A 115,343-nucleotide genomic window follows, 5' to 3' on the forward strand; every position below is an offset into this window, starting at 1 on the left:
GCACTTCTTTCAGATAGTCCTTGAGGGTGTCCAAAATGAAATCGATTTCTTCCCGTAGGGGTTTTGGTTCCAATTGATGTCGATCTAAAGGGGTATCGGTGGTGCCCACCAAAAGATGTCCATGCCAAGGAACGGCAAAAAGTACCCTACCATCGGAAGTGGCCGGGATCATTAGGGCATGTTCACTCTTAAGAAAGGATTGGGGCAATACCAAGTGGATCCCTTGGCTTACTTTCAATAGCGTATTCGCTTCAGGGTTGTCCATTTTTAGAATATCATCCACAAAGACTCCTGTGGCATTGATGACAACCTTGGCCTGTACATCGTAGGCCTTCCCTGTTTCCACATCGATGACCACTACACCATTTACCTTGCCCTCTGCATCCTTTTTCAACTGATCTACTTTCATGTAATTGAGCAGCACCCCTCCTTGTTCAATACTGGTCTGTGCCAAATTGACGGCCAAACGGGCATCATCGAACTGTCCGTCATAATACTGCACACCTCCATTCAATTTCTTTGGGTTCAAATTGTCCATCTGTTTTAGCAAGGTGTTCCGCTTGAGCAAGGAGGTGTTCCCCATCCTGAACTTTCGGGCCATCCAGTCATATATCTTCAAACCGAAACCGTAAAAATATTTTTCCCACCAGCGATAACTAGGAATGATAAAGGACAAGGGGTTGACCAAATGGGGGGCATTCTTTAGCATAAGGCCGCGTTCGTGCAAGGCTTCGAACACCAACTTAATGTTTCCTTGGGCCAAGTAACGGACCCCTCCGTGCGCCAATTTGGTACTGCGACTTGAAGTTCCCTTGGCAAAATCGGACTGTTCAAAGAGTACGGTCTTCAAACCACGTGAGCTGGCATCGAGTGCCACTCCAAGTCCGGTAGCCCCTCCGCCAATGATCAGAACATCCCATACTTGCTGTTCGTTTTCTATTTTTTCCAACAATTGACTTCGGTCAAAGAAAGTTTCCTTTGGTTCTTTTTTCATGTATAATTAGAAATAAATCGAAACAAATGTAACACAAAGACAACGTTAAAATAACAGAAATGCAAAAAAAATTCCGTAAAATGTCGAAATACTATTTGTTTTTATTTTTTTTTGTTACTTTCGTAATCGTTAATATTGTCTTAAGTTTTTAAAAAACCAACAACTAAAACTAAATTTTAGGAATCCAATGAAAAAAAGTTATGTGTATTCGCTCTTGTGTTTCTTGCTCTATTTCTGCGCTTGGTCCCAAGAAAATCAAATCAAGGGTGTAGTGACCGACCAAGCCGGAGTTCCCCTTCCTGGAGCTTCGATAGTTGAACAAGGCACTACCAATGGTGTTGTTTCCGATTTTGATGGACAGTTTAGCTTGACCCCTACCAAAAACCAGGTCGTTCTTGAAGTTTCCTATGTAGGTTACAAGCCCAGTGAGGTTTCTGCAAGGGCAGGTTCCTTTCAAGAAATCACCATGGAGGAGGATGCCAGCGAGCTGGATGAAGTGGTGGTCACCGCACTCAATATCACCCGTGAGGAAAAGTCTTTGGGATATGCCGTTGCAAAGGTTGAAGGGGAGGAAATGACAAAATCCGTGTCCGGCAACTGGATGAACGGCATGTCCGGTAAGGTTCCGGGGCTGTTCTTTGCCCAAGCGGGATCAGGACCCAGCGGTTCCATCCGTGTCACTCTAAGGGGTGATCAGTCATTGAACTATGGTGGCAACGAGGCCCTTATTGTAGTGGATGGGGTTCCCATCAGCTCAGGTATGACAGCCACCCGTGCCGTAAGTAACTATGCCCAAGCCGATGCCCCCGTGGATTTTGGTGATGGACTGAGCGATATCAACCCTGAGGATATAGAGTCCGTATCAGTATTGAAAGGTCCGGCCGCAGCGGCCCTTTATGGCTCGCGGGCAGCGAATGGGGCCATCATGATAACGACCAAGTCTGGCAAGAAAGGAAAGGGACTGGGGATCACCATCAATACCACCGTCAGCTTTGAACAAGCCGGGTTCTTCCCCGATTTCCAAACCGAATATGGAAATGGTTCCGATATGGGCGAACAACCCTATTCCCTTTGGGATTTGACAGAAGACATGGCTCCCGATGGAGTTGCCACCAATAGAAATTACTCCAGATATACTTTCGGAGAAAGGTTCGACCCAAACAAAATGCGCTACCTATATGCCTCCAAGAACTGGGAAACGGGTACTTTCTCCAAGTTGCCCTGGGTGTATCAAGACGATTGGTATACCGGCCTTTTCCAAACAGGCGTCACTACCATCAATACTGTGAGCATCAATGGAAACAATGGCGAAGGAACTTCCAGCAGACTTTCCATTACCGATTTCAAAAACGATTGGATCATGCCCAACACCGGGTTTGACCGTCAATCGGTATCCCTGGCGTTCAATACACCGATCAATGACTGGATCTCCATGAATTCCAAGGTCAATTACTACCGAAAGAGAAGTGACAACATGCCCGGGGGCGGTTATGATGAATCCAATCCCATGTATGCCTTGATCTGGGGTTTCAACGTAAACAGTATCGACGATTGGAAAAACGAATACTTTGATGGCCGATACAATTTCGTGAATTGGTCTGCACAGGGAGAAAATGGACAAGGTCTGGTATTTCCTTCCGCAAATTCATACAATCCCTACCGTACCCTGTATGAGGCCCTTAGCGCCCATGATAAAAACAGGGTGTTCGGGAACATTGGCCTAAACTTTGACCTTGGGCACGGCCTATCATTGGACCTACGCTCAGGTCTGGACTGGTCCACGGAGTTCAGGACCCAACGTAGGCCTTTTTACACAACCGACTATCCAAATGGTTTTTACAGGGAACAGACCGTACGTTATTTGGAGAACAACAACGACTTCATGCTGCGTTATGAGAACAACGACATGGCTGATGGAAAGTTCACTCTCTCTGCCTTTGTGGGTGGAAACAACAGGGTGAACGAATATTATAACAGCAGGATCACCTTGGAACAGTTGGGTGAGGAAGGTATCTACCACACCACCAACTTGCCCACAGGGGTCAATCCGGACAACTATAATTACAGGAGCAAAAAGGTCGTGAACAGTTTTTACGGCATGTTGTCTTTGGGCTGGGACGATACTTACTTTTTGGATGTTACCGCACGTAATGACTGGTCCAGCACCTTGTCCCCAGGCAATTGGTCGTTCTTCTATCCTTCTGTGGCAGCAAGTGTCCTTGTTGACAAAGTCCTTGACTTCCAGACCAATGCCCCTTGGATAGATTTCACCAAGTTGCGTTTTTCATGGGCCAACGTAGGTAACGATACCGGCGCTTATTCCTTGACACAACCCTACGGAAACACTTCTTTTCCCGGCGGTTATGTGCTACCAGGAACTATCCGGAACCCACTCATCAAACCTGAGAATATCGAAAGTTGGGAAGTGGGACTTGAGGCCAAGTTCTTCAAAAATCGATTGTCCTTTGACATCACAAAATATTATTCCTCTACCACAGACCAGATTGTGTCTGTTAATGTGGACCAAATTACCGGTGCGACCGGCAGAATCATCAATGCCGGGGAAATTACCAATGAAGGTATTGAAATCGCTGCCCGATTTGTACCCATACGTACCAAGGATTTTGAATGGTCATTTGATGCCAACTGGTCCAAGAACAACAACACCTTGGTAAGCTTGCAGGAAGGTTGGGACCCCGAGGAACCGCTACAGACCGATATGGGTACGACCATCGGCGGCAGGGTCTACGTCTACTCCTATTTGGGCGGGGAAATGCACAACATCTATGGCCGTGGATTTCAAAGAGCACCAGAAGGAGCCACTTATATCGATGAAAATGGGGAAACAGTTGATGCTTCCGGGATGCACATTGTAAACTCCCAAGGATACCCTGTCCTGGATGAATCCCCAGACCGTGAAATTGCCAAAGTAAACCCCGATTGGAGGGGAGGAATGACGCAACGTTTCAGATACAAGAACCTTTCCCTATCCGCATCTTTTTCAGCACAGATGGGGGGAAGCGCTTATTCTGTGACCAATTTCGCCCTTTCCTATCAAGGAAAACTCAAAAACTCCTTGGAAGGTCGGTATGACGGATTGGTCCATAAAGGTGTCAATGTAGTAGAAAACACGGACGGCACTGTTACCTATACCAAGAACACAACGGTGACGGAAAACATCCAAACCTATTACAACGCCTACATCTGGAACAGGAACAATACCGAGATGAACACCTTCAGCACAGACTTCTTGAAGTTGAGGGAACTACGACTTGATTATCAGATGCCGCGAAAAATAATGGAGAGTACCGGCATCTTTCAAGACATGAGCTTCGGAATCTTTGCGACCAATGTGTTTTGTTGGACCGATTTCCCTCAATACGACCCTGAAACAGGGATGTTGAACGGATCCAACATCATGATGGGTATCGAATCCGTAACCTTTCCAATGACCCGCACATACGGTCTAAATGTTAAACTTTCATTCTAATCATAAAGCATGAAAACGTTGAAAAAAATAACACTACTTATAGGAATCTTGGTACTCACCTGGGCGTGTACCGACAATTTTGAAGAAACCAACACAGACCCCAACAGGACCAATGTAGGGGACATACAGGCCAGTGGCATGTTTGAACCCCTCTTGTACAACGGGGCCAATGCCTGGCAGAACTATACCTGGTTCTGGAACAATGAGCTCATCCAGTTCACGGCCTTTACCGGGGGAACCACCCGCCAAGAGCACCGTTATTTCATCAGTGATGCCAACTGGCAAAGCGTATGGAACTTTTATGCACGATATGCCAACAATGCATTGCACATGCACGATTTGAGCATTGAGCAGGAAGACCCATCCTTGGAAGCCATTTCCATCACATTGAAAGTATTGTACCTATCCAACCTGACCGACATCTTTGGGGATATTCCCTACACCGAGGCCTTTTTGGCCCTTTCCGATGAAGGGGTGATCAAACCCAAGTTTGATTCCCAAGAAGAGGTGTACCGACAAATGTTTGCCGAACTAGAAGAGGCCAATGACATTTATGCCACCAACCCAACCTTCATCAAACCTGCTTTGGATGGCATGTACGGCGGCTCCATGAACCAGTGGAGGAAGTTCAACAATTCCCTCTACCTACGCCTATTGAGCCGTGTAAGCGGAAGAAGCTCCATGAATTCGGGCAGCAAAATGACCGAGATCCTGAACAACCCATCAAGGTATCCTGTCTTCACTTCCAATGATGACAACGCCACTGTTGTTTTCTCCGGAAACGACCCGTACCGAAGTGAATTCAACAACACCAATGAGGGAAGTTTTACCAGCTCAGGAAGAAAGCTTACGGAACAGCTCATAAAAATGACCGTTCTGACCAATGAAAGTGACGAGCAGATTTATGAAGATCCCCGATTGGCGATTTACGGAAAGAAAAATCCGAACACAGACCCCAATCTTCCCTTTGTTTGGAAGGGCACCGTGGCCGGCTGTACCGAATCTGAGCAGAGCAATGTGGACAGGGGAACTTCCTGGCTCAACGCGGCCGTTTTCTGCCGTGCCGATGCCCCAGGCTTTTTCATGGATTATGCCGAGGTGCAGTTCATCTTTGCAGAAGCTGCGCTCAAAGGACTGATCCCCGGAGGAGCATCCGCCGCCAGACAATATTATGAAACGGCCATCACGGCTTCCATCGAAAAATGGGCCCCCCTTGGGCAGTACAGTGAAACACCTGTAACCATTTCCAACGAGGACATTACCGCCTTTTTGGCATCGGACCTGGCATCATGGGACAGTCTGGAGAACAAGGAAGAGCTCATCGCCAACCAAAAGTTCCTCGCCCTTTTCTGGGTGGGCATGGAAGCCTACCATGAGTACAGACGTACCGGTTATCCCGAACTCACCATAGGTGATGGGGCCATATACAATGACTTTATTTTGCCCACCCGGTTTGCCTACCCGAACACGACCATGGCCACCAATGGGGAAAATGCCCAAGAAGCATTGAGCCGCATGGGAGGGGAAAACAATATGAAGACCCCTGTGTGGTGGAGCAAGGAAGCCATTGATTAAAACAAAATCCAAACATTAGAAAAATCTCAAGATGATGTATAGTAAAAACAGTATAGTGAAATCGTTCCCGAAGTTGTTTTGGGCATTGGTCGTTTCCTGCTTCGTTGCCGTGTCCTGTGATGACGACAACGGAGGCGAAAGCATGGGCGAACCTTATTTCATGATCGAGGAAGACCCCACCTCCCTTTCCGTGAGCGTGGAAGGCATCAGCCAAAAATATGTGGTTCGCTCCAACAGGGATTGGAAAGTGGTCGCACAATCCGATAACAATTGGGTAGAGGCATTTCCCAGCGAAGGGGACAATGACGGTATATTCAGGTTCAATGTGGACCCCAATGACTCTTTCGAAGGCAGGACCGCCAATTTCGCCTTTGTGGTGGACGGACAAGAGCAGCCCGTTCTGTTCCGGATAGACCAAGAGGCCAATGTGCCCTATATAACCATTCTCAATGCCGAGAATGGCATCTCTGTGCCATCGGCTGGAGGAACTGTGAATATTTCACTGGACACCAACGTAGAATGGACCTATATGTTGAATGATGAAAGTTGGATCACGGGAGTGGAACAATCAGAAAATGCCTTGGTACTGGAAGCCGATAAAAATACCGGGGAAGAGCGAAGCATCACGCTGACCATCCAATCAACCACCAATGGCCTCTCGGAAGAAGTACAGATCATACAGTCTGCCGGTAATGTTATTCTGGAAGAGGACTTCAGTTGGCTCACCTATGGAAACACTATTTTTTATGAAACGGCAGGTGAAAAGCGTATTGATGATGGGTGGACCGAGGAAGAATTAGCCCGAGGTTGGACGAGTACCGAGAATACCTTTACCAACAACCAAAAAGTGGTCTATGCACGTCCAGGGTTTGTGAAACTCGGCAAGACCAATTATGGCGGCGACCTTATCTCTCCCCCACTGACAGCACTGGATGGACCTACCGATGTACAGGTCACCTTCAAGGCCGTTCCTTACGAAACGGCAGGCGGAACCCAAGACGACAACAACCTTGTGGTCGGCGTTGTGGGCCCCGGCACTACCAGCGTTCCTTCGTTCACCGTCAGCAATTACCCTGACTATGATGCCGATCCAGAGTGTATCCTGATTTGGGAAGACGAAAGCAGCACCTACACTTTCACCATTACAGGAGCAACCGCCGAGACACAACTGCGTTTTCTTGGAGGAGCCTTTGACCTGAATGGTGTAGGAGCGGGCAAGAACAGGATCTTTATCGACGACATCAAAGTAGTAATCATCAACTAGGCATATCCAATGAAGCATACCCGTAGAAAGTTTGTAAAAACCGGTATTGGGGGCCTCGCCTCCATCACCACTCTCAATTTTCCTTTTTTTGGATTGATTGCCTGCAGTTCCGACAGCAATAATGACGTACCCCCGAACAATGGCCTGGGCATCACCGGGGTCTCCGTACCTCCGGTGATCAATGCCTCGGCCGGGAGTGAGTTCATTCTAAATGGAAAAGGATTCAAGGTCGGCGACCAGATTGAATGGATTTCCACTTTGGATGGCTCCAAAACCTTTACCACATCCATTGGCTCCATCACGGAAGCGTCAGCCACTTTTGTGCTACCTACCGAAATTCCTTCTGGTGGATACCGCTTGGTGCTCTCCCGAAGTGGGGAGACCTTGGGATTGGGTACCGTTCAACTGAACATCGTTGCCGAGTCTGACATTCCGGATATTGAAGGAATGACCATCAAGGGAATCGTGTTCAGCAATGGCGTTGGAGTAGCTGGCGTTGTGGTCTCCGATGGTCACGAGGTCGCCACTACCGACGAGGATGGCATTTATTACCTACCTTCCAACAAAGCATCTGGATTTGTGTTCATCTCCGTGCCAGGAAACTACGAAGTTCCCAACAACGGAAATGCACCACAGTTCTTCAAACGGCTCACGACCAGTGCCGGCTCAGTGGAACAGCACGATTTTTCATTGATAGAGACCGACAATGCAGAGCATGTGGTATTGACCATGGCCGATTGGCACTTGGCCAACCGAAACAACGATTTGGAACAGTTCCAGAATATGGTTCTTCCCGATGTGAATGCCATGATCGATTCATACACCGCAGCAGGTAAAAAAGTATATGTGCTCACCCTAGGCGACATGACCTGGGACCTTTATTGGTATAGCAATGGATTTGGGCTCAACGACTATATCCCATACATGAACCAATTGCATTCCCCGGTGTTCAACGTGATCGGCAACCACGATTACGACCCATATTTCGCCAACGATCGCTTGGCCGAAGATCGGTATAGGAACATTTTGGGCCCGACCTACTATTCCTTCAATCTGGGCCAGATCCATTATGTGGTCCTTGATGATGTAGAATACTTGAACTCTGGCGGTTCGCAAGGAACTGTTGGAAGCCGCAATTATAGGGAGCGTTTGTCCACGGAACAGTTGGAATGGCTGAAAAAGGATTTGGCCACGGTCACCGACAAGAGCACCCCTATTGTGATTGCAACACACACACCCGTTTATGGCAATCCTTCACTGGACGGAAGCGGAAATCAGGTCAACGCCTATAAATTGGACAATGCACCAGAGCTCATGGCCAACCTTCAAGAGTTCACCACAGTACATATCCTTACAGGGCACACCCACATCAACTATACGGTTGAGGAAGAACTGGGTGTCATGGAACACAATACCGCGGCCATTTGTGCCACATGGTGGTGGACAGGTCGCGAAGGTTATGCCGGAAACCACATCTGCAAGGACGGAAGCCCTGGAGGATATGGAATCTGGGAAATCAATGGCAACCAAATGCAGTGGCAGTACAAGAGCATTGGCTTTGATACCGATTACCAGTTCCGGGCCTACGATCTGAACATGGTCCACATCACAGCGGCCGAGTTTGCTCCCAATGCCTCGGAAGAGGACATGGCCCTATATGCCGGACCTTATGCCCAGCCCAATTCCAATAATGAGGTTTTGATCAATATCTGGGGCTATGACGACCAATGGCAAATTGAGGTAAGTGAGAACGGGCAACCCTTGGCTATTTCCAGGGTCAAAACATTGGATCCCTTACATATCATTTCCTATGAAGCCAAGAGATTGAACGTTGGTGCACAACCCACAGGGTCTTTCACAACCAATGAAGCTGCCCACCTGTTCAAGGTTCAGGCAGCGGCACCGAATTCTACATTGGAAATCAAGGTAACCGATCGTTTTGGCAGGGTCTATACCGAAAGTATGGAACGCCCAAAGGCATTTTCAACGGCCATAATCTGATCCGATTCATTCGCATTGATTAAATTACAGACATTTCAACAATCATTATGAAATTAACATCCATTTATTCTCAATTGATAAGACGGGGAGCATTTTTAATGCTCCCCCTCCTACTTTCAAACGTATCCTGCTCACAAGAAATAGGTACGGAAACCCGTGTCATCGCCCACAGGGGAGCATGGAAAACACAGGGTCTGCCCGAAAACTCCATCGCCGCATTGAAACATGCCATCGAGTTGGGCTGTTATGGGGCCGAGTTTGATGTCCACATGACCTTGGACAGTGTTCCGGTGGTAAACCATGATGCCGACTTTATGGGGATGGATATTGAGCATACCAATTATGCCGATTTACTGTCCGTTTCCCTTCCAAACGGCGAAAAAATCCCTACGCTGGAAGCTTATCTGAAAGAAGGGCTCCAACAGGACAAGACCCGTTTGATCCTCGAGATCAAAAAAGCGCCATCAGGCAAGGAGCATACCCTACTATTGACCGAAAAGGCCGTGGCATTGGTAAAACAACTGGGGGGTGAAGATCAGGTGGAGTACATCACTTTTGATTTTGATGCAGGGGTTTTGGTCAGTCAATTGACGCCTGGGTCCGAAGTGGCTTACCTCAATGGTGACATGGCACCTTCCGAGGCCAAGAAATCGGGATACACCAGCATCGACTACAACATCAAAGTCTATAGAAGCCATCCTGAATGGATCGAAGAGGCACATAAGGAAAATATGACCGTCAATGTTTGGACCGTAAATACGGAGGAAGATATGATGGACATGATCCAGAAAAAGGTCGACTTCATTACCACCAATGAGCCAGAGCGGCTTTTCGACCTTTTGTCGGCACAAAAATAGTTAGCAATTCTGATTTTTGATTACGGGCAGGATTCCGATTTTCTTATTCAAAATAAGGACGTAGGATTTCTGCCCAATGCAAATATCCCTTTTCATTCAGGTGTAGGCCTTCATCTGTATATTCAGCCTTCAAACTGCCCGATTCGTCCAAAAACAAAGGATGGATATCAATTAATGTCAATCCGTACTTCTCGGCCAATTGCTCGATCCCCTCGTTCACTTTGGCAATATGCCCATCCTTATTGTAGTGCCTTTCATATTCCCCGAAACTGCTGTTGACGGGCAGAATCGTCTGTACCACCAATCGGGTCTTCGGTGATTCCTTTTGTATGCGGGTGATGATGGTCTCATAGTTCTGTATGATCTCCTCATCAGGAAAGTCCCTAGAAATATCGTTGATTCCGATCAGCAGGAAAATTTGGGCAGGCTGTCCTTCGGTCACCTCATCCAAACGTTCCAAGATGCCAAAAGTGGTATCCCCTGAAATTCCACGGTTTTTGGCCTGTGGAAGTTGCAGCAATTCGTTCCACTGTGCACGGGCCGTGATGCTGTTGCCCAAGAATATAATATCTTCCGTGGTATCGGGATAGATTTTGAACTGACGTACTTGGACATCATAGGTTCGGGGGCGATAATCCCTATTGATTTCTTCAGTTTGGGCCACAACGCTCGCAGTGCCCAACAAGGCCGTATAGAGAATCACTCGGTTAGCAGGAAATTTCATTTTAGAATCAAATTATAGAAAGTAATCGAAATATAAGGAAATTTATCGGAACCTCAATAAAAGGTTTTTCATGAATTTCGAAACCCAGCCAATATCCCTTGCAATTGGAAAAAACTAGACGATGGTCACCTTGATCCCATACTCTTCCAAGGCATTTTGGGTAAACTTGGAAATTCCTTGATCGGTGATGATCTCATCAATGTGCTCAAAGCCGCAGATGCGGCCAAAACCTCGTTTGCTGAACTTGGTGGAATCCGCCAGAACGATGGTTTTCTGTGAAACCTTGATCATCTCCCTGTTCAGGTGGGCCTCCATCACATTGGCCGTGGTCAATCCAAAATCAAGATCGATCCCATCGACCCCCAAATAAAACTTACTACATGAAAAGTCGGGCAAAATGGATTCCGCATAAAGCCCCGTCACAGAAGAAGAACGCTTGCGAAGCACACCGCCCAACTGTATCACTTCAATCTCCAAATGCTTGTTGAGTTCCAAGGCAACATTCAAGGCAGAGGTAATCACGGTAAGGTTTTCCTGGGGCACAATACTCTTGGCAAGGGCCAGTACGGTTGTGCCCGATGCAATCAGGATGGAATCATTTGGCGTGATCAACTTTGCGGCTGCCGCCCCAATCTTCGATTTTTCATCGTAATGGATCTTCTCTTTTTCATTGACGTGCTTGTCAATGGTATAGGGATTGATCAGTGTCGCCCCCCCATGCACCCGGTACAACAATCCTTTTTCCTCCAAAAACTTGAGGTCTTTCCGTGCCGTGACCGGCGAAATATCCATGGTCTCACAAATGTATTGAACCTTGATCTGTCCCTCTTGTTGAATTTTCTCGAGGATATGTTTGTGCCGTTCTACCGTATTCATTCAATAATGGTTAGTTAGTGTGTCCTGTATGATAGCTGTATCGCTTAAAGGTATACATTCTGGAGCAAATGCTTGCATCTCCCGACTTCTTCCCATATCCATTTTGCGCTTTTTCCAATGCAGTAGGATTTTATCTCCATCTATTCCAAAAAGGAACGATTAAATCTCAAATTCACGAATATGGGTCGACAAAAATAACAAAATGAAACAAAAAGATATTGTATGAAAGTATTTAGGGCCGTATATTAGCGTATATAATATACTTGAAATCCCCTATCCATACAATCCATTTTTTATCCATAAATCCAAGCACATGAAATCTTTTTTCAACATGGGCCATTTGCCCAAAGTCCTCATGGTGTCCCTATGTTTCCTGAATATGGTGTCCGCCCAACAAGAAGCCAAACCAAAGTTGGTGGTCGGCATCGTAGTGGACCAGATGAGAGCTGAATACCTCTACCGTTTTCAGGACAATTATACAGCCGATGGTTTTAAACGCTTGATGGGCGAAGGTTTCAATGTTAAGAACATGCACTATAACTATGTGCCCACTACCACCGGGGCCGGGCACTCTTCCGTCTATACCGGGACAACGCCTGCACATCATGGGATTGTCAACAACAACTGGTATAGCCGTGCGGAGAGCAGGACCGTTTATTGTGCGGAGGATATGGAAGTTTCACTGGTGGACGACCCAGCTTCCATGGATCCCAACAAAAAGGAAAACTACTCCCGATCTCCCAAGAACCTAATGGCCAATACCATTACGGATGAGCTGAAACTGACCACCAATGGGCGATCCAAAGTGGTCGGGGTCTCCCTGAAGGACCGTTCTGCAATATTTCCTTCCGGGCATATGGCCGATCATGCCTATTGGTACCATTCGGGAAATGGCAATTTCATCAGCAGTTCGTACTATGCGGAAAAATTGCCGGATTGGCTCATCGCTTTCAACAAAAGAAAACTTTCCGATTCCCTGATGAACCTGACCTGGGCTCCCTTTTTGCCCATGGAACGCTACCAGAACAGCAATCCTGATGATTCGCCTTTTGAAAAAATCTACAAGGGCAACAAAAAAAGCACCTTTCCCTATAACCTGAAAAAACTGAGAAAACAAAATGGCGATTTTGCCATGCTCACCGAGGTGCCCTTCGGAAATACCGTAGTAACGGAAATGGCCATGGCCACAATAGATGGGGAAGGCCTTGGAAAAGGCAAGGACATGGATTTTCTCGCCTTGAGCTATTCCAGCACCGACTATGTGGGACATTATTTTGGGATTCGCTCCAAAGAACTGGAGGACACTTATGTGCGGTTGGATAGGGAGTTGGCACGGCTATTGGGCCATTTGGACAAAACTGTGGGCAAAGGCAACTATTTGGTGTTCCTTACCGCTGACCATGCTGCCAGTGACCATCCCGGGTTCTTGGAACAAAAAGGACTTCCCGGTAGCAGCTATGACCCCAATCTGATAGGCCAAGGGCTGAATGAATACCTTTCCAAGGAATCCGGGATCCAAAACTGCGTCTCCTTTATCGACAATACCCAAGTCTATTTGGCCCCAGAAATAAGGACCAACCCAGAACTCCTTAAAAAAGCGGCCCTATACCTGCAAAATTTGGACAGCGTAAAAGAGGTTTTTGTTCCCGCCCTTCACGAATGGAATTTGACGAACAGCACCATAGGTGAGTTTGTGCGCAATGCCTATAACTCCAAAAATTCGGGGGACATTCTCCTGCACTCCTTTCCCGGCTGGATGGACCAGCGGGATTACGGGACCACCCACGGAACGGCCTACACCACGGATACGCACGTGCCCATGCTCTGGTACGGATGGGGTGTGAAACAAGGATGGAGCGTTGCTCCGCATACCATCACACAAATAGCGCCCACCTTGTCGATGCTTTTGGATATTCCCCTGCCCGATGCCTCGGACAGAAGGCCCATTGGTGAGATCTTTGAGTAAAAAAACTATGGTCGGCCAAGTGGTTCAACACTTTTTATCCACCACATGATAAAGATGTTTGTGCAAATGGCTTGCATCGGTGAATCCCCAATTCAGTGCCACAGCCTCTTGGGTAAGGTCCGAGTTCTTCAATTGGGAAGCGGCACCCTTTATCCTGTATTGTAGCGCGAAATCAGAGAAAGTTGACCCCATGAGGTCCTTGAACAGGGCGGTAAACTTGGTGACCGACATATTACAGACCGATGCCGCCTCTTTGGTGGTGATCAATCGTCTTTCCCTAAAAATCAACCGAAGGGCCCCTTGAATGGATGTTCGGGAGCCATAACTGGTCACAACGCGCTGCGGCTCCCATTTTTCAATCAATGAAAGTATGGTCTGGAAGAAATAAAGCTTGGCCCAATCAGGATCATCATCTTCGGAAAACTGTATCTGGACCTTTTTGGCCAAACCTTTCATCTCCTGCTTTGAGTTGGACAATGTCCTTGGTCTTTCGGCAGGTGGTGCCATGAATGCCCTGGAAATATCCTTGTTCAGAAAATGGGATGTGGCCCCATATTTTGGGTCCACTACAAAAACGACCACTTCGCAGGGGGCCTCCAAAATCTCAAAACCATGTGGCTCCCACATATTGCAAAGCCAGATGTCCCCGGGTCCAATTTCATCCTTGTGACCAAAGTATTCCCGGACCATTCTTCCTTCGACCACTACCCCCAGTTCCAGTTCATAATGCATATCGAACCAGCCTTCACCAACATCTTCATGCCTGTTCAAAAGCACTTGGACAGGTGTCTCCTCATCCAGTTCAAAGTAAAAGCGCTTTAAATCTGCCTCTTTGATCATTGTCCATCACGATTTTACAAAAAATATGGGGTAATTTACAAAAAGAGTGTCGGATGAAACAACCACCTTTGGAAATCTGGCCATAATCCGCCGAACAAGAAATCCCTCATAGATAGACCAATATGTGAGGAACGAAAACCTAAAATTGTACAAAAGGTTTTATAACTTTAAGACTAAAGGAAACCTGTTGGGCATTTTGGCTGGAATATGTCAGTTCGAGTGATTTTTCGAAAGAAAAATTGTATCGAGAACCAAAATTTCAAGCTCAAAACCTATTCTCGATACAAAATTCCTCTGGAATTTCACTCGAATTGACGGTTTTCTTCAAAATGCAAAACGGAAATGGAAAACACAAACATATCTCCAATGGAAAACCAGTTTGATGCCATCGTGATCGGATCGGGCATATCCGGGGGTTGGGCGGCCAAAGAGCTCTGCGAGCAGGGTCTCAAAACCCTGGTATTGGAACGGGGACGCGATGTAAGGCACATCAAGGACTACCCGACCATGACCATGGACCCTTGGGATTTTGCCCATGGCGGCAGGATGACCAAGGAGTTCTACCAAGAAAACCCCCTGATCACCAAAGCTTCTGGATTTGGGGAGGACACGGCCCATTTTTTCATCAAGGATGCCGATCATCCCTACATCCAAGAAAAACCGTTCGATTGGATCAGGGGCTATCAAGTGGGCGGTAAGTCACTCATCTGGGGGCGTGCCTGCCAACGTTGGAGCGATTATGAATTCAAGGCGCCCCAAAAATATGGCTACGGGATAGTCTGGCCGATTGGTTATGATGATATCGCACCTTGGTATTCCCATGTGGAAAAATTCATAGGGGTCTGTGGTAACAAGGACGGCATCGAAGCCATGCCCGATGGCGAATTTCTTCCCCCTTTCGAACTGAACTGTGTGGAAGAACACATGAAGGATGTTCTTGAAAAACAGTTTCCCGGAAGGTACTTGGCACAAGGCCGTTGGGCCCACATTAGTGAGCCGGAGCAAATCCATCTGGACCAAGGTCGGAGCAAATGCCAATGCCGAAACAAGTGTATGCGGGGCTGCCCCTTTGGAGGATATTTCAGTTCCAACGCGTCCACTTTGCCCTGGGCGGAAAAAACCGGGAACCTGACCATACGTCCGTTTTCCGTAGTGCATTCCATCATCTATGATGATGCTTCCGGAAAAGCTTCAGGGGTCAAGGTCATCGACACGAACACCAAAGAAGAAATCATCTATAATGCCCGTATCATATTTGTCAATGCATCGGCGCTCAATTCCAACCTGATCCTGCTCAATTCAAGATCGGAACGCTTTCCAAACGGCTTGGGCAATGACCATGACCTATTGGGGAGATATGTCGGTTTCCATAATTATAGGGCCAGTGCTGGTGGAAAAATCAGTGGATTCGAGGATAAATACTACTATGGATCAAGACCTTCGGAATGCATCATCGCCAATTACCGCAACCTCAAGGAACAGGATACCGACTTTGTGGGCGGTTATACCATTTTTACCGGAGGTTATCGGAACAGGACCGAAGAAGTGCCCGATAATGTCCCTCAACTTGGGGCCGACTTTAAGCACCGAATCAGTAAGCCTGGCGATTGGCGCATCTATATGTATATGCAGGGCGAGACCATTCCCAAGGCTTCCAACAGGGTATATCTTAGCCCTGACAAGACGGACGATTGGGGCATCCCCCTTTTGGTTACCGATGTAGGTTATGACGAAAATGATGATAAAATGGTCAACGATTTTTTGGTCGAAAGCCAAAGAATGTTGGAACAAATGGGTTGTACGGACATTGAGACTCTCGACAACAAACAGGCCCCTGGCCTTGACATCCACGAAATGGGTGGTGTACGGATGGGCAAAGACCCAAAGACCTCCCTTTTGAACGAGCACAACCAATTGCATGCCTGCAAGAATGTCTTTGTCACGGACGGTGCCTGTATGACCAGTACAGGGAACCAAAGCCCTTCCATCCTGTACATGGCACTTACGGCCCGCGCGGCCACTTATGCCGTGGCACAATTCAAAAATGGGATTCTATAATAAAAAAAGTGCAACAATGGACAAGAAAGTAGGAATCGGACTCGTAGGTTCACAATTCATATCGAGCATACACGCAGACGCATTGGACAGAGTTGCGGATGCGGAAATCTTGGCGGTCATGTCCCCCACCAAAGGAAATGCCAAGAACTTTGCAAAAAAATTCAATATCCCCAACCATTTTACCGATCTGGACCAGATGCTGGCCATGCCGGAAATTGACATGGTGGTCATCGGGGCACCCAATTATCTTCACTGTGAGATCACACTGAAAATTGCAAAAGCGGGCAAGCATGTCGTGGTTGAAAAGCCCCTGTGCATGAACTTGAAGGAAGCCGACCTCATGATAGAAGCATGCAAAGAGGCCAATGTGAAGCTCATGTATGCCGAAGAACTGTGCTTTGCCCCAAAATACGTTCGCATGAAGGCACTTTTGGATGAAGGTGCCCTGGGAAAACCTGTGCTCTTCAAACAATCCGAAAAGCATGATGGGCCACACGCCGATCATTTCTGGGACGTGGAACGGTCCGGTGGCGGGGTCACTATGGACATGGGCTGCCATGCCATCCAGTTTTTTCGTTGGCTGCACCCCGGAAAGGCCATCAAATCGGTATATGCGCAAATGATGACCAGTGTCCATGCGGATAAAACCAAGGGAGAGGACAATGCCATCATCATTTTGGAATTTGAGGATGGTGTAGTGGCCATGATGGAGGAAAGCTGGACCAAACTGGGCGGCATGGACGACAAAGCGGAGATACATGGATCGGAGGGTGTCGCCTACGCCGATTTGCTCCAAGGCAGTTCCATACAGACCTATAGCAACAAAGGGGTCGGCTACGCAGTGGAAAAAGCAGGCAATACCATTGGATGGAGCTACACTATGTATGAGGAAAGTTGGAATTATGGCTTTCCCCAAGAGTTTGAACACTTTGTGGATTGTGTCAAAAACGACAAACAACCCTTGGTGACCGGGGAGGATGGTAGGGCCGTTCTAGAGGTCATTTTTGCGGCTTACGAATCGGCAGGTTCTGGAAAAAAAGTGGAACTGCCCTTCAAGACCGAAGTGGACAAACCTTATAAATTATGGAAGCAGTAGTTATAAAGACCAAACCATGGAAAGAAGAGAAGCTTTAAAACTAACGACCATTGCCCTGGGCAGCAGTATCATCGGAGCCGAACTATTTTTGTCGGGCTGTTCCGCTCCCCCCAAAAAAAGGGCGCAACTGATCACGGATAGCGATGTGCCGTTATTGGATGAAATCGGCGAGACCATTCTCCCGGACACCGAGGAATCACCCGGTGCCAAGGCGGCCCATGTGGGAACATTCATCAAAACCATGGTGAACGATTGTTATGACCTTGATGAGACTTCCATCTTCATCAACGGACTCGAAACCATTACCGAAAAATCTGAAGAAACATACGGAAAAACGTTTCTTGACCTGACCCAGGAACAAAAGTTGGAACTCTTGACCCAGTTTGATGATGAGGCAAGAAATTACCGGTTATCGGGCAGACCCCATTTCTTTGGTATGCTGAAAGAGCTCACTTTGTGGGGATATTTCTCCTCCGAACCCGGCGCCACGAAGGCACTTCGGTACAACCCTGTCCCCGGCAGGTTTGAAGGCTGCATTCCGTATACTGGTGAAAATGCTTGGGCGTGATGAACATACACACTTTTGACCATTATGGGCAAATGAGCGCCCATGCCGCCAAGATCATCATGGATGAATTGGCACAAAAAAAAGACCTTGAACTCTGCACCGCAACGGGCAATTCACCCACAGGAACGTATCGGCTATTGGCAGATGCCTTTGTGGACGACCCCAAACTTTTTGAGGAGCTGCATGTCCTAAAATTGGATGAATGGGGAGGGCTTCCCGCAGACCATCCAAGTTCTTGTGAGCGCTATTTGCAAGAGCAACTGCTCCATCCCCTTAAAATAACCAACGATCGCTACACAGGTTTTGTTCCCAACCCTAAAGACCCCGAAGCCGAATGTGCCCGGATTCAACAGCTCATCGAAAAAAAAGAACAGATAGATCTATGCATTCTGGGCCTAGGAAAGAACGGACATATCGGTTTCAATGAACCTGCCGATGCGCTCCAACCTTTTTGCCATGTTGCCGAACTGTCGGAGGAATCCAAAGCGCACGGCATGGTAAGCGAACTGCCGCAAAGACCGGAATATGGAATGACGTTGGGAATGCAAAATATCCTGTCTGCAAAAAGAATCATCTTATTGATCTGTGGAAACGGAAAGGAAGAAGCCACTACCATCCTCCTGAAAGGAAAAATCAATCCCCGGTTTCCCGTAACTTTTTTATGGCTGCACCCCCATGTGGATTGTTTGTGGGCGAAAGAACCTTGAAATATGTTTCTTTGGTTTTGTCCTTCCGGACAAGATTATTTTGATGTTTGCTGCGAATGATTTTCCATTACATTTATAGAAACCACACAAACCATACAACAGAGGACCATGTTTACCATAGAACAAATCAAGGCCGCACATGGCAAAGTAAAGTCAGGGGCGGATTTTCCAGCTTACATACAGGAGATCAAAAACCTGGGGGTCACCCAATATGAAACCTATGTGGCTGATGGGCATGTTGACTATCACGGGACCAATGGATATACCATCAAGGCACCTGCCAAATACGAGGCCATAGCCATTGCGGATGAGTGCAACAGGGAACAGTTCATGATTGAGTTGAAAGAGCACCAAAAAGGGAATACGGACTATCCCACTTTTATAGCCATGAGTGCCCAAATGGGCATAGAGAAATGGGCCATATCCATGAAAAAAATGACCTGTACATATTACGATAAAAAAGGAAAGGAAATACTGGTCGAAGAAATTCCTCAATAGTACAATCTTTGCACATGGGTTCAACAGTACAAACTTCCAAAATTTACATTTTTATCTTATATTAACCTACTAAAAACCAACTATTTCCTGTTTTTCCTAGAACTGGCTGAGCCTATTTTATCCATGAGCACATGAAAACCAACCATGAAGTCGTTGTGGACATTTGGAAATCGCACAGTAATTACCTGGCCAAAAAATCGGTAGAGCTCAAAGCGGTCAACATTGTTGACTATATGGCCAACCTTTTTTGTCCTGGACCATATTACTATTACATTATTGACTCCCCTACCCTTACCTTGGACGTAGTGAGCGATTCTGTGCAGACCTTATTGGGCATAGCACCGAACGATTTGTCGTTGGATAGGTTCATCAATGCGATACACCCTGACGACCTTGATTTTTTTCTTCGGTGCGAAGATGTGGTGGCCCACTTTCTAAAAAACTGCATCACCCCGGACAAGATAGTCAACTATAAGATTACCTATAGCCTACGCGAAAGAGTGGCCAACGGCACTTACAGATTGTTCCTGATGCAGACCATTACCCTGAAGACCACAGAAAATGGAGCACTGTTGAAGGTTTTTGGCACCCATACCGACATCAACCACATCACCTCTGTGGGCAACCGAAAACTGTCCCTCATCGGCCTGAACGGGGAGCCTTCCTTCCTTGAGATCGACGTGTTCGAAGATCATGTTTTTGACAATTTCGTTCCCTTTGATTATGAAATACAGCGTCCATCCTTTACCAAGAGGGAACTGGAGGTCATTCGGTTGTTGGCAAAAGGGCGGTCCACCGATGAAGTTTCCAAGGAACTGAACATCTCCATCCAGACGGTCTTCACCCACCGAAAAAACATTCTGCGCAAATCCAACGCAAAGAACACCTCAGAATTGGTAGCCGACTGTATCAGAAAAGGTTACATCTAAATATAAAAACAGTCATTTTCAACGTTATAGGGTGTGCCACACAATCAAAATACCCAAAATTGGGTATTGTGGACAATTGCCGTACAGGGCTATTTTTGTTGATAATCCTAAATCTATACCTAAAAAACTTGATCATGAAAAAAGCCAACTTCTTCATTTTCAATTCAAATTCCTTTCTCAGAAATAACCCTAAACTATGAGAAGGGCCAAGCAACCTATCCTTTCAGTTCACCTAAAAAAGGAACAACATCAATAACCAAAAAATCAACCAACACCATGATACAGAAAATTTGGAAAAACTTTAAACTTACCCTCGTTCTTTTCATTACCGGGGCGATTCTCTTATGGGTCATTGAAGGGTATGACAGTATGGAATCCGCCATTTTGGAATACTGGTGGGTGCTCCTCGTCTTGCCATTTGTCCTGCGCTTCTACAACTGGTTCACCAACCTTAAGCAAAAAGCGTTCGATTACGGTGCCGATACGTCTGGCGCACAAGCAGAACGGAGTGCCGCCAAAAAGGACACCAAGGACAATGCTTCCGAACAACAGTATGCCGAAATGTTGGGCACTGCCACCTATACGAAAGCAGAAGCGGAAAACATCAGAAACCGAAAAAACTATGAAAGCCTTGCCTTGCAAAAAAGCATCTCAGAGGCGAGTGAGAATTATACCGTACCGCTCCACCGTTATGTGAGTGGGCTTCCCGGTGCCAATCTGTTGAGGCCTTCCGAGTTGAAACAACAGTTCACCGTGGCCCAGATAAAGGATGGGATTCTGGAATTCCATCATTCCAGTCCCCAAGAGCAGGAAAAAAACACCCCTTTAAAAAACAAGTTCAGCCAAATCCCATTGGCCGCCATTTTGGAGCTTGAGGTCGTGGACCTGGCAGAGGGCAGGGAGCTTAAAAGGGTCGGTGCCGATGTGGGCCGAAGGATGGCGCAGACCATTGTGAGTGCCGCATCGCAGACCGGTGGGGCAAAAGTGGGCAAGGCCAATGTGGATGCTTCAAAATTGATCATTCACTATGTGAACGAAGACGGTATCGTGATGCCGGCAACCTTTGTTTACAATTCCAACAGCAAGTTTGGGGTCAAGGCCATGGAAAATATCCGAATGTTGAACAAAACATTGAAAAACTACTCCTTTTTGGGACGGATCCAATGGAGCTCAGAAGCGGTGGAAGATATCGATGCAACCGCAGAAATTTCTAATGACACGACCGATAACGAGGAAGACACCTTCGAGATTTCAGAAATCACCGCTTTGTTGGGTGACATGAACAAAGTGCTCAAATGGGCCAATTTGCTCTCACCCCATGACAGTGCAGTGGTAACGGCCAAATTGAGTGCCGAAATGCTGGCAGGGGTCATACAGGACCCTTCAGTGAAATTGACCAAAACCATACAATAAAATCCTATGCGAAAATTATTGATATTTACTTGTCTTATGTTCCTCTCCGCACTGGCCTTTGCGCAAAAAGACACCTTGATCTATTATCCCAATGGAAAAATCAGGGAAAGGGCCCAAATGGTGAATGGAAATTTACACGGCTCCTATACCTCTTATTTCGAGAACGGGACAATCAGTACCCTAGGGTCCTACCAAAATGGAAAACAATCCGGGGAATGGACCCAAAATTACCAAGATGGCAACATTGGCCGAAAAATACGTTTCGAGAACGGACAGGCCACTTATCTCCAAGAGTATGGATATGGAAAAGTGCTACAGGAAGGCCAGATCCTTGGCGATAAGAAACATGGGGAATGGAAACTATACTTTCCAACGGAAGACTATTTACTGAAAAATACTCCTCCCAAGACCCGCGTCATCGAGCACTATAAAGATGATACCCTTCATGGCGAACACAAAGAGTTCCATGAGGATGGGAGTGTTTCCATGATCATTGATTACAACGAAGGAAAGATTACTCGCAACAGATCATTTTGGGCAAACGGCCAGGTAATCTCCGATTGCACTTATGTGAACGGGGAATTGCATGGACAGTGCATTTCCTATGAGGAAGATGGTTCCCTTTGGCTGGAAAACAACTATGTGAACGGAAAAAACCATGGACCCTATAAAAGATATAAGTGGGGTGTACTGAAAGAAGAAGGGTATTATGAGAATGGACTCAAAGATGGATTTTGGAGATCTTATGAAAATGGTCATGCACCAAAAACGGTGACTGCCGAGGGCAACTATGTAAAGGGTCAAAAAGAGGGCCGCTGGAAAGAAGATCGTTTGCTCACCGGAAACTACGCGATTGGCGAATACCGTGATGGCAAGCCCACAGGGGAATGGAAACTCTATAAATGGTCCAATAATGAATATGTAAAATCAGAGTCCTATTGATGGCAGCAATAAAAATGACACATCAAACATAAAAACAAACCCATATGAAACCATTTCTTATCACATTCGGTGCTTTACTGTTCAGCCTATATCCAATTCCCAAAGAGGAAACATTGAACAAAACCTATTATTACTATCTGGAAATATCCAAAAAGGATCAGAACAGTGATTACAGCTATGATGTTATCTTTTCAGAGGTGAAATCAGCCAACTGTGATTGGGACAATACCTCCAAATATGGATATGGACGGAATGCCATAGATCATATTGCCACAGCCTTTGACCAATGGTTCGAGGCGCAATACAACAACCCATATGGCTATAATATTGGATTCGATGCTTTTGGAAACAGACGTCTTTATGATAGCCGCGCAGAAGCAGAATCGGCACGAAACCAAGCCATTGCAAATTACAGGAGCAGTTCGGTCAAATACAACATCAGGCAGGACAATCGTTATTCGTATAGCTGTAGGTAGACCAATCATCATAAAAGAAGATTGAACCCTTTTGCAACAACAAAGACCATAGTTATGTCAAAGGTCATTACTTTTAAAACACAACAATATCAAACATTGCCGCAATGAAAAAAATAGTCATTTTATTCATGCTCATGGGTGCCATTGGCCATTCGCAAACGGAGGAAGAAACCATCCTATGGCTAGAACAATATGGTTTGAAAATGATAGCCCCTTGGGGCCCTGAAAACTATTTCTCCCGAATGGAAATCGAAAACAATACGATTATTTTGAGGGAAGAATATACTAAAGGAACCAATGGGTATGGTAGCACTTTTACGGAAAAACGCATAAACATAAATGATTTTGGCAAGATGTTCCTAGATTATGGCATATATCCCCCAGACGCCAACAGCACTAATTTCCTCTTATGGTTCAACCTTCCCAAAGGCATCCATCCTGTATATGTACAGGTAAAGGAAAACTATGGCTACTCGGCAGCTGACTTTACATTGCGCTTTAAAGTTGAGGACAATGCCCACCGCTTTGCCAAGGCCGTTCTACATTTGGCAAAACTAAAGGGGGCAAGACCAAAACCCGTGGTCAAAGAGAATACTTTTTAACCCTATATCCTGACCCTAGAAAACAATGCTTCCAGCCACTAAAGAATTTATCGGATATTTATGGGAAAACCCCGGGGAAAAGGATTTTTCCATTATGGAAGCACTCTTGACCCCCGTTATACTGTTCGGCAAGCAAGAAGACGGCGACACCCTCATACAGACCGTTTTTGACCATCCTTTTGACATAGGACCGGAACTGCTCCGCCCTATTTTTAACCGATTTGGCAGAAAAGAGGATGCCCACAGGTTGTACAATACATTCATACACAAGGAGAACCTGGTAAATCCCAATTATTCAGAAGTGTTCCATGTGCTGGGTAGCATGGGGTACCGGCCAATTGTGCCCGTTTTGTTGGAATATGCCTTTCAGGAAGACGACCACGAAATTTCCAAAAATGCCGTAATGGGACTGCTCCATTTCGATTGCGGGGAGCATACGGGCATCTTCACCCATGAAATTGAAGAAGTAATGGAAAAATCCCTGTTTTCAGAGTTTGTACCTGCCCTTGTCTGCAAAGTTCCAGAAAACGGGCGCCTGCTCCATAAACTATATGAATTTGGCAGCACCCTCTGTTCCACGGATTGCAATGCGGGCATCCTCTTGGGGTTTTCCCTTAGCGGGACAAAGGGTGGGGACTATTTCAAAAAAGCCCTGTTCGATTCCCATTGGGAAGCTGGTTCCTTTTCCACCGGGACGGTTCACTATGCCTATCAAGGTATGGAAAACCTGGAAATAAGTTTCAAGGATATTTGGAAGGATATTTTACAAATGGAAAGCAAAGCACATCCTTTGGATGTTTTTCTTTCCCTACTGGAAGTCCGGTTACGGTTACCGCTATATGCTTCGGCAAAAGCGGAACCCTTTTTGGATATTTATCAATCAGTTTTCAGTGGGTTTACAACAGAATCGGGCATCTATAAAACGATATGGAAACATGACTTGCTTGAACAATTTTACCAAATGGAAAAAGAGATGCAAATGAGGTTACGGGAGGAAATGATTGTAAAAGCATGTACAGGGACATCTTCCGTATGATAGCAAAGAACAAGGAAATAAGAAAAACCTGCTCCGAATGCGGGAGCGATTATTATGCCGCATCATCCCCTATGCAGGAACTGTGCCCCGAATGTGCCCATTTCCTGTACGGACATGAAAATTGCCAGCACGATTTCCAAAACGGCCGATGTGTAAAATGTCATTGGGATGGCAGTAGTTCAGAATACATCAAAACCATTACAGAAAAAACATGAACCTGAAATTGAAAAAAAATAAAATTCTTGTACTGCTTGCCACTTTTTCATTAGGTCTTGGCGCTACGGCCCAGCAAGACCGATTTTTAGAAGACTTTGTGGAAATCAAAGCGGATGGGCATCATTTCTACATCTACAAATACGCCATCAGTGCAGGGGAATACAATGAATCATTAAAATTATGGGGTGAGGCCCCTTCCAAAGAATTATCCAACAAGGAGGCCAACCTACCTGCCTTGGTCACCAAGGAAGAAGCCGAAAGGTATTTGGCCGACATTTCAGATAGCTACTACATCCCTTTTCGACTGCCCACTGAATCCGAATGGGAATGGGCCGCCAAAGGAACAGCCACCCCAAAAAGGACGAAAGAACTCCGCTGTGTCAGCTGTCCAGCACCCAATGAGTCTGGATTGTTCGGCATGCTGGGCAATGTTTGGGAATGGACCTCCACCCCAGAAACCGAAGAAGACGAACGCTACTTCATCATCAAGGGCGGTGACTTTCAGGAGCCCCCAAAAAGTCTATCCACAAAATCAAGGTTTGCTGTGAGCAGGGATATGGAAGATATGAACATAGGTTTCCGGCCCGTGGCGGATGCACAGGACTTTGAGACCACATTACATATCAATAGGGCCAATACCATCGTTAAGACACTGCTGCCCAACGAGGACATAACCATTTACCAGTACGATTTACAAATAGGCGAATTCTCCATGGGATTTGGGGATACGCCACCTGAAAGTTTCCCAATCAGCGTGGACCAGGATACCCATCAAATCATCTTTTGTTGCATGCAAAATCTGGAATTTGAACAAGAGGGTGCACTGGAAACTGAGAGAATCACCTACTTAGGGTTTCCCTACAATTTTGACCCCTCCCAACTTTCCCTAGCCAAGGAGTTGGAACAACTCATAAGGCAACTTATGGAAACCCAGAACCAATAATACATCGATCATGGACACCTATAAAAAACTGTTGATTTTTCTATTCATTTTGCCAATCGCCCTGCACGCCCAGAACAATCTGCCCGTGGACATGGTATTTGTAGAAGGGGGAACCTATGGCATACAGACTTATGACAGCATTTCCAACACGACCAAAACCTATCCGTCCCATGACATTCCGGGATTTCATATGAGCAATACCGAAGTCAGTGTCCAAGATTTCAAGCAATTCTGCAAGGAGACCGATCGTAGGATGCCACCAAAACCTGGTTGGGGATGGGGAGATCCCAAACTACCCGTGGTGAATGTCACCTACACCGATGCACTACAATATTGTGAATGGCTCACGGAAAAACATGGGATTCCCTTTACATTGCCCACCCCATCGCAATGGGAATATGCCGCTAGGGCCGGTAACTTTGACACCGAGGATTTTGTGTACCATACGGAACTACCCAACCCATACGTGGTCTATATCGCCAACAGCAAGGAAAAGCCAGATTGCATTACTTGCATGCAACCCAATGAAATAGGGCTTTACGCCATGTGTGGCAATGTTTGGGAGTGGACACTGAAGGAATTGGGAAACCAATGGGGGCCTTCCGTAATGGGAGGTAGCTTTTTTGAGGATGCAGATCATGTGAAGGTATATTCACGAAAAGAGTTCTCCCAAAGTTTACGCAGGCAGGACATCGGTTTCAGGGTCGTGGTGAACAGAGATTGGTAGGTCGACAGAGATCAAACGTCCTTCAAGAATTTTTTTATGTCCTTGTTGGCCCCATAGACCACAACGATATCCTCCTTACTGAGCATGTCATCCGGGTGCGCCACGCCTTTTACCCGGGCCACGTTCCGAATCTTTCCCACCAATGCTTTTTCCTGAGTGTTCGCAATCGTGGTCAACACCAATAAGTTATGTCCTTCCCTGATATTGCTCTCCCTTATTGTTTTTCCATGTAGACGTGAAGGCACACTGACTTCCACAATGCTGTAATCATCATTGAGTTCAAAGGAATCCACAACTCCTTTTAAGGACAATTTCTTGGCCCATCGCTCGGCCGATTCTTCCTCTGGATGTACAATTTCGTCCACCCCTATGGCATGCAATACCTTTTCATGTAGTTCATCAATGGACCTGCTGATCAATCTTTTTACCTGAAAATTCTTGAAAAGGGCAGTTGCCATCACACTGGTCCCCTTGTCTTCCCCTATGGCCACCACCACAATATCAGTATCTTTCAAGGGCAGACCAGAAACGGTAAACTCATCCGTGGCATCCATACAAATGGTATGGGAAATGCGCTCTTTGTAGTTATCCACCTTGTCCATGTTCGTGTCTATGCCAATCACCTCGTTCCCCTGTTCCGTGAGCTTTTCGGCCAATGATGCACCAAAACTGCCCAAACCGACTATAATATATTTCATGTGCTGCATTTAATTTATGGTAAGTTCCTCAACAGGATATTTATACTGCTTTTGCTTTACTTTTTTGAACACCGCTATCAACAGTGTGAGCATACTCACCCTTCCGATGAACATGATCGCAATGATGACAAACTTGCTGGCAGCGCTCAACTGTGCCGTTATACCCAAACTGAGACCGACGGTGCTGTAGGCCGAAAAACATTCAAAGGCAATGTCCAATAATTTTTTTTCACCATCAAAGATGGAAATCAAGATAATTCCCGATCCAATGACCAATAGGGACAAAGATATAACGGCAAAGGCGCGCCTTACGGATATTTCGGAAATTTCCCTTCGGAAAATCTCTATTTTTGATTTTCCCTTGGCAAGGCTCAAAAAGTTGAGCGTGGCAATCGCAAAGGTATTGGTTTTGATCCCTCCGCCCGTAGAAGCAGGCGATGCCCCGACCCACATCAACAGAAAAATCATCATCACCGTGGAAAAATCCAAGGCCGTCATATCCACATTGTTGAAACCTGCCGTCCGCGGGGTCGCCGCCCCGAATAGGGCCGTCACTATCTTCCCAACCCCTCTGTGCTCTGCCAAAGTGTTGTCGTATTCGTTGAAATAGAACATCACTGTGCCCAAAATGGTCAATGTGGCTGTTGTGGCCAGCGTAATACGACTGTTCAGGTTCAGTACCCAGGGCTTATACTTTTGTTCATGTCCGGCCAAATAGAACAGTTTTCTAAGCACAAAGTACTTGAGGTATTTTATGATATTGACCACAATGGGAAAACCAAGTCCCCCCAGCACAAAAGCCAAAAGAAGTACACCTTGAAGGGCATAATTGAATCGGAACCCTGTTTCGTAAAGGCTGTTGGGCAAGGTAGAGAACCCCGCATTGCAGAAAGCGGATACCGCATGGAACGTCGAAAAAAAGAAACGCTCAAAAAAAGAACTAAAATAACCCTTGTCCAAGCTCAGATAGACCAGTAGGGCTGCCACCAATTCTATGGAAAATGTGATGACAAGGATGCGTTTGAGGGTTGAGAACACCTCACCCAACTTATTGCTACCCGTCATGTCGCCCAGGGTCAATTGGTTCTCGTAAGAAGCCCCTCCCTTGAAAAAATAACTGAAATAACTGGCCACAGTCAATATGCCGATACCGCCTGCCTGAATCAGAAACAGTATGATGGATTGACCAAATATGGTGAAGTAGCTCCCTGTGTCAACAACAATAAGGCCCGTGACACACACCGCACTGGTAGATGTGAAAAGGGCGTCCAAAAAAGAGATGCCGTTATGTGTCGCATTGGGCAACATCAACAGCAGGGCACCCAGGAATATGATTCCGAGAAAACTTGCGATGAAGAGCTGCGCCGGGTTGAGCAACGTACGCCTATAGTTGATGTTCCGTTCGGAAAACTCCCTAATGAAGGTGAGAATAATGGCAAATTTCACCCAATTGTCACTATAAAGGAACGAAATGTGGCGGTGGGCCTCTTCTCCCAAAAAATGGACATAGAGTATCACAAGGGTTGCCAAAATAGTGGCCGCATCGAAAATGATAACGGAACGCTTCATCTCTTTTTGGCGTTCCAAATACCGAACAATGGTAGAAACAATGCCAAGACCGATCACAAAAAAGTAGACCGTATTGAATACTTCTTGCACATTCCTAGGCTTATCAAAGCCAAAATCGGCAATAAAGAGCAATATCCCAAAAATACTGGTATAGAACGTGACCTGAAAAAAGACCTTGGAGTACTTCAAATCAAAAAAATCATTTTTCCGATTTTTTAAAATCGAGACCGGTAAACGAGCCTCTTTTGAACAAGTAAATGTATGGATAAAGTGGTAAAAACCGCTGTATGATCCCATTTTTTGGCATTCTCGAAAAAGAAAGCCCCCAATTTTCATCAACAGAGACCAATACAGACCATAGGTCACTTCTATATATTATTTTTGCAAAACAATTTGATCAAACAAGAAAACCGACCAATTTCATGTCATCCAATCAAAACATTGAGAAAAACCTGTTCATCATACTCTACCTGAATTCCATTTACCCGCTTAGCGCGAGTCTGAAGGCCTTCTTGATCCAGAAGATAAAGAGCTGTTCTTTTGCCAAAAATGAGATCATCAGCAAAGAAGGGGAAATCTGTAACAAGCTGTATGTCATCAAACAGGGTATGGTAAGAGGCTATTTTATCAGTGAATCCACAGACATAACGACTTGGATCGATGCTGAAAATGAGATCTTCACCTCCATAACCGGTTTTTTCAGAAAAGAAAAGAGCCGTGAATACATCCAGAGCCTTGAGGACACGTACTGCGATTACCTGGAATATGACGATTACAAATACTGTTTGGACAATTTCCCCGAAATGCGGCAGATCAATAGGATCATGATGGAAGAATACTATATTCTTGCCGAGCACAGGGTCTATTTGGCCAGGATACCCAATGCACAAAAACGACTCACCTTTTTCATGGAGAACAGTAAACCTCATATTGTCAATAGGATTCCCAGAAAATATTTGGCCTCATACTTAGCAATGAGACCTGAGACACTCTCCAGATTGATGAAAGAAAAATTCTGACACACATCCCCACTTCCAACACTTCGGTCAATTCTTACAATTCCATACTTTTTAACCAATAATCAACAAGCTCTCACTTTACCCCAAAACTCCTGCAAAACCTACGCTTTCCAAACTTCCCCATCATTACACCCACACATTATTGTAAGAAAATGATGTGAAATTGATATTTATCAATTTCGCGAACGATTCCATAAAATAAGAATATCCACTCGCCGTTTCTTAGCTTTAGAATAAGAAAAATTGTACAGTTTTAGATGGTATGCCTGTGAGAAAACAGTAGGACCATCACAACAAAAGAAATGAATCCAAAAGTTTTCACTTCATGACTTAAAGTTACCCTAAAGTACCCCCGAAAAATCCATTCAAGTATGTATTGGCGTCCTGGACACCTCAAATAAGGAACAAGGGACAACAAAGTGAACCGCCTCTATTTTGCTGGCCTGACCCTCCTTTGTCCAATCCTAAACTACTTGAAACCCAAACATCGAATTGACTTTTTAATCATTGTAAAACCAAAATCAACAAATCAATGAAAAATCCATTTTACAGGAAAACCTTTACCATCTTCCTCCTCCTATGCACCATCATGGTCAGCGGAACCATTGCACAAACCAATGACTTGGTGGTCATGATCGACTCCAAGTATTCCCAAAAACAGCAGGTACTGGACAATTTGCCCCTGGGCACTGCCGTGTTCGAGATTGGCACCCAAGGGAACCCGTGGCAACAAATCCGGGAATACATGGAACAAAACCGTTCCACGATGGCCATCCACCTTTTTGCCAATGCCAGCTACAATGCACTCCAATTGGGGAACACCGCCTATACCTTGGATGAAGTGGAACAAGAGCTGGAGCTTCCCATGCTGGAGGGACTCTACCAAGGAAACAACATTCAGCTTTTGATCTACGATTGCAACCTGGGTTCCAATCCAGAAGGGCTTTTGCTGCTCAAACAAATCAGCGATAGGGCATACTTCAATATTGCGGTGCCAATCCATTGTAATTCAATTTTTGGAGGTGACCTGGTATTTGACTATACCACAATGAACCAAACCACAAGCAATTCAATTTTCATTAGATAGCACAACCATGAAACAGATCTCAATAAACTTATTTTCATTTGTATTGTTGTTCCTATTATGTGGGACAGCAATGGCCCAAACGGTGGACATGACCGTAAAGCAGGGGCCCAATGTAGATGTCATGGTAACCGTGGGTGCGGCCAACCTGGACCTTTCCACCTTTGAACAAGACCTGGAACAGGCCATGCACCTCAAAGGGATTCCTTTGGGCAAACTACGGGTAGAAGCTTTCCAAAGAAGTTCCATATCATCGGACCAAGCCGATGCGAGCGACATTTTCAACAGTTGGAACGTCATGGACTTCAATGGGGCCGAACCACCCAATTCACACAACTACCTTAGTGGAACCGGGTCTGGCACATATACGGGACCTTACTTTTCATTTGATTCGGGCACCAACCGGATTCTGGCTGATCCCGTGGCAAGGAATACGGGAAACTCCGGAGTTGCCATGTATGATCCTACGGGAGATGTGGCCGATGGAACCATCTCCGCTACTTTTGGTCTTTCGGGAAATCCATATCAGCATGCCGAGGTGGGATTCATCTTTAGAAAAATAGACAACAATAATTTCTATGCATACCTCATAGACAACCACACCGCTTGTGGCAACCTGACAGGATACGGCGCAGAAGGCACGCCCGCGGAGGCCATTTTGATGCGTAAAAATGGGGTGACTTCCATTTTGGCGGTGAACGCCACCGGCGGCACAACAGGAAAACCAGCTAGCTGGAACACCAATAGAGGTGATATGTTCGGGCCTTTTTTCAATGGTCAGAGCATTGACTTTAAAATTGAAATGAGTGGCGACAACATCAAAGTGTCGCGTAGGGGCGGTAGTGGAAATGCTGGAACCGATTGGGTACAGGCCTTCGACATCACCGATACCAACTTTTCTTCCGGAAGCTATGGTTTCTATGTGCATGAGCAACAAAATGCCTATTTCAAGGATATCGAGATAGAAAAATTGGAGCTCAGAGCCTTCAAGGATGTGCTACGTGAGCCACAATGGAGGAACAGTGCCCTTAGGTTCAACGTAAACCTTGATGATGCCGAGGTGGCCGATTTTGATGTGGACACCGATCTTTCCGAAATATTGATGCGTACCATCAATGAGGACATCCATTATATTGGATGGGGAACCAATGCCAACCAGACCCAGTTCGATCGTTTTATAACCCAGAACAACAGCCAGGGAACCTTTGTCAACAGGAGCAATGGCAGCTGGTCATCGTGGATCGATCAAATGGCCCAATACATCTATGAGCAATATCAATTCGGCACCGTCACCGCAGGTGAATTTTTCATAGCGGGCACTTCTGTGGAAATTGACGTAGATCCAGCCCAGTTGAAAAACAATACCGCCAATGCCAGCTACCCAAGCGGGCGATGGAGGATAACACACGATGAAACCCATTTCGCCAACAATACCGGTAAAGTTTCCTGGAACGGTCTTTATTTGGAAGACGTGCCCGAGTTTTACGAAAAAACCGGGAAATATACCTTCACCTTTGAAGACTTGCCCACTGCGCCCACAACGCTGTACTTTCACCGTAAGCCCGTGGCCAGTTTTACCTATAGCGGGGACACAGGCTTCATAAACGACACTTCCTACGATTTGGACGGAGGTGCCAACAATGGGATAGCCCAGGCCGAATGGCAATGGAAATCTGTGGATGCAGCCTCAACCAATGATTGGATTGCGGGCCAATTTGACAAGAATGCAGTTCCCGAAGGTCAATACTTGGTCATGCTGAGGGTACAGGACCATCAAGGCACTTGGAGCAAACCGTCCAGTATCTATGTGGAGAAAACATCAGGTTCAGGGGGAACCGAGGATTTGCCCATTGCGCAGTTCAACATCCTTCCCGACATGCTCAACACCTATACCGGGAACATGACCATTGCCGTTGAGGACAACTCTGTGGACCCTTACGGAAGGACCTTGTCCACACAGGAATGGATCGTGACCCAACGCACCTATGATTCCGAAGGGAACCCGACCAATACGCAAATTTACAGTGGTGGGACCCCTATGACCGATTTCTCGGCCTACAATAACAAATCAGCCGATTACATTATCAGTCTAAGGACGCAGACCGATTCAGGCGTATGGTCACTTCCATTTTACCGTACATTGACCATTGTTGACGACAATATTGCCCCGACAGCAACGGCCAACCCATCCAACGGAAACCTGGATACGACCGATGACATTCTTCTCGTGTTCCAAGATGAAAATGGGGGCAGTGGCTTCGACGTACAACGCTTTGCCAAAGTACAAAGTGCCACACCACCCGCAACAGGCAATGCAGCCTGGACCTCTTGGAGCAACAGTCAGTCCAAGACGACCTCATTCGCTTCTGGTGGATCGGGCTGGTACATCCATGCCGAGGTAAAGGACAATGCCGGAAATGTTGGAACAACAAGCTTTGGACCTTACACTGTTACCTTGGTGGTCAGTGCAGATGATGACCTTGCCATCTTGGACGAGGATACCACATCCAACCCCATAGATGTACTGTTCAACGACGTATATGACACTGCATTTACCCCAACGGTCACCATAACCGTGCAGGGAACAAAAGGGAATGCCGTAGTGAACGGAAGCAACCAAGTGATCTATACACCTAATGCAAATGCAAATGGAACGGATACCGTCACATACGAACTGGATGACCAAGGGCAAAAAGTAACGGCCAATATCACCCTGTCCATTCTACCAAAGGATGACTTGCCCGTTGCCAATGCAGATTCGTTCAATCTGGATGAAAATGGAATCCTCAATGAGGACGTCTCCACCAACGATGTAGAGATTGATGGCGATGACCTGATCTTTTATCTTATCGATGGGCCTTCCCACGCCGCTTCCTTCACCTTCAATCCAGATGGGACCTTTACCTATGAGCATGACGGAAGCGAAACCACATCCGATAGTTTTACCTACAATTTTGAAGATGCCGTATCCTTTTCGGAAACAGTAACTGTCACATTGATCATTAGCAATGTGAACGATATCCCAGAAGGTGGAAACATTTCAATAGATGTGATACAGGACTTGCCATATGCCTTTTCTGAGGGAGATTTTACCTTCAGCGATGTGGATTCTGGTGACAGTTTCAATGGCATACAGATCATTTCCCTTCCCGCCAAAGGCACATTCACCTACAATGGAAACCCAGTTTCCCTAAATGACATGATCGATGACATTGCACTTCTGGTCTATACCACTGAAGAAGGTGAATATGGTGAAAACTATGCCTCCTTTTCGTTCAAAGTGAAGGATAGCTCCGATGCATTGAGCAATGACACTTATTCCGCAACCATCACAGCCGCACAGGATACCGATGGTGATGGGATACCCGATGATGAGGACGAAGATGACGACAACGACGGAACTCCTGATGATGAGGACGACTTCCCGAAAGACCCCTCCGAGGATACCGATACCGATGGTGACGGAATTGGTGACAATGCCGATGACGATGACGACAACGATGGTACCCCGGACGATGAGGACGACTTCCCGAAAGACCCTTCCGAAGATACCGATACCGATGGTGACGGAATTGGTGACAATGCCGATGACGATGACGACAACGACGGAACTCCCGACGATGAGGACGACTTCCCGAAAGACCCTTCCGAAGATACCGATACCGATGGTGACGGAATTGGCGACAATGCCGATGACGATGACGACAACGATGGAACTCCCGACGATGAGGACGACTTCCCGAAAGACCCCTCCGAGGATACCGATACCGATGGTGACGGAATTGGCGATAATGCCGATGACGATGACGACAACGACGGCACCCCGGATGATGAGGACGACTTTCCGAAAGACCCCTCCGAGGATACCGATACCGACGGTGATGGAATTGGTGACAATGCCGATGACGATGACGACAACGATGGCACTCCCGACGATGAGGACGACTTCCCGAAAGACCCTTCAGAAGACTCTGACATTGATGGTGATGGAATTGGGGACAATGCCGATGATGATGACAATAATGATGGCGTGACCGATACAGACACCGATGGCGATGGTCTTGGGGATGAAGTTGACAATGACGATGACAACGACGGAATTCCCGATGATGAGGATGACTTCCCTACTGATGCCAATGAAGATACCGACACCGATGGTGACGGGACAGGGGACAATGCCGATACAGACGATGATGGCGACGGATATTCGGACGAGATCGAAGAGGCAGAAGGGACCGATCCAAAGGATCCAAACAGCACCCCATTGGACACCGATGGTGATGGTGTGCCCGATAGCATGGACGACGATGATGACAATGATGGTGTTTTGGACGGTGATGATTCCTTCCCGACCAGCGATGAACCCAAACTCGTTCCGGCACAGGCCTTTACACCCAACGGGGACGGGAACAACGATGCATGGATCATCCCGGGCATAGACAATTATCCCAACAATAAGGTTTCCGTTTACAACCGATGGGGGCATGAGGTCTTTGCCACAAGGTCGTACAAGAACGACTGGGAAGGCTTCTACAAGAGTAGGAACGAAAAACTTCCCGCCGGCTCCTATCTCTATATCATCGATTTGGGAGATGGCAATGCCCCGTTGCAAGGCTGGATTTTCATCAACTACTAAAAACGACAAAAAACAGAATCAAAGACATGAATATCATACATAAAATACAGATTTTTATAGTTGCCATGGTACTCTGTTCCACAGTCAGTGGCCAGCAGGACCCCAACTACACCTTTTATAGGTACAACATGAACATCTACAACCCTGCTTTTGCCGGTAGTTCCGAAGCCGCAGAATTTTCTCTCGGGGTAAGGAGCCAATGGGCAGGCATTGAAGGCGCCCCAGAAAGCCAAAGTGCCATTTTTGGAATGCCCGTGGGCAGAAATGTGGGGCTGGGCGTATCCATACTCAACGACCGGACGTTCATTGAGCAACAGACATGGATGGCCATTGACATCTCCTATCATATCCAATTGGACGGGGAGCATCAACTTTACTTTGGCCTCAAGGGAAGTGCCAACTCCTATGATGCCAATACCAATGGGCTCGTTACCTATGGTGTGGGGCAGGATGGCTCGTTGATGGACTATGAAAGCAGGTTCACCCCCAATGTAGGTGCCGGGGTATACCTAAAGCACGATAGGTACTTTGCATCGTTATCGGCGCCCAAGTTGTTGACGCCCGATCGTCTTCAGCAACGCAATGGAAATGCCTATCTCGGAGTTGACCGTATGCATGCGTATCTGAGCGGCGGGTATACTTTTCTATTGGGAAGGACATTGGACCTCAAAACAATGGGTATGCTCCGCTATGTGGATGCCTCACCCATATCCGTGGAGTTGACAGGCCTGTTGGATTTTGGCGAACGTTTTGAGTTCGGTGCCAGTTATCGTCACGAAGAAAGCATCAGCGGATTGTTTCTTTTCAACATCAGCCATGGCTTGAATCTGGGCTACGCCTATGAAACCTCCATCCAAAATTCCATCGATGGGTTGGACAACAATACCCACGAACTCTTCATGAGGTTACGGATGTGACAACTTCCCAAAAATAGCTGCTACAGAGATACCAAACCCTCTATGCAGTAGAATATACCGAAGGGCCACCCAGAATTTTCTAGGTGGCCCTTATTTTTTTACGCCGACATATAGATCATGACAACCGTCAATTGGAGAACCATTCCTATTTTTTACCTTGCATAGCATCAATATTTTGAACCATGAAAGGAAATTTTTCCGCTTTGATAGAATCGGACCAATTGGTACTCATCGATTTCTTTGCAGAATGGTGTGGTCCCTGCAAAATGCTTGCTCCCATCCTCAAAGAGGTGAAGGATGAACTGGGGGATGCGCTAAAAATCGTAAAGATCGATGTGGACAAAAACCAATCCCTTGCCGGCACCTATCAAGTAAGGGGCGTGCCCACCATGATGCTCTTCAAAAAGGGGAAACAACTCTGGAGACAGTCGGGGGTGCTCCAAAAAACAGACCTGTTGCAGGTGGTGAAATCCTATTTGTAATACTCCATTGGTTTAGGTTCAGACATCTATTCAAACAAATGGATGACCAAAAAAGGAACTTTGGAATTGAAGGAAACTTTTTGGACCACGGGTTCACGCGTCAACCGCTCAAAAAAGCCTCGGCCCCGATTGATCATGGCCACCATTTGAATGTCCCCGTTCCCTTCCACCGTTTTTTGGATGGTATGGTAGATGGATGTGTCTTTTTCCACGGCCACAAAATCATAGGGCACCGATTTCAACTGTTTTTTGATGATATTTCTTGATGCCTCCTGCTCGGGGGTCAGTTCCTCCAAATTGCCCACATGGGTTATGCTGATCTTGGAACCATGGAGTTTGGCAATCTGTAAAAGGGGTCTGAGTTCGTAAGATTCAAAAAGATGCTCATATCCTGTAGCCAATAAAATGGTATCGATGCCACCCTCGCTTTTGAAATCTTCGGGAACAGCAATGATGGGGCAAAAATCAATTTCCTTGATGATCTTGTACGTATTGCTCCCCATGAACACTTCCTTAAGGCCGGTTGCACCCTTGGTACCCATGATAATATAGTCCATACCTTTGTTATAGACGGTCTTCCCAATGGCATTGACAAGGTTGTCCGCGATGGATAGGGTCTCAAAAGTGTGTCCAGGGTTGCCATCCATCTCCTTCATCTGTTGCAAAACCTTTTCCAGGTCACGCTCCGATTGCTCCTTCAGCAAATGGAACAAACGGGTATCGTTTGCCTGCCCTATTCTGGTACTCAACCCAGAAGTACCCACTTGAAAGGCATTGAGGAGAAAGAAATCGCAGGGCACATCCTTGAAGAGGGTCAGCGCATATACAATCGCATTCCATGAGTTTTTTGAAAAATCCGTGGGCAGCACTACCCTTTTTCTATCCCTCTTTTTCATCTGTTCAAATTTTGCATCACCAAGAACGGAATCTTCAATTTCAAGCTCAAAAGGTCTACCGTGGACCTATAGAGCATATCCTCAAAAAAAGAATGTCTGGAGTTCACCATGACTAGCATATCGGTCCCTTTCTGCTCCAATTGTTCCATAATGGCCTCTGCCCTATTTTTGATGGGTGCGGTTTCAAAATGCAGATAGGAACGGGAAAGAGTGCCTTCCAAAAAGCGTTTGTTGTCTTCTTGTCGTGGACTGAGTTCATCAAAATCCGTAATATAAAGGCATTGCACCTCCGATTTGAACTTACTCGCCAGATCATCCAAAAGTTTCAGTTCCCTCCGCTTGTAGGGAAGCATATAATCGGTGGGAAAAAGTATGGACTTGGGCTGCCTATATTGAAAACCCTCGGGAACAGCCAGCACAGGGCACTTCACATACTTGAACACTTCAATGGTGTAGCTGCCAAAAGTGGTCTTATGGTCACTGGTTTCCCCTTTGGTCCCCATAATGACCAGGTCTATGTTCATCTCATCCACCACATCGTTTATTCCGTCCACCAAGCTGTCAAAACAAGCGATGGCCTCAAAATTGTGCAAAGGGTTCGGGGGCGTACCCATGATGGGTTCCAGCATTTGGTCCAGTTTCTTCCGTGTTTGCTCCTTTATCACCTTTTTGACTGCATCCACTTCTTCCTGCGGATTGGCACCAAACTCCCCATACACCTGCTCCGCATAGGCGTGCAGGACAAAAAAGCACGCCCGCTCACATTTATAGAGTTCCTGGGCATATTGGAGCGCATGGAGCGCATTCGCTGAAAAATCGGTAGGAATCAATACGGTTTTCATCGCAATCACAGTTTCCTCAAAGATAGACGAGCCACTACGGGCATAAAATGATATTGGTCAATTCAGGATGTAAAAAAATTAACACTTGAACCCCTAAAATGCGGTTTGCGCCCCAGTATTGGTCGTTAAGCCATAACAAGTGGACGTTCAAAGGTTTCCTGTGTTAAAATACCCTTATCGATCTATACGGAACAAGAGGTAAACTTTATCTTTGGCTGACACTATTTTATAAAATAGTGCCACCATCCACCAAACCAAAATGAAAGTAAGAACTATAGTTTACATCCTATTAGTCATTGGAATAGGTGCGCTCATCGCCTACAGAATCAAATCCAATGCAGAAGTGGGGGCATCCGGCGGCAGAGGCCCAAGTATCCCCACGGTATCCGGTATGGTCCTAAAACCTCAGACCTTCAAGGACAATATTTCCATCGCCGGAACCTTGGAAGCCAATGAACAGATCGAGATACGAAGTGAAGTATCGGGAGTTGTAGAGAGTATCAACTTCAAGGAAGGAAGCAAGGTGTCCCAGGGACAAGTGTTGCTCAAAGTAAACGACATTGAGCTGCGCGCCCAACTTTCCAAGGCCCAGACCGCAAAAAAATTGGCTTCGGAAAATGAGCGAAGAGCAAAGCTCCTCTTGGAGAAACAGGCCATAAGCCAGGAAGAATATGACATTGCCAGTGCAGACTATCAATCGGCCAGTGCGGAAGCCGAACTCATTGAAGCACAATTGTCCAAAACCTCCCTTAGGGCACCCTTTTCAGGAACCATCGGCCTTAGGGCCATTTCCAAGGGAACCTATGTGACCCCTACCACCGTAATTGCCAAATTGGTCAATACCGACGAACTGAAAATCACTTTTTCCGTTCCTGAAAAATATGGCTCACAAGTAAAAGTTGGCACTTCGCTGACCTTTACCACTTCAGATTCGAAGGAAGAGTACAGCGCCACCATCTATGCGATAGATCCTGAAGTGGATATCACCACCAGAACCCTTCGGATGCGGGCCATCATGGATAATCGGGCCAATAAACTTTACCCTGGTGCCTACACCAGTGTCCAATTGCCGTTGGAAACGGTGGACAATGCCCTTTTGGTACCCTCCGAAGCATTGATTCCCGTGCAAAATGGAAAGAAGATCTTTATCCTTGAGAATGGCAAGGCCAAGGAAGTGGATGTGGAAATCGGGGCACGTACCGGAAAAGTGGTACGCGTACTGACCAACCTTCATCCTGGGGATACCATACTCACCTATGGTGTGATGGCATTGCAGAACGGTTCGCCCGTACAAGTTGTTCTTGAAGAACCTGAACCCTTGACCCAAGCGCCATGAACCTCTCTACCATAAGTATCAAAAGACCTGTTCTCACCATTGTGATGAACATTTCCATCATTCTTTTTGGGATCATTGGCTACACCTTCTTGGGTGTTCGGGAGTTTCCGTCCATTGACCCTGCTGTGGTCTCCGTTCGTACCAGTTATTCCGGTGCAAATGCGGATATCATTGAATCACAGATCACCGAGCCCTTGGAGAAGGCCATCAACTCCATTGATGGAATTCGAAACATTACTTCCTCCAGCGTTCAAGGTTCCAGTTCCATCACCATCGAATTTGAATTGGACAAAGACCTGGAAGCTGCCGCAAATGACGTTCGTGATAAAGTTTCACAGGCCCTGCGTAGTCTTCCAGAAGATTTGGACGCACCACCAGTGGTTTCCAAAGCCGATGCGGATGCAGACAGGATCATCTCGATGACCGTTCAGAGCAACAGCAAGAACATCTTGGAGCTTTCGGACTATGCGGAAAATGTGATCGCCCAACGGATAGAAACCATTCCCGGCGTGAGCGGGGTGCAGATTTGGGGACAACGAAGGTATGCGATGAGGCTCTGGATAGACCCCTTGAAACTGGCATCTTACGGACTCACCGTGGCCGATGTGCGTGCCGCGCTTTTGGCCCAAAACATCGAATTGCCCTCTGGAAAACTTACAGGGGACAATACAGAATTGAGCGTAAAGACCCTCGGAAACCTGAACACCGAGGAGGAGTTCAACAACATCATCATATTGGCCGACGGGGAAAAATTGGTTCAGCTGAGCGATATTGGCCGCGCCACCCTTGAAGGCGAGAACATGGAGACCAAAATGAGCGATTCTGGACAGCCCATGGTCGCTGTTGCCGTGGTTCCACAACCGGGGACTAACTATCTGGAAATCGCCAATGCCTTCTATGAGGAATACGAAAAACTTCAAAAGGACCTTCCCGAAGATTTTAAACTAAATGTTGTTATTGATGACACGGTGTTCGTAAAGAGAGCCGTCACCGAGGTTGCGGAGACCATTTTGATATCCATCATCCTTGTGATCCTGGTCATCTATCTGTTCTTCAGGAACTGGTCCTTGGCACTGCGTCCTTTGTTGGACATCCCTGTTTCTCTGATCGCCACCTTCTTTTTTATGTGGATGCTAGGATTCTCCGTCAACGTGCTTACCCTATTGGCCATCGTATTGGCCACTGGTCTGGTGGTGGATGATGGTATTGTGGTCACCGAGAACATCTATAAAAAAATCGAGGAGGGCATGAACCCCATAGAGGCGGCCATCAAAGGATCCAACGAAATCTTTTTTGCGGTCATCTCCATCTCCATCACCCTTGCCGCAGTGTTCCTGCCCGTTATCTTCTTGGAAGGTTTTGTGGGCCGATTGTTCAGGGAATTTGGTGTGGTATTGGGTACAGCGGTACTTGTCTCGGCCTTCGTTTCCCTTACGCTCACGCCCATGTTGAACGCTTATCTGACCAAACCTGGAAAACAGAGCAAATCCAAATTCTATCAGGTCACCGAAAAATATTTTGTGGCCATGAACGAATCCTACAAAAGTGCCTTGGAAAAGTTCATTCAGAAGAAATGGCTCAGCTTCCCCATTCTTATTGGATGTTTGGGATTGATCGTACTCTTCTATTCCCTACTTCAAAAAGAGACCGCACCCTATGATGACCGTGGCTTTGTAAGTATGAATGTTACAGCCCCGGAGGGGTCGTCCTATGACTACATGGACAAGCTGATGACCGACATCACCAAATTGATCAATGACTCCATCCCCGAAAAAAAGGTTAGCCTTATCTTGACCTCGCCTGGGTTTGGTAGCTCATCGGTGAACAGTGGACGCGCCAATGTGGCGTTGGTAGACCCAAGCGAACGAGAGCGCTCCCAACGTGAGATTGCGCAAGATCTAGGTCGATGGTCCAAAGCCTTTGTTGGGGGAAGATCCAACGTTTCCGAACGACCCACCATTTCTGTGAACCGACGAGGGGGACCTCCGATACAGTTCATCATCCAAGCAAAGAATTTTGATAAACTACAGGAAAAAGTTCCTGAGTTCATGGCCGAGGCAGAAAAAGACCCGACCTTCTCCTTTGTGGACGTGAACCTCAAGTTCAACAAACCTGAGATCTATGTATCCATCGATAGGGAAAAGGCCCAAAGTCTAGGGGTTTCTGTCCGGGATGTGGCACAGACCCTCCAGCTATCCTTGAGCGGCCAGCGCTTTGGTTACTTTTTGATGAACGGAAAACAATATCAGGTGATCGGCCAGTTCGACAAACAGGACAGGAACGATCCTACGGACCTTACCTCTATTTTTGTAAAGAACGATAAGGGGCAATTGATCCAATTGGACAATTTGGTCACCACCGAAGAACATAGCAGTCCGCCACAATTGTTCCACAACAACCGATACATGTCGGCAACCGTTTCGGCCAATTTGGCACCGGGCAAGAGTATCGGGGACGGAATTGATGCCATGAATACCATAAAAGACAGGGTCTTGGACGAGACCTTCACCACGGATCTTGGTGGTGAATCCCGCGATTTTGTGGAAAGTAGTTCCAATACCGCTTTTGCATTTGGTCTGGCCTTCCTCTTGATCTTTTTGATCCTCGCTGCCCAGTTTGAAAGTTTTATTGACCCTATCATTATCATTCTCACCGTGCCCATGGCCGTTGCAGGGGCAATGTTCTCCCTATGGCTGTTCGGTGAAACCTGGAACATTTTTAGCCAGATCGGTACCATCATGCTGATAGGTTTGGTGACCAAGAACGGTATCTTGATTGTTGAATTTGCCAATCAGTTGCAGGAAGAAGATCAGGAACTATCCAAAATGGAGGCCATAATGAAAGCGTCCGTATCGCGATTGCGACCTATTTTGATGACCAGTCTTACCGTTGCCCTAGGTGCATTGCCCATAGCATTGTCTCTTGGTGCAGCATCTGCAAGCCGTACCGGTATGGGTGTGGTGATCATTGGTGGAACTTTGTTTTCCCTAGTACTCACCCTGTTCATCATCCCGGCCCTGTACCTCATGTGGTCCAGAAAAAAAGTGGTACGCCCAGAATTCAAAAACCTAGAACTTTCCTCACATGGACATTAAGCAGCGAATAAGCATTTTTATATTCGTACTGGGTAGCATTGCTTTGGCCAATGCACAGGAAATCCTTACGGTGCAGGATGCGGTAAAAATAGCCCTGGACAATAATTTTCAGATAAAAACGGCCCGAAACGAACTGAAGATAGACGAGTTGGGCACCACTCCGGGACAGGCTGGAATGCTTCCACAAGTAGGGGCCAACTTGAATGACAACAACACCGTACAAAGTTTGACCCAAGTCCGTAACGATGGAACTGTTCAAGACCGGGACAATGTAAAAAACAGCAACTTCAATTACGGTGTGGCCTTGGAATGGACCGTTTTTGATGGTCTTCGCATGTTTGCCAATTACGAGCAGTTAAAGGAAACCAAAAAATTGGGCGAAGCCGAACTGAAACAGGCTATCCTGACCACCGTTGGGGAAGTGATGATCACCTATTATGACTTGGTACAACAACAGCAACAGCTCTCGGCGCTGGACAGTACCTTGATCATCTCGGAGCAGAGGGTGGAATTGGCCCAGAACCGTTTTACCATAGGTAAGGCATCCAAACTGGAAGTACTGAACGCCCAAGTGGACCTCAATACGGACCAGACCCTGATGCAACGCCAACAGGAACTTTATAAGAACACCAAAATTCAACTGAACGAACAGTTGGCCCGTGATCTCAAAATTGATTTTAAGGTCATCCCTGAAATCTTTGTGGACCAAAAACTGATCCTGGATGAACTGGAAGCCAAGGTAACAGAGGAAAATCCTCAATTGCAGGCCGAAAAAATAAACAAACGCATCAGCGAACTGGAGCTGAAACAAATCAAGGCTGCCCGTTATCCGTCCGTATTTGTGACCTCGGGGTATAACATTGGCAATTCCAAATCGGAGCTGGGCTTTGCCACAAGTTCAGAATCCAAAGGGTTCAGCTATGGTTTTGGGGCAACCCTAAACCTGTTTGATGGTTTCAACCAGAACAGGAACGAAAAAATGGGAAAAGTGGCCTTGGAGAATGCTGAAATTGCCATTGCCCAACAGGAACAGGCCTTGAACTCCTTGGTGAACACCACGTACCAAACCTATCTGACCAACATCAGCCTTATGGAACTTGAGGAAAGGAACGAGTCTATCGCCAAAGAAAATCTGGATATTACTGTGGAGAAATACCGTATCGGTATCATTCCCACCATAGAGTTCAGAACGGCCCAATTGAACTACATCAATGCCAGTGTACGGCTCAGCAACGCTAAATTCCAGGCCAAACTTTCCGAGATAGTCCTGAAACAATTGGCCGGAAACCTGGAGATATAAAATCAAAATACTCCTTGATACACGGTATGCAAAGTATCGGAATCAAGACCGCTGCACTTTAGGGGTCAAAAAACTAGACTTGTCTTCATTCCACAAGTCAGTTAAATGCCAATCTTCGGAAATTTCCATGAATGAAATTCAAGTTTTGTCAGGTTGAGCATAGTCGAAATCCATTGGTCTTGATACAGATTTAGTTCTCGACTACGCCCGAACTGACAGTTAAAGAAGTTCTTTGGACAATACTACTTCCCATTGAACCACACCATCACATAGATGACAATGGCTATAATAATCACGGAAATGACAATGTCCTTCCAGTTATAACTGCTTTTGTTCTTACTTTTTTCCTCCTCAGAAATGGTGGCATAGGTAAGGTTTTGCAATTTTTCTTCCGACGGTGCCTTGGTCGCGTAGCTTACCACCAATATCAATATGATACAGAACAGGAAGAACCAAGAGGCGAAGGAGAGGAAGTTCATATCTCCCATGAAGAACCAGAAACTTCCGGGGTCCAAGGATTCCTTCACCAATTCGAGAACTATCCTGAGTGCCCCAACAACAAATCCAACAATAAGGGTGATGAAAGCTCCTTGCGCATTGATCCGCTTGTGGAATATTCCCAGCAGGAACACTGCCGTAATAGGCGGTGCTATGTAGGATTGTACACTTTGAAGGTATTCGTAGAGCACTCCGGAAATGTTGGCCATGATAGGAATCCAAATGATACCGATGATCACCACGATCACCGTAGCAATCTGTCCTGTCCTCACCAGTTTCTTCTCTGGTGTATTGGGTCGTAACTTTTTATAGATGTCCACCGTGAACAGGGTAGAACATGAATTGAAAACAGAGGCCAGGGAACTCATCAAAGCTGCCAAAAGACCTGCTGCGACCAACCCTCGCAATCCGGACGGCAACAGGTTGCTCATCAAAACGGGGAAGGCCTCATCCGGGCTGTCCCAATCCAGTTCGCCGCGCATTTTCAAGGTCAGGGCAATCACGCCAGGGATTAAAAAGAGGAAAACCGGCATCAACTTCAACAAGGCACCAAAAATGGTCCCTCTCCTACCCTCTTTGATGTTCTTGGCCGTAAGCGCCCTTTGCACGATGTACTGATCGGTACACCAATACCAAATTCCCGTGATCGTACTTGCAATAAAGAGCGAAGGCCATGGAAAATCAGGGTCGGAAGCGGAGCGCCACATATTGAGGTATTCCGGGGTAACGGTCTCCTTCATGCTCTGCCAACCTCCCACGTGGTCCAGACCGATAAGGGTCAGGGCCGCTGCGCCAATGACCAATATAATGGCCTGCAAGGTTTCGGTATAGACCACGGCGCGCATGCCACCCAGAACGGTATAAACTCCTGTTAAAACCACCGTGGCAATGGCACCGGTCCAAAAATCGATGCCCAGCAAAGCTGAGACCACAATCCCACCTGCATAGATGGTCACCGATATTTTGGTGAGCACGTAGGCCACAATGGAGAATACGGAAAGAATCCATCGGGAGCGTGCATCAAAACGTTTTTCCAAAAATTCGGGCATGGTAAAGACCCCTGCCCGGGCATAGAAGGGCAAAAACACCCACCCCAAGATGAGCACCACCCATGCCTGTATTTCATAAATGAGCATGGGCAATCGGTTCCCTGCCCCGGCACCCGCAAGTCCCACAACGTGTTCCGAGCCAATATTGGAAGCAAAGATAGAAGCCCCCACTACAAACCATCCCACATTTCTACCGGCAAGAAAATAATCTTCCGTGCTTTCCTTCTTCTTGCGTATTACCCAAACGGCGATTCCCAAAAGCACAACAAAGTAAGCGGATATGGTAATCCAATCAAAAGTATCCAATGTCCTCATGTCCTGCTTATTTGGTGGATAGTTTGAATGTGGTCCTGGACGAATAGGTCTCGCCAGGGTTCAGCCTAACGGAAGGAAATCCTTCTTGGTTGGGGGTATCGGGATAATGTTGGGTCTCCAAACAAAATCCTGCCCTTTGCCCATAAGTTCCCCCCTTCTGTGCAGGCAAGGTGCCATCCAAAAAGTTTCCACTGTAGAATTGGATTCCAGGCTCGTCGGTATACACCTCGAGCAAGCGTCCTGTTTTAGGGTGATATGCGGCGGCAGCCAGACCATAATTGCCTTCTTTCGGATTCAGGGCCCAACAGTGGTCGTAGCCTTTCCCCAGCTTCAATTGTTCGTTCTCCACATTGATTTCCTTGCCCATCAACTTGGGTTGTTTGAAATCGAATGGGGTTCCAGAAACGGCACGGAGCTCTCCGGTGGGAATAAGCCCCCCATCCACGGGTAGGTATGCATCGGCATCCAAGAAAAGTTCGTGGTCGAGTACACTTTGGGTAAAGTCGCCTGAAAGATTAAAATAGCTGTGTTGGGTCAGGTTCACAATGGTAGGTTTGTCCGTGGTGGCCTCGTAGCGTACATCGAGTTCATTGTTCCCATTCAAGGTGTAGGTGACCTTCACATCCAGTTTGCCTGGATAGCCTTCCTCCCCATCGGCACTGGTGTAGGTAAGCTCCAAAGAAGCACCTTCAGCTGTACTTTCCGCTTTGGCTTGCCAAACCACCTTGTCAAAACCCTTTTCACCACCATGGAGATGATTTTCGCCATCGTTGGTGGCCAAGGTGTAGGTCTCACTATCCAAACTAAACTTTCCTTTGGCAATCCGGTTGCCGTACCGGCCTATCAATGCCCCGAAATAAGGGTTTCCATCAAGGTATTGTTGCAAATCGTCAAACCCTAGGACAATATCTTCATACGAGCCATTTTTGTCCGGGGCCGTCCAACGTGTGATGATTCCACCATAGGTGATCACATCGATTTCCATCCCCGAAGCATTCCTCAAAGTGTATTTTTCCACTGTCTGCCCATCTGGCATTTTCCCAAAACTGGTCTTTTCAAAATATTCTTTCCCTTGTTGGGCATCTGTGGTTTCCATACTTGACTGATTTTCCTTTTTGTTTTCCTTACATCCCAAATTTAAAAGTGTTAGCAGAAAAACAAAACAAATAAGGTAAGGTTGTGCTGTCCTCATGATAATCTGTTTGTTTGTTAGTTAATTTTTTATTGGCATTGATTACATCCCGTGCTGAAACAAATGATAGTAGGCTTCGTTGGCATGCAACTGATCTTTGAAATTCCTGATCTTGGTATCGGCATCGATCACTAAGAGTTCAATTCCGAAAATATCGGCAAAATCTTCCATATATTCCGCCCCCAATGCTTGGGAATACACCGTGTGGTGTGCCCCACCTGCGTAGATCCATGCGGTGGCCGCTATGTCCAGATTGGGTTTCGGGTCCCAAAGCACCCGGGCCACGGGCAGTTTTGGCAAATTGGCCATAGGCGCAACAGCTTCCACTTCGTTGACAATCAACCGGAAACGGTTCCCCATATCCACCAGGGAAGCGTTGATCGCATTTCCTGCCGGGGAATTGAACACCAATCGAACTGGGTCTTCCTTCCCCCCAATTCCAAGGGGATGGACCTCACACGAAGCTTTTCCACTGGCTATGGTCGGACAGATTTCCAACATATGGGATCCCAATACATATTCTTTTTGTGGGGTAAAATGATAGGTATAGTCCTCCATGAAAGAGGTGCCTCCTTCCAACCCTTCGGCCATCACCTTCATGACCCTGACCATGGCCGCTGTTTTCCAATCGCCTTCTCCTCCAAATCCATAACCATCGGCCATCAGCCTTTGCACAGCAAGTCCTGGCAACTGCTTTAGTGACCCGAGGTTTTCGAAGGTATCGGTAAATGCCTTGAATCCGCCTTCGTCCAAAAAGGTGCGAAGCCCCAATTCAATCTTGGCCGCTTCCACCAAGGACTGGCGTTTTGCCCCATTTTTTTGGAGGGCGTCCGACAAGGTATATGTGGCTTCATATTCTTCAAGGAGCCGATCTACTGATTTTTGATCCACCGCATCGATACGGCTTGTGATATCCGAAGAATCGTACCCATTGACCGCCACACCAAAGCGCATCTGTGCGGCCACTTTATCACCTTCGGTCACGGCCACTTCCCTCATATTGTCCCCAAAACGGGCCACTTTGAGGTGTCGCAGTTCATCGGCGCCCAACGCCACACGGGCAAAAACACCCAGTTTTTGTTGCACTCTTTCACTTTTCCAATGGCCCACGATCACTTTTCGGTTCTTGCGCATGCGGGACATCATAAAACCGAACTCGCGGTCACCGTGTGCCGATTGGTTCAGGTTCATAAAGTCCATGTCAATGTTCTCCCAAGGGATCTCTGCATTGAACTGTGTGTGCAGATGGCACAAGGGCTTGCTGAGCGCAGTAAGTCCTGCAATCCACATTTTGGCGGGCGAAAAGGTGTGCATCCAAGCCACCAGACCAATACACGAAGGGTCGTTACTGGCTTCGCGGCACAGTGCCAAGATTTCATCGGGAGTGGTCACTATGGGTTTAAAGACCAAGTTGATGGGCAATTGGCCCGATCCGTTCAGTCCGTCCACGATGTTTTTAGAATTGGAGGCCACCTGTTTCAAGGTTTCTGGGCCATATAAATGTTGACTTCCGGTAACGAACCAGATTTCTTTAGAAGCTATTTTCATTTAGATGTAAAATTATATTATTGACCGTAATAGGCATTTTTACCATGTTTACGCTCGTAGTGTTTTTTTATGAGTGATTCTTTTAATCTCGGTGCATCGGGGTTTATCTGTAGGGTGAGATAGGCCATTTGTGCCACGGTTTCCAATACCTTGGTGTTATAAACCGCTTTCGCTGCATTTTTGCCCCAAGCGAATGGACCATGGTTCCCTATCAATATCATTTCCACTTCATGGTAATCCAGTCCCCGTTCCTTGAAGCAGTCCAAAATCTGGATGCCGGTATTGTGTTCATAGTTCCCTTCGATAAGTTCGTCCGCCATGGGTGGGGCACAGGGGATGTCCTGGGTCAGATGGTCCGCATGGGTGGTGCCAAAGATGGGAATGTCCAATTGAGCCTGCGCCCAGGACACGGAATACATGGCATGGGTGTGCGCCACTCCGCCGATACTTTCCCAATTTTTGTAGAGATAGCTATGCGTCTTGGTATCCGATGAGGGTCTTAATTTCCCTTCCACCACTTGGTTATCGTAATCCACGATGACGATATCCTCAGGTTTTAATGTTTCATAAGGCACACCGCTGGGCTTGATGGCAAAAACCGAATTTTCCCTATCCACGGCACTCACGTTCCCAAAGGTATAGATGACCAAACCAAGGGCATTCAGCTCCATGTTGGCCTCATAACATTCTTCCTTGAGCGATTTGTATTTTGGGCCCATATCTTATTTGTTTTTGTTGGTTCGTTCTTCCACAAAGCTCCCAAGGGCCTTGTATTCTTCCATTAATTTGGCGTAGGCTTCCACTTGGGAGGGCTCTGGCACATATTCTGCCTCAAAGTCGCTGCCCATGATCTTGCTGGCTTCGATCACATTTTTATGGATTCCAGATGCCACGGCCGCATATATCGCAGCTCCCAGAGCGGGAGCCTGATCGGACTCGGCCACTTTGATGGGCATGTTCAGCACATTGGCCAAGGTCTGCATGATGAAAGGGGATTTTCGGGCCACCCCACCGATACCGACCACGGTTTCGATCTTTACCCCTTCTTCTTCAAAACGGTCCACGATCATTTTGGAACCAAAACATATCGCATTCACCAAAGCCTTGAAGATATGGGGGGCATTTGTGCCCAGGGAAATTCCGGCAATGGCACTTTTCAACTCTTGATTGGCGTCCGGGGTTCTTCTACCATTGACCCAATCCAAAGCAATGGGAACAGACTCCGTCAAAGGAATTTTCTCTGCCTGCTCGGCCAAGGTGCGTATAAATTTGGATTCCACTTCGGCCTGAAGTTCTTGCCTTTGCTGGTCTGAAAGCACCGTTGATTCCATGATCAGATGGTCCATGGGCCATTCCAATAGATTTTTGAACCATGCGAGCACGTCCCCAAAAGCGGATTGGCCTGCTTCAAGCCCTATCATTCCCGGAATTACGGAACCATCGACCTGCCCGCAGATTCCCTTGACCGTTTTGCTGCCCACTGCTTCCGCGGAGGACACCATAATATCGCAAGTGGAGGTTCCCATGACCCTGACTAAGGCATGATGGTCCACTTTGGCTCCCACGGCACCTGCATGGGCATCAAAAGTGCCCACAGCAATGACGGTGTTGGTAGTCAAACCCAGTTTTCCTGCCCATTCTTCATTCAGGTGGCCCGCCACCTCATCGGAAGTATAGGTTTCATCATATAGGTTTCCGCGAAGCGATGCCAAATATGGGTCCAGTTTTGCTAAAAATTCAGCATCTGGAAGTCCGCCCCAGCTCTCGTGCCACATCGCCTTGTGACCAGCAGCACATCTACTTCTCTTGAATTTTTTCAGGTCTTTTTCATCGGCCAGCAGATAGGTGACATAATCACAATGTTCCATCCAAGTATGGGTGGCATTGACCACCTCTTTATCAGCTCTGGCTACATGGAGTATTTTGGCCCAGAACCATTCGGAAGAGTAAATTCCTCCTTCATATTTGGTGAAATCTTCCCCTCCCCAAGATCGGGCCAGGTCGTTGATCTCGTTGGCTTCCTTTACAGCGGTATGGTCCTTCCAAAGCACCATCATGGCATTCGGGTTTTCCTCAAAGCTAGGCACCATGGCCAATGCCGTTCCATCCTCGGCTATTGGCATTGGGGAGGAACCTGTGGTATCGATACAGATTCCCTTGACGGTCTCCGGGGACACACCGCTTTGCTTCATCACGGCCCGAATGGTGTGCTCCAATCCTTCGATATGATCCAATGGGTGTTGGCGAAACTGATTGATTTCCGGTCTGCAATATTTTTGTGCCTTCCATCTGGGATACCAAAATACTTCAGAGGCCAGCTCTGCACCGTTTTGGGTATCGATCAATACGGCCCTTACCGAATCGGAACCATAATCGAGTCCTATTACGTATTCTTTCATTCTGTTGGTCAGTCTTCAAAAAGCATTTTTCAATGCTCGAGTGTTGGATGTATAAATTTCTGTTTTTTAGGCTATTATTCTGTTTTTTCTTCTCCTTCTTTCACCGGCAACCAAACCTTCATTTTTCCGATGCCCCTGTTTGACCAGACATAGTAAGGTATTGCGGTCAGCTTTTCGTTTGATATCGTATTGACCCCTTTCAACAGATCGGGTTGCATTTCCACCTTGAATTCTTCATTTGCCGATAGTTGAATGTCATCAAACTTGCCCTTGTTATCGATTTCTTCCACCGCATAGACCACAGGACCATATTCGAGTGACATTTTCCCTTGGTCTTCCTCTACCATAGGATTGGCGATCACTTTTCGAACGGACATTGGAAATTCGAGTTCCACCTCATCCCCTGCCTCCCAGGTTCTGGTCACTGTGAAATAACCATCATCAACAACATCTTCAAGCTGCTCTCCATTCAGGAAAAGCGTGTTGGCGGCTTCAACTTTGGATGCGTATTGGTACAAATCCCCAGGCAAGACCTCATTTCTGGCCCAGCCCGGTATTCTAAGTTTGATGGTGAACTCACCTGCCTCATCCGGTTTTACGGTAAATTTCACCTTGCCGTTCCAAGGATAGGAAGTTTCTTGTTCCACCGCAACAGCATGGTTCTTAAGTTCGACTTTGGCTGTGTTGGCCGAATATAGATTCACAAACAGGGTGTCATCTTGTTTGGAATAAATCAGACCGGGCATAGCTGGGACAAAACGAATCACATTGGTGGGACAGCAGGAGCAATCGAACCAATCTTTTCGGGTACAGGCCCCTTGATTGAATTTATAGACCCCGTCCGATTCCAACGCATTGGGGTAAAAGAATTGTTGGCCATCAAGGGACAATCCAGAAATCAATCCATTATAAAGTGTTCTTTCGATTACATCGAAGTATTTTACATCTCCTGTCAAATTGTGCAACCTATGGTTCCAATAGACATCACCGATTGACGCGCATGTTTCGTTGTAAGCGGTCAGGTTGGGTAATTCGTAATTTTCACCGAAGGCTTCCCCGTCATGCTTGGCTCCAATTCCTCCTGTGATGTACATTTTTTTGTTCACCATGTTGTCCCAAAGGGCGTTCACGGCCTTGAGGTAAGCTGAGTCCTTTTCAATGGCGGCAATGTCCGTCATCCCGGCATACATGTAAACGGCCCTCACGGCATGCCCTACCACTTCGTCCTGGTCCACAACGGGTAGATGGTCTTGGGAATAGGCCCCAAAAAGGTCATGGTGTTCGGGTTTACCCCTATGATCCAAGAAATATTTGGCGAGGTCAAAATATTCCTTTTTTCCTGTGGTTTGATATAATTGGATCAGGCCCGTTTCAATGATCTGGTGTCCGGGCACGGCGGCAATTTTACCCTCTCCTTCGCCAAAGGTCTCCACCATCAGGTCTGCATTTTTTATGGCGATGTCCAAAAAGTTGCGCTTGCCCGTGGCCTTATAGTGCACAACGGCTGCTTCGAACAAGTGCCCTGCATTGTACAGTTCATGACTCATACCAAGGGATTCCCAACGCACGCCTTTTTCAACATTCACCCAATTTGCGGGAGGATTTGCTGGGTCTATGGTCCGCCAGGTGGTCAAATAACCATCGGCTTCCTGCCCCACTTTTATGATGGACACCAAGGAATCCAGCAAGGTTTCCAGTTTGGGATTTGGAGCGCTGATCAAGGAATTGGAAGCCCCTTCTATAATTTTATAGACATCGGTATCATCAAAGGGCATGGCCCCTTTTACCGAACCTTCCATTTTGCCTCCAGCGATCAGAAAGTTATCGAACCGACCCTCTTCCCTGCATTTTTCCAAGGCGTATTCAATGGTTTTTTCTTGAACACGCTGTATGATCGGCAACCAGAATTCATCCTTGATTTTTACATTTTGAATGTTCACCGGTTCAATGGGATAACCGGATTCCGTATAGGTCCCATTTTCGGAATCCGATTGCTTTTCCGCTTCTTTTTTGCACGAGGCCACCAACACCAATAGACTGGTGGTTATCCATATCATTTTTTTCATATGCATTTATTTTCCTTGCAAAACAATGAGTGAATGGGCGGGAATGGTAAGTGATATGCTTCCTTTTTTCAGTTTGGCCCCCTTAAATTCCTTCGGCGTCACTTTTTCGGGAGCATCAAAGGAATTATGGTCCTGCAACTTTTCCGATGTCAAAATTTGTCCATCGATATCCTTGATGTCCAAATTGCCCATATCCAATTCCACAGCGATGTCATTTTCAGGGTCAATGTTCACCAAAGAGATATGGACCTTTCCCGTTTTGTCCTTGGAAACTGATACTGAAATGGCCGGAAGCTCCCTAAACTCGGTATTGCCCTCAATTTTGGAAGGCAGCAATTGTGCATCTTGGTGCACTTTGTATAGGTGCATGACGTGATAGGTCGGGGTTTTGATCATTTTCTCCTTATCGGTGAGGATCACGGCTTGTAGCACGTTGACCATTTGGGCCAGATTGGCCATTTTCACCCTTTTCGCGTGGTTGTTGAAGGTATTGAGCACCGTTCCCGCAATCATCACGTCCCTGATGGTGTTCTGTTGGTAGAGCACTCCATTTTTTACTTCGGGTTCGGCATCGTACCAACCACCCCACTCGTCCACAAAAAGAGCCACTTTTCCTTCAGGATCGTACTTGTCCATGATCTCGATGTGCTTGGTGACGTACTCCTCCATTTTCAGTGCCTGTTCCATCGACTTGAAGTAAATCTCATCATCAAAATTGACGGACGGCCCTTTGTTGGACCAATTAAAAACCGCATAATCGTGAAGGGCCACGGCTTCCATCAAATGGTAGGGCACGTTCTTCATCAAGGTCTCCGTCCAGTGGTAGTCATCCTCGGAAGCACCTGAAGCAATCCTGTAAACGCCCCCGCTATTGTTCCAATCCGACATGAAGGTTGCATATTTTCTGTAGATATCCACATAGTACTCGGCAGTCATGTTTCCACCGCAGCCCCAAGTTTCATTGCCTACGCCCCAATATTTTACACCCCAAGGCTCTTCCCTTCCGTTCTCGCGTCTCCAATCGGCCATCGGACTAACGCCATCATGGTTGGTGTACTGTACCCAATCGATCAGTTCTTGCACAGTGCCACTGCCCACATTGGCGGAGAGGTAAGGTTCTGCCCCCAACACCTCACAGAGATTCAAAAAGTTATGCGTCCCAAAACTGTTGTCCTCGGTAGTCCCACCCCACCAACGGTTCACAATGGTCGGTCTTTCTTCCTTGGGCCCCACTCCGTCCTTCCAATGATAGGTGTCGGCAAAACAACCTCCCGGCCATCTCAGGTTGGGGATATTGAGTTCCTTAAGGGCAGCAATGATATCATTACGCACACCCTCCGTATTGGGTATCGTCTTGTTTTCTTCACCGACGTACAAACCTTCATAAATGCAACGTCCCAAGTGTTCGGCAAAATGTCCGTAGATATGTTTACTGATCTGCGCAGATCCAGCATCTTCGTTAATGCTTATCAAAACAGGTTGCTGTGCAAACAACTGCGAGGACAGCATTGTGGTCAAAAGTAAAGTCAGGTATCTCATAAAATGGCTTTTCAGTTGTTGAAAAAGTCAAAAGGCCACGAACCAGTCATGGCCTTGAACTATAATTACTAAACTTAAACTAACTCAAATAAGTCAACCCAGTGTGTGATTGACCTCAATATTCAAGTGTTATTTTTACATTTATAAATAAACAAAAGTTTTACCTCTAAAACAAATTAAATTTTCATTTCAATGTGTTAATTTAACACCACAAACCAATCAACACGCAATAATCTTATTTTCAACCCCTTGCACAACCCATTCTTCTAAAGAGACTCACCCCATCCATTCACAATGGTATCCAATGACCTTTTTCAAGGTTTTTCATCAAAAGATATTTGTTTAAAAAATTTAGTTTTAGGACTTTAGCCCCATGGAAATACCCAAAGAAGCAGATTTGTCCACCGACATCAACCAACAGCTCAATTTTTACCAAAAAGAGGATCAGGCCCTACTGGCCGTTGACTGTATCATTTTTGGTTTTGACAAGACCAACCTGAAAATATTGCTCATCAAACGGAATTTTGAACCTGAAAAGGGAAAATGGTCCCTCATTGGCGGATTCTTGAAGAAAAATGAGAACCTCGACCAAGCTGCCACACGGGTATTGAACACCTTGACCGGCCTGAGCGATATCTACATGGAGCAATTGTACACTTACAGCAAGCTGGACCGCGACCCTGGACAACGAACCATTTCCGTAGCCTATTTTGCACTCATCGATGTGGATTCGCACCAGTTCGATGGCATCCAGATCGAGTCGGCCCGCTGGTTCGACCTCAACGAGGCCCCTAGCTTGATCTTTGACCACGAGGAAATGATCCAAAAGGCCATAGCGCGTTTGCGACGCAGGGCCATGACCATGCCCATCGGTTTTGAACTACTGCCTGAAAAATTCACCATGCGCCAGCTCCAAAACCTCTATGAATCCATTTTGGACAAAAAACTGGACAAGCGCAACTTCATCAACAAGGTCAATTCTTTGGATGTCCTCGTAAAATTGAACGAGAAGGACATGACCGTTTCCCGAAAAGGGGCCTATCTTTTTGTTTTTGACAAGGAGAAGTACAAAAAGAAGGTCGAGGAAGACGGGTTCAGTTTTAAGCTCTGAGCAACATCTAGGTATAATCTTCCCCTGTTGGAATCACTTTTCACGCAAAGGGTTGGTCGAGAGCATCAATTCTTGGATTTTCTTTTCGGTCAAGGCATGGTCATATAGATGTAAAGAGGCCATAAGCCCAGAAAAATGCTCGCCCACATCCGAGGCCCCTATCCGAATTTTGGCATTCTCAATTTGTGAGGCCAAAGTCATGTTTTGGGAATTGTCCAGTTGACCGTCCACATATATTTTTTCCACCACCCCATCAAAAGTCAATACAATATGGTGCCATTCATTGGCAGACGGAAGGTTTTGGTAGCCCATATCAAAATGTCCATCCAAATGTGCTGCGGCGCCATATGGGCCGCTATTGTAATGCAAGGCATTGTATGAATTGGCCAGATTGAACCTGAACCTATCGCACCAGGACAACAAACATTCCCCTTCTTTGGCTATTTGAGGATTTTTGACCCAAGTGGCCACGGTGAAAGCCCCGTTCCATTCCAAACTTCGTGGAACCACCTGGTCCAAAACCAAGGCTCCTTCTGTAAAATTGAAGGCCTTTATTCCCTCTTCATCAGCTTCAAGGACCACTTTCCCCTTCTTTTCAAAATTCCCTCCTAGGCTTCCTCGGTTAGGGAGATGGGTAAGGTCATTTGAAGGAGGGAAATCATTTGCGTCCATCTCCACCGGTTTTTGGTGGGCACTTTTCGCCCCGGTGTCTTCGTTGGAGGGCTTGCCCTCCAAGTTCAATGGGATTTCAAACAAGGAATCGAACACCTTGATGTTCCAAACTGCCGCGTAAAGCCCCGTTTTTTCAACATCCAAGACCGTTAGCTTCAAATAGCGGGCCCTCGCGTCTTTGTCATCGACCATGGGACTCCCCGGTATTTTGTTGCCGGAACGGTCAGCATAAAGATCCCAGTTTTGTCCATCCGTGGAATGTTCCAGTTGGTATTGGTAATAGTATCCTGCAAACTCGAACTGGGTCATCACCCTTTTGATGTCGGTCTCTTTTCCCAGATCAATAGTCAACTGTTGCGGAAAGGAATTGTCCGCAGCCTTCCACATGGTGGCATTGTGATCATCCGTGGCGAAAGAAGGCTCATAGGCATAGTCGTATTGCAGGGATTGCAAATGATAAAATGACGATGCAGTGGCCGTTGCCCCCAATGCCAAATTCCTTGGCAGGTTAGGTGCCCTCAAATCCTGAAGGGCTTTTTGTCCCGGAACCACTTTTCTGATGGTGGAATCGTTTTCGAAAACCATTTCATCCACAGCAACTTGTCGGGACAGGCCACCCCGTGTCATTGGGTAATCGTGTTTGTGATAGACGATGTAATACTTCCCATTTTCCTCCAACACCGAATGGTGTCCCGGACCATGCACCGTTCCTTCTTCATTGGTGGACAAGATGGGATTATTCTCCCCTGGAACAAATGGTCCGTAAGGTGTATTGGAATAGGAATACCTCACATTGTAGGTTTCATCATGGCAGGAACCGCCGGAGTACATCAAAATGTATTTGTCCCCTTTTTTCATCATATAGGCCGCCTCAAAAGGTTCTGGGGTCTCTTCCAAAGGAATGTTCTTCGCATTTTTGACCTTGGCCATACTTGTGTCCAATTCCCCTACGGCATATCCACCATTGTAATGCACCCATGTGCCCCAATAGGCATAGATCCGTCCGTCACTGTCCTCAAAAAATTGGGCATCTAGGGAAGGAAAACCTTTTCTGGGATAGTTGTGTGCAATTATCGGAACATCGTCCTTGTTCAATTTTTCCCAAGGACCCACTGGCGTATCGGACACATAACCATAGATATTGCACCCGGCCTGGCAATTGCCAAAATACAGGTAGTATTTGCCATCATCCCCTTCGATGATATCCGGCGCCCAAAAATTCCTAAGATTGACGGATTCCAGGGAGGGGACTTCCATGGTATAGTTGTACCAATGTTCAAAATCCGTACTGTACCAGACCGTGGGAACACCGGATGCCAGCATTTCGTTATCCGTCGTGGCATAGATATAGTAGGTGTCCCCGAACTTTTTGATGGTGGGGTCAGCAAAATACCCAGGGAGAATGGGGTTCACCTTCTCCATGGGAAGTTGGCCCATACGTTGCTGGCCAAAAGCATTGGCCAACACCAAACCCAACAACACTATGTTCAGCGTTCTATTCATCAAATCCTTTTTTGCAAATGATACCCTATCAACATTTTAGCAGTAAAAAATTTGTCAGTTCGAGTTTTTCCCGTAGGGAAAAGTATCGAGAACCAAGATTATCTATATCTAACTGTTGCTTGGCTTCGTTGAATCCTCTATTTCTCGATACAATTTTCTTCATTTCATTTCGAAAATCACTCGAAATGACAGATTTCAATACAAATGACAATTAGTCCAAACTCCTAAATTTTCAGAGCTTGATCACCGTTCCCTTTTTGTCCAGTGCAATTTCGTAGGCGCCCCGTTCTTTTGGATATGGCAGTTCCGCCTCCCCTTCTATCCGTAAATAGGCATTGGGAGTATGGGCCGTACTTGCCCCTAGCGTAAGGGTGACCTCACCAGTGCTTTCATCGTAGGCCACTTTTTCAAACGACCCCGCATCCAAGGTGAGCCAAAGCTTTTTGGGAGCGATAAAGACTTTTGACCGTGCCGCTGTGGTCAGTTCCATTTCCACGACGTTCCCTTTTTGGGACAAATTGCCCCCAAAGGCCAACCATCCCATATCCTCATCCTTCACCAGATAGGACGAAGTGTTCACAGCATAGCCATAGAAACCGGAACCATAATCCCCGGAAATCCCATCTATTTTTAGGGTAGATGGATAGGAATGAAAGGCCGCAGGGCCAAACCCATCTTGGGTGATGTTGGAAATTCCCCCCAAAAGGCCGCCGTAGCCCACTTTCAATAGGTACAGGTCGTCCGGTTTTTTTCGGAAATGGCTCAATACGGGAATGGCGTTCAATGACGATCCATAATGATGGATCTGACGTTCCACACGGGAAGTTTCCCCTGCCTTGCCACCGTACAAGAAATCCCAATATCTTCTGGCATTGCCGTTATAGCCCCAATGGGGCATGGTGGGCATATAGGCCAATATGGCACTCAGGGTCACCATCGCTTTTCGATCATATCCAAAATAACTGGACCACATATAGACTTCCTCCTGTCCTGTGGAATCCCAGGGCATTTCACTGCCAAAGGGATAGTCCAATGCCTTCCAATGGTCCGCTCTTTCCTTCATCCGTTTTTCCAAATCGGTGGCCATTTCGGTGAGTCCTTCATTTTTCAAATCTTCCAAGATGAAAAGGAACACAGAACCTTCCATTTGCCCGAACTGGGCATAGTATGGTGCCTTCTCCACCATGGCCACACTGGTATGGTAGGCATTTTCCAAATACCAATCCCAGGACCTATTGTCCACCAACCCTTGATGGTATCGGGACAAGCGGTACATGACCCAATAGGCAGCCGCTACGTGTGGATAGTTGTAGGATCTTCCCGGGTCGTTGGCATGCTTGTGGTCCCAGGCCGCCCAGGTCTTGTAGTTGACCTTGTCACTATAGGTGCCTTGGGGCAGCGAATCGGGTTGGTAATAGTAGATGCTCTTTTTTACACCGTACTTATGGGGACCTTCATTGTACTGAATGCCTCCCCAAAGGGTCTCGTCCACAAATCCCTGCAACTTTTGGATCTCTTCTTTATTGGGCTGTACCAATTGCTTCATGATGGCAGCCAACCAACTTCCGGCACCACCTTCATCGCTCAATCCACTGATCCAGACCCTTCCATCCTGTACCACCTGCTCTTTTTTCTCATAGTCATAGCTGATGGCCGATGGATTCCGTCCAAAGGGATCGTTGGAATCATCAAACCATTGTTCCGTGGTCAAAAAATGTCCAAAATCCTTGATGGCCTCCGCTTCCGGTTTGATGGTCTTGTAGTTGATGGTCTGCTCCACACCATTGGCATAGGTCAGCGTAAGCCTTGCCCTGCCCCATTTTTTTCCTTGGACACGATATTTCTTTTTCCCTGATGGGGTCTTCCCATCCTCTTTGACCTCCAAGGAACCTTTAGGTTCAACCTGAAATGAAGCCACTTCGCTTTTGTAATCAACGAACAATTGGCCCTCCACATCTTGGGGCAACACATAACCCGGCACCCCCACCGCCACTGGGTGTTCTTGCTTCACCAAGGTCTCCTGAATGTTCTTGATGCCTTCGGACAATACAAACTTCAAGGAAAAGTTTTTGGTTTCCTTGGGCCGAAGGATAAGCGAAGTGGGGTTGTTCCACTGCTCAACTCCCTGCCATTCCTTTTCCGCATAGGCCTTGCTATGGGCCATCCACTCATGAAAGCCCTCAAAAACAATGCTCTTGGGCGTGGGGTCGTCTAATAAGGGTCGGTACGCCTCAAAGCCCATGTTCTCCTTGGGCAGTACCAAAAGTGCCGGGCCTCTTCCGCTCAGTCGTTTCACTTCCAGATAGCCGGCATCCTTTCCAATATAGGGGTCAAAAAATACGTTTTGCGCATGGGTCTCCGTCAATGATTTCCCTTCAAGAATATTGTTGAAGATCATCGGGATGCCCAATGCCCCAATTTCCACAGCTACATTTTGCTTGTTGGTGATCTCAAAGCGCATGACCAGTTGATCATGGTCCAATTCATAATACCTTTTCACCGAAACAGGGATGTCATTGGGCAAGGTATTGGCCAAATCGGCAGCGGCAAGAATGGTGCCTGTTGCTTCCAAAGGAATTATTTCTGCGCGATGGGTAGCGGTAGAATACGATTTCCATGCGCCGTTGGCATCCTTTATCCGAAGGTTGATGTCTCCCAAATGATAAAGACTGTCCTTGTCCCTGATATCGAGGCGCTCCCCGGGAGTAAAATCAAAATAAGGTTCACTGTTGGGCCTGAGGGCGGCAACGGTCTGCGAGGCCTTGACCAATTTCAACTGAAAATCAGGGGTGCTGAATTTCTGATAGACATCAGCAATGCCCAAGGTCGATTCCCTGCTCTCCACCCTGCTCCAATAGGTCCGTTGTGCTTGTAGTCCCGATAGGATGGCCAAACAACACACCAAGGTCAATCCATACTTTTTGTGCTTCATCTCCATTGCAATCCGATTTTATTTCAAGGTTATATCCAAATACACCGAATGGCGACCATAAGTTTCATAGAACGGTTTGAACACCACTCCGTCAATGGTGAATTCCAAAGCCTTGGGGTCACCTTGGATGGTCTTACCAATATCATTGGCATCCAAGGTCACTTTACGCCAATCGTTCCTGGCTTCAGGTTCTTGGGCCACCAATAAAATGGGGCCATAAAATAGACTGGCAATATTCTGTTGGTCCATCACAGGGTCCAAATGGAACTGGAACGGCATTTGGATATCCACAATGTCACCGTCCTTCCATTTGCGGCTCAAGGTAAGGTACGTACCCGGTTGGGCGACTACTTTTTCTTCTTTGCCGTTCACTTTTACAAGAAAACCTTTGGTCGCCCATTGCGGTACCCGAAGGTTCAGGTCAAATTTACCCTTGCCTTTGATCGTCAATTGGGTTTGGTCCGCTTTCGGAAAAGCTGTTTTCTGCTGAACGGTGATATTTTTCTCTTCCCATTTCAAGGTGGAAGGTACATAAAGGTTCACATACAGTGCGTTCGCATCCAGACTTTTGAAATAAATGGAGTTCTGGAGTTTGGTGCTGCTCTCCAAAGCGGTACCGTTGCAACAGGTGAACCCGGTCATTTCCGGATTACCAAACCGTTTTACGGAACCTGGCCTCAAAGGCACATGATAGGTGTTGGCCGGACTGTCCTCAGCCACAGAGGCGAGGATGTGGTTATAAAGTCCACGTTCATAGTAGTCCATCAACTCCGTCCGTTGGTCAAACAAGAAGAGGTTTTTGGTGAGTTTCAACATATTATAGGTGGCGCAGGTCTCATTTTGTCCTCCTGCTGAAAAGCCATTCTCGTACAATGTGGCCGGTTGTCCAATAAAGCATTCTGCGTTGGTAGGATTCCTGGCCCCGGCCACGCCCCCGATACTGTACATGTAATCGTTCTTGGCCTTGTACCAGAAATTATCGGCCACCCGATAATATTCGGGCGATTCCGAATCACGATAGATCTCGAGCGCGCCCATGATCTGGGGAATGTGCTGATTGGCATGCAGCCCTCGGAACGAATCCACATTTTTGGCCAATCCGTGGGAATGTCCTGCATCCCCGAAGAACATTTTGATGTTGTCGAACAATTGGGCGACCTTCAGGTAGCGTGGTTCATCGGTCATCCTGTCCAAACGGGCCATGGCCTCGTTCATCCCCCCAAACTCCCCGGCTATGTAGGTGTTCCACATACTGATCAGGGTATCTGTGGGCACTAGGCTCAATCGGGCATATACCCAATCGCCCATTCCCTTGGCAATTTCAAGGGCCTTCGCATTTCCGCTGACTTCATAAATATCCATCAAACCGGCCAAAATCTTGTGCAATGTGTAATAAGGTGCCCAAACTTGGGTAGGCTGGGTCCCGTAAGTGGCCCCTTTTTCCAACATGATGAACTGATCGGGCGGATAGGCACTGATGAACCCTTTTCCCCAATTCCAGTAATCTGTCCGAATGCCATTTTCACTGATATCGGAATCATAGGCAGACTTGCCCGGCCCTGGGGGAACGGCCGTTGGGTCGGACACATGTTCCCCTCCTGCTTTGGTGGGCTGTCCGGACATTTGGGACAATTGGTAGAGTACTTCCACCATATAGTCCATCTTATCTGCAAAATTGGCCTGCAATTCCTTGTCATAACCCGTACTGGCATAGGCTTGGGCAATGGCGGTAAGGTAGTGGCCCGTGGCATGCCCTCTCAATTTGGTTTCTTGACTGTCCCAAACGCCCAATGGCTTTGCTCCTTGCGGTTGTTCTTGCCCAAAGGCATTTCGGAACATATAGAGAAAGGAATCTGGATTGGTCTGCGCCAATGTCTTGATGAATTTGTCCCTATTCTCGATAAACTTTGTCTGTTGGCCATTGACATCTGCATCCAAGGATACCTCATCCAATCCGAACACCTCCAGTTTGCGGCTGGGTGTGCCCATTTCTTTGCCTGATTTTACCATGACCTTGGCCTTGGGCTGAAAATCTGTGCCCGCCACCCGGCCGGTAACCTCGTAGGTCCCTGCCTGCAACACCTCCGCATTGTCCGTAGGGGATGGCCACAACACCCTTACTTCCGGACCTTTGACACCATTGCGATAGGTGCCTTGGACGTAACGTGGCAATCTGGGCAGATGGCCCACCTCGGTCTCCACTTCAATATTGGATACCCCGGTGAGGTATGTATTGTACAATTGGGGGGTCCCTGCTTCAAATTGTGGTAGGTTGTCCTCTGGCCTTTCCCTTCTTGCCGTTCCTTCTCCCCCTCTTAGGGCGATATAACGGATCCTACCTATTTGTCTTTCACTCAAAGGGATGCGATATAACCTAAAATCATGGATCTTGGCATCGAGATAGGGGTTATTGGAGGTTATCGACCTTCCCAAATAGAGCAAGTTCTCATGGGTGAACAGTTCGCCCAATTCCATATCCATGTTCTCGGCTTTCCCCACCTGTTCCCCATTGATGAAGACATTCATGGATTTGGAGGGAATATCCAATACTATGGCTAGGTGCACCCATTCGCCCAATTCAATTTTGGAACTGGCCGCAAGGGCCGTGAACTGCTCCTTGCCCTCTTTTACAATCTGAGCCTGATATCCCTCTTTGCCTTGGATTCCCGAAGGGGCCACAAAAAAATGTGTCCTGTCGTCCTTCCCAAAATCAAAAAGATACTGGCCTGATTGCATGGACTTGAAGTTGACCCATGCGGATATACTGAGTGATTCTTCCCCTTCCACGGCCTCACCAGGAATGGAAATGTATGACTTGCCATCTGCTGAGAGGGAAAGTACCTTGCCAAATTTTTCATCATCCTCAAACTTGGCATTGGTGCCATACACCCTTGCATGTAGGTTGTTCCGGGACCAATCCTTGGCATCCCCATTGAAAATATATCGGGCAATCATCCCTGTTTCCCCAATCCCATCCAATATCTGGTTGCCACTTTGCGCTTGTAAACCGTTCAGGCCCAAAGCAACAAAACTCAATAATGCACAAATGAATAACTTAGCTAGTCTCATGATAAAATCGTTTCCCTCTATTTAAAATTAATTGGTTTTCTGACCGTAAATGGCTTCCCATGATGGTGGGTCCACTCCCATCAAGTGTTTCACAAAAAAGTCCTTGCGTTTGCGTTCCCCAAAATCCCCTCCGGAAGAATGTCCCATTCCGGGTATAGTGACCAATTCAAAATCCTTGTTGGCCTTGATCAGTGCGTTGGCAAACTGCATGGTGCTGGCTGGGTCCACATTGTCGTCCACCTCGCCCAATATGAGCATCAGGTTACCGCCCATCCGATCTGCATTTTCCACATTGGAACTGGCTGCGTAATGCGGGCCAATGGGATAGCCCATAAACTGTTCGTTCCACCATATCTTGTCCATTCTGTTGTCATGGCATCCACAGGAAGAGACCGCCACGTCATAAAAATCCGAATTAAAGACCAAGGCCGCGGCCGCATTCTGCCCCCCGGCCGAAGTTCCGAAAATCCCCACTTTATCAGCATCCATGTAAGGGTATTTTTTTGCGGCTTCCTTGATCCATATCTTCCGATCGGGGAAACCTCCATCTTTCAAGTTTTGCCAACAGATGTCGTGAAAGGCCTTGGATCGGTTGGAGGTACCCATCCCATCGATCTGCACCACAATAAAGCCCAACTCGGCCAAGGAGGACATGGACCAATAATAGGCCCTGAAATCTTTGGGCACAAAGGAACTATGGGGCCCTGCGTAAATATATTCAATGACCGGATAGGTCTTGTTGGGATCAAAGGAAGTTGGTCTGATGATGATGCCCCAAATATCGGTGATACCGTCCCTGCCCTTTGTCGTGAAAACTTCGGGAGCAATCCATCCTTCTTTCTGCAAAGCGGAATGGTCTGCCTTTTGCAACTGCATGATGGCCTTTCCATTTTTTGATGATTTCAAAAGGGTCACTGGTGAAGCGTCCACTCTGGAATATCGATCCACATAATAGGCAAAATCCTCGGAGAAGGTGACCTCATGGTTGGCATTTTCCACCGTGAAGCGGGTAAGGTTCTTTCCATCAAACCCCACCTTGAAATAGTGGATGAAATAGGGGTCTTGGTCTTTATCGACCCCACTGGCCGTAAAATAGACCTCCCTGTTCTCCTCATCCACATGGACGACTTGGCGTACCACCCACTCCCCTTTGGTAAGCTGTTTTTTTACCTGCCCCGTCTTTCCATCGTAGAGGTAAATGTGGTTCCAACCGTCACGTTCGGACGTCCAAATGATCTCTTTGCCATCTGCCACATCGTATCGGTACTTTTTACTGCTGTAGTCAATGAAGGTGTCACTGGTCTCGTTCACCAAAACTTTCAGGTTCCCCGTCAAAGCGTCCACCTCGATTACTTTGTAAGCCTGGTGGCCGCGTTGGTTGAACTCGAAGGAGAAGGCACGGCTGTCCTCCCTCCAATCGATTCGGTTCAGGCCAAATTGATGGCTGAACTCGTCCGTAGGGATCGGTATGTGCTTTTTGGGGTCCACTAGAAACAATTGCGGACTCTTGAAGGGAAGCTCATCCCCTGGTTTCAAATAGTCCCTGGATTGCAACTTGGGCTGGAACTGATCTGCTGGACTGGATTCCACAAAATAGATTTTTCGGTCATCCCCCGGACGCACTTTATAGGCCATGATCTTTTTCCCATCGGGAGACCATTTGATGTAACTCGAATAGTAAAACCCAGGCGCCCCGTCATAACTCAGGCGGGTTTCCTCTTCGGTCTCATTGTTCTTGATGTACAGGTTGCTGTTTTTGATAAATGCGGTCATTGTAGAATCTGGCGACATCACGGGCGGGTTGGTCGTTTCATCGAACCTGCTGCCCCAATACCCTCTGTTTCTGTCCCTATCCCTTGGATTTGCATCAATAATGGTCAGCGTGTTGCTGCTTGGGCGGTAGGAAACTTTCTTCTTGTCAAAAATGAACTTGACCTCGTCCATATCGGCATCAAACTCCAGTTCAGTAATGTCGATTTGGTCCGCATCGATTTCTTTATCAAATGTTTCGGACAACAATTTGGCCAAGGCCACATGGTCAAAACATTCTTTTTGGGTTTCGGCGGAAGGACTTACCCATAGGTATTCCTTTCCTTTGGAGGTATTGTTTACATACCACAGCAGCCCATTTTCCAACCAATGAAAACTGGAAGGTGAGTTGATGACCTTGTCCCGAAACAGGGAATCTAGGGCAATCGCCTTTTTATATTCCGCTAAAGTCCCTTGGGCAAATGCTGCTCCCGAAGTTATAAGTATAAAAAATACACTTATTTTTTTGACAAAAGATTCCATAGTATCCATAAGGTTAAAACTAGAGATAATCTCTTATTCCATATCAGTTCATATTACCTTATGCTGATACTATATTACCCTAAATGCTTATTGGGGCGTAAAAAAAGGTGAGAATTGGACAGTATCTATCCTGTCAATGGAATCGATCGGGGGAAAGTGGGGAAAGGTCCATCAAGGGCTTCGCGTTGGACACTTCCTGTGTTACCAGTTTACCCGTAATGGGGCCAAGGCTCCATCCCATCATGGCATGTCCCGATGCAATGACAAGATTGTTGTATTTGGTGGTTTTTCCAATATATGGCAATCCATCCGGAGATACGGGTCTCAATCCTGAAGTTGCCCTATCCTTCTCTGCTTGCAGTATTTCAACATTTTGATAATGTGCTTTTACCGCCTTGGCAAGGGCCTCTACCCGTTCCTTTTGGATGGTGTCGTTGTTACCGGAGAATTCCATCGTGCCGGCAAAACGGGTAAAACCGTCCATTGGGGTGATGGCCATTCGGGCATCCACCAAAATGGTAGGCAATGTAATTCCGGTGGGGCGTGCCACATCCATACTGTATCCTTTTCCACCTTGAATGGGAACGTTCAAGCCCAAAGTGGAGGCCAATTTGGACGTCCAGCTTCCACAGGCCAGTACAAACTCATCGGCCTCATAAACCGTATGCTGGGCTTTCATGGCCACTATCTTTTTTCCCTCGACAATAATCTCTTCCACTTTTTGTCCCGTCCTGAACCGTACTCCCTGCAACCGTAACCAATCCTTTAGTTGCTGCATGAAATGGTGGGGGGTCATGTGGGCATCACAGGTATAGTGCACCGCACCTTTTACCTGGTCCGAGAAGACGGGTTGGATCTTGTGCAACGCTTCTTTGGAAAGCACCGAGACATCCAGTCCTTTCTTTATGGCCTGTTCAGCCACTTCGTGTTCCTCTTCTTCCGCCTTGTCCGTACAGTAGGCCATCAGCACCCCTTTTCTTTCATAATGGAAGTCAAAATTCTGGGCGGACAGCATTTCTTCATACAAATCCCTGCTCTTCAGGTTGAGTTCCATGAGAACAGGTATTGCTTTTTTCACCTTTGAAACAGTGGCCGATTTCTTGAAGAGCAAAGCCCATTTGAAGAATTCCATATCCCATCTGGGTTTGATATAGAACGGACTGGAACTGTCCAGCATCCATTTGAGACCTTGGGTGATAATGCCTGGGGCGGCCAAGGGTATAAAATGGCTCGGGGTGATGTATCCTGCATTGATGTAAGAGGCCCCACTGGTCATATCAGTCTGGTCCAATACCGTTACCTCATACCCTTCCTTTACCAAATAATAGGCACTAAAAAGTCCGGAGATGCCTCCCCCCACAACAATCACTTTCTTCATTTTGGAACGATTTAAATCACTTGGAACCCTTGTGCGTACGGGTCGTCATCATCTATGATGATGTTGTTGTATCCGGTGACCTGGGCCCATCCTTGGATACTGGGCACAATGGCCATTTTGTCCGCCAATGTGGTTTCTTTTACCACCTTTCCGACAAACTTGCTGCCGATAAAGCTTTCATGGATGAAAGGCTCCCCAACATCCAATTTTCCCTTAGCATACAATTGGGCCAAACGGGCGGAGGTTCCTGTACCACAAGGGGAACGGTCTATCGCCTTGTCCCCATAAAAAACAGCATTCCTTCCGGATGATGTCGGGTCAATCGGGTCTCCCGTCCAGAGCATATGGCTCACATCGCGAATGGTACTGTTTTCTGGGTGGATGAACCTATCCGGGTACTTTTCATTGATCCTGTTTCTCACCACTTGGGAATACTGGATGATCTGTCCCGCAGAAAAATGGTGTACTCCTTTGAAATTTTGTTGGGGGTCCACAATGGCATAATAATTTCCACCATAGGCCACATCAAAAGTAATCTCTCCCAACTCGGGGCACTCCACGGTCAGATTTTCGGCGGCCAGATAGGATTTTACATTGACCAGACGCACCCAATCCACTTTTTTCCCAGTCTGTTGGTATTCGATTTCTACCAATCCGGCAGGGGCTTCCATCCGTATCTTTCCAGGTACTTTGGGAGCGATCAATCCTTCTTCAATAGCCACCGTGATGGTCCCAATGGTCCCGTGCCCGCACATGGGCAAACAACCTGAGGTCTCGATAAAAAGGATGGCGAAATCATTTTCAGGTTCATGGGGCGGGAACAGAATGCTCCCGCTCATCATGTCATGCCCCCTGGGCTCGAACATCAAGCCTTTTCTTATCCAGTCATATTCCTTTAGGAAATGCTGTCTTTTTTCACTCATATTGGCCCCTAAAAGATTGGGACCACCTCCTGCAACAACCCTGACCGGATTGCCACAGGTATGTGCATCAACACAAAAAAATGTTTTTCTTGCCACTGGTAGCTCTTTAAAAAACCATCCTATTTTTAGTGATCAATTTGCGTTTATTATCCTTTGAGGTGTTCCGGCAACAATGACTGCGGAAAGGACTGATAGCTCACAGGCCTCACCCATCTTTTTATGGAATGGATGCCCACCGCCGTAAACCTCGAATCCGTTGAGGCCGGATAAGGTCCACCATGTTGCATGGACGGGCAGACTTCCACTCCTGTCGGAACTCCGTTATAGATGACCCTGCCAACCCTGTTCTGAAGGGCGTCCACAATTTCTGCCAAATCCAAGGCATCATCATCTTCTGCAATGAGGGTCCCTGTCAATTGCCCTTCCAATCCTTCTATGATCTGAAGGAGTTCGGTTTCGTCCTTGCACTGGACCACCATGGAAAAAGGCCCAAAAACTTCTTGGTGCAATTTAGGGTTGTCCAAAAACTCGGCCCCTGAAACCGTAGCCACTACGGAGGCCGCATAATTGGGTTCCAGTGTTCCCGACACTTTTCCAACGACCTCCACACCTGTTTGGGAGGTTACATCGGCACCTTTTTTGTCATATCCGCTTTTGATATTGGGGTGCAACATGCACTGTGGGTCCAAAGCAATGGTCTCTTTGGCGAGTTCGTTTACAAAACTTTCCGTATTGCCATCCTTCACTGTCAACAGCAAACCGGGATTGGTACAGAACTGTCCTGTTCCCAAAGTGATGGAACCAGCATAAGTCTTGGCGATTTCATTTCCTCTTTTGGAAATGGCATTTGGCGTAATGATCACTGGGTTAATGCTTCCCATTTCCGCAAATACGGGAATAGGCTCTTCTCTTTTAGCTGCCAAATCGAACAGGGCCCTTCCTCCGCCAATACTTCCTGTGAATCCCACGGCTTTTACCTTGGGATGGCTCACTAGATCGACCCCGGCCTGAATGCCTCCATTGATACTGGAGAACACTCCCTTCGGCATCCCGGTCTTTTCGGCCGCTTTTACAATGGCAGAAGCCACAAGTTCGGATGTCCCTGCATGCATGGGGTGCGATTTCACAATCACAGGGCAACCTGCCGCCAAGGCACTTGCCGTATCGCCACCTGCCGTGGAATAGGCCAAAGGAAAATTACTGGCCCCAAATACGACCACTGGCCCCAAGGGAATCATCGTCTTTCTCAGGTCATCCTTTGGCAGTGGTTTTCTGTCCGGTTGCGCGGCATCGAAGGTGTTTTCCCTCCAATCGTCGTTGGCGACCAATTCGGCAAAGGTCCTCAACTGGAACACGGTCCTACCCCTTTCCCCTACTGCCCTTCCTTCGGGCAATCCGGATTCTGTGGTGTAGGTGTCCACCAATTCTTGGTCCAAGGCCAACATTTCATCGGCAATGGCATTCAAAAAAGCTGCACGTTTTGCTCCTGGCAGCTTTCTGTATGTTTTGAAGGCGTCCCATGCCGCAGAAACGGCCTCCTCTATTTCTTCTTTTGTGGCTTCCACAAAAGTTGTTGGGTTTTCACTGTTCAATTTGGGGTTGATGGTCTTGAACCCAACGCTCCCCTTTCCGCTAAAATCTCCTGCAATACAGTTTTTACCTGTAATCATACTGTGCTTTTTATATTCTTATATTCTGGGAGCACCGGCCTGTTTTTCATTGCCGTTTCTATAATATTGAGAACACGCTCCCTTTCTTTTCCTTGCAAGGGCAACCTTGGTGCCCTAACATTTTCGGTACCGATTCCAGTGGCCACTTCCGCCAATTTAATGTTCTGCACCAATTGGGGCACTATATCCAACTCCAACAATGGCATGAACCACCTATAGATTTCAAGGGCTTCATTGATTCTTCCCGCCTTGACCAACTCATAGATGGCAACGGTTTCCGCTGGATAGGCACATACCAATCCGGCCACCCAACCATCGGCACCGCTTACCAAGCTTTCCAATCCCAGGGTATCTACTCCTGTGAATACCTTCAAGCGGTCACCAAAACGGTTTCTCAACCTTATGATATTGGTAATGTCCCTTGTGGATTCCTTTATGGCTTGGATATTATCACATTTCAAGAGTTCGGCCATCATGTCCAAAGTTACCTCAATTTTATAATCTATGGGGTTGTTATAGATCATCATGGGAAGTGAAGTGCTGTTGGCAATGGACTGAAAAAACACAACGGTTTCGTGGTCGGTCGCCTTATATCGCATAGGAGGCAATACCATGATTCCCTGTGCTCCTGCCTTTTCGGCTTGTTGGGCCATGAAAATGGCTTCTTTGGTACTTTGTTCGGCAATGGTCATCACAACAGGAATCCGACCCCCTACCATTTCAAGGGTAGCCTTGATCAGGGTTTCTTTTTCGCTCTTGGTCAGTGTACTTGCTTCACCCAAGGAACCTCCTAGAATGATCCCATGGACTCCGGCATCCATTTGGGCCTTGATATTTTTCTCGAACATAGCAAGGTCCAGTTCGTCCTCGCTTGTGAATTTTGTCGTAACAGCAGGCATGATGCCTTCCCATTGTATCATATTGCTAATATTTTGGTTACAAAAATAAAAGACCATTCAGCAAGATGCGGTCTATTTATTAGCCTTTTATGATACTATATTGACAGAAGAATAAGACATAGTCCATCCAATAGGCAAAATTTAGTTCATAAAATAAGGGTAAATAGAGCTTCCAAAGGGGGTTTTCTCCATTTTCTTGATTTTTATTATCTAAAATCTATACTATATTACCCGAAAACATTGTTTTGACCCATAAAGTTAGTAATTTCATATAAAAACCTCGTAAGCCATGAAAGTTCTCCCATTCAAAATCCCCAAGCCCGAACAAGAAGCACTCGTCTATCAAGAAGATTCCGGCATCATCTTTTATGACAAGTTGCACCAACATGAAGAAATACAGATAAGCTATGTTGCCGCTGGGGAAGGATCCCTCATTGTGGGTGACACCGTCAACGATTTCAATCCGGGTGACGTGCTGGTCATAGGGGAAAATGTACCCCATGTGTTCCGAAGCGACCCTAAGAACTCCCCAAAATCCGTTATGTACACCTTGTTCTTCACCAAAAAATCATTCGGCAAGGATTTTTTCAGCCTTTCGGACCTGACCAGGTTACAGCTTTTCTTTGAAGAATCGGGATATGGCATCAAGATCATGTCTAACTTGGAAAGGTTATCGTCCCATTTTGGACATCTCAAAAACCAGAGCCGTATCCAACGGATCGCAACCTTGCTGCACATTCTCGATATCATGATATCCTCTGAAAAACAACCTTTGTCCACTTTCGTATACCGAAAAATCTATACGAACGACGAGGGCAACCGAATGAACAATGTGTTTGAATTTGCCCTGAACCATTTCCACGAACCTTTTTCCCTGGATACTGTGGCGGATAGGGCCAACATGAGCAAGAATGCTTTCTGTCGCTATTTTAAGAAGCGGACCAACAAGACTTTTTTTCAGTTTTTGATAGAGATCAGGATAGAACATGCTTGCCGATTGCTTTTCAGGAACAACGATCTTTCCATTGCCATGGTGTCCGAACAATGTGGCTTTCTCAACATTGCCAACTTCAACAGAAAGTTCAAAGAACTAAAGGGCTCCACGCCCACCCAGTACAGAAAATACTCCATTGAAAAATGGAACAACCAATCCAAGGCCTCCTGATGATTCAAAATGAAACCACCTGGAGGCATTGTTCAGTTGTGCGTTTCTATTCGTAAAACTTCCAATTGGTCTTGAAGTCCTTGGTCAATTTTTGGCCAGTGATGATAGCCCTTACCATTTCCATGGGCATGGCGTTCAGCTTGATGGCCTTGTCATGGAATTCCTTTATCCCCATTTTCCCACTGTCCACCATTTCCTTTTTCAAGGCGTAGAATTGGCGTCCTCCTGTCAAATAGCCCACTTGGTACAATGGGTTACTGTTGCTGGACAAGGGTCCACGGATCTCACTTTCAGCATTGATGCGCTCATGGCCCACTTTATCCACCAGAAAGTCGATACATTGCTGCGGCGTCCATTCGCCCATGTGGAAATTAAAGGAAAAGATGATACGAGCGCAGCGGTGCATGTGCCAGAACAGCATCCCTACGCGCTCTTCCGGCGTGGTCGGAAAATCCATGTCCCACAACAAGAGCTCCCAGTACAATGCCCATCCTTCCATCCAGAATGGTGTACCGAAGTTGCGATAGGTACGGTAACGCTCATTCATGAAATATTGCATGTTGTGCCCAGGAATCAGCTCATGGTGCACTGTTGCGAACGAGAAATTGGGATTGTTGCCCCGCATGCTCATCATCTTGAACTCATGGTCCATGGTATTTGTGGGGTACGAAATGGTAATATTGGTCCCTCCCGTGAAGAAGGCGTTGGTACGCTGTCTTTCGGGTGACATCATATACATCCCCCAAACCTCTTCTTCCAAAGGTGGAATGGTGACCAAATCATGTTTTTTGAGGAACGCTACGGATTTTTCATATAGATCCAATATCGCCTCTGGCTGTTTTCCGGGAGGCACATAGGTGTCCTTCACATGCTCCAAGGCAGCTTTCCAATCGTTGCCAAATCCAAGCTCTTGGGAGGCCTTCAGCATCTCCTTTTCACACCAGGCAAATTCCTCATTGGCTATTTTGGTGAGCTCCTCTGGGGTGTACGGAACCATTTGATATTCCAGCAGACGGTTGAGCTCCTCTCGGCCTACAGGTTTTCGGGAAACGATGCCATTTTTGTCCGGGGTCTGTTTCTGCTTGAACAATTCGGTGTATTCCTTCAACGATGCATCCAGATCTTCATAGGTTTTTGAGGTCCACCAGGTGAACATGGGATCATACCCATTGTAAAACCCATGAACATCGGCCAAGGCCTGTTGCAGGCCGTTGCCAACATCGGTCGCCTTCCTGATGACCAGCACGCTCAGGTCGTCCGAAGCCTTTAGCGTTGTTTTCAGGGAGTCGATCTGATCAAAGATTCCGGACCAATCCTTTGCCACTTGTTGTGCATGGGGCTGGATTCCTCTTCTTCTCAATTTAAACAGGTCGTAGACCGTATTGCTAAAAGGGAACCATTTGGCCACACTGTCCAACTCGCGTCGCTCCACTTGGGACTGACGCAAGTTTTCATTGAGATCTCTTTTGAAAAGAATATAATCCACTTGGCATTCTTGGGACAACGCATCAAAGTCCATGGCGCTCAGTTTGTCCAAATATTCCTTGTACAAGCGGTCCATACGGTCCAATTTTTCTGGGTATGATGCAGATGGACCCCTTCTTCCAAAACCGTAGAACGACCCTGTGGAAGGACTATAAAAATTGTCCAATACCCTGGAATCTGCCTGAAAATTTTCCATGAGATAGGGCATCTCCTGGCAGGGAACAAAATCCGCTTCTTGGGCAAAGCCCATAGCTATGGTTACAAGACTAAAAAGCCCTCCAATAAAAGTGTTCCTCATTTCTATTGTTTTGGTGGATCGTAGAATTTCCATTTGGCCTTGTAGTTCTTGCTGATTTTCTGATCGGTCATGATGGCCTTTATCATTTCAACCGGCATTGCATTCATGGTGATAATCCTATCATGGAATTCCTTGTTGGTCATTTTACCGCTGTCCACGAGTTCTTTGTGCAAAGCATAGAACTGACGACCTCCTGTGAGATAGGCCAACTGATACAATGGAGGATAGTTGCCCACAAAAGAACGTCTTACCTCGCCTTCTGCATTGGCCCGCTCATGCCCAACACGGTCCACCAAAAAGTCGATACATTCCTGAGGCGTCCATTTGCCCAAATGATAGTTCAAGGAGAAAATGATACGTGCGCAACGGTGCATGTGCCAGAACAACATGCCTATGCGGTCTTCGGGTCCTTGCGGGAAACCTTTGTCCCACAACAGAAGTTCCCAGTAGAGTGCCCATCCCTCGGTCCAGAATGGGGTGCGGAAATTGCGGTAGGTTCGGTGACGGCTGTTCATGAACCCTTGCAGGTTGTGCCCTGCAATCAATTCGTGGTGCACGGTCGCCATGGAGAAATGTGGGTTGTTGCCCCTCATGCTCATCATGCGTTGCTCATAGGTCATGGCATCAGTGGGGTATGAAATACTGATCGAAGAGCCACCGGTAAAGAATGGATTTACCAATTGACGCTCTGGGGACATCATACCCATACCCCAAACTTCTTCTGCCAATAGGGGAATTGTGATCAAATCGTTCTTTTTAAGGAAATCCACCGCTTCTGTGTAAAGGCGCAAAATCAATTCTGGCTGTTTTCCAGGCTCCACATACGCGTTCTTTACTTTTTCCTGGGCCGCTTTCCAGTCATTGCCAAATCCCATTTCTTGAGTTGCCTTCAATAGTTCGGCATCGCACCAAGCAAATTCTTCATTGGCCAATTTTATCAATTCTTCAGGGGTATAATCGATCATTTCATACTCCAATTGCTTCATCAGTTCTTCCCTGCCCACAGGATTGCCCACAATGCCACTTTCATCCACAGGCTTCCCTTTATCGATTTTTTTGTTGAATACTTCGGCATACGCGTCAAAGCCTTTGCCCATTTCTTCGTAAACGGTGGACATCCACCACGTGAATAGCGGATCATACCCATTATAGAAGGAATATACGTTCTCCGCTGAATTTTTAAGGTCCGTGATGACAAGAAGTGCTTCTTCCACCTCATCCTTCGCCAAAGTGGTTGTTCCTTCAAGTTGGGTCTTCAGTGTCTTCAACTGCACCACCACATCGTTCCATTCCTTGGCCATTTTGGTGGCATCAGGTTGATGGCCCCTTCTTCTTCCTTCAAGATACGAATAGATGTTGCTGGAGAACGGAAACCATTTTTTGATCTTTTGATAGACGACTTCTTGTTCCTTGGCCTCGGCATTTTCCTTTTCCAAATCCCGTTTGAAAAGCACATAGTCGGCCTTACATTCTTGGGCCAGTGCATTGAAGTCCAATTTTTCCAACTTCACCAAGTAGTCGTTCCTTAGTTTGGTCATTCTGGCCCTTCGTTCGGGAGATCCTCCGGGATCATTTGTCCTTCCCCAAGATCTACGGGCACCCGGCGCATAAAAACGGACCAATGAACCATAATCCGCATTGTATTTGGTCATTAGATCTGGCATTTCCTCGCAGGGCACATACAGCGCTTCTTGTTTTGCCTGTGCATTCAAGGACATTGAAATTGGCCCCATCAAAAGAATGGCCGAGGCAATCCATAACATTTTTTTATTTCTCATTCTGATCGTTGGTTTGGTTAAAAAATTATCCAATACCGAAAGAAAATGACCTCTGTACCTCACTGGACCGAGTCATTTAGGGCATTGCAAAAAACTTGTGTTTCTGTAAAACACTTTAAAGGTATTGTAGATTTATGCCGTCCCGTAATCGCATATTAACTGTAATTGATATTATATTATCTAATGCGGTATCAAGCAGATATCCTTGGAACAGAACCCTTTGATCGGGTTTCGCGAGCTCTTATAAAATCCTAGGGCCATCATTTTACCGATGGCCCTAGGAGACTAAACTCAAAACAATTAAAAACAACTATTTTCCATTATAGAACTTCCAGGAAGTTTTATAATTCTTGTCCAAAGGTTGGTTGGTAAGTATGGCCCTGACCATTTCCACAGGCATACTGTTCTCGCGCAAAACGGCATCATGGTATTCCTTGTAGGTCATTTTTCCAGAGTCCACCAATTCTTTTTTGAGGGCATAGAACTGCATTCCCCCGGTCATGTAGGCCAATTGGTACAAGGGTCCATATCTGCCGGTAAACGAACGCCTGACCTCTCCTTCCGCATTGGCCCTTTCGTGGCCCACTCGGTCCACCAGATAATCAATGCACTCCTGCGGAGTCCATTTGCCCAAATGGTAATTGAGGGAGAATATAATTCTTGCACAACGGTGCATTCTCCAGAACAACATCCCGATACGATCTTCAGGAGATCGCGGAAAATCCATATCCCAAAGGATAAGTTCCCAGTAGAGTGCCCATCCTTCGGTCCAGAATGGAGTCCTGAAGTTTCTGTAGGTCTTGTTCCTTCTGTTCATGAAACCTTGCAAGTGGTGGCCCGCGATCAGCTCATGGTGCACAGTGGCCCTGGAGAAATGTGGGTTGTTCCCCCTCATGCTCATCATTTTGTCCTCATGGTCCATGGTATTGGTTGGATAGGAGATCTGCAAGGTTTCACCCCCCAGGAAGAAAGGGGCAATTTTCTGTCTTTCTGGGCTCATCATGCTCATTCGCCAAGTTTCCTCAGCCACAGGCGGAATGCTCAAGAGGTCATTTTTCTTCAAAAATGCTATGGATTGGTTGTAAAGGTCCAACATGGCTTCGGGCTGTTGTCCTTCTGGCACATAGGATTGCTTCACCTTTTCCTGTGCGGCCTTCCAGTCATCCCCAAATCCCATTTCACGGGATGCCTTCAAAAGTTCCTTGTCGCACCAGGCAAATTCCTTGTTGGCGATTTCCACCAATTCTTCTGCCGAGTAGGGAATGAAGGCATCTTCCAATAGGTTCTTGAGTTCCTTTGCGCCGACCGGGCTTCCTACGATACCGCTGCCATCGTCCTTGGAAAGGGTGCTTTCATCCACCTTGCTCATGATGAGCGCTCCATAGGCTTTCAACTGCTCCATGAGCTGGGCATAGGGTTTTTCCATCCACCAGGTGAAGTCAGGGTCGTATCCATTATAGAATTGATAGATGCTTTCCAGGGCCGTTTGGTGGCCTTTGACCACATCCTGACCTCTCTCGGCCTGTTTACGATCGAATGTGGGCGGTTCCTTGGAAAGTGTTGCCGACAGGCTTTTCAGTTCGTTGCTGATCTCGTTGAACTGAGCGGCTATTTTGGAAGATTCCAAATGGATGCCCCTTCTGCGCAATTTTTCTGTTTCGTAGATGGGCCCTGCATAGGATACCCATTTTTCAATTTTGGCGTATTCCTGCTTTTCCTCTTCCAGATTTCTGAGATTTCTGTTGATCTCACTTTTTACCAAGAGATAATCCACCCTACCGTTCACCGATAGTTGGTTGAATGGAAATTTTTCCAATCTGGAGAGGTAATCTTGATAGAATTGCTTGAAACGTTCCCTTTTTTCTGGCGAGCTGTCCACGATGTAGAACCTGCCCAGGCTCCCTTCATCGGCGGACATCTCGTTCATGAGCTGGTAAAGTTCGCTCACCGGAGCTTCGTTGCCTGCACTGTTCTGGGAATGCGCGGTCCATCCCATGATCAAGGCCAACACTAGGGTCTTGAGATGCATTTTGTGAAATTTCTTCATGCTTTTGTTCATTTTTATGTCCATTGGTCAAGGTCCATTTAAAAACAGACCCTACCAAAAATACCCAATCCATTGTTACACCTTGTCCAAAAAAGGAAAAGGGGGCCAATGGCCTGGCCCCTTTTCCACCTTTATTGGTTGGTTATTTATTGTCCCAAGTGGTTCCCTTGGCAAACCAATCCGGTTGACCAACAGCGGTTACATTCGGGTTTCTTTCCACTTCATTGAGCGGATAGGGAAACCTTCGGGGAAAGGTTTCGGTGTTGTACACGTTCAACAACATGTAATCAAAATCAAACTCTGGATACCCGGTCCTCACAAAATCAAAATAGGTTTCGTGGGTCCTGAACACATTGGCTATATATTTTTGCTCGATGATAAGCTGTTGTGCATCTTCCACATTGGTCGGCATGGTCAATGAAGGTTGGGCCAAATGGGCATCGATGTCCGCTTGGGCGACCCCTATGAATTCCATATCGGCCGTTATGCCCGCTTTCATGGCCTCCTCTGCCAAAGCCCATTGGCCATTGAAGGCATAGGCCTCGGCCCTGATGAACTCGGATTCGGCGTACATCATGATCTGTGCGGGATAGGACATGGAAATGTAGGTATACCTGTAGTGACTGGGCGTTTGTCCTGGTTGGACAACTGCTCCTGACTGCAAGCCCACGAACCCATCTGGAAACTCTTCGGAATAGGTGAACATGATGGGCCTACGGGGATCATCGAAAGAATTCATCAAATCGATCAAAAAGTTGCCGGGTGTCAATCCAAGTCCACCGGAATATGCCCGGTTCATGTAGCCGAACAAGGGGTTTGCATTGGCCAATTCCTCCAAATGCCTCCACATCACATTATCGTCATTGGATGTCATTCCATCTTCAAGATAGGTCAAGGCCAAAGTGGCCTGAGCTGCCGGAGTTGTTCCAGGCGCATAGGACAAACGCAACGCTTGTCTGGCTTTCATCGAATTTGCATACCTGATCCATTTGTCCATATCCCCTCCAAGAAGGTAATCGTCAGTTCCGGGAACACGGTCTCCTTGGTTAGGCGCTCCCAAAAGGGTGATGGCCTCATCCAAAAGTCCATTGGCATGTGCATACAGTTCCGCTTGGCTGGCCAAGGCAGGCTGCAGTGCATCCAATCCTTGAATGGCATCTTCCAATGGTGCCTGATCGTAAACATCGGCGATGTAGAACCAATGAAAGGCGGCAATGATCCCCGCCACACCTTGGTAATGGGTGTTCCCATTTTCTTCGGCCTTGTTGTACAGCTCCACGGCATGCTTCAATGAAATGGAATAGGAATCCCAAACTTCGTTACCATAATCGGCATTGATGTCCATGGACCTTGAAGTAGATCCTTCAATGGAGTGCCAGGACAGCCATTGGGCAAAACCTTCCCATGTGTTCAATTGTTCTGTGGCCAATGCGGCCCATTCCGCTTCTACCCCGATCAACATCACATTTTCTGTGATCAGCGGGCTATCCACAATGCTATTGGGGTCTTGGTCAACGTCTATCCAACTTTCACAACTTGTAAAGAAGGTCAGTATGGCGACCAAAATAGCGTATGGCTTTATATATGTTCTTTTCATAGTCATCGTATTAAAATTTGGCGGTTAAGGTGAGTGTATATGTCTTGGTGGCCGGCATACTGTAACCCAAGTAGGCGTTACCATTGGTGATACCGTCGGTGTTCACCTCGGGATCGGCACCTTCAAAACCATCCTTGAACTTTCTCCACAGGTTCCTTCCCGAGAGGGAGATGTCCAAAGCGGTAAGGCCCACATTGGACAACATGTCCTTTGGAATCTTGTAGGACAGGTTCACTTCCCTTAGTTTGATGTAGTCCCTTGGCATGATGTTGTCTTCCCAAACGTTTTGGGCCACGGTCTGCCAATACAGGTCATATCGGGTCGCTTCTGGTGTTTCACTGGTCACCACAACTTCTCCATTTTCAACATGGCCCATGACACCATCAAAAGTGATCATGTTATCCTCTGGTCTGTTCTCTTGGTGCTTGGCCATACCGTAATAAGTAAGGTAGTGGTCGTTCAAACTGTACAGGTAACCTCCTTTGCTGATGTCCAACAAAGCGGAAAGCGAAATGTTCTTGTACCTGAAGGCTGTCCTGAAACTTCCCATCCAATCGGGCACGGTCTGTCCCAATATTTGGTTTTGGGAGTTGTCCGCCAATGGGCGTCCGTAGCCTGTTCCAGGAGCATCGCTCAAGACCAATCTTCCTTGATCGTCCCTAAGGAAACCGGGGCCGAAGATCACGGGATAAGGTTGGCCCACAACAGCAGTACCATAAGAGCCTACCGATACAGGTTCGTCGTTGTTCCCTAAGTTATCCACAACGGGGTTATCCTTGGAGAAATTGATATTGAGATCCCATTCAAAATCATTGGTCTGTATCGGTGTTGCATTGATGGCCAATTCCACCCCTTTGTGGGTAATTCCTCCAATGTTCACATCACCAAAGGTATATCCTGTTGAGGCCAAGAACTGCTCGCTCAAGATCTGGTTATCGCTCCAGTTATGATAGTACGCGAAGTCGATTCCCAATCTATTTTGCAAAAACTTCAATTCGGCACCCAATTCAACCTCGCTCTTGAACTCATTGCTCAAACCCGAGTTTGGTATTTTGTCTGTTGACAAGTAGCTCCTTTGTCCACTGAAAGGCCAAAGCACCCCGTCACTGGAAGGATCATCCAATACAATATTTCGGGCATAGGGATCGGCAGGGGAACCTACCTTAGCATAACTGGCCCTTAATTTACCATAGTTGAACACATCAGATTTGGGCAACAGCTCGCTGAATATAAAACCAACGCTATGGCTGGGATAGAAGAAGCTATCGGCCACACTGGACGCCCAGTCGTTCCTACCGGTCACGGTGTAGTATAGCCAGTTTTTGTATCCGATCATGGCCTGTCCGAAGAACGAATACGCCCTAAAAAGTCTTTTGTATTCGTAGGCATTGAAGCCACTAACGTTGGCCGTGTTGTAGATTCCCGGAAGGACCAACCCATTGCCTTCAAAATTGATTTCCCGCCTTCTGTTCTCGGAAATGTTATGACCCACCAAGGCCATGACACTGAAATCCCCAAAATCATTATCGTAGGTCAAAGTTTCCGTGGACTCTATGTTACGATCAAATCGCTCCATAGTATCATAGCTTCCCTGTACTGAAGCATAGCCTCCCCTATTGTAATGGGCATCTTCATGCAAACTGGAAAAACTGATACCGGTTATGGTTCTAAAACTCAGCTTGGGAACAATCTCATATTCTATGCTGACGGTACCGTTAAATCGATCTCTCTCGTTATTATTTCCTACATTGTCCAACAACCACAGGTAGGGATCCCTAGATCCTCCACGGAAAGATCGCAAACGACCATCCTCATCATATAAGGGATAGGGGTTCCATGTGTTCGGCTGGGCCAATAGGGTGTTCATGAACGCACTGTTGGAGCTGTTCTCGTCCAAGCGGGTATTCTTTTGTGTGGAATACATAAGGTTGGTGGAAACTGTCAGCTTTGGGGTAAACTTAAAGGTTGTGTTGGCATTGATGGCATTCCTACGGAACTTCATCGGATCCAAGATACCGTCGTTCATCAAGTTACTGTAGCTCACAAAATAGGATGCTTTTGAGGTGCCACCCATGGCACTGATGGTACTTTCATTGGTAAAGGCCGTCTTGAACACATCCCATCGATCATAGTATTGTGCCCCTGGCACATCGGAGATCCTTGGACCAAAACTTGTGGAGGTGAAGGCTGTTTCCCCATCTACGTAGCTCCAACCTGTGCCATCCCAAAAACCTTGCGCCCACTCTTTTTGAAGTGGAACTTCATAAATTCTATCAAAGCTTACAGAGTTGGAAAAAGTGATCACCGGTTTAGATTCAAATTCACCGGATTTGGTGGTGATGAGCAGTACCCCATTCGCTGCACGGCTTCCATAAAGTGCCGCTGCCGAGGCTCCTTTAAGTACACTAAGGCTTTCAATGGAGTTGGGGTCGATATCCCCGAGACCTGATGATGTGCTGGAGTTGGCCGCATCAAAAGGCACACCGTTCACTACGATCAAAGGTTGGTTGTTCCCTGTTATGGAAGACCCGCCCCTGATCACGATACGGGTACCACTACCGGGCTGACTAGAGGTGCTGGAGATCTGTACCCCTGCTACCTTACCGCTCAATGAGTTCACAAAGTTGTTGGTCGCCTTGACCCCACTTATATCGTCCCCATCCACTTGGGCCGTGGCATAGCCCAGCGCCCGCTTATCGCTCTTGATGCCCAAGGCGGTAACGACCACTTCCTGCAATGCCTGCGCATTCTCTTGCAACACTACAGAAATACTGGTGCGACCATTAAGGGCAACCTCTTGGGAATTGTATCCCATATATGAGATTTCCAAAACGGCATTTTGGCCAGATACCTCAAGGGTAAAGTTTCCATCAAAATCGGTCTGGGTGCCATTGGGACTTCCCTTCTCCACAATACTGGCTCCGGGAAGGGGTGTTCCGGTCTCGTCCACAACGGTCCCGGTTACTGAAAACTGGAACCTGTCCGCAACTTTTTCGGAACCGGTCATCTTTGTCACGTCATTTCCATCTTCTCCCATTGAAATAGAAACATCCATGGCGTTGGTTTCTGTGGTCCCTACAAAAAAGCAAATCATGCACGTACAGACCAACAACAATTGGTTTGTTATCCTTTTGGACAACTTTATCAGGTTTTTCATATTTTGAATTAGTGGTTTAAGTTTAATTGGTTTTCATGGTCGCTTGCAATTTTTCAAACTGCCAGTGACCTTGTTTTACTCCTCTGTTCTTTTTTTCATATAGTTTATCGTTTGTTGTTTTGTTTTGAACCTTGGTCTCATTTGGAAAAATCCCAAGTTTGAAGTTCTTTCCATACCAGGTGGATCCTGGGCCATAAATCCACCTGCCATGGTAGGTTCACTCAAACCCATAGAAGGGTCCCCATGAACGTATTATATTCATTACACAGACGTCCTTTACCTGCTTATTTAAAAGGACTTAACGTTTTGGTTACTGAAACTTAAAAAAAATTTGAGGAGGTAAATTGGTGCGGGATAATATAATATGCATATGCGATAATATCTTATTACAAACGCCATTTTTTAACTATAAAAGACCTTTATATATCCCTTTAAATGGGACGTTTGCAGCAGTATCCTAAAGGTAATCGGAGTAAAAAAGTGGATTTATATACACCCATTGCCCCCGCATCCTAGTCAGAAGAAAAACCTAGGCTAAAAAAGAAAGCGAACGGGTATCCGTTCGCTTTCAACTAACTACTAACTCAAAACAATTAATGAAAAAAGTGGCTTTATTTTCCCATTAGTTGGGGTATCCTGGGTTCTGTTCCAAATTGGTGTTGGTGTTCCTTTCTTCCAGTCCTATGGGAAAAAGAATGGTATAGTCTCCCTTAGGGGTATGGTTGTACCAATTTTTGGTCTGATAGACCCCAAAACGTATCAAATCTGTCCTTCTTCTGGCCTCGGCAGCAAATTCCCAGCCCAATTCGTCCAAAAAGCGTCCATAGGGCACTACAGATTGGTCTCCTGGTTGGTCAATGGTCCCATCCTCGGCCAAAGTACCATACTGGACCGTGGTATCCCCTTCCAATTCGGCTCCGGTGACTGTTGCATCGGCTGGGTCATCAAAAGAACGTTGGCGCACTTGGGTCACTATTATGGCCGCATCATCACTTCTATTGGTACGGAGCAATGCTTCAGCTTTCATCATCAGGACATCGGTATATCGAAGAAATGGAAAGTCGACACTGAGACCTCCAGTTGCTCCTGGCTCAATTTCATATTTTGCACATCTGAACCCTTCGGTAAAATCACAATCGTAAATGCTTGGCATTTCTTTCACCAAGGTCATCACAACGCTTCCATCCGAATAGTTCAACTGATCTCCCATCAACCAAGTGTCGGCCAAACGGTTGTCCGTTGGCTCATAACTGTCTATAAATTGGGGATTACAGCTGGATCCTCCCCATGGTTGTGCCTGCATTCCGAAAACCAATCGGTGGTCGGGCAAGAGCATTTTCATGTGGGCACTCCATTGTCCCGCAAAAATCTGATCATAGGGAATGGCAAAGACCATTTCAGAGTTGCCTTGGTTCTCCGTGGCGAATATATCTGAATAGCTGGACGAAAGGGTGAAAGCCCCACTACCGATGATGGCATCACATACCGTGATCACATTGGCCCATTGTGGAGTTCCGGTATAGACTTCGGCGTTCAGGTACACACGTGCCAAAACATGGTAGGCTGCCCACTTGGTCATACGTCCATAGGTGGACTGATCTACCGTTTCGGTCAGGTTTGGAATCACTTCGTTCAATTCCGACACGATGAAATCATAGACCTCGGAGCGAGTGTTTTGGACGGGAAGTTCATCACTATAGCTGGCTATGATCGGTACATTTCCGTGCGTATCCACCAACATGGAATAGTACAGGGCCCTGAGTGCACGCATCTCGGCAATGATGGATGCGGCTTGGGCCTCGCTCACAGGCAGTTCCCCAGACTCGATTTGAAGAATGACCCTGTTGGTACTGTTGATACCGTTAAAACAGGTTATCCAGGTATTTCTGGGCTGCCATTGGGTCTCGGTCCATTCGTGAAAATGCATCCTTTTATAGGTTCCCCCATCATCCCATCCGTTGGGCCTTGTTGGGGTCACAAACATATCCGCTGGTTCTTCCTGAAGATCAAAATAACCCTGCCACCCCATAACAAACCGCATGGGGGTATAGGCCGAGGCCATCACTGAAATAATGTCCGACTCCGCAGGCACGAAGGAGGATTCCGTCACTTCGGAAAACACTTCCTCTTCAAGGTCGGTACAACCTATCGGCAGCAAGATCACACTGGCCGACAGTATCAAAAATCTCAATCTAAGTGAAATCACTTTGTTCAATATATTTTTCATAGTCTTTTATTTTAAAATGTGAAGTTGATACCCAATGTAAATGTCCTAATGGTAGGATATTTATCCCTTTCATCATTGCCAGGTGCCAATCCATCCCGGTTTACTTCTGGGTCGATTCCCTTATATTTTGAAAAGGTCGCCAAGTTCAGGCCAGAGGCATAAATGCGAAAGGTCTGGGCAAACTTGACCGCATCTTTCGGCAGGGTGTACCCTAGGGTAACGTTATCTATCTTCAAAAAGTCACCATCTTCCACGTAATGGCTCACAAAACGCTGTACATCCTGGAGAACCGCTTTGCCATAGACCAAATCGTAGGCTGAATCCAAGGTGTTGTAGCCTATGGTAGGGTTTTCATAGAACATACGGGAGAAATTCAGAATCTGGTAATCCAGTGCCCCTCTCAGGTTGAACATAAGGTCCCAGTTCTTGTATTTCATGGTGTTGTTCCAGCTATAGTATGCTTTGGGAAGGCCGTTGCCCAACACCTGACGGTCATCGTTGGTAGCCTCAGTGGCAGGCACCCTTGTGCCATCTGGCCTTTCTATGATCCAGATACCATCATCCGTGATGTCCACGCTCTTCAATCCGAAGAAATTACCGATGGGCTGCCCTTCCTGGACCCTATGGGTGGCAATCTGTATGGGCTCTCCCGTATAGCCTTGATCGAAGAAATCGTTGGTCAATTGGAATTCATCATTGGATAGGGAAACAATCTCATTGGAGTTGGTGGAATAGGTCAAATTGGCCGTCCACTGGAAATTCTCCGTTTGGAACGGGGTCAAGTTCACCAAGAATTCCAGACCGGAGTTCTTGATCTGTGCCACGTTGGCTGCAATATTGCCATAAAAATAAGGGGGAGTGGGAACGCTATAGTTGAACAATGCATCCTTGGTTGTCCTATTATAATAGTCCACGGAACCATTGATGCGTCCATCCAAAATCCCAAAATCCAGACCCACGTTAAATTCCTCTTTCTTTTCCCAACGCAAATTGGGGTTGGCATTACGGGAAGGCACCAACTGTCTTACCCATTCCCCATTGTTCAAGAAATAGTCCCCATAGGTAAGGCCGCTCAACGACTGGTATCTGGCTCCTGCGTTGGTACCTGTCACACCAAATCCTGTCCGTAGTTTCAAGTTGGACAACCAATCCCAATTATCCGCAAAGGACTCTTGGTCAATACGCCATCCCAAGGAAATACCAGGGAAATTACCCCATTTGTAATCCTCACCAAAACGGGTGGACCCTTCACGGCGCATACTGGCCATCAAAAGGTAGCGGTCATCATAATTATAGGTGACCCTGGAGAAGAACGCAATCAACTTGTCGGCATTCTTGTAGCTGCCCATGCCGCCTTCACCAAGCTGCAGTCCTTGTCCACTGCCCAGGTTATTATAGGTGAATCCATCGGTGGGAAACCTACGGTTGGTGGCCCAGAAACCTTCGTTCATGTTGTCCTCGTAGTTATACCCCACCAGTGCCGTTACCTTGTGGGCACCAAAACTGTTGTCGTAATCCACTGTGAACTGACCATAGTTCCCTACATAATTATCCGTACCCCTTGAGGCGAATCCCCCTTGTCCATTTTCCGTGGTGGACACGTGGTTCTTGGTCTGATAGAATCCCCTGATATTGGTCTCCCCTTTTCGGGTATACAGACCTTTTACGGTAAGATGATCGCCAAAATCATAGCTCATGGATAAATCTATCCTACTGGTTCGGTATCGGTTCTCCCCAAAGGTTTCCTCAATATAGGAAACCGGGTTGTCGTAGAAATATACGGCCCTTTCAAACCAGCTACCGTCCTCGTTTCGGATGGGCTCCGTTGGGTTATGGATAATGGCCTGACGGTAGATGTATGGGTTGAAACTATCCCCATCACCCAATGCATTGTATACCTGCTCACTCAAGATGACACCAACACTGGTCTTCAATTTGTTGTCGAACATGGCATGGTTCACATTGATCCTACCTGTATATTTTTCATTGTTGGATTTCAGGAATATTCCCTCAATATCCCTATAGTTGATAGAGGCGGTCATATTCGAAGTGGAATTCCCGCCCCGGAAGATAATGTTGTGCACTTGGCTGAAGGCATCCCTGGTGATTGCATCCACCCAATCCGTATCGTCTCCAAAATCCTGTAGGTTGGCACCGGTAAACGTGTATCCCTCATTGAATTTTTCCCTGAGCTCGGACGCGTTCAAAAAGTCCATTCTGTCCGCTATGGTGGCCAAAGAGGCATACCCGTTGTATTCAATGGTGGATTTCATGTCGGTGGTACCTTGCTTGGTGGTAATGATGATCACCCCATTGGTTCCCCTAGTACCATAGATCGCTGTGGCGGAACCATCCTTCAGTACATCGATGGATTCGATATCCTCAGGCGCAACTGTGTTCAAGCTGCCCGGAACGCCATCCACCAACACCAAGGGATTAGATCCTTCAGATGATAAAGTCGATATCCCCCTCAGATTGATCTGTGTGCCTTCGGTCGGGTCCCCTGAAGGTGCCGAAACGGACAGACCTGCCACCTTACCTTGGATAAGCTGTGCCGCATCCCTAACGTTGCCCTGCACAAAATCCTCGGCCTTTACCGTGGCCACCGAACTGGTCACGTCGGCACGCTTTTGCGTACCGTAACCGATCACCACCACTTCCGAAAGTTGCTGAAGGTCCTCTTTCAGCACTACATTTATTGTAGCTCCCCAAACAGGAATCTCCTGGGCCACAAAGCCCAAATAGGAAAACACCAGTACGGCATTGGATTCCGTGGTGGTGATCTCAAAATTCCCATCAAAATCCGTAGCGGTACCATTGCTGGTGTTCTTTTGCATAACCGCTGCCCCTGCAATGGGGATTCCCTGCTCATCGGTCACAGTACCCGAAACCCTCTGTTGGGAGAATCCGGCATGTACCGCAAAAAGGCCGAACATGGCAAACAAAACCAGTTTCTTGAAACGATTTGTTCCCTGACATTCTTTGAATAAAAAGCTAGCCAATTTCATAAATACATTTTTAGTTTGTTTAGTTAATTCCTCGCGCGAAAAACACCGTTCTTGATTTTCAAAATTCATCAAAAATTAATAAGCGTTGTTTTTACACTTGTAAATGTAGCTTTCTGAAATTGAAGATTTATGAAAATATTATCCTGTTTTGATACTATATTGATCTTTTAAGCTATTTTTTGAGGATTTGGTCAAAAAATCCTATCAAAAAGCAACTTACAAGTATATTTTTTACACTTTTTACGTGGTTGTGAAAATCCACATACTTACCTATCATTTTAAGGTCGACGAAACATTTACTAGAGGAAAAAACTAACTTTGGCCAATGAGCATCCTCTCCCTTTTCAAAAAGATCCTTCCTTTCATAAAACCATACAAGTGGTTGTTGATCGCCACATTGTGCCTAACACTGATTGGTTCGGTGATGGCTCAGGTGAATGCCTACATCTTGCGATATACCGTCGATGAACTTACTGTCATCACCCAAAACCCCGACCCCATGCAGCAAGGGGCACGCATCCTACTTATTATCAGCATAATACTTATAGTAAAGGAACTCATCTATGCAGCCATACAGTTTGGGCAAAAATTCTATGGTGAAAAACTGCGTATTTTTATTTCAAGGGACTTTGCACAATTGGTGGTCGATAAGATCCTATCTTACCGCATGGCCTTCTACACGGCTTCCAACAATGAAAGTGGGAAGCTACAGACCCGGATAGACATGGGCATATCCAGCCTTACCCGATTGGTCAGGAATTTTTTCATCGACATTCTCCCTCTTTTTGCCAATGCATTGCTCGCGCTCATTGCCATGTTCAATGCCAACGTTTGGGTGGGACTGGTGAGCCTCAGCATCATCCCCATCTACTTTTATGTGAGCAACCTACAGGCGAAGAGGTTGAGCGGTTTTCGGCGTTCCCTTCGCAACTATAGGGAAACCAAGAGCAATGCCATCATCAGCATCATCAATTCCATAACGGTCATCAAATCCTTTACCCGTGAGCCGCTTGAAGCGGACAAACATGAAAAGATCCAGTTTGACATGACCGAGAACCAGATGAAGACAAGGCACACCAGTTTCATGTTCGACAGCATCAAATCCATGTTGGAACAGGTCGGGGTCGTTGTCGTCATCATTCTCACCGCATTTTTTGTATTGAACGGCACCATGAGCATCGGTGCCATCATGTTCCACATCATGCTGTTTGGCAATGTCACCAGTCCCATCCGACAACTGCACCGGATCTATGACGAGATCAACGATGCGCTCATCTACTCCGAATCATTCTTTGAGATCATGGAAGCCGATGACGAAAAGGAGACTTCGGGGAGCTACATCCCCTCGGAACTGAAGGGCAACATCGAACTGAAAAATGTAGATTTCACGTATCCCAATGGCACCAAGGCACTGTACGACGTCTCCATGACCATTCCCGCCAATACCATCACGGCCCTGGTAGGACTCAGCGGGGCCGGGAAGAGCACGGTGGTGAACTTGTTGGACAAATTCTACCAGCCCCAGTCCGGCAAAATCCTCTTGGACAATGTGGACCTCATGGAATACGACACCAATTGGCTCAGGAACAATATCGGTTTGGTGCTCCAAAGAAACCATATTTTCAATGGGAGCATCAAGGAGAACATCCTGTACGGAAAACCCAACGCCACGGACGACGAAGTGTTCTTGGCCGCAAAAAAGGCGCACATACACGATCAGGTCATGGAACTGCCCAAAGGGTATGAATCCGAGGCCAACCTGCTTTCCGGCGGACAGCAGCAACGCATTTCTATAGCCCGAATGTTCCTAAAAAACCCTCTCATCATCTTTTTGGACGAGCCCACCGCCAGCTTGGATGCCATTGCCACCCAGGAGATCAAGAACAGTCTGGATGCCATCAAAAAAGACCGCACAGTCATCATCATCTCGCACAGCATCTCCCAGATCATTGATGCGGAAAACGTGGTCGTACTGGACAAGGGCCAGGTGATGGAGCAGGGTACGCATGAGCAACTTTATGCGCAGAACGGCAAATACCACGAAATCTTCAGTGCTATGGCCAGCAGTCTCAACCTCGACAAGATCACGGATACCTTGAACGATCAACAGTAATGGCCCATCCGTTTGGTCACTGTTTACTTTATATCTAATTTCAGGGTCGATTAGCACCTATCATTTTGTACACCATCATCGACATAGAGACCACGGGCAACGGTATCAAGGGCAACAAGATTACTGAAATCTCCATTTTCAAACACGATGGAAACCAGATTGTGGATGAGTTCACTTCCTTGGTGAACCCCCAATGCCCCATTCCGCATTTTATTACCGGCCTCACGGGCATCGATGACCAAATGGTGCAGGGTGCACCCACGTTTTCGGAAATAGCGGACAATGTTCTGAACCTAACGGAAAGCTGTGTCTTTGTGGCGCACTCCGTAAATTTTGACTATGGGGTGATCAAGGAAGAGTTCAGGCAGATTGGGATTGATTTTACAAGAAAAAAATTGTGTACGGTACGATTGTCCCGAAAACTCATCCCCGGATTGCGATCCTACAGCTTGGGAAAACTGTGCTCCGCCATCCAGATTCCGTTGGTGGACCGGCACAGGGCCCGGGGCGATGCCCATGCCACCGTGCTGCTCTTTCAAAAATTGAGGGCCCTTCCAGCTTCCGAAAGTGTCTTCAAACAATTTTTGAACGCCCGGAGCCAAGAGGCCACACTCCCTCCCCACCTGCCCAAATCCGTTTTTGAAAAGATCCCTGCCAAACCGGGCATCTATTATTTCAAAAACCAAGAAGGCAAGATCATTTACGTGGGAAAGGCCATCAACCTGAAAAAAAGGGTGCTCGGACACTTTTATGACAAAAGCGTGAAGGAAACCCAAATGTGCAGTGAAACGGCCGACATCGATTTTAAGCTTTCCGGCAACGAACTGGTCGCCCTGCTGATGGAATCCGCCGAGATCAAAAGACTCTTTCCCCCCTACAACCGTGCCCAAAAGCGCACAGTGCGGCAATATGCCATTTTTGCCTACGAGGACAGGAACGGTATTGTGCACTTGGCCTTCAATACCAGTAAAGGCGTTCCCAACCCGCTAAAGATTTTCTACAACCAGACCGATTGCAGGGCCTATTTGGAAGAACTGTGCAGAAATTTTGCGCTTTGCCCCAAGTATTGCCATTTGCAACAGACGAATGCCGCTTGCTCCCATCACCAGATCAACACCTGTGAAGGAATCTGCAGAGGGGAAGAAACCGTTGCATCCTACAATGAAAAAGTACAGGAAGCCATTGACCACATGAAGATGTTGGCTTCCGAAGTGAAGATCATCAAGGAAAAAGGCAGGGACGAAACTGAAAATGCCGTGGTGCTCATTTCGGACGGTCTGTATAAGGGGTATGGTTTTATCGACAGCGATGCGGACATCTCCTCTTTTGACGATATCGAGGCGTTCATCACCCCGCAAAAAAACACCGTCGAAACGGACAGCATCCTGGCCACCTATTTGTTGAAATATGCCAAGACCAACGTTTTGACCCCTTAAAATAAATCCTGTTACGCCTCTGGTTTCAAGCTGACTTTAAATGTTGCTGTTCCGTCCAAATGCAGGAAGCCTTCGTGCAGGCTCGATTGTTTCACGGTGTATGGATAAAACGAAATCGGTTCAATGCAGACCATATTGTCCACTTCGGTCCAGCACATAAAATGTCTAAAACCTTCGGTCTCCACGGTTATCTGCCTGCTATCCTGTAGTATGATGGAGCTACAGTCGGGCACCTGAAATGCTCTGTTTCCTACAGCGAGGACCTCATCCAAAGAGATTTCCCTACCCTTGGCCACGATCTTTGGGGAGCTGGAATGCAACTTGAAGGCGGGATGGTACCCCAACATGAAGGGCATTCCCTTTTCGCCCGATATCTGGAAGGCAATTTCCAACACATCGTCCTTCAATTGAAAGGATTTTTCAAAAACAAAATCGTAGGGCCAAGCCAATTGGGGCTCGGTGGATTTATCGGGGTACTTGGAATTGTTCACGGCCGTGCCTGCCTGGTATCGTTTTGCAAAGACTGCCGAAGTTTCGGTTTGTGATTCCAATCCGTAGGGCATTTGGCGCAATAATCCATGTTGATCCTGGACTGCCTCCCCTTTGGGTGTCCTTACCCTGAAATTGGCTTCGTTCACTGGGCCGATGATGGGGAACATCTCCGTATCGGAACTCCCCCAACCCGGACTCCCTTTTTGGTGGATGAACTCATGCCCATCGACCACAAAACTTACCAGTTCTCCTGCATCGATTCCGACTTTGACATGATTACTATTCAATGTGACCATTACTTCACTTCTATTTGGTTATTCAACAATTTTTTAATGACGAAAAAGTCATTTCGAGTGAAATTCCAGAGGAATTTTGTATCGAGAAATCAAAGATTTTGCACTTGAAATTCTGGTTCTCGATACAATTTTTCTTTCGAAAAATCACTCGAACTGACCAACTTCAATCGATATTCACTATTTCATGCATCGGTTCAAAACCGATAAACTTTTATTCAAACTGTATAGCCTTCACTGGAGTGATCTTGGTGATAATGTAGGACGGCACCAAGAGCATCAACAAACAAAGGAGCATCACCCCAACATTCAGTAGCAAAATGGTGGGCAGGTCGATGCTTATGGGGATGTATTCAATATAATATTCCTCGGGATTGGGGAACTTGAACAAACGATACCTGTCCTGAAGGAAAATGAACCCCAACCCTATGGCATTGCCCCAGAAAAGTCCAATGGCGATCAAATAGGCCGCATTGTAGAGGAACACCTTTCTGATGCTCCAATTTGCGGAACCCAACGCTTTTAGGATGCCGATCATTTGGGTACGTTCCAAGATCAGGACCAAAAGGGCCGTGATCATGTTGATGCCTCCCACGATGACCATGATCCCGATGATCAGGGCAATGTTGAAGTCGAAAAGGCCCAACCATTCAAAAATCCGATAGTATTTTGTTTGGATGTTCTGGGTGTCCAAGCTCGAAACCGTTTTGCCATAGATCTCGTTGCTCTTTTCCTCCAATTGGTCAAAATTCTCCAAAAAGACCTCAAAATTGCCAATCTGGTCCTCTTCCCACTTGTTCATACGTTGGATGTGGCGGATATCCACAAAGACATAGGTGGCATCGAACTCTTCAAAACCACTGTCATAGATCCCAACAATGCTAAACCTTCGGTTATTGGGTATCTGCGACGCATCGTCATCTTTCAGAAAAAAGGAAAAGAAGGTATCCCCTACGCCCAGTTGCAAGCGATTGGCCATTCTTTTGGAGACCAATACCTCATCGTTCAATTTTCCAGAATAGTCGGGCAATCTACCCTCCACAAGAAAATCCTGAAAGGCCGTCCAGTCATAATCGGTGCCCACTCCCTTGGCCAACATTCCCTCAAAAGTATCCTCGGTACGGATAATCCCACCTTTGGTGGCCACCGCTTGCACGTGGCTCACCCCTTCCACGTCCTTGAATGTGGGATAAAAATCCTGATGGATGGATATGGGCGAGACCGAAACCTCGGAAGTATTGTTGTCGTAGTTGGAAACTTGGATGTGCCCGTTGAAGGCTGCAATTTTCTCCCTGACCTTGTGTTTTAGGCCCACGCCGGTGGCAATGGCAATCAGCATCATGACCACGCCAATGGCAATCGCAGCGATTGCGATTTTTATAATAGGAGCGGAAATACTAATTTTATGTTCCTTCCCTGTAATCAGGCGCTTGGCAATAAACAATTCTAAATTCAACGAATGCCCATTTTATCTAAAGTCAAAAGTACAGTTTTATTATTGTTTTTGATCCTTTGCGCGTGCAAGGGCCAACAAAAACAGGACCCTATTGCTACAACCGAACCTATTTTGGAACCCGCACCGGAAATCATCGTGGCTGCCAACCGCACCGAGGCCTACCTTCCCTTGTTGCAAGGAAAGCGAGTGGGTGTCGTGGCCAACCCCACCAGCGTCGTGTTCCATGAAAATGGGCATACCCACTTGGTGGATTCCCTGCTTTCCCGTGATGTACAGGTGAAACAAGTATTTGCGCCCGAACATGGTTTTCGGGGCACCGCCGATGCCGGAGAGCATGTAAAGGACGGTGTGGATTCACAAACAGGTCTTCCCATTGTTTCATTGTACGGTAAAAACCGAAAGCCCTCCAAAACGCAATTGGAAGAATTGGATGTGGTGGTTTTCGATATCCAGGATGTGGGCGTGCGGTTCTACACCTATATTGCCACCTTGCAATTGGTGATGGAGGCCTGTGCGGAAAACGGAACCTCCATTATTGTTTTGGATAGGCCCAACCCGAACGGACATTACGTGGATGGCCCCACCATGATGAAAGAACACGCAGGCTATCTTGGCCTGAACCCGATACCGTTGGTGTATGGCATGACCATGGGTGAATATGCCCAGATGCTGAATGGCGAGGGGTGGTTGGAAAACGGCCTAAAGGCCGATCTGACTGTGGTTCATTTGGAGAACTATACCCATGCTTCCGAATACCATTTGCCCATTCGGCCCTCTCCCAACCTACCCAGCGATGCCTCCATCACCCTCTATCCCAGTCTGGGACTTTTTGAAGGCACCAACGTGAATGCAGGTCGCGGTACCGAATTTCAGTTCCAGCGTTATGGGGCCTCCTTTATGGATAGCACCCAGTATGATTTCAAATATGTACCGGAACCCAACTTCGGTTCCAAAACCCCGAAAGAGGAAGGCAAGACCTGTTATGGCAAGGACCTTTCCCAAACACCACGAATGAACGAAGTGACCATGGAATGGGTCATTGATGCTTACCAAAACACCGTGGATAAAACGAAATTCTTTTTAACGGATGGATTCACCAAACACGCAGGCACTCCCTTATTGCAAAAACAGATTGAACAAGGGATGACGAATGCAGAGATCAAGGCCACTTGGCAAGATGATCTGGAAAAATTCAAAAAAATCAGGGATAAGTATTTGATTTATAATTAATTATCAGAATTTCGATGGAGATAAATTAAATTTCCCAACAGCCTTTCCTCCTTCAAAACAAGTTCGTCGTGAGTGAGTTTTTTAATTGTATAAATAAAATGAGATATCCGAAGTGTATCCTGTTTTAGTGAATAAAGAGTATCTAATTCTTCAATCCAATTAATACGTTTTACTTTGCTATTTTTATAGAAGACCAAATCAAGTTTGACTTTAAACGGTTCACCACTCAACGTAATCGAGCTTCCATCATCTCCTTCTAGAGTTGTTTCTTTATAAGCCGTCCATGACCCTAAGATATTGCCTTCTAAATTTTTTTGCCCAAAGCTTTTAAAATAAAAGCAAACAGCTATGATAACTAGGTAAAAATCTTTTCGCATCTTGAAAACCTTCATCTTTTGAATTCTTCAGTAGTCGGTCTCCGATATTTATGAAATGGCTGTTTTAAAAGTCCTTTGATGCTGCTGTTCTCTTTTTCGTCCGGGAACGTATCCACTCCATAGACAATGTCCTTCACGTCCAACGTCATGTAGGTCCCAAAAAGTCGGTCCCAAATAGAGAAAATATTGCCATAATTGGAATCGGTGTAGGGCAACTGATAATGATGGTGCACTTTGTGCATGTCGGGACTCACCACAAACCAACTGATGGCATTGTCCACCTTTTTGGGCAAACGGATATTGGCGTGGTTAAACTGCGAGAACACCACGGAAAGACTCTGGTAGAGCATGATGATGCCGATGGGCGCACCGACGATCAAAACACCTGCCAAGGTAAAGGTATATCGGATCAGGCTTTCCAGCGGATGGTGCCGATTGGCCGTGGTGGTGTCCACATTATGATCGGAGTGGTGCACCAAATGGACCATCCAAAGCGGCTTTACCTTATGCTCTACCCAATGTGCGGCGTAGGCACCAATTAGGTCCAAGAGCATGACCCCCAAGACCACATAGAGCCACAAGGGCATTTCGGGCAACCAGTTGATGATCCCAAACTGGTTTTCCACCGCCCAATCCGAGGATTTCAGCAAGAGAAACGCCAACGGAAAGTTGACGATAATGGTGGTCAATGTGAAAAAGAAATTGGGAACGGAATGCCTCCATTTTTTATAGGGTACATTGAACAAGGGTACAATTCCTTCCAAAACCCAGAAAAAAATGATCCCACCCACCAGGATCAAGCTTCGGTGCGAGGATGGGATGGTCTCAAAATAGGATATGATCTGCTCCATACCCCCAAATATAAAAAATCGTCAAATTTTTATGCTTTTTTTCATCGCTTCCACAATGTTAAAAGCTGCAGGGCATATGGCAACGTTCTTCAGCGTGAGATTACTGATCTGCTGGAACTTTTTGCGGTCGGTATGTGGAAATTCGCGACAGGCCTTTGGCCTTACCTCATAAATGGAGCAGTAATTGTCCGCTCCCAAGAAAGTGCAGGGAACTTCTTGGAGCACATGGTCGTTCTCTTCGTCGATCCTCAAGTATCGATCTATGAACTGGGAGGGTTTCATCCGAAAATGCTTCGCAATGCGTTCAATATCGGCATTGGTGAACAATGGCCCTGTGGTTTTACAACAATTGGCACAAGTGAGGCAGTCCGTCCGCCTAAACTCTTCTTCATGCAGTTCCTGCATTACATAGTCAAGGTCCTTGGGCGGCTTTTTTTTCAGCTTCGCAAAAAACTTCTTGTTCTCTGCCTGCTTTTCCCTCGCTCTTTGGGGCAATTCTTCCAAAAATTCGTCCATAACACCACAAACTTATCCATTTTAAACCTTTCCAAACAATTAAAGTCAGACCTTTGCAGAAACTTTTCCGACCCATGGCAGATGTTTTTGGCAAGGCGTTGATGGACTTTCAACACGGCAAATACACCGAGGACATAAAAACCTATTCCTCTTTGGATGAAGAGGACGTGATTCCCATACCCTATCTGTTCCGCAATTTTGACGAGATGCCCAAAATGGAGCAAAAAGCCCTGCAAATGGCCCGTGGAAAGGTGCTGGACATTGGTTGCGGGACCGGGAGCCACTCCCTCTATCTCCAGGACAAAGGTCTGGACGTTACCGCTCTGGACAACTCGGAGGGGTGTATCTCGGTGTGCAGGGAACGTGGCATAACCAACACGGTGAAAAGCCCTATCTTGGAGTATGGCAACGATACGTTCGACACCATCCTTTTGCTGATGAACGGGATTGGATTGGCAGGCACTTTGGATCAATTGGATGTTTTTTTACCGCATTTGGCCTCATTATTGCGGCCCAATGGACAAATCCTATTGGACAGTAGCGACATCATCTATATGTTCGATCAAGATGAAGATGGGGGCTACTGGATTCCTGACAATGGTGGGTATTATGGCGAAGTTAACTTTACCATGGAATACAAGGGATTGAAAAGTGAGCCTTTTGACTGGGTCTATGTGGATTTCAACACCCTGCAAAATGCATGTTTGGCAAACCATATTACTTGTGAGCTCATCATGGAAGGTGAACATTATGATTACTTGGCCAAACTTACTGTGGCACCATAATAGTTTCCGCCAACGAACGTTTTAATCTTATATTCAAGATCATGAAAAAGAAAATTGCCCTTTATCCCATTCTCTCTTTGATGCTCTTTTTAGGCTGTTCCAAGGATTCCGGAAATGACTCAGATTCCAACCCGACCCCAAACAGGTCTGCCAACTTATTGGCGACCGGGGCTTCTGCCAATGATATTTTGGCCAATGGTTCGTTTGACAAACTTCTTATCGAAATAGGCTACGTCAGCGGTTTTCAACCCACTGTAGATGGCATCGACACTCTTGAGGAATTCATCAGGGCCAGGACTTTTAAGGAAGATGTGGAATTCAGGTACACCCCGCTCTCTTCACCTGGTGAGGAAACCCTTACCCTCAATGAGGTAGCTGAGCTGGAAAGGGACAATAGGACGGCCTATAACGATGGCAGTACTTTGGCCATTTATATTTATTTCGCCGATGCCCCTTCCGATTCAGACGATGAAAGTGAGGACTTGGTCACTTTGGGTGCCGTGTATCGCAATACGTCCATGATCATCTACGAATCCACCGTAAGGGATTTGGCCAACAGAAGTGTGTCCATTTCCGTTGCCGATTTGGAAGCGGCCACTCTCAACCATGAATTTGGGCATTTATTGGGCCTTGTCAACCTAGGCACCGACCCTGTCCACCCCGAACATGAGGATACCCAAATTGGTGACAATGACGAGGAAACGGGCAACAACCACTGCAATGTGGATGGTTGTCTGATGCTTGCCGAACTTCAATTTGGAGGTCCCATGGTCAAATCCATGCTGAGCAATGTTTCCCGAGGATTGGCCTCGGTGCCCCAATTGGATGCCGAATGCCTACTGGACCTTCAGAACAACGGGGGACGTTAAGCACTTCGTATTAAGGAATGTTCAGATACTTGTGGGTCTGTAGGGAAACCTTCCATTTGGGATTTTTCATGACGTAGTCCACAATCAAGGGAACCATCTTGTCCCGAACGCTCCATTCCGGCTGCAGATAGAGAATACAGTTTTCGCCCACTTCGGCCGCCTGTTCCTCCGCGAATATGAAATCGTGCTTGTTGTAGACAATCACTTTGAGTTCATCCGCTTTTTTGGAGATATCACCCACGGGCAATTTGTTCTTTTTTGGGGAAAGACAGATCCAATCCCAAACCCCGGTCAATGGGTAGGCCCCAGAAGTCTCAATATGGGTCTTCATTCCTTTTTCCTTAAGACCTTGGGTCAAAGGTCCCATATCCCAGGTCAAGGGCTCACCACCCGTTATGACAATGGTATCCGAGTGTTTTTTTGCATTGGCAATGATACTGTCAATGGAGGTCGGTGGATGTGTCTCCGCATCCCAGCTTTCCTTCACGTCACACCAATGGCAGCCTACATCGCAGCCACCAACCCGGATAAAATAAGCGGCCGTCCCTTTATGGAACCCTTCCCCTTGAATGGTATAAAATTCTTCCATCAAGGGAAGCATCAGCCCCTTGTCCACCAATACCATCACGTTTTCTTCTACCATGGCGCAAAGATAATGCTAAGTATTTGCAATATGGTGCAACTTGGCCATTATTGCTTCAAGGTAAAATGTCCTTGTTTTCGATGTACCGCTCCATGAACATCCAGCAGTTCCATAACGTACCAATAATCGGATGGCGGCAAAGGTTTACCGTCATATAACCCGTTCCAACCTTCGACCATTGGATCTCTTTGGGCAAGCAACTTTCCATAACGGTCATAAATGTAAAATGCCCCACTCTGATAAAATTCCTCCGTGACCCCCAAAACGTTCAACCGATCATTGACATTGTCATTGTTTGGGGTAAAGAATTTTGGCACGCCCGTGACCCCAACTCGGATCATATCGGAACCACAGCCATTCACATCCATGACATAGAGGGTATAAAGCCCAGGTTCCAAATCGGTAAAAACACCTTCCTGCTGCATGTCACCAAACGGGCCTTCCAATGAAAATACATAGGTTCCCAGACCCAGTTGCTCATCTTGGTGCAAAACGGTTATGGTGCCCGCTTCCCCATCATCCTCGACGCGCACATGTTGGGGCAATATGTTGGGAGGTCCAGATTCCTGGACTTCAAAATGTATAGGTTCCGATGCACATCCATGCTCTGAGATGGCCGTAATACTATAGGAACCTTGTTGTGAAATGGTATCGGCATTGTCATTTCCTATAGGTTGACCATTGGCATCATACCATTCGTATTGATACTCCCCATCCGCGCCAAAGGGTTGCACCGTTACACTATCACCTGTACAGAAAACATAGTTTTCTTCCATCTGAAAGAATGGGATTGGATGGACTGTCAACAACAAATGCTGCCCAACCCCATAACAGGTCCCCGACTGCTCATCCTCCACACGGACATACACAAGTTCGGAATATGGTGTTGTGTTGGAATGGGCACTCGTTGCGACGATTTTGTTTCGATTCAAATAGGCATCGTCCTCATTTTGGTAAAAGGAAATGGATAGATCTTGACCATTGGGAAACTGCGAAAGAATGGCTCCGGCCGCTTCCTCCAAATCGAATGAAGTTATGCCATCTACCATACCCTGGTCGCAGGATTCCAGTTCAAACTGATAGTCCTGGGGCAGTGAGGTCGTTGTCACATCCAAAAACAAACTGCCTACCGAATAGCAATAGTCGCCCGAACCTTCGCCCCTAAAATAAAGTGCATTGGCTGTGCTATTGTTGAAAAGCGTTGCGGTCTGTGGGTTCACATTGTTTTCGGCATCACTTTCGGACAAATGGAATGTGATGTCCAAATTGACATGGTCCGGTCCGATGAGATACACATATTGGGTAAGGTCGAAATCCATGAAGCCATCGAGCACTCCATCAGAATCACAATTGGTGATGGTAAAGCCATCATTGATGGACGGTCTCTGTTTCACAATCGCCTCCACGGCCACTCTTTCCCCTGTCAGGCATCCATCATAGGAAGCCAAGGCATAAAAAGTGGTGTTTTGGGTCAACCACGGGGTCTGGAATGTCGTGCCAGTTCCCAGGGGAACACCACCATCTTCCGTATCGAACCACAAAATGTCGCCCATGCTCGCTTCGGCCTGTAAAGTCAGTTCTCCCGGTCCACAAATAGTGTCGGGGGTGACTTCCAGTATTTTGGGCGTGCTTATTTTGGTGCTGGCCGAAAGTGTCAGGGTTGGGTCTCCCGGAAGTCCCCCATATTCCACAATATACCCCTTGGGCTGAAAGTCCCCCATAGTGTCCCCGGTAATGGCCAAATCGTTCCAAGAACCTGTTATGCCAACCCCAGGAGCTGTGATATGGGCATAATCCTCATCTCCCAAATTATTGGGCTCCATGGTGTTCCAAAAAGCAAAGTTGGGACTGCTCCCATTATAGTCCCCGTTCCAGAAAATCTGTCCTTGCTCAGGACCTGTCATCCACCTCCAGACTCCTTCTGTCTGCTCATCTGAACCTCCGATCCATCCTGTTCCCGCAGCTTGCTCCCCCGTAAGTTGGGCCTCTGCATCCGAGGTTATGGTGGCCAAATATCCCTGTAAACCAAAAAAAGTCCTGTTCCCTGCAGCAGTCCTGGCATCGTCCCATCGTATGCCCAGTGCGGGCACATACTCATAGTAATGTTCCGTTTCCGGCAAATAGTTGGCACTCCCAATGGTGAGCGAAAAATATTTTTCATCAACCGGTGCCTCCGCAGTGCTCACAAAAACGATGTCCTGCACAGCCGCTATCAAATCAGAATAGGAAACTGCCGCGCCAGAGGGTCCCCTTACGGTCAGTTTTCCTTCTTGGGCATCCCATGCCGTAGTGACCGACGGATGGTTGTTCGTGAGTTGCAGTTGATCGTACGCTCTCTCATAGCCCGTGGAAATTTGGACATAAAACGCATCGATTTCAGTATCATCCGGATCAATAATATTGAAAGAAGAGACAATTGGAATGGAGGTTTGCGGGCAATAGACCTGATCACCGGTCGCAGTTACTTCCGGGGCCACATTATTTTGAGCCTGCACCATGGAGAGCAATGGGAACAAGAAAGCAATGATGGCGAACAACCTTGCTTTTCGCATGTGCATCTTAAAAAAATGTATTCCTTGCATGGACCTCAGCTTCTGCCTTGAAGTTGACAAAGTAAGACAAAGGTTCCAATTTTACCAGTCAATTGCTCCATATCTTCGACCATACACCTCTAACAATCACTTTACTGCAATAACATCGATCTCAATTTTTCCATTGGCCGCAATACCACTTGCCGCAAAGGTGGTCCTTGCGGGTTTGTTCGTGAAATACTTGGCATAGACTTCATTGAAAGCTGCAAAATCATCCATACTGGCCAAGATTACGGTACATTTGACCACATTTTTCAGTCCCAATCCGTGTTGGGCCAATACAGCCTCAATGTTTTTAATGGTCTGTTCCGTTTCGGCCTGTATCCCTCCTTCGACCACGGTACGACTGGAATGGTCCATCCCAATCTGTCCTGCCAAAAAGAACAGGTTTCCGGCCTGTACCACATCACTGAAAGGAGCAGTCTGCTTTTTGGGTTCGTGCGATGGATGAAAAATGATCTCGGTGTTTTCCTGGGCATAGGTTGTACCCAATAATCCACTTCCTAAAACTACCAGCAGTATATGTTGAAAAGGTTTCATGATCTCACTTTTAGTTTTGCTTAAAATTACCCTATTTTTATCGGAAATTGAGCAGCATGGGCAACAAAGAAAAATTCTTTGCAGAGATAGAACAGGGCTATGCCATGAAAGGGGATTACATTACCCTAGGTGCTGGCATGCTGGATGGCGAGGCCATCACCAATGCCTTGATCAAGGTTCCCTTAAAAACCCTTAACCGACATGGCCTGATTGCCGGGGCCACGGGTACGGGAAAGACCAAGACCCTGCAGGTGTTGGCCGAAAATCTATCGGACAAGGGTATTCCCGTGCTGCTCATGGACCTCAAAGGAGATCTCAGCGGCATTGCCCAACCCGGTCCGGGACATCCTAAAATTGATGAGCGACACCAGAAAATCGGGATTCCTTTTGAGTCCAAAAGTTTTCCTGTGGAGATTTTGTCCCTTTCCGAACAAGGAGGCGTTCGCTTGAGGGCCACAGTTTCAGAATTTGGACCTGTACTCTTGTCCAGGATCCTAGATCTTTCAGAGACCCAAGAAGGCATAGTGGCCGTGGTGTTCAAATATTGTGATGACCACAAATTACCGTTACTGGACCTGAAAGATTTTAAAAAGGTGCTGCAATATGCGACCGAAGAGGGCAAGGACGAATTCCAATCGGCCTATGGGCGCATCTCCACCAGTTCCACAGGTACCATCCTGAGAAAAATCATTGAACTGGAACAGCAAGGAGCCGACCTGTTCTTTGGAGAAAAATCCTTTGAGGTAGACGACTTGGTCCGAATCGACGAAAAAGGAAGAGGATACATCAACATCATCCGATTGACGGACATTCAGGACCGTCCCAAACTGTTCTCTACGTTCATGTTGAGCCTATTGGCCGAAATTTATGCCACCTTTCCCGAACAAGGGGACAGTGACAGACCGGAACTGGTGCTTTTCATCGATGAGGCCCACCTCATATTCGACAATGCGTCCAAAGCGCTTTTGGACCAAATTGAAAGCATTGTAAAACTGATCCGTTCCAAAGGAATAGGGCTCTATTTTGTGACCCAGAACCCAACCGACGTTCCAGATGACGTATTGGCCCAATTGGGATTGAAGGTACAGCACGCGCTTCGTGCATTCACCGCCAAGGACCGAAAAGCCATCAAACTGACGGCACAGAACTATCCCATTACCGAGTTCTATGATACCGCAGAGGTACTCACCTCCCTTGGGACGGGGGAAGCCTTGGTCTCCGTATTGGACGAAAAGGGCAGGCCCACCCCGCTGGCCGCTACGCTAATGCGGGCTCCCATGAGCCGAATGGACATCTTGACCGATGATGAGCTCAAAAATGTGTTGGACCAATCCAGATTGATCAAAAAATACAATGAGGAAATAGACCGCGAAAGCGCCTACGAGATCCTCAATGAAAAAATTGAAAAGGCCGAAAAAGAAGCCGAAAAAGAAAAAGAACAACGTCCCACCAGCAGGTCTTCATCTACTAGACGAAGCACCCGAATGAACCCTGTGGTCAAAGTTTTGACCAGCGCCACTTTTATCAGGGGGGTTTTGGGCGTGTTAAAAAAAGTGATGCGATAATTTTTATGAAAAGAACAACAAAAGTACTGGTGTTGATGCTAGGTATGGCATCGATTCAATCCTGTCAAAAAGATACCACATTCCTCATTACCGAAAACAGTGTGGGGCCGTTGTCACAAACCACCAAAGTAAGTGAACTGGAATCGGTCTTTGCCCAAGATTCCATTGTTCAGGACACTACGGCCATAAAACTGGGCGACTCCAACAAGAAGATAGAGGTGTTTGAAAAAGGGGGCAAGCACCTTCTCACCCTGACCCCTAGTTCGGATAGCATCCCGACCATTGAAAATGTTCGGGTCATGGACCCTCGTTATGTTTCCGAAAACGGCATTGGCCTCCAGAGCACTTTCAAGGATATTGAAAAAGCATACAAGTTCAAGAAAATAGTGACCACTTTGAACAGCATCGTGATTTTCCCAAAGGGAAGCAACCTGTATTTTACCATCGACAAACAGGAACTGCCCTCTGGACTCAGGTACACTACCTCCACCATTGAAGCGGTGCAGATCCCTGATGATGCCAAGATCAAATATTTGATGTTGGGGTGGGAATAAAAACCTGGCCTTAGAGACTATTTATTCCAACCCATATCTCTTGCGATTCGCCAAGACTTTGGGACTGTTGTCATGCATCCATTCGGCCAGGTCCAAGAGTTTTTCCACATACGACCGTCCAAATTCGGTCAGGTTGTACTCGACCCTTATGGGCACTTCCGGATAGGCCTTTCGCTCGATATAACCATCGGCTTCCAGCACTTTCAAACGTTGGCTCAGCACCTTATTGGAGATGCCATATACATATTTCTTGAGCTTATTGAACCGGAGGACAGAAAAATAGCCCAGCCAAAGAAGTATCAAAATGCTCCACTGGTCCGATGCCACGGACATCACATCCCTTACCGGACAAAGTTCGGGCGGGTTTCTGTAATCGATGTGACCGAACATTTTTTCCAATTTTTTAACGGTCCTAACTTTCTGATTTTCAACAATAGTTTCCATTCCCATACCTAGTTTTGCAACAGTGACTTCTTTTTTGTTCAAAAATGAATCTGTACATTTAGTATCAAATACAGAGTAAGTTACAAAAAGAAACCTTAATGAAAAAACTGCTCAACAAGATAATGCCACTGGCCTACGGGCAATACTACAACACCTATTCCTTGGTCGCTCCCAAAAAAGTGGCCAACCATGCGTTCCATTTGTTCTGTACCGTACGGAAAGGTCGTGTGCTGCCCCAGCAGGCCGAATATCTGGAGAAGGCCAAGTTGACGGTGGAAAATGTGGCCGATCATGAACTACAGGTCTATCATTGGCCGGGAAAGAAGGAAACCGTTCTCCTCGTCCATGGTTGGGAGAGCAATACCTTCCGTTGGCGCAACCTCATCAAGAAACTTCAAGAGGCCGACTTTAACATTATTGCCTTCGATGCCCCTTCGCATGGTCACTCTTCGGGAAATTATCTGTATGTACCCCTGTATGAGGAAGCGGTGGACCACATGGTCAAAAAGTATGCTCCAAAACACCTCATCGGTCACTCTGTAGGAGGCATGACCATCATGTACAACCAATACAAAAATCCCTGTAGCAATGTAGAAAAAATGGTCACCATTGGTTCCCCCTCGGAGTTTTACGAGATCATGGAGCATTTCCAGAACATCTTGAAATTCAATGACCGGGTGATGGGCCACTTGGATGCGTATGTGATGGATCGGTTTGGTTTTAGGATCCGTGAATTTTCCACTTCCAATTTTGCGAAGTCCATCAACAAAAAAGGCCTGCTTTTCCATGATCGATTGGATGCGATTACCCCCTACCATGCCTCCGTTCAGGTAAATTCCAACTGGAAGGGCAGTTCGTTGGTGAGCACGGAAGGGCTGGGCCACTCCATGCACCAAGACGATGTGAACGATCAGATCATCTCTTTTTTGGAAGCCTGAAAAAGTTGTCCTACTTTTCAGAAAAATTTTCCATGCAGAACGTAACTCCTTTTCACGTGGCCATTCCCGTGCACAATCTGGATGAGTGCAGGACTTTTTATAGGGAAATCCTTGAATGCGAGGAAGGCCGGAGCAGTGACCATTGGGTAGATTTCAACTTGTTTGGGCACCAACTCGTCATCCACTACAAACCAAAATCCGAGGAGGAACTCCACACCAATCCCGTGGATGGGAAAAATGTGCCTGTTCCGCACTATGGTGTGGTCTTGCCTTGGGACGTTTTCCAATCCTTTTCCAAAAAACTGGAAAACAAGGGCATTGCCTTTGTGATTGAGCCTTACATTCGGTTCAAAGGGGAAGTTGGGGAGCAGGCCACCATGTTCTTTTTGGACCCCGCTGGGAATGCCTTGGAATTCAAGGCATTTAAAGATATGGGACAATTGTTTGCCAAATAATCAGGCCAAAGTGAGTCCTTTTCTACGCACCCAAAGATGGGCAAATACGATATTGGGCACCCAACAGAGCCAGGCCACAATTTTATAGGCCAACAAAAATTCCCCTAAAACAATGGTAAGCAAGGGCAACCAGATCCGAAGGGTAACCGCTGCAAAACATGCTGCATAGCTATAGACCATCATCCCTTGATGAAGGGAAATATCCTTTTTTCGTATGGCGAGATATGCCCTGATGGTCGTGAACAACCAAACGATTCCCAAACTGATAAACCCTAAGGATGGGACAAATCCGCCCGAGGCATAAAAACCTATATACACCCCACAAATCCCACTTATCACAGCGGACAGAACATAGATTTTTCCCAAATTTCTGTGGAGTTCCAGTTTTTTGGTCCTGAGTTTTCTGCTGAACTGGGACCAACCCGTCAAAAGGGCCATTCCACCAAATACAATATGCCCGTAAAAGCCGATTCTCCAGAGCATATTGGCCGATATTTCCTTGGATTTTCCCTGCAAAAGGCCAAATTCTTCTGCCGAAAAGAAGTACATCAACGGATAGAGCCCTATCCCTATGGCCAAAATGGCAAATACGGCCCAAGCTGTTTTGTTCCTGACGGATCCAGCCATAACGTTATGATTTATAGTGAGGTAAGTTATCGATTATTTGATAACAAAAACAAGATTCTGCAACGGAATTCGTTATCATGTACAGAACAGGCCACAATGCCATCCCAAATGTTACCTTTATGAAAACAATTCTACTTTTGATCACCGTGCTATTTTCTTCCATGGCACTATCCAGTTGCACCAACGATGAAGGTGAGACCGAATTTGACCGCATTACCCCAGAAGAGGAGCAACAGGCTGCCTTAGCGAAAACAGAACAAAAGGAACAGGTACATTAAGCCTGTTTGGACTTGTGCCTTTCCCTGGCCAATAGCGTGTTTTGGAGGAGCATGGCAATGGTCATGGGCCCCACTCCGCCCGGAACAGGGGTAATATAGGATGCTTTTTTGCTGACATTTTCAAAATCGACATCCCCGGTGATGTAGTATCCTTTTTCATGGGTATCATCGGGCACACGGGTAATGCCCACATCGATGATGGTGACCCCCTCCTTCACCATATCTTCCTTTAGGAAGTTGGGGACTCCCAATGCCGATACCACAATATCCGCCTGAAGAGTCAGTGCCTTGAGGTCCTTGGTTCTGCTGTGGGTAAGGGTGACCGTGGAGTCGGCCGCCTGTCCTTTTTGGCTCATCAAAATACTGATAGGTCTCCCCACAATATGGCTCCTACCGATCACCACAGTGTGCTTTCCCGAAGTTTCCACATTGTACCTACGCAATAGTTCCATAATACCGAAGGGCGTGGCAGGGATAAAGGATTCCATATCAAGGGCCATCTTACCAAAATTGGTGGGATGGAACCCATCCACATCCTTATCGGGATCTACGGCAAGCAGTACTTTTTGTTCATCGATGTGCTTGGGCAATGGCAATTGCACAATGTACCCATCAATGTCAGGATTGGCATTCAAGTCAGCCACTTGCTTCAGCAGGGCTTCTTCTGTAGTATCTTCTGGCAGATGGATCAGGGTGGATTCGAAACCTATCTTTTTGCAGGACCGCACCTTGCTGCCCACATAGGTGAGACTGGCCCCGTCGTTGCCGACAAGAACTGCGGCCAAGTGGGGAACCTTCTCCCCTCTTTCCTTCATTTGAGCTACCTCAACGGCAATCTCATCTTTGATTTGGTTGGATATTTTTTTTCCGTCAAGGATTTCCATACTGGTTATTTGGTTTTGATCATTTTCAACTTGAGCAACTTCTGACTTCTGACTAAAGTTATCTCATGTTCTGCATCATCTGCATCATCTTTTTGCCCCCACCGCCTTGCATCATCTTCATCATTTTGCTCATTTGATCGAACTGTTTTAGGAGCTGGTTCACTTCCTGGACGGAGGTACCACTACCGGCTGCGATGCGTTTTTTGCGGCTTGCGTCCAATTTGGAAGGTGTGGAACGCTCATCTGGGGTCATGGAATGGATGATGGCCTCAATGTGCTTGAAGGCATCGTCGTCTATATCGAGACCTTTCAGTGCTTTCCCAGCACCGGGAATCATCCCCATCAGGTCCTTCATGCTTCCCATTTTCTTGATCTGTTGTATCTGGCTCAAGAAATCGTCAAAGCCGAACTTGTTCTTGGCGATCTTCTTTTGGATCTTACGCGCCTGTTCTTCATCAAACTGTTCTTGGGCGCGCTCCACCAACGAGACCACGTCACCCATTCCCAATATCCGATCGGCCATCCTTGAAGGGTGGAAGACATCAATGGCCTCCATTTTCTCCCCTGTTCCGATGAACTTGATGGGCTTATCCACCACAGATTTGATGGAAATGGCCGCACCACCTCGGGTATCACCATCGAGCTTGGTCAAGATGACCCCGTCAAAATTGAGGACGTCGTTGAAGGCCTTGGCCGTGATCACGGCATCTTGACCTGTCATGGAATCCACCACAAAAAGGGTCTCTTGGGGCTGTATGGCCTTGTGGATGTTGGCAATCTCGGTCATCATCTGCTCATCCACGGCCAAACGACCTGCGGTATCGATGATCACCACATTGCAGCCCAAGCTTTTGGCCTGTGCCACACCTGCCTTGGTAATGGCCACGGGATCGTTGTTTTCCCTATCGGAATAGACCTCTACACCAATTTGTTCTCCGACCACGTGCAATTGGTCGATAGCCGCCGGACGGTACACGTCACAGGCAACCAAAAGAGGCTTTTTGTTTTTCTTGCTTTTAAGGTAATTGGCGAGTTTCCCGGAAAAGGTGGTCTTACCCGACCCTTGGAGACCGGACATCAGGATCACGGAGGGGTTTCCGGAGAGGTTCACATCCTCTGCATCGCCCCCCATCAGTTCGGTGAGTTCGTCCTTTACGATCTTCACCATGAGCTGACCGGGCTGTAACGTGGTCAACACGTTCTGTCCCAGTGCCTTTTCCTTTACTTTATTGGTAAAATCCTTTGCAATCTTGAAGTTGACGTCGGCATCCAAAAGGGCCCTTCGCACTTCCTTCAGGGTTTCCGCAACATTGATCTCGGTTATCTGCCCATGCCCTTTGAGGACGTGGAGCGCCTTGTCCAGTTTTTCGCTTAAATTATCGAACATAAGTTCTTGTGTTTTAAAGGAGCGACAAATTTAAGAATAATAAAAATGAAAAGGACGGCTTTGGGGATGGCCGTCCTCTAAAAAAAGAATTGGGGAAAAATTTTTAAGGTTTTTCGAACACCAAGGTCTTCAAATTACCTTCTTCACTATCATCTTTGAGTTCTATTCGAGTGGATGTGATGGAAACCACTTTCCAATCATCAGTCAGTTCCAACAAATCTCCATCGGTTTCAAAATTGAGGTAGCACTTCAGGCCCTCCTCTGAATCCCTGACCACCCTCCATAGTCCAGTTTCGATGGGATCTTGGTTCAAGGAGACCTCCACTTGGTACATCGAGGAGAAATCGAAATCCATTCCAGCAAACGATGTGGTCAAGTCCACTTCGGCTTCTTTGTAGAGTGCAATGTTCCATGGTCCATCCATGGCAATGTTCCTGATTTCGACCACATCGCCATCATCTGCATTGTCGTTGCAGACACGGAGCAGTGTCATTTCATGGTCAGTGCCAGGCACTTCAAATTTCAAGCGGGTATCCGTCAGTTCCCGCAGAGGCCATTCAAAACTGACCCCCGGCTCAGTACCCATAGTGATCATGAGGGCCAATTGGAGCTGACTGCTGAGGCCGATTTCCCAAGTTCCTTCTGATACTTCCACGCCATTGCTCAACGTCACGGTACCATCTGCCATAAACTGGAATCCATAGCCCAAAAGCCTTCTGACTTCCTCACCATCGTTCTTCACCTTTTTGATGACCCATTCACATTCGTTTAAAATGGCCCTGAGGGTGTTTGGGTCGATTTCTTCTACTGGATCTACATCACATCGTTTTTTGAGGATGATCCTGTTTCCTCCATCTTTGTATAATTTGATGACCCCAGGCTCCAATTCATATACATCCCATGTCATGGAAAAATCCACCAAGGCACTGAATTCCAATGTCAACTGCACACCGTTGTTCGTGCTTTGGGAAGTCCAGGTGCCTGTTAATGGTGCACTGACGCCTCCTCCGATCACCACGGTACCATCTTGGGAAAAGGTCATGATGGACTCAAAATACTGGTCCGTACTGTCCAGATTCTCCCGAAGTACTTCCCGCACTTCCAATTGACAGGCCAATAGAAAGGCATCGAGGATTTCCTTGTTGAGGGCATTGCGGTCACATTCATTACCGGCGATGCTGAGGGCCATGTGCAAATCTTCATTGTTCTCAACAATGATTTCGCTGCCATCACTTTTCTTTAGCGTGATGGGAAAACTGATGCTGACCAATTGGTCGTCCTCCAATTCCGAGAAGAACCTTCTCATTTGCAGATCACTTTCCACAACAACCTCTCCGGTCATTTGATTGTCGACATTGAAGGTAAAAAGCGCTATGGGGTATACAAAATCTATACATTTAATATGGTCCTCCACACTACTTTCCACACATTCCCCGGCAAGCTCTAGGAGTTGCTCCTGGTTTTCCACAACAATTTCGCTATGGTTGGAAAGGGTGATGGTGACCGGAAAACTGATTTCCAAAGCACCATTGTCCAGCCCTGCGAGGGTCACTTTGATGCTCTGAAGATCTTCCATGGAAGTAATGGTGATGGCCGCAGCACCGTTGATACTTACGGTATAGGGAAAATTTATGGCAAAACAGCTTGACTCATCCACAACATCGTCATAGGAGCCATCAAATGCAGTGGTCTTTTCAATCAAACTTGCTGTGGCGGAATTGGCTTGGATGGTCTGTTCCTCATTGCCTCCGTTGACATCCTCAAACTCGTCTTGACAAGATGAGAAAAGGGAAACAATCCCTATAAAGGCAACATACACTATCTTTTTCACAAAACTTTTCATAACTATTTGAACTTTGGGGTTATAATTCAACTTTAGAACAACTCTTCCTAAAAAAACCCTACTTTGGCTCCATAATTTTCAAATATATTTGAACCGAGAAACAATTCTTTCCCTATGGACAATGTTTGCGAAGATCGTATATTCAGTTCCATTTTCAAGACACATTCCAAAACGGTCTTCAACTATATCTATTATAAGTTCGGGAACGAGGAGAAGGCCAACGATGCCGTCCAAGAGGCTTTCGTAAAGTTATGGGAGAACTGTGCCAAGGTGAGTCCCGAAAAGGCAAAATCGTTTGTCTATACCGTGGCCAACAATCTCTATCTGAATGTGATCAAAGCCGAAAAGGTCCGGATTAAGTATGCGGATAAAGGAAATGACCGATCCCACGAGTCACCCGAATTTTTGATGGAGGAAAAACAATACAAGGAAAAACTGGAAAAAGCACTGGATGCCCTTCCGGAAAACCAACGTACCACCTTTCTGCTCAACCGGATAGATGGAAAAAAGTATGCGGAAATTGCCGAGATGGAAGGTGTCAGCGTAAAGGCCATTGAAAAGAGGATGCATTTGGCCCTGAAAAGCCTGCGGGAACAGATTGATGGAATTTGACCCCATGACCTGAAAACCAAAGAGAAGAGACCAAAAACAAAAGATTGGAATTTGGGATTTACTGTTTGGAAATTAAAAAGTAGGGTATTGTATAAGTTAGTTGTTGTAATAAGGTAAAGCATAGACCCATGCAAGAAAATTATTTGGCAAAATGGCTGAGCGGTGAACTATCCGCGGAAGAACTTGCGGAATTCAAAAAATCCGACGAGTATGCTTCCTATGTCAAATTGATGGAGGTTTCCGGCACCATGGAAGCCCCCGATTTTGATGTGGACGGCGCACTGCAACGCATCAAGGATGAGCGCATCGGGAATGCACCAAAGGTCATTGCCCTGAACCCTTTCAAGAAATTTCTACGGGTCGCCGCCGTTATCGCCGTGCTCATGGTGGGTTCTTATCTGTATTTGAACACCTTGGATGAATCCGTCACCACAGATTTTGCCGAACGTTCCGAAGTGATCCTTCCCGATAACTCGGAAATTTTCCTCAATGCCGGTTCCCAAGTATCCTTCAGCGAGAAGAAATGGGACCAAAAAAGGGATGTCTCCCTAAAGGGTGAGGCTTTCTTCAAAGTGGCCAAGGGAAAAAAATTCACCGTGTCCACCGAACATGGAACCGTTGCCGTTCTGGGCACCCAGTTCAATGTGGAAAACAGAAAGGGCTTTTTTGAAGTGACCTGTTATGAAGGTCTCGTGAGCGTCACCCACAACAACACAGAGACAAAATTGCCCGCAGGGACTTCCTTTGTGGTCATCGATGGAAAAATCATAGATTCCACAAAACCCAACGGAACCCGACCTGCGTGGATGGGCAACGAAAGTAGCTTTGAACGCATTCCATTGCAATATGTCCTGGCCGAATTGGAAAGACAGTTCAACATCAAGGTAAAGACCAAAAATGTAAACACTGAACTCTTGTTTACCGGCACTTTCAACAACACAAATCTAGAAATGGCGTTAAAAAGTATAAGTACCCCGTCTCAAATCCAATACAAAATAGAAGGCGACAACGTACTTTTTTATGCTGGGAACACTCTTCAATAAGCATTCGGGCCTCTTTCTTGCCCTTTTGTTTTTCCTGTTCCATTCCACACATGCGCAGGAAGAGCAACAATCTCTTATTGACCTTGTTTCCTATATCAAAAGTCTGGAAGGCCGTTTCAACATAAAGTTTTCGTACATCAATGAGGATATGGAAGGTCTATCCATCGACCCGCCTGAAAACCTTGGTGAACTTGATGACATCTTGGATTTCATCCAATCCCAATTCCAGATAAAAGCAGAAAAACTGAGCGACCGCTACTACACGCTCACCAAAAGTTCATTGGTGGATGTGTGCGGCACTGTACTGGACAATTTTGCCGAAAACACCATCCCTGGGGCCACCGTGGAAATCCTGGGAACGGACATCGCCCAAATATCGGATACCGATGGTGTGTTCAACCTGAGGCAGGTGCCCAGAAAAGCATCACTCAAGATCCGATATTTGGGATACCTCACCAAGTACATCAGTGTGGAAGAGCTCTTGCGCCAAGGCGAATGCCCCAAAATTCTTTTGGGCCAACACTATGAGGAACTGGATGAAGTGATTGTCTACAAGTTTCTTACCGCGGGCATCATCAAGGAAAAGGATGCAAGCATAAGCCTGAACACCTCAGAATTCGGCATCCTTCCCGGGCTTATCGAACCCGACGTACTACAAACCGTTCAGGCCCTTCCCGGGATCAAAAGTATAGACGAGACGGTCTCCGACATCAATGTAAGGGGCGGCACCAACGACCAGAACCTCATTCTCTGGAATGGCATCAAAATGTACCAATCCGGACATTTTTTTGGGTTGATTTCTGCCTTTAACCCCTACCTGACCGATAAAGTGACCATTTATAAAAATGGCACCCCTGCGGCTTTTGGGGACGGGGTCAGCAGCGTGATCCAAATGGAAACCAGCGACCACATAGCCAACACATGGACGGGCGGGGCCGGCTTCAACCTCATCAATGGCGACATGTATACCGAAGTTCCCATCAGCGAAAAACTGGGATTCCAATTTTCAGCAAGGCGCTCGATGACCGATTTCTTGAGCACCCCCGCCTACAAACAATTTTTTGACCGTGCCTTTCAGGACAGCGAGATCACGGACGGAAACAACAATACCGTGGACGATGAAATCACCCGCGAAGAGGACTTTTTCTTCTACGATTTTGGAGGCAAGCTCCTTTATGACATCAACGACAGGCACAAGGTCAGGTTGAGTTTGATCAACATCAAGAACAACCTAAAATATGTGGAGCGCAACGTGACCGACAATGAAAGGACCGTCAGCCTATTGAAACAGGACAACCTTTCGGTCGGCGGACAGTTTCAAAGCCAATGGTCCGACAGGTTTTCTTCCCATCTGAACATCTATTACTCCCGCTATAACCTGGATGCCCAAAACGTTTTTGGAAACCAAGTGCAATTGCTGTTCCAGAACAATCGGGTCACGGAAAACGCCTTGAAGCTGAGTACGGACTATGTGGTCAGTGAGCATTTGGATTGGAACAATGGCTACCAATATATAGAAACAGGGATCACCAATGCCACAGAGCTCAACGAGCCGGAGTTCAGTAGTAACATCAAAGGGGTTATCCGGATCCATGCCCCTTTTTCACAGTTGAACTATGCATCTTCCGACAATAGGTTCATGGCCAAAGTGGGCGCACGGTTCAATTTTATTGAAAACCTGAATACTTTTTCCAAGGTCTTGATAGAGCCAAGGGTCAACCTGAACGTTAAACTGGCCAACTACTTGAGAGCAGAGATTTTGGGGGAGTTCAAGAGCCAGACCACCAATCAGGTCGTGGATCTGGAGCAAAATTTTTTAGGAGTGGAAAAACGCAGATGGGTATTATCCAATGACACCACACTTCCCGTGACCAAGAGCAAGCAAGGCTCCGCCGGCATCAATTATGAAAAGAACAACTTTTATGTGGGTGTGGAAGGTTTCTACAAAAATGTGGACGGCATCAGCACCAACACACAAGGATTCCAGAATCCAAATCAATTTTCCGGGGAGATAGGCAGTTATCAGGTCAAA

Annotated in this window: 85 protein-coding genes (2 of these 85 cut by a window edge); 42 read left to right on the forward strand and 43 right to left on the reverse strand. The window is 46.8% G+C overall.

Features of this window, described 5'->3' with window-relative positions:
* On the reverse strand, positions 1-994 hold the 5' portion of the coding sequence (locus DB398_RS06920) for a glycerol-3-phosphate dehydrogenase/oxidase (RefSeq protein ID WP_108423666.1). The gene continues 647 nt to the left of window position 1, outside the view; 994 of the gene's 1,641 nt are visible here — the first part of the coding sequence; the start codon lies at positions 992-994; the stop codon falls past the left edge of the window.
* 187 nt (positions 995-1,181) lie between these two features.
* Here DB398_RS06920 and DB398_RS06925 point away from each other — a divergent pair, with 187 nt between their 5' ends.
* The 5 genes from DB398_RS06925 (at position 1,182) to DB398_RS06945 (ending at position 10,181) form a co-directional block, all read left to right on the forward strand.
* On the forward strand, positions 1,182-4,484 hold the full coding sequence (locus DB398_RS06925; protein ID WP_108423667.1) for a SusC/RagA family TonB-linked outer membrane protein: 3,303 nt from the start codon (positions 1,182-1,184) through the stop codon (positions 4,482-4,484).
* A 9-nt stretch (positions 4,485-4,493) separates the two neighbouring features.
* Positions 4,494-6,059, forward strand: coding sequence for a SusD/RagB family nutrient-binding outer membrane lipoprotein (locus DB398_RS06930; RefSeq protein WP_108423668.1), 1,566 nt, complete (start codon positions 4,494-4,496; stop codon positions 6,057-6,059).
* Positions 6,060-6,090: 31 nt separating this feature from the next.
* Positions 6,091-7,323, forward strand: coding sequence for a BACON domain-containing protein (locus DB398_RS06935; RefSeq protein ID WP_108423669.1), 1,233 nt, complete (start codon positions 6,091-6,093; stop codon positions 7,321-7,323).
* Between the two features lie 9 nt (positions 7,324-7,332).
* Positions 7,333-9,324 carry a calcineurin-like phosphoesterase C-terminal domain-containing protein gene (locus DB398_RS06940; RefSeq protein WP_108423670.1) on the forward strand — a complete coding sequence of 664 codons (1,992 nt, stop codon included), beginning with the start codon at positions 7,333-7,335 and terminating at the stop codon, positions 9,322-9,324.
* Positions 9,325-9,422: 98 nt separating this feature from the next.
* Positions 9,423-10,181 (forward strand): glycerophosphodiester phosphodiesterase, encoded by a 759-nt coding sequence (locus DB398_RS06945; protein ID WP_199913364.1) that lies wholly within the window; start codon positions 9,423-9,425, stop codon positions 10,179-10,181.
* 43 nt (positions 10,182-10,224) lie between these two features.
* Here the strand turns inward: DB398_RS06945 and DB398_RS06950 are convergent, their stop codons facing one another.
* Both DB398_RS06950 and DB398_RS06955 read right to left on the reverse strand, forming a co-directional pair.
* Positions 10,225-10,905 carry a GDSL-type esterase/lipase family protein gene (locus tag DB398_RS06950; protein WP_108423672.1) on the reverse strand — a complete coding sequence of 227 codons (681 nt, stop codon included), beginning with the start codon at positions 10,903-10,905 and terminating at the stop codon, positions 10,225-10,227.
* A 114-nt stretch (positions 10,906-11,019) separates the two neighbouring features.
* Positions 11,020-11,781 (reverse strand): DeoR/GlpR family DNA-binding transcription regulator, encoded by a 762-nt coding sequence (locus DB398_RS06955; protein ID WP_108423673.1) that lies wholly within the window; start codon positions 11,779-11,781, stop codon positions 11,020-11,022.
* A gap of 313 nt (positions 11,782-12,094) precedes the next feature.
* Between DB398_RS06955 and pafA the strand changes: the two genes are divergently transcribed.
* Positions 12,095-13,747 (forward strand): alkaline phosphatase PafA, encoded by a 1,653-nt coding sequence (gene pafA, locus DB398_RS06960; protein ID WP_108423674.1) that lies wholly within the window; start codon positions 12,095-12,097, stop codon positions 13,745-13,747.
* Positions 13,748-13,771: 24 nt separating this feature from the next.
* Here pafA and DB398_RS06965 read toward each other — a convergent pair whose 3' ends face one another.
* A complete protein-coding gene (locus DB398_RS06965) occupies positions 13,772-14,587 on the reverse strand; it encodes a helix-turn-helix domain-containing protein (RefSeq protein ID WP_108423675.1) in 816 nt (271 codons plus the stop codon).
* 366 nt (positions 14,588-14,953) lie between these two features.
* Here DB398_RS06965 and DB398_RS06970 point away from each other — a divergent pair, with 366 nt between their 5' ends.
* The 13 genes from DB398_RS06970 (at position 14,954) to DB398_RS07035 (ending at position 26,798) form a co-directional block, all read left to right on the forward strand.
* On the forward strand, positions 14,954-16,645 hold the full coding sequence (locus tag DB398_RS06970; RefSeq protein ID WP_108423847.1) for a GMC oxidoreductase: 1,692 nt from the start codon (positions 14,954-14,956) through the stop codon (positions 16,643-16,645).
* 16 nt (positions 16,646-16,661) lie between these two features.
* Positions 16,662-17,741: a Gfo/Idh/MocA family protein gene (locus DB398_RS06975; protein ID WP_108423848.1), complete on the forward strand. Its 1,080-nt coding sequence runs from the start codon at positions 16,662-16,664 to the stop codon at positions 17,739-17,741.
* A 16-nt stretch (positions 17,742-17,757) separates the two neighbouring features.
* The gene (locus DB398_RS06980; RefSeq protein WP_108423676.1) at positions 17,758-18,309 is read left to right on the forward strand and encodes a gluconate 2-dehydrogenase subunit 3 family protein; all 552 of its coding nucleotides are present in this window, start codon (positions 17,758-17,760) and stop codon (positions 18,307-18,309) included.
* The gene (locus tag DB398_RS06985) at positions 18,309-19,016 is read left to right on the forward strand and encodes a galactosamine-6-phosphate isomerase (RefSeq protein ID WP_108423677.1); all 708 of its coding nucleotides are present in this window, start codon (positions 18,309-18,311) and stop codon (positions 19,014-19,016) included. Before DB398_RS06980 ends, DB398_RS06985 begins: the two co-directional genes overlap by 1 nt.
* Positions 19,017-19,124: 108 nt before the next feature.
* Positions 19,125-19,514 (forward strand): DUF1398 domain-containing protein, encoded by a 390-nt coding sequence (locus DB398_RS06990; RefSeq protein WP_108423678.1) that lies wholly within the window; start codon positions 19,125-19,127, stop codon positions 19,512-19,514.
* Between the two features lie 131 nt (positions 19,515-19,645).
* The gene (locus tag DB398_RS06995) at positions 19,646-20,443 is read left to right on the forward strand and encodes a LuxR C-terminal-related transcriptional regulator (RefSeq protein ID WP_108423679.1); all 798 of its coding nucleotides are present in this window, start codon (positions 19,646-19,648) and stop codon (positions 20,441-20,443) included.
* 276 nt (positions 20,444-20,719) lie between these two features.
* Positions 20,720-21,856 (forward strand): hypothetical protein, encoded by a 1,137-nt coding sequence (locus DB398_RS07000; RefSeq protein ID WP_159076340.1) that lies wholly within the window; start codon positions 20,720-20,722, stop codon positions 21,854-21,856.
* A gap of 6 nt (positions 21,857-21,862) precedes the next feature.
* Positions 21,863-22,798 (forward strand): toxin-antitoxin system YwqK family antitoxin, encoded by a 936-nt coding sequence (locus tag DB398_RS07005; protein ID WP_108423681.1) that lies wholly within the window; start codon positions 21,863-21,865, stop codon positions 22,796-22,798.
* 44 nt (positions 22,799-22,842) lie between these two features.
* A complete protein-coding gene (locus DB398_RS07010; RefSeq protein ID WP_108423682.1) occupies positions 22,843-23,274 on the forward strand; it encodes a hypothetical protein in 432 nt (143 codons plus the stop codon).
* Between the two features lie 104 nt (positions 23,275-23,378).
* Complete coding sequence (locus tag DB398_RS07015) at positions 23,379-23,876, forward strand: hypothetical protein (protein ID WP_108423683.1); 498 nt, start codon at positions 23,379-23,381, stop codon at positions 23,874-23,876.
* A gap of 25 nt (positions 23,877-23,901) precedes the next feature.
* Positions 23,902-24,912 (forward strand): hypothetical protein, encoded by a 1,011-nt coding sequence (locus DB398_RS07020; RefSeq protein ID WP_108423684.1) that lies wholly within the window; start codon positions 23,902-23,904, stop codon positions 24,910-24,912.
* A 223-nt stretch (positions 24,913-25,135) separates the two neighbouring features.
* A complete protein-coding gene (locus DB398_RS07030) occupies positions 25,136-26,071 on the forward strand; it encodes a formylglycine-generating enzyme family protein (protein WP_199913367.1) in 936 nt (311 codons plus the stop codon).
* A 10-nt stretch (positions 26,072-26,081) separates the two neighbouring features.
* Positions 26,082-26,798 (forward strand): formylglycine-generating enzyme family protein, encoded by a 717-nt coding sequence (locus DB398_RS07035; protein WP_108423687.1) that lies wholly within the window; start codon positions 26,082-26,084, stop codon positions 26,796-26,798.
* 11 nt (positions 26,799-26,809) lie between these two features.
* On the opposite strand, the gene DB398_RS07040 is transcribed toward DB398_RS07035, so the two are convergent.
* Together DB398_RS07040 and DB398_RS07045 are read right to left on the reverse strand one after the other, a co-directional pair.
* Positions 26,810-27,496 (reverse strand): potassium channel family protein, encoded by a 687-nt coding sequence (locus DB398_RS07040; protein WP_108423849.1) that lies wholly within the window; start codon positions 27,494-27,496, stop codon positions 26,810-26,812.
* A gap of 9 nt (positions 27,497-27,505) precedes the next feature.
* A complete protein-coding gene (locus tag DB398_RS07045; protein ID WP_234416126.1) occupies positions 27,506-29,254 on the reverse strand; it encodes a TrkH family potassium uptake protein in 1,749 nt (582 codons plus the stop codon).
* 233 nt (positions 29,255-29,487) lie between these two features.
* Between DB398_RS07045 and DB398_RS07050 the strand changes: the two genes are divergently transcribed.
* The 5 genes from DB398_RS07050 to trxA all read left to right on the forward strand — a co-directional run bounded on the left by DB398_RS07050 (position 29,488) and on the right by trxA (position 37,203).
* Positions 29,488-30,084, forward strand: coding sequence for a Crp/Fnr family transcriptional regulator (locus DB398_RS07050; protein ID WP_159076341.1), 597 nt, complete (start codon positions 29,488-29,490; stop codon positions 30,082-30,084).
* Between the two features lie 532 nt (positions 30,085-30,616).
* Positions 30,617-31,171 carry a DUF4347 domain-containing protein gene (locus DB398_RS07055; protein WP_108423690.1) on the forward strand — a complete coding sequence of 185 codons (555 nt, stop codon included), beginning with the start codon at positions 30,617-30,619 and terminating at the stop codon, positions 31,169-31,171.
* Between the two features lie 7 nt (positions 31,172-31,178).
* On the forward strand, positions 31,179-35,804 hold the full coding sequence (locus DB398_RS07060; RefSeq protein ID WP_159076342.1) for a T9SS type B sorting domain-containing protein: 4,626 nt from the start codon (positions 31,179-31,181) through the stop codon (positions 35,802-35,804).
* Positions 35,805-35,830: 26 nt separating this feature from the next.
* Positions 35,831-36,721, forward strand: coding sequence for a PorP/SprF family type IX secretion system membrane protein (locus DB398_RS07065; protein WP_108423692.1), 891 nt, complete (start codon positions 35,831-35,833; stop codon positions 36,719-36,721).
* Positions 36,722-36,903: 182 nt separating this feature from the next.
* The gene (gene trxA / locus DB398_RS07070) at positions 36,904-37,203 is read left to right on the forward strand and encodes a thioredoxin (protein ID WP_108423693.1); all 300 of its coding nucleotides are present in this window, start codon (positions 36,904-36,906) and stop codon (positions 37,201-37,203) included.
* A 26-nt stretch (positions 37,204-37,229) separates the two neighbouring features.
* On the opposite strand, the gene DB398_RS07075 is transcribed toward trxA, so the two are convergent.
* Together DB398_RS07075 and DB398_RS07080 are read right to left on the reverse strand one after the other, a co-directional pair.
* Complete coding sequence (locus DB398_RS07075; protein WP_108423694.1) at positions 37,230-38,099, reverse strand: universal stress protein; 870 nt, start codon at positions 38,097-38,099, stop codon at positions 37,230-37,232.
* Positions 38,096-38,941: a universal stress protein gene (locus DB398_RS07080; protein WP_108423695.1), complete on the reverse strand. Its 846-nt coding sequence runs from the start codon at positions 38,939-38,941 to the stop codon at positions 38,096-38,098. The genes DB398_RS07075 and DB398_RS07080 overlap by 4 nt, the downstream gene beginning before the upstream one ends.
* A 259-nt stretch (positions 38,942-39,200) precedes the next feature.
* Between DB398_RS07080 and DB398_RS07085 the strand changes: the two genes are divergently transcribed.
* The 3 genes from DB398_RS07085 to DB398_RS07095 are packed head-to-tail and all read left to right on the forward strand — an operon-like array spanning position 39,201 to position 44,672.
* Complete coding sequence (locus DB398_RS07085; RefSeq protein WP_108423696.1) at positions 39,201-40,277, forward strand: efflux RND transporter periplasmic adaptor subunit; 1,077 nt, start codon at positions 39,201-39,203, stop codon at positions 40,275-40,277.
* Positions 40,274-43,372, forward strand: a complete 3,099-nt coding sequence (locus DB398_RS07090; RefSeq protein WP_108423697.1) for an efflux RND transporter permease subunit — start codon at positions 40,274-40,276, stop codon at positions 43,370-43,372. The genes DB398_RS07085 and DB398_RS07090 overlap by 4 nt, the downstream gene beginning before the upstream one ends.
* Entirely contained in the window at positions 43,362-44,672 is a 1,311-nt protein-coding gene (locus DB398_RS07095) for a TolC family protein (protein ID WP_108423698.1), read from the forward strand. The genes DB398_RS07090 and DB398_RS07095 overlap by 11 nt, the downstream gene beginning before the upstream one ends.
* Before the next feature lie 242 nt (positions 44,673-44,914).
* On the opposite strand, the gene DB398_RS07100 is transcribed toward DB398_RS07095, so the two are convergent.
* The 7 genes from DB398_RS07100 to DB398_RS07130 all read right to left on the reverse strand — a co-directional run bounded on the left by DB398_RS07100 (position 44,915) and on the right by DB398_RS07130 (position 55,278).
* Positions 44,915-46,534 (reverse strand): sodium:solute symporter, encoded by a 1,620-nt coding sequence (locus tag DB398_RS07100; RefSeq protein WP_108423699.1) that lies wholly within the window; start codon positions 46,532-46,534, stop codon positions 44,915-44,917.
* Between the two features lie 7 nt (positions 46,535-46,541).
* Positions 46,542-47,726: an aldose epimerase family protein gene (locus DB398_RS07105; RefSeq protein WP_108423700.1), complete on the reverse strand. Its 1,185-nt coding sequence runs from the start codon at positions 47,724-47,726 to the stop codon at positions 46,542-46,544.
* A gap of 42 nt (positions 47,727-47,768) precedes the next feature.
* The gene (gene araA / locus DB398_RS07110; RefSeq protein ID WP_108423701.1) at positions 47,769-49,274 is read right to left on the reverse strand and encodes an L-arabinose isomerase; all 1,506 of its coding nucleotides are present in this window, start codon (positions 49,272-49,274) and stop codon (positions 47,769-47,771) included.
* Between the two features lie 17 nt (positions 49,275-49,291).
* Complete coding sequence (locus tag DB398_RS07115; RefSeq protein ID WP_108423702.1) at positions 49,292-49,993, reverse strand: L-ribulose-5-phosphate 4-epimerase; 702 nt, start codon at positions 49,991-49,993, stop codon at positions 49,292-49,294.
* 3 nt (positions 49,994-49,996) lie between these two features.
* Positions 49,997-51,673, reverse strand: a complete 1,677-nt coding sequence (locus DB398_RS07120) for a ribulokinase (protein WP_108423703.1) — start codon at positions 51,671-51,673, stop codon at positions 49,997-49,999.
* Positions 51,674-51,747: 74 nt separating this feature from the next.
* Positions 51,748-53,739: a glycoside hydrolase family 127 protein gene (locus tag DB398_RS07125; protein WP_108423850.1), complete on the reverse strand. Its 1,992-nt coding sequence runs from the start codon at positions 53,737-53,739 to the stop codon at positions 51,748-51,750.
* 6 nt (positions 53,740-53,745) lie between these two features.
* On the reverse strand, positions 53,746-55,278 hold the full coding sequence (locus tag DB398_RS07130; protein WP_108423704.1) for an alpha-N-arabinofuranosidase: 1,533 nt from the start codon (positions 55,276-55,278) through the stop codon (positions 53,746-53,748).
* A 373-nt stretch (positions 55,279-55,651) separates the two neighbouring features.
* On the opposite strand from DB398_RS07130, the gene DB398_RS07135 reads away from it, so the two are divergent.
* Entirely contained in the window at positions 55,652-56,389 is a 738-nt protein-coding gene (locus DB398_RS07135; RefSeq protein ID WP_108423705.1) for an NUDIX hydrolase, read from the forward strand.
* A gap of 33 nt (positions 56,390-56,422) precedes the next feature.
* On the opposite strand, the gene DB398_RS07140 is transcribed toward DB398_RS07135, so the two are convergent.
* From DB398_RS07140 to DB398_RS07175, 8 genes are all read right to left on the reverse strand, one after another.
* Positions 56,423-58,564, reverse strand: coding sequence for a family 43 glycosylhydrolase (locus tag DB398_RS07140; RefSeq protein ID WP_108423706.1), 2,142 nt, complete (start codon positions 58,562-58,564; stop codon positions 56,423-56,425).
* Between the two features lie 232 nt (positions 58,565-58,796).
* The gene (locus DB398_RS07145) at positions 58,797-61,496 is read right to left on the reverse strand and encodes a DUF5695 domain-containing protein (protein ID WP_108423851.1); all 2,700 of its coding nucleotides are present in this window, start codon (positions 61,494-61,496) and stop codon (positions 58,797-58,799) included.
* An 18-nt stretch (positions 61,497-61,514) separates the two neighbouring features.
* Positions 61,515-64,565, reverse strand: coding sequence for a beta-L-arabinofuranosidase domain-containing protein (locus DB398_RS07150; protein WP_108423707.1), 3,051 nt, complete (start codon positions 64,563-64,565; stop codon positions 61,515-61,517).
* Between the two features lie 27 nt (positions 64,566-64,592).
* Entirely contained in the window at positions 64,593-66,866 is a 2,274-nt protein-coding gene (locus DB398_RS07155; RefSeq protein ID WP_234416129.1) for a S9 family peptidase, read from the reverse strand.
* A gap of 124 nt (positions 66,867-66,990) precedes the next feature.
* A complete protein-coding gene (locus tag DB398_RS07160; RefSeq protein WP_108423708.1) occupies positions 66,991-68,235 on the reverse strand; it encodes an NAD(P)/FAD-dependent oxidoreductase in 1,245 nt (414 codons plus the stop codon).
* 11 nt (positions 68,236-68,246) lie between these two features.
* Positions 68,247-69,254 (reverse strand): 4-hydroxyproline epimerase, encoded by a 1,008-nt coding sequence (locus tag DB398_RS07165; protein WP_108423709.1) that lies wholly within the window; start codon positions 69,252-69,254, stop codon positions 68,247-68,249.
* 50 nt (positions 69,255-69,304) lie between these two features.
* Positions 69,305-70,828, reverse strand: coding sequence for an aldehyde dehydrogenase (NADP(+)) (locus DB398_RS07170; RefSeq protein ID WP_108423710.1), 1,524 nt, complete (start codon positions 70,826-70,828; stop codon positions 69,305-69,307).
* Positions 70,825-71,748, reverse strand: a complete 924-nt coding sequence (locus tag DB398_RS07175) for a dihydrodipicolinate synthase family protein (protein ID WP_108423711.1) — start codon at positions 71,746-71,748, stop codon at positions 70,825-70,827. Before DB398_RS07175 ends, DB398_RS07170 begins: the two co-directional genes overlap by 4 nt.
* A 268-nt stretch (positions 71,749-72,016) precedes the next feature.
* Here DB398_RS07175 and DB398_RS07180 point away from each other — a divergent pair, with 268 nt between their 5' ends.
* Positions 72,017-72,892: an AraC family transcriptional regulator gene (locus DB398_RS07180; RefSeq protein WP_108423712.1), complete on the forward strand. Its 876-nt coding sequence runs from the start codon at positions 72,017-72,019 to the stop codon at positions 72,890-72,892.
* 46 nt (positions 72,893-72,938) lie between these two features.
* Here the strand turns inward: DB398_RS07180 and DB398_RS07185 are convergent, their stop codons facing one another.
* The 7 genes from DB398_RS07185 to DB398_RS07215 form a co-directional block, all read right to left on the reverse strand.
* A complete protein-coding gene (locus DB398_RS07185; RefSeq protein WP_108423713.1) occupies positions 72,939-74,675 on the reverse strand; it encodes a DUF885 family protein in 1,737 nt (578 codons plus the stop codon).
* Positions 74,676-74,677: 2 nt separating this feature from the next.
* A complete protein-coding gene (locus DB398_RS07190) occupies positions 74,678-76,453 on the reverse strand; it encodes a DUF885 family protein (protein ID WP_108423714.1) in 1,776 nt (591 codons plus the stop codon).
* A gap of 310 nt (positions 76,454-76,763) precedes the next feature.
* Positions 76,764-78,500 (reverse strand): DUF885 family protein, encoded by a 1,737-nt coding sequence (locus DB398_RS07195; protein ID WP_108423853.1) that lies wholly within the window; start codon positions 78,498-78,500, stop codon positions 76,764-76,766.
* Between the two features lie 142 nt (positions 78,501-78,642).
* Positions 78,643-80,097 carry a SusD/RagB family nutrient-binding outer membrane lipoprotein gene (locus DB398_RS07200; protein WP_159076343.1) on the reverse strand — a complete coding sequence of 485 codons (1,455 nt, stop codon included), beginning with the start codon at positions 80,095-80,097 and terminating at the stop codon, positions 78,643-78,645.
* A gap of 10 nt (positions 80,098-80,107) precedes the next feature.
* Positions 80,108-83,254: a SusC/RagA family TonB-linked outer membrane protein gene (locus DB398_RS07205; protein ID WP_108423716.1), complete on the reverse strand. Its 3,147-nt coding sequence runs from the start codon at positions 83,252-83,254 to the stop codon at positions 80,108-80,110.
* A 622-nt stretch (positions 83,255-83,876) separates the two neighbouring features.
* On the reverse strand, positions 83,877-85,481 hold the full coding sequence (locus DB398_RS07210; protein ID WP_108423717.1) for a RagB/SusD family nutrient uptake outer membrane protein: 1,605 nt from the start codon (positions 85,479-85,481) through the stop codon (positions 83,877-83,879).
* 11 nt (positions 85,482-85,492) lie between these two features.
* Complete coding sequence (locus tag DB398_RS07215; protein WP_108423854.1) at positions 85,493-88,489, reverse strand: SusC/RagA family TonB-linked outer membrane protein; 2,997 nt, start codon at positions 88,487-88,489, stop codon at positions 85,493-85,495.
* 325 nt (positions 88,490-88,814) lie between these two features.
* Between DB398_RS07215 and DB398_RS07220 the strand changes: the two genes are divergently transcribed.
* Positions 88,815-90,602 carry an ABC transporter ATP-binding protein gene (locus DB398_RS07220; protein WP_108423718.1) on the forward strand — a complete coding sequence of 596 codons (1,788 nt, stop codon included), beginning with the start codon at positions 88,815-88,817 and terminating at the stop codon, positions 90,600-90,602.
* A gap of 65 nt (positions 90,603-90,667) precedes the next feature.
* Positions 90,668-92,038 carry an exonuclease domain-containing protein gene (locus tag DB398_RS07225; protein ID WP_108423719.1) on the forward strand — a complete coding sequence of 457 codons (1,371 nt, stop codon included), beginning with the start codon at positions 90,668-90,670 and terminating at the stop codon, positions 92,036-92,038.
* 11 nt (positions 92,039-92,049) lie between these two features.
* On the opposite strand, the gene DB398_RS07230 is transcribed toward DB398_RS07225, so the two are convergent.
* Both DB398_RS07230 and DB398_RS07235 read right to left on the reverse strand, forming a co-directional pair.
* Positions 92,050-92,826: an aldose epimerase family protein gene (locus tag DB398_RS07230; protein ID WP_108423720.1), complete on the reverse strand. Its 777-nt coding sequence runs from the start codon at positions 92,824-92,826 to the stop codon at positions 92,050-92,052.
* Between the two features lie 211 nt (positions 92,827-93,037).
* Positions 93,038-94,279, reverse strand: coding sequence for an ABC transporter permease (locus DB398_RS07235; protein ID WP_108423721.1), 1,242 nt, complete (start codon positions 94,277-94,279; stop codon positions 93,038-93,040).
* Positions 94,280-94,282: 3 nt separating this feature from the next.
* On the opposite strand from DB398_RS07235, the gene DB398_RS07240 reads away from it, so the two are divergent.
* On the forward strand, positions 94,283-95,509 hold the full coding sequence (locus DB398_RS07240; protein WP_108423722.1) for an exo-beta-N-acetylmuramidase NamZ family protein: 1,227 nt from the start codon (positions 94,283-94,285) through the stop codon (positions 95,507-95,509).
* Here the strand turns inward: DB398_RS07240 and DB398_RS07245 are convergent.
* From DB398_RS07245 to DB398_RS07255, 3 genes are read right to left on the reverse strand one after another with little or no spacing between them, the layout of a single operon-like run.
* Entirely contained in the window at positions 95,506-95,901 is a 396-nt protein-coding gene (locus DB398_RS07245) for a hypothetical protein (protein WP_108423723.1), read from the reverse strand. The two genes, DB398_RS07240 and DB398_RS07245, sit on opposite strands and share 4 nt — an antisense overlap.
* The gene (locus DB398_RS07250) at positions 95,898-96,737 is read right to left on the reverse strand and encodes a sterol desaturase family protein (protein ID WP_108423724.1); all 840 of its coding nucleotides are present in this window, start codon (positions 96,735-96,737) and stop codon (positions 95,898-95,900) included. The genes DB398_RS07245 and DB398_RS07250 overlap by 4 nt, the downstream gene beginning before the upstream one ends.
* 21 nt (positions 96,738-96,758) lie before the next feature.
* Positions 96,759-97,253 (reverse strand): YkgJ family cysteine cluster protein, encoded by a 495-nt coding sequence (locus DB398_RS07255; protein ID WP_108423725.1) that lies wholly within the window; start codon positions 97,251-97,253, stop codon positions 96,759-96,761.
* A 74-nt stretch (positions 97,254-97,327) separates the two neighbouring features.
* Here DB398_RS07255 and DB398_RS07260 point away from each other — a divergent pair, with 74 nt between their 5' ends.
* On the forward strand, positions 97,328-98,038 hold the full coding sequence (locus DB398_RS07260) for a class I SAM-dependent methyltransferase (protein WP_108423726.1): 711 nt from the start codon (positions 97,328-97,330) through the stop codon (positions 98,036-98,038).
* A 41-nt stretch (positions 98,039-98,079) separates the two neighbouring features.
* Positions 98,080-98,907, forward strand: coding sequence for a hypothetical protein (locus tag DB398_RS07265; protein ID WP_108423727.1), 828 nt, complete (start codon positions 98,080-98,082; stop codon positions 98,905-98,907).
* A gap of 10 nt (positions 98,908-98,917) precedes the next feature.
* Here DB398_RS07265 and DB398_RS07270 read toward each other — a convergent pair whose 3' ends face one another.
* From DB398_RS07270 to DB398_RS07280, 3 genes are all read right to left on the reverse strand, one after another.
* Positions 98,918-99,550: a 7-carboxy-7-deazaguanine synthase QueE gene (locus DB398_RS07270; RefSeq protein WP_108423728.1), complete on the reverse strand. Its 633-nt coding sequence runs from the start codon at positions 99,548-99,550 to the stop codon at positions 98,918-98,920.
* Positions 99,551-99,597: 47 nt separating this feature from the next.
* A complete protein-coding gene (locus DB398_RS07275) occupies positions 99,598-102,132 on the reverse strand; it encodes a T9SS type B sorting domain-containing protein (RefSeq protein WP_108423729.1) in 2,535 nt (844 codons plus the stop codon).
* Positions 102,133-102,228: 96 nt separating this feature from the next.
* Positions 102,229-102,681, reverse strand: coding sequence for a RidA family protein (locus tag DB398_RS07280; protein WP_108423730.1), 453 nt, complete (start codon positions 102,679-102,681; stop codon positions 102,229-102,231).
* A gap of 56 nt (positions 102,682-102,737) precedes the next feature.
* On the opposite strand from DB398_RS07280, the gene DB398_RS07285 reads away from it, so the two are divergent.
* Both DB398_RS07285 and DB398_RS07290 read left to right on the forward strand, forming a co-directional pair.
* On the forward strand, positions 102,738-104,246 hold the full coding sequence (locus tag DB398_RS07285) for a helicase HerA-like domain-containing protein (protein WP_108423731.1): 1,509 nt from the start codon (positions 102,738-102,740) through the stop codon (positions 104,244-104,246).
* A gap of 5 nt (positions 104,247-104,251) precedes the next feature.
* The gene (locus tag DB398_RS07290) at positions 104,252-104,800 is read left to right on the forward strand and encodes a hypothetical protein (RefSeq protein ID WP_108423732.1); all 549 of its coding nucleotides are present in this window, start codon (positions 104,252-104,254) and stop codon (positions 104,798-104,800) included.
* A gap of 21 nt (positions 104,801-104,821) precedes the next feature.
* On the opposite strand, the gene DB398_RS07295 is transcribed toward DB398_RS07290, so the two are convergent.
* Entirely contained in the window at positions 104,822-105,244 is a 423-nt protein-coding gene (locus DB398_RS07295) for a winged helix-turn-helix transcriptional regulator (protein WP_108423855.1), read from the reverse strand.
* 98 nt (positions 105,245-105,342) lie between these two features.
* Here DB398_RS07295 and DB398_RS07300 point away from each other — a divergent pair, with 98 nt between their 5' ends.
* Positions 105,343-106,182, forward strand: a complete 840-nt coding sequence (locus DB398_RS07300; protein ID WP_108423733.1) for an alpha/beta fold hydrolase — start codon at positions 105,343-105,345, stop codon at positions 106,180-106,182.
* 32 nt (positions 106,183-106,214) lie between these two features.
* Positions 106,215-106,637: a VOC family protein gene (locus DB398_RS18300; RefSeq protein WP_159076344.1), complete on the forward strand. Its 423-nt coding sequence runs from the start codon at positions 106,215-106,217 to the stop codon at positions 106,635-106,637.
* On the opposite strand, the gene DB398_RS07310 is transcribed toward DB398_RS18300, so the two are convergent.
* Positions 106,638-107,264, reverse strand: a complete 627-nt coding sequence (locus tag DB398_RS07310; RefSeq protein WP_108423735.1) for a DUF2306 domain-containing protein — start codon at positions 107,262-107,264, stop codon at positions 106,638-106,640.
* Between the two features lie 119 nt (positions 107,265-107,383).
* Between DB398_RS07310 and DB398_RS07315 the strand changes: the two genes are divergently transcribed.
* Positions 107,384-107,542, forward strand: coding sequence for a hypothetical protein (locus tag DB398_RS07315; RefSeq protein WP_159076345.1), 159 nt, complete (start codon positions 107,384-107,386; stop codon positions 107,540-107,542).
* On the opposite strand, the gene DB398_RS07320 is transcribed toward DB398_RS07315, so the two are convergent.
* The 3 genes from DB398_RS07320 to DB398_RS07330 all read right to left on the reverse strand — a co-directional run bounded on the left by DB398_RS07320 (position 107,539) and on the right by DB398_RS07330 (position 111,656).
* On the reverse strand, positions 107,539-108,426 hold the full coding sequence (locus DB398_RS07320) for a bifunctional 5,10-methylenetetrahydrofolate dehydrogenase/5,10-methenyltetrahydrofolate cyclohydrolase (protein ID WP_108423737.1): 888 nt from the start codon (positions 108,424-108,426) through the stop codon (positions 107,539-107,541). The genes DB398_RS07315 and DB398_RS07320 overlap by 4 nt on opposite strands.
* Positions 108,427-108,484: 58 nt before the next feature.
* Entirely contained in the window at positions 108,485-109,813 is a 1,329-nt protein-coding gene (ffh, locus tag DB398_RS07325) for a signal recognition particle protein (protein ID WP_108423738.1), read from the reverse strand.
* 103 nt (positions 109,814-109,916) lie between these two features.
* Positions 109,917-111,656, reverse strand: a complete 1,740-nt coding sequence (locus DB398_RS07330; RefSeq protein ID WP_108423739.1) for a hypothetical protein — start codon at positions 111,654-111,656, stop codon at positions 109,917-109,919.
* A gap of 114 nt (positions 111,657-111,770) precedes the next feature.
* Here DB398_RS07330 and DB398_RS07335 point away from each other — a divergent pair, with 114 nt between their 5' ends.
* From DB398_RS07335 to DB398_RS07345, 3 genes are all read left to right on the forward strand, one after another.
* Positions 111,771-112,268, forward strand: coding sequence for an RNA polymerase sigma factor (locus DB398_RS07335; protein ID WP_108423740.1), 498 nt, complete (start codon positions 111,771-111,773; stop codon positions 112,266-112,268).
* 128 nt (positions 112,269-112,396) lie between these two features.
* On the forward strand, positions 112,397-113,311 hold the full coding sequence (locus DB398_RS07340) for a FecR family protein (protein WP_108423741.1): 915 nt from the start codon (positions 112,397-112,399) through the stop codon (positions 113,309-113,311).
* A protein-coding gene (locus tag DB398_RS07345; RefSeq protein WP_108423742.1) for a TonB-dependent receptor crosses the window boundary here: on the forward strand, positions 113,289-115,343 show its 5' portion. The gene runs 513 nt beyond the window's last position; the window shows 2,055 of its 2,568 coding nt (coding positions 1-2,055); it begins with the start codon at positions 113,289-113,291; its stop codon lies off the right edge, out of view. The genes DB398_RS07340 and DB398_RS07345 overlap by 23 nt, the downstream gene beginning before the upstream one ends.

It is taken from the genome of Flagellimonas amoyensis (assembly GCF_003058265.1).
GTDB lineage: Bacteria > Bacteroidota > Bacteroidia > Flavobacteriales > Flavobacteriaceae > Flagellimonas > Flagellimonas amoyensis.

Excerpts from the sequence above, each read along its gene's own strand:
- DB398_RS07115 (WP_108423702.1), bottom strand. The coding sequence starts at position 49,993 with ATGGGCCCAAAATACAAATCGCTCAAGGAAGAATGTTATGAGGCCAAC.
- DB398_RS07220 (WP_108423718.1), top strand. The coding sequence starts at position 88,815 with ATGAGCATCCTCTCCCTTTTCAAAAAGATCCTTCCTTTCATAAAACCA.
- DB398_RS07155 (WP_234416129.1), bottom strand. The coding sequence starts at position 66,866 with ATGGATACTATGGAATCTTTTGTCAAAAAAATAAGTGTATTTTTTATA.
- DB398_RS07185 (WP_108423713.1), bottom strand. The coding sequence starts at position 74,675 with ATGAGGAACACTTTTATTGGAGGGCTTTTTAGTCTTGTAACCATAGCT.
- DB398_RS07245 (WP_108423723.1), bottom strand. The coding sequence starts at position 95,901 with ATGAAGGTTTTCAAGATGCGAAAAGATTTTTACCTAGTTATCATAGCT.
- ffh (WP_108423738.1), bottom strand. The coding sequence starts at position 109,813 with ATGTTCGATAATTTAAGCGAAAAACTGGACAAGGCGCTCCACGTCCTC.
- DB398_RS07280 (WP_108423730.1), bottom strand. The coding sequence starts at position 102,681 with ATGAAACCTTTTCAACATATACTGCTGGTAGTTTTAGGAAGTGGATTA.
- DB398_RS07290 (WP_108423732.1), top strand. The coding sequence starts at position 104,252 with ATGAAAAGAACAACAAAAGTACTGGTGTTGATGCTAGGTATGGCATCG.
- DB398_RS07015 (WP_108423683.1), top strand. The coding sequence starts at position 23,379 with ATGAAAAAAATAGTCATTTTATTCATGCTCATGGGTGCCATTGGCCAT.
- DB398_RS07040 (WP_108423849.1), bottom strand. The coding sequence starts at position 27,496 with ATGAAATATATTATAGTCGGTTTGGGCAGTTTTGGTGCATCATTGGCC.
- DB398_RS07130 (WP_108423704.1), bottom strand. The coding sequence starts at position 55,278 with ATGAGATACCTGACTTTACTTTTGACCACAATGCTGTCCTCGCAGTTG.
- DB398_RS07125 (WP_108423850.1), bottom strand. The coding sequence starts at position 53,739 with ATGAAAAAAATGATATGGATAACCACCAGTCTATTGGTGTTGGTGGCC.
- DB398_RS07260 (WP_108423726.1), top strand. The coding sequence starts at position 97,328 with ATGGCAGATGTTTTTGGCAAGGCGTTGATGGACTTTCAACACGGCAAA.
- DB398_RS07065 (WP_108423692.1), top strand. The coding sequence starts at position 35,831 with ATGAATATCATACATAAAATACAGATTTTTATAGTTGCCATGGTACTC.
- DB398_RS07005 (WP_108423681.1), top strand. The coding sequence starts at position 21,863 with ATGCGAAAATTATTGATATTTACTTGTCTTATGTTCCTCTCCGCACTG.
- DB398_RS06945 (WP_199913364.1), top strand. The coding sequence starts at position 9,423 with ATGCTCCCCCTCCTACTTTCAAACGTATCCTGCTCACAAGAAATAGGT.
- DB398_RS07095 (WP_108423698.1), top strand. The coding sequence starts at position 43,362 with ATGGACATTAAGCAGCGAATAAGCATTTTTATATTCGTACTGGGTAGC.
- DB398_RS06985 (WP_108423677.1), top strand. The coding sequence starts at position 18,309 with ATGAACATACACACTTTTGACCATTATGGGCAAATGAGCGCCCATGCC.
- DB398_RS07105 (WP_108423700.1), bottom strand. The coding sequence starts at position 47,726 with ATGAGGACAGCACAACCTTACCTTATTTGTTTTGTTTTTCTGCTAACA.
- DB398_RS07330 (WP_108423739.1), bottom strand. The coding sequence starts at position 111,656 with ATGAAAAGTTTTGTGAAAAAGATAGTGTATGTTGCCTTTATAGGGATT.
- DB398_RS07120 (WP_108423703.1), bottom strand. The coding sequence starts at position 51,673 with ATGAAAGAATACGTAATAGGACTCGATTATGGTTCCGATTCGGTAAGG.
- DB398_RS07010 (WP_108423682.1), top strand. The coding sequence starts at position 22,843 with ATGAAACCATTTCTTATCACATTCGGTGCTTTACTGTTCAGCCTATAT.
- DB398_RS07285 (WP_108423731.1), top strand. The coding sequence starts at position 102,738 with ATGGGCAACAAAGAAAAATTCTTTGCAGAGATAGAACAGGGCTATGCC.
- DB398_RS07020 (WP_108423684.1), top strand. The coding sequence starts at position 23,902 with ATGCTTCCAGCCACTAAAGAATTTATCGGATATTTATGGGAAAACCCC.
- DB398_RS07195 (WP_108423853.1), bottom strand. The coding sequence starts at position 78,500 with ATGAAGAAATTTCACAAAATGCATCTCAAGACCCTAGTGTTGGCCTTG.
- DB398_RS07230 (WP_108423720.1), bottom strand. The coding sequence starts at position 92,826 with ATGGTCACATTGAATAGTAATCATGTCAAAGTCGGAATCGATGCAGGA.
- DB398_RS07055 (WP_108423690.1), top strand. The coding sequence starts at position 30,617 with ATGAAAAATCCATTTTACAGGAAAACCTTTACCATCTTCCTCCTCCTA.
- DB398_RS07180 (WP_108423712.1), top strand. The coding sequence starts at position 72,017 with ATGAAAGTTCTCCCATTCAAAATCCCCAAGCCCGAACAAGAAGCACTC.
- DB398_RS07270 (WP_108423728.1), bottom strand. The coding sequence starts at position 99,550 with ATGGTAGAAGAAAACGTGATGGTATTGGTGGACAAGGGGCTGATGCTT.
- DB398_RS18300 (WP_159076344.1), top strand. The coding sequence starts at position 106,215 with ATGCAGAACGTAACTCCTTTTCACGTGGCCATTCCCGTGCACAATCTG.
- DB398_RS06955 (WP_108423673.1), bottom strand. The coding sequence starts at position 11,781 with ATGAATACGGTAGAACGGCACAAACATATCCTCGAGAAAATTCAACAA.
- DB398_RS06950 (WP_108423672.1), bottom strand. The coding sequence starts at position 10,905 with ATGAAATTTCCTGCTAACCGAGTGATTCTCTATACGGCCTTGTTGGGC.
- DB398_RS07205 (WP_108423716.1), bottom strand. The coding sequence starts at position 83,254 with ATGAAAAACCTGATAAAGTTGTCCAAAAGGATAACAAACCAATTGTTG.
- DB398_RS07080 (WP_108423695.1), bottom strand. The coding sequence starts at position 38,941 with ATGAAAACCGTATTGATTCCTACCGATTTTTCAGCGAATGCGCTCCAT.
- DB398_RS06990 (WP_108423678.1), top strand. The coding sequence starts at position 19,125 with ATGTTTACCATAGAACAAATCAAGGCCGCACATGGCAAAGTAAAGTCA.
- DB398_RS07060 (WP_159076342.1), top strand. The coding sequence starts at position 31,179 with ATGAAACAGATCTCAATAAACTTATTTTCATTTGTATTGTTGTTCCTA.
- DB398_RS07085 (WP_108423696.1), top strand. The coding sequence starts at position 39,201 with ATGAAAGTAAGAACTATAGTTTACATCCTATTAGTCATTGGAATAGGT.
- DB398_RS07240 (WP_108423722.1), top strand. The coding sequence starts at position 94,283 with ATGCCCATTTTATCTAAAGTCAAAAGTACAGTTTTATTATTGTTTTTG.
- DB398_RS07175 (WP_108423711.1), bottom strand. The coding sequence starts at position 71,748 with ATGATACAATGGGAAGGCATCATGCCTGCTGTTACGACAAAATTCACA.
- araA (WP_108423701.1), bottom strand. The coding sequence starts at position 49,274 with ATGAAAATAGCTTCTAAAGAAATCTGGTTCGTTACCGGAAGTCAACAT.
- DB398_RS07075 (WP_108423694.1), bottom strand. The coding sequence starts at position 38,099 with ATGAAAAAGAGGGATAGAAAAAGGGTAGTGCTGCCCACGGATTTTTCA.
- DB398_RS07295 (WP_108423855.1), bottom strand. The coding sequence starts at position 105,244 with ATGGAAACTATTGTTGAAAATCAGAAAGTTAGGACCGTTAAAAAATTG.
- DB398_RS06975 (WP_108423848.1), top strand. The coding sequence starts at position 16,662 with ATGGACAAGAAAGTAGGAATCGGACTCGTAGGTTCACAATTCATATCG.
- DB398_RS06995 (WP_108423679.1), top strand. The coding sequence starts at position 19,646 with ATGAAAACCAACCATGAAGTCGTTGTGGACATTTGGAAATCGCACAGT.
- DB398_RS06940 (WP_108423670.1), top strand. The coding sequence starts at position 7,333 with ATGAAGCATACCCGTAGAAAGTTTGTAAAAACCGGTATTGGGGGCCTC.
- DB398_RS07160 (WP_108423708.1), bottom strand. The coding sequence starts at position 68,235 with ATGAAGAAAGTGATTGTTGTGGGGGGAGGCATCTCCGGACTTTTTAGT.
- DB398_RS07050 (WP_159076341.1), top strand. The coding sequence starts at position 29,488 with ATGTCATCCAATCAAAACATTGAGAAAAACCTGTTCATCATACTCTAC.
- DB398_RS06970 (WP_108423847.1), top strand. The coding sequence starts at position 14,954 with ATGGAAAACCAGTTTGATGCCATCGTGATCGGATCGGGCATATCCGGG.
- DB398_RS07275 (WP_108423729.1), bottom strand. The coding sequence starts at position 102,132 with ATGCAAGGAATACATTTTTTTAAGATGCACATGCGAAAAGCAAGGTTG.
- DB398_RS07135 (WP_108423705.1), top strand. The coding sequence starts at position 55,652 with ATGGAAATACCCAAAGAAGCAGATTTGTCCACCGACATCAACCAACAG.
- DB398_RS06965 (WP_108423675.1), bottom strand. The coding sequence starts at position 14,587 with ATGATCAAAGAGGCAGATTTAAAGCGCTTTTACTTTGAACTGGATGAG.
- DB398_RS07315 (WP_159076345.1), top strand. The coding sequence starts at position 107,384 with ATGAAAACAATTCTACTTTTGATCACCGTGCTATTTTCTTCCATGGCA.
- DB398_RS07140 (WP_108423706.1), bottom strand. The coding sequence starts at position 58,564 with ATGAATAGAACGCTGAACATAGTGTTGTTGGGTTTGGTGTTGGCCAAT.
- DB398_RS07320 (WP_108423737.1), bottom strand. The coding sequence starts at position 108,426 with ATGGAAATCCTTGACGGAAAAAAAATATCCAACCAAATCAAAGATGAG.
- DB398_RS07090 (WP_108423697.1), top strand. The coding sequence starts at position 40,274 with ATGAACCTCTCTACCATAAGTATCAAAAGACCTGTTCTCACCATTGTG.
- DB398_RS06935 (WP_108423669.1), top strand. The coding sequence starts at position 6,091 with ATGATGTATAGTAAAAACAGTATAGTGAAATCGTTCCCGAAGTTGTTT.
- DB398_RS07250 (WP_108423724.1), bottom strand. The coding sequence starts at position 96,737 with ATGGAGCAGATCATATCCTATTTTGAGACCATCCCATCCTCGCACCGA.
- DB398_RS07100 (WP_108423699.1), bottom strand. The coding sequence starts at position 46,534 with ATGAGGACATTGGATACTTTTGATTGGATTACCATATCCGCTTACTTT.
- DB398_RS07215 (WP_108423854.1), bottom strand. The coding sequence starts at position 88,489 with ATGAAATTGGCTAGCTTTTTATTCAAAGAATGTCAGGGAACAAATCGT.
- trxA (WP_108423693.1), top strand. The coding sequence starts at position 36,904 with ATGAAAGGAAATTTTTCCGCTTTGATAGAATCGGACCAATTGGTACTC.
- DB398_RS07000 (WP_159076340.1), top strand. The coding sequence starts at position 20,720 with ATGATACAGAAAATTTGGAAAAACTTTAAACTTACCCTCGTTCTTTTC.
- DB398_RS07145 (WP_108423851.1), bottom strand. The coding sequence starts at position 61,496 with ATGAAGCACAAAAAGTATGGATTGACCTTGGTGTGTTGTTTGGCCATC.
- DB398_RS07335 (WP_108423740.1), top strand. The coding sequence starts at position 111,771 with ATGGACAATGTTTGCGAAGATCGTATATTCAGTTCCATTTTCAAGACA.
- DB398_RS07255 (WP_108423725.1), bottom strand. The coding sequence starts at position 97,253 with ATGGACGAATTTTTGGAAGAATTGCCCCAAAGAGCGAGGGAAAAGCAG.
- DB398_RS07340 (WP_108423741.1), top strand. The coding sequence starts at position 112,397 with ATGCAAGAAAATTATTTGGCAAAATGGCTGAGCGGTGAACTATCCGCG.
- DB398_RS07170 (WP_108423710.1), bottom strand. The coding sequence starts at position 70,828 with ATGATTACAGGTAAAAACTGTATTGCAGGAGATTTTAGCGGAAAGGGG.
- DB398_RS07310 (WP_108423735.1), bottom strand. The coding sequence starts at position 107,264 with ATGGCTGGATCCGTCAGGAACAAAACAGCTTGGGCCGTATTTGCCATT.
- DB398_RS07210 (WP_108423717.1), bottom strand. The coding sequence starts at position 85,481 with ATGAAAAATATATTGAACAAAGTGATTTCACTTAGATTGAGATTTTTG.
- DB398_RS07150 (WP_108423707.1), bottom strand. The coding sequence starts at position 64,565 with ATGAGACTAGCTAAGTTATTCATTTGTGCATTATTGAGTTTTGTTGCT.
- DB398_RS07035 (WP_108423687.1), top strand. The coding sequence starts at position 26,082 with ATGGACACCTATAAAAAACTGTTGATTTTTCTATTCATTTTGCCAATC.
- DB398_RS07265 (WP_108423727.1), top strand. The coding sequence starts at position 98,080 with ATGAAAAAGAAAATTGCCCTTTATCCCATTCTCTCTTTGATGCTCTTT.
- DB398_RS07300 (WP_108423733.1), top strand. The coding sequence starts at position 105,343 with ATGAAAAAACTGCTCAACAAGATAATGCCACTGGCCTACGGGCAATAC.
- DB398_RS06925 (WP_108423667.1), top strand. The coding sequence starts at position 1,182 with ATGAAAAAAAGTTATGTGTATTCGCTCTTGTGTTTCTTGCTCTATTTC.
- pafA (WP_108423674.1), top strand. The coding sequence starts at position 12,095 with ATGAAATCTTTTTTCAACATGGGCCATTTGCCCAAAGTCCTCATGGTG.
- DB398_RS07190 (WP_108423714.1), bottom strand. The coding sequence starts at position 76,453 with ATGAGAAATAAAAAAATGTTATGGATTGCCTCGGCCATTCTTTTGATG.
- DB398_RS07200 (WP_159076343.1), bottom strand. The coding sequence starts at position 80,097 with ATGAAAAGAACATATATAAAGCCATACGCTATTTTGGTCGCCATACTG.
- DB398_RS06930 (WP_108423668.1), top strand. The coding sequence starts at position 4,494 with ATGAAAACGTTGAAAAAAATAACACTACTTATAGGAATCTTGGTACTC.
- DB398_RS06980 (WP_108423676.1), top strand. The coding sequence starts at position 17,758 with ATGGAAAGAAGAGAAGCTTTAAAACTAACGACCATTGCCCTGGGCAGC.